Origin of the sequence: Paenibacillus senegalimassiliensis (assembly GCF_001486585.1) — a bacterium.
Classification (GTDB): Bacteria; Bacillota; Bacilli; order Paenibacillales; family Paenibacillaceae; genus Fontibacillus; species Fontibacillus senegalimassiliensis.
On sequence record NZ_LN909043.1, the window covers coordinates 230,687 to 344,868 of the forward strand.

Sequence of the window (114,182 nt, forward strand, 5' to 3'; positions counted from 1 at the left end):
TTATTTCTTCAGCAATTGGCCGGAGGAAGTCGTACGGGCCAAGGGATTAGCATGGATTGCCGCTCGCGGCGATATGGCTGCAACCTTGAGTCAAGCCGGTCCATCCATTCAATTCGGTCCGGCTGGTTATTGGCTGGCAGCGATGCCGGAGGAGCAGCAGCGTGAGGTGCTGGCCGAGGAGCCGGAGGTTCGAGAGCGTTGGGATGAAAGGTGGGGAGACCGGATGACAGAGCTTGTGTTCATTGGCGTTCAGATGGATCGATCTGATATTGAAGCCAGACTTGGCCGTTGCTTGTTAACCGAAGCCGAAATGCAGGAGGACTGGACCAAGTTCAATAATCCATTGCCATGGCCACGTGATTAGAGCTGGAAAATGAAGCATCTTTACAAATCGTAATTATTACGATAATATAATGCAGTGAATGCGTAATAATTACGGTTAAAGGAAGATGGTCATATGATATTGTCCTCGATGCGTGAGGTGGTGTTTGGATACGGGAGCGAGCCGGTGATTGAGAATTTGTCGCTCGATATCCAAGCAGGACAACTCATTGGAATCGCTGGTCCCAACGGCGCGGCCAAGTCGACGCTGCTTAAGTTGATGCTGGGATTGCTGAAGCCTTGGAGCGGCTCCGTTCAGTTTAACGGAGATAGTCAGCATGGGGGGAAGCTGGCGGTAGCTTATGTACCACAGCAGGTATCCTCCTTCAATGCCGGCTTCCCCAGCAAGGTTAGCGAGCTTGTGCGGTCGGGGTGTTATGCCAAGCTGGGCTGGTTCCGGCGCTTCGGGAAGGAGCAGGAACACATCGTAGAACGCTCCCTGAAGCAACTGGATATATGGGAGCTACGGGACCGCAAGATCGGGGAATTGTCCGGTGGGCAGAAGCAGCGGGTATGCCTTGCCCGTGCCTTGGCCCAGGAGCCACAAGTGCTGGTTCTGGATGAACCGGGGACAGGGATGGATGCGGCGAGCCGGGCCAAGCTGTATGCCTTGCTGCGTGAAGATGTAGATCAGCGAGGGCGGACCGTAATTATGGTGACGCACGCGCTGGAAGAGGCAAGCCCATATCTCGACACCTTGATTAGTCTGGAGCGGAAGGAAGATGAAGGATGGCAATGTTCGGTTACGAATTTATGCAACGAGCCTTTTGGGCAGGAGGACTGATCGGGATCATTGCCCCTCTGCTGGGCGTATATCTGATGCTTCGTCGTCAGGCGCTGATGGCAGATACGCTTTCCCACGTCTCCCTTGCGGGGGTGGCTCTGGGCTCAGTCCTTCATCTTAATCCTGCTCTTAGCGGCTTTGCGGTGGCCGTGGCTGGAGGGCTTGTGATTGAACAGCTTCGTCGCTCCTATCGTACATATAGCGAGCTGCCGGTGGCGATCATTATGACATCCGGTTTGGCGCTGGCGGTGGTATTGATGGGCTTACAGCAAAATTTGAGCAAAAGCTTTAGCTCCTATTTATTCGGTTCCATCGTAGCGGTCAGTGACACTCAATTGAGGCTGATTGCTGTTGTGGCGCTGATCGGCTTGATTTACTTCATTTGTCTGCGTCGCCCGCTCTACCAGCTAACCTTTGATGAAGAGACAGCCGCAATTTCAGGGGTGCGCGTGAAGCTGCTCTCCTTCTCCTTCGCGGTGTTAACGGGCATGACGGTAGCGGCTGCAATGCCGGTGGTCGGTGTACTGCTGGTGTCGGCCCTGATCGTGTTGCCAGCTTCACTAGCACTGCGGGTTGCGGGCGGTTTTCTGTCGGCAGTAATGATATCCATAGCGGTCGGCCTGACGGGGGTATTCTCCGGTCTGACCGTCTCGTACGTGCTGGACACCCCGTCCGGCGGGACGATTGCACTTATCTTACTTGTGTTCCTGCTGGTCACCATTTTATGTCAGAGAGTCATGCGGTACAAGAATCGCCGGGGAGCCGGGAAACTCATTAAACAACCTCTAAAAACAAAGGAGTCCATAAAACATGAAATCTTGGAGTCATAGTTTGGCCGCATTATCCTTAGCCGCTATGCTGGTCGTTGCCGGCTGCGGCTCAAATGGCAATCAGGCCACTAATACAGGAGCAGAAGGCAATCAGTCAACGCCTGCTCCATCCAGTGCCGAGAAGTTGCTGGTGAAAACGAGCTTTTATCCGATGTACGAATTTACCCGTCAAGTTGCAGGCGATTTGGCTGAAGTAGAGAATCTGGTACCTGCCGGAGTGGAACCCCATGATTGGGAGCCAACGCCGCAGGATATGGCCAAGATTACGGAAGCGGATGTCCTTGTCTACAACGGGGCAGGCATGGAGGGCTGGATCGAGCAAGTGCTGGATAGTGTGACAGATACGGATCTGATTGCGATCGAGGCCAGCCAAGGATTGGAGATTATGGAGGGCGAAGGCCACAGCCATGATCATGATGAGCATGCGCATGAAGAAGGTGAGCATGCGCATGAAGAAGGCGAGCATGCGCATGAAGAAGGTGAGCATGCGCATGAAGAAGGCGAGCATGCGCATGAAGAAGGTGAGCATGCGCATGAAGAAGGTGAGCATGCGCATGAGGAAGGTGAGCATGCGCATGAGGAAGGTGAGCATGCGCATGAGGAAGGTGAGCATGCGCATGAGGAAGATGAGCATGCGCATGACGAGCATGACCACGACCATGGGGGATTGGACCCGCATGTGTGGTTATCCCCGGCTTTAGCCATTCAGGAAGTTCGCAATATTGAGAAGGGCCTGGCGGAAGCTGCACCTGAGCACAAGGATGCATTCAAGGCCAATGCCGATGCTTATGTAGCCAAGCTGGAGGCCTTGGATCAAGAGTTTACCGATGAATTGAAGGATTCGCAGCGCAAGGACTTTATTACACAGCATGCCGCATTTGGCTATCTGGCCAAGCAGTATGGATTAACGCAGGTTCCGATTGCCGGACTATCACCGGAGCAGGAGCCGTCGGCTTCCCAGATGGCGGAGATTGTGGATTTTGCCAAGGAGCATAACGTCAAGACGATCTTCTTTGAGACCTTGGTGTCCTCCAGCGTGGCCGATACGATTGCCTCCGAGATTGGAGCCAAGTCGGCCGTCCTTAACCCGATTGAAGGGTTAACGGAAGAAGACATCAGCAAGCAGCACGACTACCTGGCACTGATGCGGCAGAACCTGGAAGCCCTGAAGGCCGCGCTAAACGAATAGCCTGAACTGGACCAAAGCATCAACGCCGATAAGGAGATGGAGTAGATGGAAAGTAAGCGAGATCGTATGGTGCAAGCAATGACGGATAAGGGTCTTCGCATCACAGCACAGCGCCGATTCATTGCTGATCTGTTCTCCATTTCCACCGGCTTTGTGCTGCCACGCCAGGTTCATACTTACATTTCCGAGTATATTCCGGGAGTAAGCTTCGATACCGTGTATCGCAACCTGCGTTTGCTGGTGCAGATCGATCTGATCGAGCAATTTGACTTCCCCGAAGGAGTTCGCTTCAAGCTACGCTGCGGCCCGGAACATCATCACCATCATTTCATATGTCTCAAGTGCGACAGAACGTATCCGCTGGATTTTTGCCCGGTCGACAGCGGTATTTCTGCACCGGAAGCCTTTGAAATTGTGTCTCACAAATTTGAAATCCACGGAATATGCGGCGAATGTGCCCGTAAGTAAACGACTAAGAGGAGGATGGAACATGGCTAAGAAATCAAAGGTTGTAAAAGAGCTGAAACGGCAGGCCCTAGTAGAAAAATACCTGGAGAAACGCCGGGAGTTAAAGGAAAAGGGGGATTATGCTGCCCTGCAAAAACTTCCCCGGGACTCCTCTCCTACACGCTTGCATAATCGTTGCGGAGTTTCAGGCCGTCCCCACGGCTACCTGAGTAAGTTCAAGGTATCCCGGATCGTCTTCCGTGAGCTTGCCCATCAAGGGAAAATTCCCGGAGTGAAGAAGGCGAGCTGGTAAACGGAACGATTTTCGGCATGACTGACTAAATCAAATAAAACCTCCCTATCAGGTAAAATTCGCCACGACGATGAGCGGGCTTTATCTTGATGAGGGGGGTTTTTTGATTTGTATTATACCAAGCAGAGTTGCTCCAGAATATCGGCTCGTACCTTCATTAAATCGAGATCCTTGAGCGAACGTTCTCGTTGGGGCGCAGGGCAATCCTCGCCATTATCCTTTCGGTCCTTTTGTAGTTAGCAGTATTGTAAGTAGGCAGATCAGTCAGGCTTACGGCTGCATACGGCAATATACTGAAGGTCCTTACCCGAGGTATTGAAGAAGGAATACATCTTCTTGAATTGAGGGAAATTCTCTTTCTTCAAGCCGTTCTTCAAGATACGCAACGTCCCCCAAATTCCCTCGTCCCGAATCAGCCCGCTCAGCTTCATGAGCGACATATCCCCTGATTCGTGAGCCACCTTGGCAAAGCCGACCCCGTAGAACAGTTCTTCCCATCTTGGTACAGGCAACGGCTCTACTTGAACATGGATGGTCTCACGCAGCTCAGCTAGCAGCTCATGCATATGCTCCTTAGTAAAAGTGATATCATGCGTCAGCAGCACACCACCTGGCCTCAGCACCCGGTAATATTCGCGAACCGCCTTCTCTTTGGCTGCGGTATTTAACATGGTCAGCATTGCTTCATTGATGACCACATCGAAGCTGGCATCGGCAAAGGGCAGCTTCATCGCATTGGCCTGCTGTACTTGAATGTACTCTTCCAGCTTGGCATTCTTGATATTTTGTCTCGCCTTCGTCAAGGCCTTGGCATCCATATCGATGCCTGTGATATGGCATTGGTACTGCTTGGCTAGCTGAATGGACGTCGTACACATATTGCAGGCAACCTCCAGCACATGGCTGTCCTTGGTGATCCCGGCGTGCCGGATCAACCAATCGGTAGCGACTACCCCCCCTGGACGAAGACGCTTCTTGCCTAATTTGGCGAGAAAATTATGGCCGACTTCTCTTTTCATACGTAGGCTCCTCCTTTAGGAATTGGGCTTGACGACCACAAGCAGCATTTGGAAAGCCTCTGTTGCGTAGAGGGCATGCGGTACATTAGCGGGCATAACGATGGTTTCACCGGCGCGCACCGTGTACTTCTCGTCACCGATGGTGATTTCAGATTGTCCGGACAGGATTTGGACCATAGCATCGCCGGGCGAGGAATGTCCCCCAATTGAAGTTCCCTGGTCCAGAGATAAGAGCGTCATGGCCAGGTCGGGACGCTGTACCAGTGTCAGGCTCGAAACCTGCTGTTCTTCCACGGAAATGATAGTCTTCAAATCGATGACTTCGGCTACGGGGAGCTTCTTGATAAATTGACCTTGTTGCATAGGGTTTGCCTCCTAGTTCAATATGAGATTTGTAAAAATTTGCAGCCTGTGGGTGCAGCGAATTCATGCCAGGTGCCCGCAGGAATAACAAGTGAATCTCCGGCCCGCAAGTGGCAGGCCTGTTGTTCGACCACCATGTCCAGTGCTCCTTCCAACACATGGACGAGTCGGGTCAGGGGAGAGGTCTCCGAGCTGATCGTTTCCTCCTGACCCATGGCATAGAGCACGCTTTCTTGAGCGGTAGATGAAGAGAAGTTAGGCAGTGACAAGCTGCGGCTCGCAATCCGCCCCGGCTTGATATCTATGAATTCCTTCAGATCGAACACCGTATGGGTTGGTAGTTTGTTCATGCTTTTCCTCCCTGCTGCTATTGAAGGCTGGCCTTCATCTGTTATAATAAGATATATTGAGAATCGTTCTCATTTAGTGAATTGTAGCAGAAGTGGCAGCATAATTCTGTTGCCATGGCAACAGGAGGTGAACAGGGATGCAACAGGAGGTGAACAGGGATGCAGCAGGAGTTGAATATTATTGGCAAGACGGCCTTGTTCAGAGGGTTTACGGGGAATGAAGTGCTGATTGCCGTGAATTGTCTGGAGGGCACTGTTAAGGAATATGGCAAAAAGGAAATGATCTTCCGCTCGGATGAGGTACTGGATGCGGTGGGAATTATCTTGAGCGGACAGGTGCTACTATGCAAGGAGAACATCTCGGGCATGCGCCTGATCTTCTCGGAACTGGAAGCGGGCGATATTCTGGGAGAGACTGCACTGAGAACGACGCGCGAGTACAGCGGGTATGAGGCGGTAGCTGGCGCTGCATGCAGAATCTTATTTATCCGAATTCACAAGATTGTGCGCCCCGGACTGCAAACCTGTAAGCTACGGGGGCGTATTATTGAGAATATGATGGCTTTACTGCTGGAGAATAACCGTTCCATGTATCATAAGCTGGACATCGTCTCCCACAAATCGCTGCGGGATCGAATCTTGCGTTACCTCAGTCTGCAAGCCAAGAAGAGCAATGCGCTTGTCTTCGACATTCCGTTCTCTCGCAGCGATTTGGCGGATTACCTGAACGTGGACCGTAGCGCGTTATCCCGGGAACTGCAGCGTATGGCGGAGGATGGACTCATTCGATTTGCCAAGAACCACTTTGAATTACTGGATACGGACCAAGGCCTGGCGATGATTGACTTCTGAACAGGTAAATGCACCTGATATGCTCGTGCGTTTACCTGTCCATCTTCACCGGCTTCAGCAGCGACTGCCGAACCTCATCGATCAGTCTTAGTATAGAAGGACTTTGATAGCAGGTGCTGGTTTTCTTAAGTATCCCAATCTGAAAATCAATATCCAGGTCAGCGATATGTCTGATGATGATCGAGGGAATTTGCGGGGACATCGACATGCTAGGTACCAGCGCAATTCCCAGGTTAGCCTGAACGTAATATTTCAGCGTCGTGATGCTGGATACCTCGATGGTACGCTGTTGATTTTGTGGTAGCTTCTCGGCGAAGATCGATTCCACCTTGATACGGAAGGGGCAATTGCCCATCGTAATCAGGAAGCGTTCGTTGTGTAGGTCGCTGGTGAAGATTTGCGGCTTAGCCGCCAGACGGTGACCAGAGGGTACGAGCAAAGCCAGGGGCTCTCTGCGCAAGCCTTCAAATTCTGTTTTGCCATTTGGATAAGGTTCCGTACCCAGGGCAAAATCGATCTCGTCCTCCGCCAGCATTTGATTTAGCTTCTCAATATTGTCATTAATGATACTGACATGTACCTTGGGGTACTTCTCCATAAAGGCATATAGCACAGACGGCATAAACTGACTAACCCAAGGCTCAGAGCCCCCAATTCTGACGTGCCCGGCTTCTCCGTCATGGTAATCCTCTATTAAATGGTTCAGTCCTTCATATTCCTTCAGCAATCCGATGGACCGGGCATAGAACAACTGGCCGACCTCGGTCAGCTTTATTTTCTTGCCCCGGGTGAATAGTTCAACGCCTAACTCGGATTCCAGCTTCTTGATATGTGTCGTAATGGTCGGTTGTGAATACTGTAGCGCTTCGGCGGCCTTCTGAAAACTCCCCTGTTTGACAATGGTTTCAAAGGTTTTAATCATACGAATTTCCATACCAGCTTCCCCATCCCTTCGCTCTGCGCTTGACTACTCCAGAAAATAAATGCTATTATAGCACGCTTAATTCATATAAAACAAGTTGGAAATGTAGGGATATAAGATGATTTGGAATAAAAAGCCGCCCCTGTTCAGAGGCGGCTCTTTCCTGTCAGGCATAAACGGCTCAGGCGTGCAGCAGCGATTCCAATCCTTCCAGATCTGCTCCAAATACGGCCGCGTATTGTCCAGATCGACTGACTTCAGTGACTGGAACGGTACGAATCCCATATTTCAGTTCAAGCACATCACGCAGTATATCATGCCCCTCCACATCAATGTTCTCATAAGAATAGCCATGAGCTTGCAGATAGGCCTTGACCTGGCTGCAATAGGGACAATTCTGCTTGCCCCACACGATTATTTTTGGCCTGGATGTCATTGCTTTCACCTCCTGTCGCCTTCTCATTTTGATATCTAGCAATCTAAAGCCAACGCCCGTAATGTGATAGTAGTTGATTATTTCCCAGAAGTATAATTGGAAAAATGAAATCAATAGTTTACTTTTATTGAATTGTCAGTTTATTAAATCCTATTATACATATCGGAAATAATATATTAAGATGTTCAGTATAGTTCCGGGACAGGGCAAAGCGTTACCGGAGATAGCCTAATACAGTTCAAAGGGGATATGGAGATGAAGTTTTTCATAAAGGCCAATGCTGTCGTACTTATACTTACGCTGATCCTGGCCGGATGCGGCGGGAAGGAAGCGGGAAGCGGGGCGGCGCCTGGCGGAAGCAACTCGACAAACGGCGAGCCTGCGGGGGAGAAGACTCTGACTATTGCCCAAGGCAATGACATTATGGGTTTTGATATTCACAACCATAGCAACACGCCTACGGAAGCTGTCCATATTAATTTGTTCGAATACCTGGTGAAGAAGGATAAGGATATGAACCGGGTACCGGGGCTTGCGCTTTCCTGGGAGAAGCTGGACGACCTCACCTGGCGTTTTCAGCTTCGCGATGATGTGAAATTTCACAACGGCGATCCTTTTACCTCCGCTGACGTCAAGTACACGCTTGACCGGGTGAGGGCAGACAAGACACTCGTCGATAACAGTGCCTATAAATTGATTGAATCTGTGAATATCATAGATGATCATACCGTGGATATCGTTACGTCCGTGCCGGACCCGATCTTGCTTAACCGCTTGTCTCGCCTTGGCTCGGGAGTGCTGCCATCGAAATATATTGAAGAGAATGGGTTTGATTATTTCTTGAAAAATCCGATTGGTACAGGTCCTTACAAATTCAGCAATTGGATCAGGGATGACCGGATTGAACTGGTTAAGAACAGCGATTATTACGGGGATGAACCGAAGTGGGACAAGCTGGTGTTCCGGGCCATCCCGGAGGACTCGACAAGGGTAGCCGAGGTATTAACCGGAAATGTGGATATCGCAATGAATATTCCACCGGAGGATATGGAGCGCATTGAGTCAAATGACACTACGCACACGATTCAATTTGCTAGTCAACGCGTTATGAATTTGATTGTGCGGCATACCGAGGGGAGAGTGACGGCCGATCCTAAGGTACGCGAAGCCATTGATTTGGCTATAGACAAGCAAGCGCTGGTCGATGGCATTGTGGAGGGAGCGGGCGTAGTGACTCGCACCGGCGTAGGTCCCGGTAACTTTGGAGCACAGCCGGATCTATACGAAGCGGCGTTATATGATCCGGAGAAAGCCAAGCAGCTACTGGCAGAAGCGGGTTACCCGGATGGGTTGACCCTGACCTTGTCCTCTCCGACGGGCCGCTATATGAAGGACAAGGATATTGCGCAGGCCATAGCCGCTAACCTTGAGGAGGTTGGCATCAAGGTGAACCTGGAAATTCTGGAGTGGAGTAAATTCTCTGAGAAGAACAAGTCGAATAGCTTCGATGAATTGTATCTGTTTGGTAACGGCAATTCGATGTTTGATGCTTATCTCCCGCTTAGCAATAACAGCGCGCAAAATGTGGTCGGCAGCATTGATTACAACAATCCCCGAGTGGAGGAATTGCTGTCATTGGCAGAAAAAAATCTGAATGAGCCGGAGCGTGAGCAGCAGTTGCAGGAGGTTCAGAATATTCTTGCAGAGGATCGTCCCAGAATTTATCTCTTCCAGACCAAATCCAATTATGGTGTCAACGATCGCATCGAATATCAGCCGCGATTGGATGAAATGTTCATTGCCGACGAGATCCTCTTGAAATAAGCCAACTTAAATCAGATCCAGCAACCGGAACGGTCCCCAGTGGCCGATTCGGTTGCTGCTCAATATGGAGGGACTGCTCTTGGGCAAGTATATTTACCGAACTGTCCTGCAAATTGTGCCCGTACTGTTTATCATCTCGCTGATCGTATTCATTCTGGTTCATGTTACTGGCGATCCTGTCAATCTGATGCTTCCCGATACGGCTACTCCGGAGGAACGGGAAATATTGACGGCGGCACTTGGCCTGGATCAGCCACTGTATATACAGTACGGATTATATATGAAGAATTTACTGTCGGGTGACTTTGGCACTTCCTTCCGTTATAACGAGTCTGCCTTGCCCATTGTGCTGGAGAGGCTGCCGGCAAGCTTCGAACTGGCTGGGGCCGCCATGCTGATTGCCGTTGTCCTTGCTGTTCCCCTGGGTATTCTGTCTGCCGTCAAGCGCAATTCATTGCTCGACCTCATCCTGTCCAGCATCTCGGTGCTTGGCAAAGCGATGCCTAATTTCTGGGTAGGAATTATGCTGATCCTGCTGTTCTCGGTGTCGTTAGGAATGCTTCCCGTCTCCGGCCGGGGCACGTTACAGCATCTGGTGTTACCTGCGATTACGCTCGGTACGGGAGTATCCGTGGAGATGATGAGGTTGATCCGCTCCAGCATGCTGGAGATACTAGGCCAGGATTATATTCGTACAGCTAGAAGCAAGGGGCTATGGGAGACGGTAGTCATCAACAAACATGCGCTGCGAAATGCCTTGATTCCGGTGGTTACCATTACTGCGCTACAACTGACCAATTTGGTGAGTGGAGCTCTGGTTACCGAGACCGTATTCGCATGGCCCGGAATGGGACAACTGCTCGTGCAGGCTGTCTATACGCATGATATGGCGATTGTGCAGGCCGCGGTGTTCGTGATTGCCTTAATGGTTATTTTCGTCAACCTGGCCTCTGACATCGTCTATGGATTGCTTGATCCCCGTATCAAATATCGTTGAGGTGAAAAATACATGTCTGTAAGTGCAGAAACCAGCAGCCCGGCTGCTTTAGCAGTGGCCCCTCAGGCTTCCCCCAGGAAGCAGGAGCGACTAAAGCGTGGCCTACGCAAGCTGGTGAGGAGCAAAACCGGCTTGATTGGCGCTGTTTTATTACTACTCATCGTTGGCGTAGCCTTGTTCGCCCCCTGGATTGCTCCCCATAGTCCGGGCAAGACGAATGTCTCTGTCAAGCTGCTGCCACCGATGTGGATGTCAGAGGGAACGGCTATGTATCCGCTGGGCACGGATAATCTGGGCCGCGATCTCTTAAGCCGGCTGGTCTATGGCTCTCGCGTATCGCTGATAGTGGGGTTATGCTCCGTGGCCCTTTCCGGCTTGATTGGCCTGGTGCTAGGACTGCTCTCCGGGTTCTATGGAGGCTGGATTGATCACTTGATTATGCGGGTGGTGGATGCGTTCCTGGCCATCCCTACCATTCTGTTCATGCTGCTGATTATGTCTATTCTTGGGCCGGGGCTTGGCACGCTGATCTTTGTGATCGGTATTACTGGCTGGGTGTCGTATGCCCGTATGGTGCGCAGTGAGGTGCTAAGCATCCGCGAACGCGATTATGTCAGGTCCTCGCGCGCAGTGGGAGCAAGGAACCTGCGTATTCTGTTCGTTCATATTTTGCCGAACGTCTTCTCGTCCTTTATCGTCATCTCCACCTTGAACGTAGCGGGGGTCATTATTTCGGAGGCTTCATTAAGCTTCATGGGGCTGGGCATTCAACCGCCTGACGTATCCTGGGGAGGTATGCTGAGCGAGGGCAGGCAATATTTGGCCACAAGCTGGTGGGTTGCCACTTTCCCGGGGATTGCAATCACGATTACTGTGCTGGCGATTATTTTTCTCGGGGACTGGTTGCGAGACACCTTGGACCCCAAGCTTAAATAGACCGGGGAGAAACGGAGGGGTTACATGTCAGAAGCAACATTGTTGGAGGTACGCGAGCTACAGACGGAATTTGTCACCGAAGAAGGGATTATTCCAGCAGTTAACGGCATTTCCCTTCATGTGTCCAAGGGAGAAACACTTGCATTGGTGGGGGAATCGGGTTGCGGCAAGAGCATCACTTCGTTATCCATTCTAGGTCTCATTGCCGAGCCGGGCCGGGTCACCGGGGGGAAGGTGCTGCTAGAGGGGCGTAATCTGCTGCATCTGTCCAGGAAGGAAATGCGGCGGGTGCGGGGCCAGGAAATCTCGATGATCTTCCAAGAGCCCATGACCTCGCTTAATCCGGTATTTACGATTGGCAACCAAATTGGTGAATCGGTGCGCCGCCATCTCCGGCTGAACCGCAAGCAGGCGCGAGCCAAGAGCGTTGAAATGCTTGAGCTTGTCGGGATTGCCCATGCGGACAAGGTCGTGGATTATTTCCCCCATCAGCTATCCGGCGGCATGCGGCAGCGGGTGATGATTGCCATTGCCCTGTCGTGCAGCCCCAAGCTACTGATAGCGGATGAACCCACTACTGCCCTTGATGTGACTATTCAGGCGCAAATACTTGAGCTGATCGCCAGGTTGAGCAAGACGCTGGATACCGGCGTCATTTTAATTACCCACGACTTGGGGGTCGTGGCGGAAATGGCGGACAGAGTGGCGGTCATGTACGCGGGGGAGATTGTTGAGGAAGCTTCGGTGGAGGCGTTGTTCGAGCAGCCATTGCATCCATACACTCAAGGGCTGCTGAAGTCGCTGCCCAGCATCGAGGGACTGCAGGATGAGCTATACTCGATCCCCGGAACGGTGCCCAATTTGCTGGATAAGCCGCCAGGCTGCTTGTTTGCTCCCCGTTGCCCTTATGCGGATGGGCTGTGCGCCACGGTAAGGCCGCTATTGGAGGAACGGCGGGACCAGCACCGCGTGCGTTGTCACCATGCGTGTAAGGAGGAACGGTTATGAGCGAACAGTCCGTACGTCCACAACGGTTGCTGGAAGTAAAGGGACTGAAGAAACACTATACCCGGAAGCAAGGGTTGTTCTCCCGTCAGCACACCGTGATTAAAGCGGTCGATGGTCTGGATTTCTATGTGAAGGAAGGGGAGACGCTTGGCATAGTTGGGGAATCCGGCTGCGGAAAATCTACAACCGGGCAGTTGATCCTGCAACTGTTGGAGCCTACCGCAGGAGAGATCTGGTTCCAAAATCAAAATTTGACGGCGATGAATGAGGAAGAGGTGCGAAGGGTCCGCCGCGAATTACAAATTATTTTCCAGGACCCCTACAGTTCCTTGAATCCCCGGCTGAAAGTGAAGGACATTATCGCGGAGCCGCTGCGTGTGCATCGTCTGTCTACGGGCGCGGAGACCGAGCGGCTTGTGGCAGAGCTTCTGGAGGTGGTAGGCCTTGGAGCTCAGCATTTGAACAAATACCCTCATGAATTCAGCGGTGGACAGCGTCAGCGTCTGGGGATCGCGCGGGCACTCGCTATGAAACCGAAGTTGATCGTGTGTGATGAGCCAGTCTCGGCACTCGACGTATCCGTGCAATCGCAAATTTTGAATCTGCTTAAAAAATTGCAGCAGGAGTACCAGCTCACCTATATTTTCATCGCCCATGGCTTGGGGTCGGTGAAATACATCAGCGAGCGGATTGCGGTTATGTATTTGGGGAAAATCGTTGAGCTTGCCACAAGGGATGAACTGTTTGCGAGTCCTCGGCATCCCTATACCCAGGCGCTGCTCTCCGCTGTGCCTATTGCCGATCCCCGCAGGAAAAAAGAACGGATTATTCTGCAAGGAGATTTGCCCAATCCGGCTGATCTGCCTGTCGGTTGTAGCTTCCACCCACGTTGTCCCTTGGCATCGGAACGTTGTCGCCGGGAGGCGCCGCAGTTTGAGCAAGTGAGAGATGGACATGGGGTGGCCTGCCATTATCCCTTGAATTCATAGATGAAACAACCCTAAGGAGGAAGAAACAGATGGTCAATGTATTGCAAGAGAGCGCGGCGTTGCTCGATTATACGGTGGGAATCAGACGACACCTACACACCTATCCAGAACCGACATCCAAGGAATTCAATACCGTTAAGCTGATTATCAGTGAGCTCACCAAGGCGGGAATTCCCTATGAGAATATCCCGGATGGAGGCGTTTTAGGAATTATTGAAGGCAAGGTTCCCGGGAAAACGATTCTGCTGCGAGCGGACTGTGACGCTTTGCTAATGCAGGAGTCGCCCAACAATTTGCTTGGTCCAAAGACCTGTGTCAGTCAGGTGGATGGTGTAGCCCATATGTGCGGTCATGATTCCCATACCGCGATGCTGCTGGCTACCGGAAGAATTCTGCTGAAGCACAGAGATCAGCTTGAAGGCCGGGTTATTTTGCTCTTTGAACGAGGGGAAGAGGGCGGCAACAATATTTATTATGTAATGAAGCATATCCAGCAGCAGAATATCCGCATTGACGGTTGCTGGGCGCTGCATATTGATCCTTTCCTGAACAAGGGGCTGATCAGTCTGGCTCCGGGTCCGAACTGTGGAGGGAATCTTAACTTCGAGATCAAGCTGACCGGCAAGGGCGGTCATGCCTCACGGCCTGACCGCGCCAACAATCCTATTGATTGCTTTGTGGCGATTGCAACTGGGATTAAGGAGCTGCGCATGCGATATATCGATCCAACGGAGCCGTTGACCGTCAGCTTGGGGATGGTGCAAGGGGGAACACGGCGGAACGTAATACCGGAATCGTTGGAATTTGCTGGCACCGTACGTTTCTTCAATGGGGAGACAGGTCGCATTTACCGGGAAGAGCTGCGCAAGGTAATTACCAAGACGGCGGAGATTTATGGCTGCGAGGTAGAGTTCCAGGTCTTCTCCGGTCCCAGTCTGCCGGTAGTCACTCAGGAGCAATGCTATGAAATTGCCAGGGATGCGGTGAGTGCAGCACTTGGGGAGGATTACGTAACGGTCAAAAAACGCAGCCTCGGCACCGAAAGCTTTGCGACCCTGACGGCTTATTATCCCGGCGTAGCTGCCAATGTCGGCGTGCGTAATGAGGAAAAGGGGATTGTGGCCGGGGTGCATCATCCCCAGTTTGATATGGATGAAGATGCATTGCAGTATGGAATTGCCGCTAACGTGGCTTATGCCATCGCTTTTCTCCGCAATAAGGAAGAACTCGAATTTACTCCGTTCCCCGGGGATGCAGATGAAGTGCTGCGCTATACGAATCGTCCGGTGCCACCACGTTATGATGAGGTGGAGGTTATATGAAGATAACGGACATCGATATTTTGCCGGTTAATCGGTATTTATTTGTACAGGTTCACACGGATGAAGGACTGACCGGGTTGGGAGAATCCGGAGCCTGGGGATTTCTTGATGCTTCGCGTGAAGCGGTGGAGACCTTCAAATCGTATTTAATCGGTCAGGACCCGCTGCGAATTGAGCACCACTGGCAATACATGTATCGTTGCTGGCATTTTCGCGGAGCGGCAATCATGGGAGCGATCAGTGCCATTGACGTGGCTTTATGGGACATTGCTGGCAAATATTACGGCACTCCGGTATATAATCTGCTTGGCGGTAAAGTGCGAGATAAGGCGCGCGTGTATTATCATGTAGGCGGGAGAACGACGGAGGAAATGATTGAGAACCTTGTCGCCGCGAAGAACCAGGGGTTTACTGCGGCGGGACACTTGTCGCCATTTCTGGATCAGCCTCGGACGGAGCCATTGAGTGAGACCTACGCGCAGCGTATCGGACATGCGATTGAACGAGTAGGAGCCTATCGTGAGGCGGTGGGCTATGATGTAGATTTATGCCTGGAGCTGCACCGACAGTTGAAGCCAACCGAAGCCATCGCTTTTGCCAAAGGCATTGAGAAATACCTTCCTTATTTCATTGAGGACCCGACGACGCCAGACAATCTGGATTCTACCGAACTGATTGCCAAGCATATCAATGTACCGATTGCTACGGGAGAGCGTCTTAATTCTCCAGAAGAATTTGCCCAATTGATTCGCAAGGACGCTGCGGCTTATATTCGGCCATGCGTATGTACCTGCGGAGGCATTACGGGGACGAAGAAGATTTCGGCGATTGCCGAGGCGTACGGGGTCAAGGTCGTTCCGCATAATCCCTTGAGCCCCGTGTCGACGGCGGCTTGCCTGCAAATTGCGGCCAGCATTCCGAACTTTGCCATTCTGGAATATCCGGGCGACGACCAGCCTGCCTTATCCGAGAAGTTTGGCTCCACCGGTGTAGAGAAGGGAGTGCGTAAGAAGGATATGGTTAAAGAAACCTTTGGTTGCCAGGATGGCTATATGGAACTGCCCGTTAAGCCGGGCATCGGCATTGAACTGGTAGACCGGGTGGCTGAGAAATATCCGTATTCTCGCAGACCTTTACTGACCCGGCTGCATGAAGATGGGTCCGTCGTGGATCATTAGCCTTTCAATGCTGTCCACTGGGCCAGCAGCTTCTGCTCATCCAGCTCGTAGCCGATGACCACCAGATAATGGGGCCCCCGGTAGGTGCTGGACTCATAGCGGAGCTGCTTGCCGGCATACTGGATCAGCGTGGCATCTCCTGAGCCACTTATCGGGAGGTATCCCTTGGCCCGAAGGACTTGACTCCCTTGGGCCTTGAGGAATTTCCCCAATTCCCTTAACGAAAAGGGCGTAGGGTGGATGACCGGGAGATAAATGCTTTGAATACGGGAGAAGGAGGCGTTATCCTGATAATCCTGTTCTTTCTCGTGCCTATGAGCGGCACCTGGGGTGCTATGATGATGCTGGTGCTGGTGTGCCGCCGATACGACTTTAAGTCGGCTGGTAGACCTTGCCGAAAGCTGGAGCGGGAGCAGCCCATTCAGTATGAGATCCCCCTCGATTTTTGCTTGCACTGTATTGTAAATGGAAGCCGCATTATTATGCTTGCGAATAATTTGCGTCACCTTGGTTAGCTGAGCAGGAGAGATCAGGTCGGTTTTGTTGAGCAGGATCAGATCGGCTACGCTCATTTGCCGCCGCAGCGTGTGAACAAGCTGCTTGTCGGAGGCAAAGATGCTGTTGTAATCGAGCGCATTCTCGCCATCAATGACCGTCACGATCCGATGAAGGCTTACCTTATCCAGAAGTTCAGGTTCAGCCATGGCATCCACAACCTCCTCCGGGTTAGCCACCCCCGTGAGTTCTACGATAATTACATCGGGAGCGAGAGCCAGCAATCCTTCCAGCGAACCGGTAATTTCACTTTTTTTGCTACAGCAAATACATCCGTCAAATAGCTTCTCCAGCGGCACATCCTTCGTCGCTTCCGCCAGAATGCGGCCATCCACATCCGCCTTGCCCAACTCGTTCATCAGAATGGCCGGCTTAAGCTGCCTGCTGTAAGTTTGCTTAATCAGCTCCAGGAGCAGCGTGGTTTTGCCACTGCCCAGAAAGCCGCTGAGAATAATGACCGGGGTCTTCATCTCTTAACTCCCTCCTTACCTGCTAATCTATCAATCTATCGGAGCATTCAGAAAATCAAAGTTAGGATATATATATGGATTGTCCGGGGCTTCAATGACACTGGACTCGGAGACATCGATTTTGATGATGACATTGCCGTTATATTCCGTTTCTCCGATCGTGCCCTTCAGCTTCACCCAAGTATCGTCCTTGAGCTCGGGTGCGCCTTCGTATTCCGCTAACACCCCATAGGGCGTAGCATCAGCCGTACAGCATTGCACGGCGATGCGGCCGATGACGAATTGATTATCTGTAAGCCCCGATTCCCGATAAACGAACCCGTTAATTTCAATCTCCTTGCCCATAAAGGCCTGTTTGAAGGAAACAATGGCAGAGAGTACCTCCATATAAATGTCGGGTCTGACCTCAATCATCGGCAAGACATATAGGCGTTTGGCCAATACAGCCAGGTCGCGGCTAAAGTCGTCCTCGGCCACGAACAGTTGGTCGAGCTCCTCTTCGGTGGGCGGGGAGGTGATGGTTGCCTCGTTGTTCACTGAGCCAGCCTCCTCGTCTGCTGCTTCTGTCGACTCGGTTGAATCGGCAGTATCCTCATTCATAGCCGCAGGCTGAGCGGGCTGTGCCGGCTGAGCCGGTCCGCCGCCATAGGCGGGAGCAACCGCGCTAAGGATGATTCCTTTCTTGCTGGCAAAGGAACCGCCCAGAACGGTATCGGGAAGCAGGAAGCCCAGCAACAGCGGGAGAGCGATCAGGCCATAAAGCAGGCTGGCTCTGGGCCATGATTTGGCCGGAGGTGTGCTGCAGCAGTCACACTCGACGACAGACCCTCTATAGGTACGATAGGCTAGGAAGCCCTGAATGACGGCCAAGGCATACATGAACAGGGCAGATGCACTAACTAACGGCCGAATGCGTTCGCCAATATAGAGCTGAAGGCTGTTGGTCTCGACCAGGTAGGCAATATAGACGGAGATGCCTAGCAGAATGACCGTTCTGATGCTGTAATGAACTGCGGTGGCAGTTTGTGGTTTGCTGTTCATAGGGCGAACCTCCTTTTTTACGAGAATGATCTAAGGAACAATTGGTCCCATCCGATGCTGAGCGTGAGTACCACGATTAAGATAATAGCTCCCAGCGTCATCACAAATTTGGTCTTGAACACGGACAATAGCATCAAGGTTCCTTTGAAATCGAGCATCGGCCCAAGCACCAGGAAGGTAATCAGTGAGCCCGTGGCAAAGGTTCCCGTGAAGGAGGAGGCCACGAAGGCATCCGAAGTTGAGCAGATCGAGAGAATATAGGCAAATGCCCCCATCATCAGATGAGAGGACAGCGGGCCGTTACCGTAGGCCATCAGTTGTCCTGTATTGACGAAAGTATGAATCAAGGCGGTAATCAGGGCACCCAGCGTCAAATATTTGCTCATCTCAAAAAATTCATTCGACATATGCATGAACAACGAGGTGGTTTTCCCCGTCCAGCCCTGATGCTGCACGCTGCGATTTTCGTCCTCTTGGTATAGGGAATCCAGATTCCAGCGCAGCGGCTGATAGCGGATGAAGCGATACATGATCAGCCCGATGATCAAGGCCGCGAGAAAGGCCAAGCCCATGCGGGAGTAAAGGACCTCTGGACGGCTACGGAATGCGGTATATGTAGCGAAAAATACGACAGGATTGAGTATCGGCCCGCTTAAAATAAAGACAACGGCAATATACACCGGCATGCCCTTGGCGATCAGGCGACGAATGACCGGCACCATGCCGCATTCGCAAATCGGGAACAACACGCCGAAGAAGCAGGCGAACAGAATGCCAAGGACAGGATTTCGGGGGACCAGACGCGAGATTAACTTTTCCGAGACAAACAATTGCACCAGGGAGGAGGACAAGACCCCCAGCAAAATAAATGGAAGAGCTTCGAGAAAGATGCTGATAAATATGGTCTTGAAGGTAAGCAGATCGTTAGCAAGACCGTTAGGAAGCGATGACATGAGGTGAGGCTCCTTCATTAGTAAATATAAAAGATTCGCCTTTCATTTTAATCGTAATAACTACAAATAACAAGCGGATTAAGTGAACAAAAGTGGGTAGAGAGGCTCCATCAATCGTGAGTTAACAGTTGACAAGGAAAAGCCAAGATTATTATACTGAGTTAAATCGTAAAAATTACTATTAAACCACATTTCCAGGCTGACGGGAGGAACGTAGGGCATGCAATGGATTTTAGACTCGAAGGTGGATGAATTGACGGTCCGCAGGGTTGAACGGATATTGGAGGGCTACATAGCAGTAAAGGTTCCGCGTGAGGTGCGTTCCTCTGTCTGTTTGACCTATGAGTGGAATGCTGCGGGCTTGACCCTGATGGAAGAAAGACCCGACACACAAGGCCGCAAGTGGCATGGTATAGCGGTTGCCCGATTTGCTCTGGAACGAGGCAAGTGGCGGGTATACGCCTGGAACGGTGTCCAGGGCTGGGAAGAGGTCCGATCGATTTTGCCCACCCCCGACTTTGAATATCAGTTGGAACAGGTTGAACTGGATGTGGACGGTCTATTTTGGCCTGTAACTGATTTGGACGAGGCCGAGCTAGTGTGAGTGGATTAAAAGCAGGCTCCTATGGTGCCTGCTTTCTAAAAGGAGAAGCAAATAGATGAGCAACAAGAAAAATACGAATTTTCGCTTACCCCGGTCCAAGGGAACGGATGTGGCGACTTATTATACCCCCAAGGAGTGTGAGCGTAAGGTTAGGCGAATTGTATTTGCCCCGGTGAACCGCCAAATCGTGGAAGAGTTCATTACCATCATAGGGATGAAGGAGAAGTTCGAGCATTATGAAGTGCCAATTCCGAACAAAATCGTCATGTTTGGGCCGCCGGGAACGGGAAAGACGCTGACGGCCTTTTACATTGCTGCCCAATTAGGTCTTCCGCTGATCCTGGTGAGGCTGGATGCTATCATCCATAGTCACCTTGGAGAGACGGGCAGCAATCTTCGTAAGGTATTTGATTATGCCAAGACCACGCCCTGCGTGTTGTTCCTGGATGAGTTCGATGCGGTAGGTCGAACGCGGGACAACAATGATGAGGTGAAGGAAATGTCCAGGGTGGTTAACACGCTGCTCCAATGTCTGGATGAATTCGAGGGCGATAGCATCTTTATGGCGGCCACCAATTTGGAAGAGGAACTGGATCAGGCTGTCTGGCGGCGCTTCGATACGAAGATGACCTATGCGATGCCGGATGATGCTCAGCGGAGCGAGTTTCTCACCCTGCTGCTTAACGGATTCCATCAGGCGGAGCCCGTGCATGAGACGGCTTCCGGGCTGCTGGACGGTTGCAGCTTCGCTGACATGGAGCAAATTGTGTTGAAGGCCAAGCGCAAGGCCATTATCGAGGACGGTGCGCTGTCCGGGCAGCACTTGCAGGAGGCTTATACGGAATACAAGCCGCAATTATGGACGGCAGGAACATGAGAGGAGGACAGATATCATGGAAGAAGCTTGGGATTGTATCATTGTAGGCGGCGGTGCGGCGGGCATTGGCCTGGGGTGCTTGCTGCAAGAGCTTAATGTCCCCCGTTATACAATTCTGGAGCGGGGAAGCATTGGAGCATCCTTTCGTATGTGGCCCAAGGAAATGCGCATGATTACGCCTTCCTTTACAGGAAATGCGTATGGCATTCTTGATCTTAATGCCGTCAGCCTAAACACCTCCCCGGCGTATACGCTGGGGACGGAGCATCCTTCGGGTGAGCAATATGCGCAATATCTGCAGGCGGTGGCCGAATATAAGCAGCTTCCGGTACAGACCGGGGTTGATGTGACGGCGATACAGCCCCAGCCGGACGAGGGTTTTGTCTTGCAGACCTCAGCAGGAACGATGCGGAGTAAATACGTCATTTGGGCGGCGGGGGAATTCCAGTATCCTGAATTAGGAGGATTCCCGGGGGCTGAGTATGCCATCCATAGCAGCTTGATTCGGACCTGGGGTGATTTGGAGGGCGAGGAGCATCTGATTATCGGAGGCTATGAAAGTGGCGCCGATGCGGCGATACATTTGGCCCGGCTTGGCCGCAAGGTAACGCTCATTGACCGTAATGCTCGCTGGACGGCAAAGGGCAGCAGTGATCCCAGCATGGAGTTATCACCTTTTACCAAGGATCGGTTGCGGGAAATACCGGACGGTCAGGTGGAACTGATGGCAGGTTACGAAGTGGGCTGGATTGAACCGGCCGAGGATCATGACGGGTACCTGGTTTATGTTGAAGGGAACTCCGGGGACACTCGTATACTGAGGACCCCTAGCCCTCCCATTTTGGCCACTGGATTTCGGGGCAGCCTGAACCTGATCGCTGATTTGTTTGAGCAGGATGACACCGGTACGGTGCGACTGAATGAGTTCGACGAGTCGACGGCGACGCCGGGGTTATTCGTGGCTGGACCAAGCGTGCGGCATGAGCATTTAATTTTCTGCTTTATATATAAATTCAGACAACGCTTTGGTGTGGTCGCTGGGGAGATTGCCAGTCGAATGGGGCTGGATACCAAGGTGCTGGAAGAATACGCCCGTCAAGGGATGCTGCTAACCGACCTGAGCTGTTGCGAGGAGAACTGTCAATGTTAATGGCTGGCTAAGGCAGCAAGATGAGGTTTTTCCCGACAAATTCACAAAAAAGGAGCTGCATCAGACATGAACGTACCCGTTCGAGAGATGGAGAAGGAGCAGGATAAAATTCCGGTGACGGTCTTGAGCGGCTATTTGGGCGCAGGTAAGACGACCGTTCTGAACCATGTGCTGAACAACCGGGAGGGGCTGAGAGTAGCGGTTATCGTCAATGATCTGAGTGAGGTCAACATTGATGCCGATCTGGTTCGCGATGGTGGAGGCTTGAGCCGTACGGAAGAGAAGCTGGTCGAGATGTCCAACGGCTGCATTTGCTGTACGCTGCGGGATGATTTGCTGCAGGAGGTGGAGCGCCTGGCGCGGGAGAAGCGATTTGACTATATCTTGATCGAATCGACGGGAATTGGAGAGCCATTGCCGGTGGCTCAGACCTTTACATATGTGGATGAAGAGCAGGGGATTGACCTATCAAGCCTGACCCGGTTGGACTGCATGGTGACTGTCGTGGATGCCTATCATTTCTGGCAGGATTATCATACCAGGGAGACTTTGCGGGATCGCAGCCAGCAGGCGGGGGAAGAGGATACCCGAGGCGTTGTCCACCTGCTGATTGATCAGGTTGAATTTTGCGACGTCTTGATTATCAACAAATGTGATATGGTGAGCGAAGCTGAACTGGACCAGTTGGAGCAGGCCTTGCGAAGCTTGCAGCCGAGAGCCAAAATGATTCGCACTACCCATGGCAAGGTGGATCCGAAGGACATTCTGAATACGCATTTGTTCGATTTCGAGGCAGCCAGCACATCGGCGGGTTGGATACAGGAGCTGCAACAGGAGCACCACACGCCGGAGACTGAGGAATATGGGATCAATTCGTTTGTGTATGCGAGGAAGGTTCCCTTCCACCCTGAGCGGCTGCTGCAATGGATGGCCAAATGGCCAAAAGAAGTGGTGCGCTCCAAAGGACTGATGTGGATTGCCACGCGCAACAACCTGGCGCTCTCCTTCAGTCAGGCGGGGGTATCCCGCCAGCTTTCTTCAGCCGGGTTATGGGTAGCGGCGCTATCGGAAGAAGAACGACTCGCTTACTTCGGTAGTGAATATCCCAAGACGCCGGACTGGGATGAGGTCTGGGGAGACCGAATTACCAAGCTTGTCTTCATCGGTGTGGGCCTGGATCGCGAGCGGATTACTCGCAGTCTGGATGAGGCCTTGCTGACGGATGCAGAAATGCAAGGCAATTGGCGTGAGCTTAACGACCCGTTGCCGCAGTTTTAGAAGTGCGGTGAACGGATAGCGGCAGGTTCGAAGAACCGGAGAAACGGTATGAAGTGGAAACAGCGAGTGTAAGCTCATACCGGTGGTAGGCTCTGATTGTTTACCACACTTCTATTGAAAGTGACTTCGTAGACCGGATTAGCGGGAAAAAGTCCCCTTATTTGCAGGAAAACAGAGGATTTATCTAATTTATAGGGAATTTCTCCCTATAATATACCGGAAATCATCCGTTTTCTATGAATATGCCTGGATTAACGGGAGGATTTCCATCTAAATTGTAAATTTCAATAGAAATGGAATAATTAGATGGAGAATTTCCCGCTAATCTGTGGAAAGACCGTGCGAGCATAATGATTCGCACAACCAACCAATCAACCAACGAACCAACCAACGAACCAACCAACGAACCAACAACCGAGGCTTCCGCCTGTCACAATTTATTTACAAAGGCAGGGTGGCATGCCAAAAACCAAGAAGCTCAGCAGAGATAGACCGCTGAGCTTCTTGTTTTTTTACTAATATGGCTCTGTTTTCAATAGTAGCTGAAGGTACTCCTTCGAAATTTTAGCCATGGGATATCCTCACTTCAGCTATGGAGTACCCTCTTGTCATAAGCGATTCGAGCACACGCATCATGCATATGAATCGATTCCTCATTGCGGCATTCCACGGTGAAGGCTTGGACGTCTTCCATCTCATACATATCCGCGGCTACAAGCCGGACCATGTCCTCCACAAAGCGGGGATTTTCATACGCTTGCTCCGTGACTCTCTTCTCGTCCGGCCGCTTAAGAACCGGATGCAACGCACTGCTGGCGTTGGATTCCGCTGCCTCCAGCAGCCGCACCTTCCAATCTGCTGCCTGCAAGGTCAGCGGATCGACGACGGCCATCACCGAGACGATGCCTCGTTGATTATGGGCACTGTACTCGCTGATTTCCTTGGAGCAAGGACATAAGGTTGTAACAGCCACCTGAAGGCCAAGCTCGGCGGTATAAGCCAAGCCTTTCTCATAGCCAATCTTGATGGTGACATCGGCATGATTGAGGCCGCTTTGTCCTGTAGCCGGAGCCGAACGCTCATAGAACCATGGGAAGGTCAGCGTGATCTCCGCATTGTTCTGCTCCATTCGCTCCGCCAGCTCACGGGTGAAGCCGCACAGATCCCGGAGCCGGGTAGACCCTCCTTGCTGGCGGTACAACTCCAGTTGCTCAGTTAATCGGCTCATGTTAATCCCCTTGGACTCCTGCGGCAAGCTTGTCGTCAGCGCAATTGTCGCAATGCTGGTTTGAGACGAAGGCATCAGGTCGGACTCAATCTGGACAGGGTGGCGCACCCGGCTGATGCCAACTTGATCAATAGCGAACAGATAATCCTCCTGTTGGTTTTGCAAATCGGGCATTTGTTCCTTCGCAGTGGGCTTACTGCCCGGTACGGGGTCTGTCGAGCCGAACCGGCGGTGCCGAATGGCTTTGGCCGGAAGGAGCTTGGGGGTATAGATAGGTTGCATAGCAGACTCCTTAAATTAATTGAATTTTATTCGTAATAATTACAAATAATTATACTACACCAAAGTAAGCTGGTAAACTCCTCCTGGTGCGATCCTAATATCGCGATGTCACAAAAACGACATACAAATAGTAAGTTTTCCTCGTTATATCACTCGGATGGGCTATATTAAGCGATAAAAGTTATTGCTTATGATGATATGGGGGTGTTTCTGATCTTGAAGGGATTACGTAAATGGAGCTTCTCCATATTATCTGCCCTGCTTCTATTGGGCGGTATCGGTTTGAATCTGATGTGGCCTGCCGCATCCGTCTTTGGTGAAGAGAACGAACTGGAGTCCCTCCCTTCCCTACAGGAATTGGTTGACCAGGCTAAGCCGGGGGAACTTATCATACTGGAGGAACAGAAATATGCCGGGCCCGTCCGGATTGATAAGCCAATCACAATAGACGGTTCAAAGGCAGCGCTGGTTAATGAACAGACTGCCTCTGCTATCACCATATCTGCCGAAGGAGTTGCCGTACGTGGACTTCGTATTGCACAGCAGCAAGGCGGGGAAGAATTGGCAGCGGTTACCGTGCAAGCAGATGACTTCCTGCTGCAAGACTTGCGCATAACAACCCGCGGCTTCGGTATCGTCCTGCGTGCTGCGGATCGTGGAATACTGATGAATAATGTAATTGCTTGGGATAGCGGGCAGCAAGGAGCAACCCGCATGGGGGAGAAGGGGAACGGCATCGATTTGTACGATTCTCACGAGAACCAGCTTGAGGGCAACCGGATACTCAGAATGAGAGACGGTATTTATCTGGAGAACAGCATGAACCTGAACATTATAAATAATAGAATCGCAGGCTCCCGTTACGGCATTCATTGTATGTATATTGACGGTACTCAAATTGTAGGCAATTCCGGGGAATACAACATGACCGGGGCTATGGTGATGGGGGTTACGAACGTAAGGGTGGCTGAAAACTCTTTCACCAAGCAGAGCGCCAACGTAAATTCGCAGGGCATTCTGCTTTACGATGTACAGTCTTCCGTGGTGGAGAAGAACATCGTGGATGGTAACCGGGTAGGCATTTATCTGGAAATGTCCAGTGGAAATGAACTGATGAACAACTCGATTTACCGTAATTTTGTGGGCATTCAATTTATTGATGCTGAGAATAATCTCATTCATCATAACGACTTTGTAGCTAATGTAATCGAGGCGGAAGCCCGAGATAGCGGGGGCAACCAGATAGAACTCAACTATTGGGATTCTGCGCAGGTACTGGACTTGAATGGGGATGGGGTCAGTGAAATCAAGTATGCTATGAACCCGTTCTATGCCCAGCTTGTATCGAGCGATGCTGCTTATCAGTTGTTCTTCCAGTCGCCGGGTATTAACTTCTTAAGCGGTATGTATGAGGGGGAACGGAATAGCTGGACGACGGATCTTGCTCCACGGGTATCGCCCAATATGCCGTTGTCCGCATCCGGCACGCTGACAGAACGGGAGTATATTTCGGAGACGGCCTTTATGGCCATTATCGCCTCGATCCTATTGCTGACATCCATATTAACCATCATTTATTCAGGAGGAAGAAAATCATGAAACAAGGAATGTTAATTACGGCTTTGATGCTAGTGCTGGTTGTGCTTGCGGGCTGCGGCGCGAAAACCTATGCGGCCCAGCCTATCAACGAAGATGTGGATATTTGCGTCATTTGCAATATGCAGGTGAAGGATGATGCCTATGCTACTCAAATTGTTACCAAGGACGGCAAGAGCTTGAAGTTTGACGATATCGGCTGCATGAATGAGTGGAAAAATCAACATGGTACGGACGATATTGGCATGGACTTTGTACGCGACTACAACGATAAGGCATGGATCGAGTTCGACCAAGCATTTTATGTTTACGATGCTTCCATTCGTACTCCGATGGCTTATGGAATTGTCAGCTTCAAGGACGAGGCTTCTGCTGAAGCATTTATGGCTGAGCAAGGTGTGGGTACGTTACTTCGTTCCGCAGACCTGGCGAATCATACCTGGGAGCAAAGTGGAGGGATGATGGATATGCACTCCCATGAAGAGGGAGAAGAGGGGCACGCGCATGATAATAACGAAGAGGAACATTCGTCTGACGATGCCAATGCTCATCATGAGAGTACCGAAGGCCACGACGGGCATTAATTAATTTAGAGGATTGGAGCTACTGTTCATGTCTGATCTGCTTCAAATTGCACGCAAGGAACTTAAGGTAGGGTTCCGCAATCCATGGGCATATTCCTTTCTGGTCTTATTCTCGGTATTCAGCCTTTGTTTGCTGCTCATTAATGCCCAGACTGACATTAGCGGATATTCTGGAGTTACCGGATCAATGCTCAGCCTGATATTGTATTTACTGCCTCTGATGGCATTATTCCTGGGGTCCTTCTCGCTGACAGGGGAGAAGGAGGAAGGAAGCTGGTCCTTACTGGCGACGTATCCTCTGGGAACCTTGCCGTTCCTGCTGGGCAAGTTTGCGGGGCTTGCGATTGTGCTGCTTACAATTATTTCTTTTGGCTACGGATTAATGGGCGTCATCTCAGTATTAATGGGACAGCGCTTTGAGGTGAACACCTATCTGCTGTTCTTCTTATTTTCCTGTGGTTTGGTCCTGCTATTTCTGGCGTTAGCTCTGGTGATCGGCGCTTTATCCCGAAATCGCTGGCAGGCGATGACGATCTCGGTGATGGTCTGGTTCTTTGCTGTCATCGGCTGGCCTGCGATTCTCATCGCCCTGCTCGGATTCGTACCTTACTTGTGGATCAAGCCACTTCTAGTGATGTTGACCTTGCTGAATCCGGCGGAATTCGTCAGATTGTTCGTCGTGGTCAAACTGGGCGGGGGCTCTATCCTGGGTCCTGAATATTACCAATGGGTGACGTGGATTCAGGGGACTGGCGGGAGCCTATGGTTTGCAGCTTTATTTATCCTTTGGCTGCTCTCTGCGCTGAGTATTGTGTACGCGATCTGGGAGAGGGGGAGAACACATGGCTGAACCACTGGTAACTGTGTCGGGCCTGAATAAGATCATCAAAGGCCAGACCATTGTACATGAAGTGTCCTTTCAGGTGCCTGCTGGAAGCATCGTAGGGTTGTGCGGGGGCAACGGAGCAGGAAAAAGTACGATTCTGCGTATGGTCGCCGGCATCCTCCAGCCAACCTCCGGCGATATTCGTGTAGGCGGCTTACGTTGGAAAGAAGACCGGAAACAATTTGCCGGGCAGATTGGATATATGCCCGATGATTTTCAATTCCCGGCAGGCTTGACGGCGGAAGAGATCTTATCGTTCTGGGCATCACTTCGCCGGGAGCCGGAGTCACGGGTTCGGGAAGTGCTGGAGATGGTGGGTCTGGACGACAAGCGGCATAAGCGGGTCAACTCCTTCTCCAAGGGGATGCGGCAACGGGTGTTATTCGCTCAGGCTATGCTCTCGTCTCCATCTCTAATACTGATGGATGAACCGACCAATGGCCTGGACCCGTATTGGATGCAGGAGTTTGTAGCCATCTTGAAGAGCGTGAAGCTGGAAGGGCAAACGGTGTTATTCTCGACGCACCAACTGGACATCGCCGAGGAGTTGGCGGATGAGGTCATCTTCTTGAACAACGGACGTATTTGCGGAGAAGGGACGGTGGAGTATTTCCGTGCGCTTTATGGCCCTCTTCCGTTACACCGCGCTTTTCAGCAAAGTTTGGGACTTGGTTCTTGGGAGGAGCGGCGAGATGACGAAGGCTAACCGTAACTGGCAACGTCCCCTCACATGGCTGCTCGCCTTGGTGTTGGCTGTGGCTGCGTTGTGGGCTGTGGCTTCAGCCTGGCGTTCACATGTCCAGGAAGCGGGGGACGGACGATTGGATGTGGGCCGTGCGGCTCCAATCTTTGAGGCTGTCGATAGTGAAGGAAGCCAGATTTCTCTGGCCGCCAGTCAAGGCAAGACTGTCGTGTTGAACTTCTGGGCTTCCTGGTGTGAGCCTTGCGTGAATGAGTTACCCTTGATCGAGCGGCTGGCACAGGAGCAGACCTCCAAGGTCACCACCTTGTTCGTAAATGTGGGCGAATCGCGGGGCACGGTCAATGAATTTCTAACGGGGCATGGTTTTGAATTCCCCGTCATTCTTGATGCTACCGGCAGAATCTCTGAGCTGTACGGGGTAACCTCCCTGCCAACTACCTATATCATTGATCCGCATGGAGACATTGCCCAGCCGATCTTTGGAGAGATTACGAGTGCAGAGCAGCTTCAAGCCTATATCGATGGAGCCCCGTCAACCTTTTCCCCTCAATAGTGCCAGCATTTAGCTCTTTATTACGTTTGCGATAGAGGGCGAGATGACTTGGCCTGAACCCTTGGCTGCTTCTTATACTCATTGGGAGTCACTCCGACTTCTTGCTTGAACAACTTGGAGAAATAAGAGTAGTTAGTATATCCAACTTGATTGGCTACGGCATACACGGACAGCTTGGTCGTCTCCAGCAACCGCTTGGCTACAGAGATGCGGACTTGAATGACATAGCTGCCCAGGGAAATGCCCGTCTCCTTCTTGAATAGCCGGGCCAGATAGTCCGGATTCAAATAGACCACCTCCGCCAGATCATTGCGGGTCAGGTCTTCTCCGTAATGCTCATGAATATATTGCTTAATCTCTTCGGCCACGGATTGTGGCTCGGCAGCGAAGTCGTGATAAGCCATCGCGGTATGCACCAGGTAAGTCACGTACGTTTCCATATCCTCGATCGAATAAAGCGACTGCGCCAGTAGTTGTTCATTGGCTTTGGCCGCATACAATTTGTGGGCCTCAATCCCCTTCAGCTTAAGGAAGGCATAGACAAGCTGCACGATGTCCAGGCGGAACAAGGCGAGCCCTGCGGTGTCCAGCGTTTGGCGATCCAGACGCTCCCGCAGATAACGTGAGGTTTCCTTCAGGAAATCCCCGGGATTATTCTGATGCAGCAGCTCTTCCAGGTGCGTCAGATCAGGTGGCTGATACTCCGGCTGCCTTGGCCGCCCATCCCGTTCTGCCCAGTAAGTGCGGTTGCGCGTCTTGGGCAAATTATCATTCATAGCCAGCAACTGATGGAGCACGGGCCCGATGCTCTCAATTTGGCCTGACAGTCCAATGCAACAACAGGCATCACATTTCAAATAAGCGCCAGCTCGCTCGAACCATGAACTCCACAATTCCTCCAGCACAGCAGGTTCCGGCTGCTGCTTCCATTTGAGAATAACCATCCAATGATAATCACGAAATTCCAGCACGGCTTCAGCGGTAAATCTGGGGCCCTGTAACAATTCATGCAGAACATTTTGCAAGGCGAAGTCGAACAAGCTCTTCTCCTCCCGCCCCATGCTGCCGTTATAAGGGAACACATGAATGAGCACCGGCTGAATCAGATCGTTCATCGAGTAGACGAGATGCTGGTCCTCCATGGCTTGCACCACCACCGCAGGCTTGACGGGAGCGGAGACACTTGCGCCGACCAGCTTGCGCCAGAAGTATTCCACCAGATTAGCCTGATTTTTCTGCCAATAGCCCCCCTCCTGAATGGCTTTCTCCCGACTTTGTAACTCTTTCGCCTGTACGATGGCCTTTTGCAGAATCAATTTGAGCTTATCGAATTCTATCGGCTTCAGGAAGTATTCGAAGCTTTGTAGCTCAATGGCTTTCTGTGCATAATTGAAGTCTGCGTAATTCGTCAAGAAGATGGCTTGCACCGCGTAGTTCTCCTCCCGAATCCAGGCCAGCAACTCCAGTCCGCTGCCCTGAGGCATCTCTATGTCCGAGATCAGGATTTGCACCGGATGTAGCTGTAATACCTCCCTTGCTTGCGCCACATTGTTCGCTGTAAACACGTTCTCTATGCCAAGCTCAGCCCAGTCAATCTTCTTCTCCAAGGCGGTAACAACGTAATAATCATCATCAACGACTAATGCATTCATCGGGCTACACTCCTGTTCGTTCCGACATAAGCCGGAAGGGATAAAGTGACGCAGGCCCCGCCATTCCTGCCATTGGAGAAGGATACGTCGGCCAGGCCATGGTACAAAGAATTCAAGCGTTGTAATGTGTTCATGATTCCGATGTGAGTTCCCGCCGACTGATCCAGGGGCAGACCCTGCTGCAAATCATGCAGAATATCAGGTGGGAATCCCGGTCCAGTATCAGTTATGCCAATCGTCATTCGCTTCTTTCCCTCCCCTTCATTAGCCCTTACGAAGAGATTTATCTGCACCTCCGAGACTCGGGATACCGCATATTTGACGGCATTCTCTACAAAGGTTTGCAGGACGAGCGGAGGAATAGGGGTATCGACTAGCTCGTCAGCTTGTTCAATGTGATAGGCCAGGGCGTTCTGATATCGATGCTTTTGAATATCGAGATAGATCCGGACATGCTCGATCTCATCCCCCAACCTCACAAAATCTCCATCGTTCTGGAAGATATAACGAAAATACTTTGAGGTAGATAAGGCCATTTGCTCAATTTCTTCATGCATCTGCATTTGTGCCATGCTATAAATGTTGGTCAGACAGTTCAGGAAGAAGTGAGGTTTGATTTGCAGCTTCATATAATCCAGTTGAATGCGTTGCTTCTCAAGTTCCCGCTCATACAAATCGATTTTGAATTTCTTGATTTGGCTGACCAGATTGACAAATTGATTCCCTGCCCGCTCCAGTTCCACAATCTTGCTGCTCTCAAATTCCAGGGGCTCTCCGTCTTCCGTCCAGAAAGCCAAATTGTAAGAGAAGCTCTTGATGGGGAGCAGCACTTTGTTACGGAAATAAAGCAGGATAAAGCCCAGGCTACAGGTCAGGATTACCGCCAGAAGAATGATCAGAAGCTGGGCCACCATAATCTTCTCGAACGCTCCGAACTGAATGACCAGTTGCACATGGAAGGAAGCATCGGTGAACTCTCCATCCACGGTCGTGCCAGCCTGGAACAGATTCGGCAGGGAAGAGGGGCGAGGCATTTCCACCAGCGGTTTGCCGTTATTGGAGACAGGGCTGCTCAAATGCCGGTTGCTGCTGTCAATCAGCGAGACGAAGCCGTTCTCCCCCAAGTTTAATTGCCGCAAGGGGCGGATAAGGTTATCGGCCGAGACGAGACTGATCATATAGCTGTCGTAGTACGGAACAATATTCGTGATGTAATAGGTATCGTCAATTTTCACCGGCGTCCATTTCGAATAGATTTTCTCATATACATTCCGGTCCGCCTCCACATTGGCCATGATCTGCTCCTTAAGCTGAACATAATGAGAGTAGGGAATGCTGATCGGAGCGCAGTTGAGGAAAAAGTCCTGTTTCTTCAAATAGACAAAAAAGTTATATTCCTGACCATAGTTTTTTTGCAGCTCGTTAAAGCGTTTATGCAAATTCTCATTTCCCTCAAAAAATTCGATGCTGTTCATGCTGCTTGTATTCATGGCCCGCAGGCTTTCGTCGTTAGCCAGGGTCCAGCCGATATAGTGATTAATATAGGCAAAATCATGATTAATCCGCTGAATATACAAGTTGGCCGTGTCCTGTAAATACCGGGTGGATTGCTGTTTGACGATGGAGATCGCCGAGATGCTGATGGCAAAATCCACGACCAGGACAATAAAGGAAATGAGGAACATGATATTGACATAATGCCGAATGGGATACTGTTTATTTTCCGTAGATTTGTCCATGGCTCCCCCTCGCTGCAACCTTTCCCGCGCGCAATCGCAGCGCGCCCTAAAATGATGTGTTATGTATTTATGAATGCGCTTTTATGTGGCATTACCTTTATTATAAATCTTTCATTTTAAAATAGAATACGCGATTGGTGCGGCTGATCCGGAAAGTCCGAAAAGGACATAGGAAGGTCTGAATAACGTCATAACTTGCCTGTTCCCCTACATCCCAATAGGACGGGCAGAAGACAAGCTCTAGGCAAAGGTCCGGATTTTTACCACAAGGAGTCCAGTTTGTCAGATGCTGGGAGTTTATACTAAAGGTGATCAAACGGCTGTAGGAAAACTCGACATTCAACATTAACGGGGGGTTAACATGAGAAAGCTGAATATGAAAATGCCGGCTAGCCGGCGATGGTCCATGGCGCTGACCTTGGTCCTGGCTCTGGCCCTGGTCTTGACGGGCTGTGGCGGAACATCAGACAATGCCAGTGCGCCAGCCAATGATGGCAGCGGTAACGCCAATACAGAAAGCGGTTTCAACGAAGAGGGCTTGCCGATAGTTTCCGAGCCGATCACTTTGAAGGTGTTAACGATGCGTTGGGGCAATATGGGCGATACCTTTACGAAGAATCAGTGGCTACAGGATCTGGAGAAGAACACCAATGTCAAAATCGAATGGCAGGTTGTCTCCTCTAATGACTGGAACGAACAGAAGTCCATTATGCTAGCCAGCGGTACGTTGCCGGATATTATTCTCGGTGACCAGACGCTGAGCGATTCGGACATTATCAATAACCTGAACTACTTCCGTCCACTGGATGATTACATTGATACCTACATGCCTAATCTCAAAGCGGCGATGGAACAGTCGCCAGAGCTTAAGAAGATCAGTACGTTCCCGGACGGGAAAATGTATTCCTTGCCAGCGAGCCAGCCAGCTTCCCCCAAGAGCACGCGCCAGCCTGTGATCAACAAGCAATGGCTCGACAAGTTGGGACTTGCAGTTCCTGATACGATTGAGGATCTCCATACGGTCTTCCAAGCGTTCAAGGAGCAGGACCCTAACGGAAATGGCAAAAAGGATGAGATTCCGTATACCGAGGCAGGGCTTGGCGCTTTGCTTGATCCCTTTGGCATTACGGATCTCAACAACAACAATATGATGGTGAAGGACGGCCAGCCGTTGTTCATTCCGACCTCTGAGGAATACAAGGCAGGGATTAAATGGGCCAACCAATTATACAGCGAGGGCTTGATTGACAAGGAACTCTACACCCAGGACGGGAGTATGACATCGGCCAAGCAGCAGAATATGGAGGCTCCTATTGTTGGCTTCAGCTATCAATGGACGCCCGATGCGGTCTTTGGCAAATGGGGAGATCAGTATGTGGCGATTCCGCCGCTTAAGGGACCGGACGGTCAACGGTATCAGAACGGTAATCCGAACGGCAACGGCTTGAGCCGCAACCAATTGCTCATTACAACGTTCTGCGAATATCCAGAGGTTGCGGCCCGGTGGGCTGATCAGTTCTACACCGATGAGGCCAGCATTCAGAACTTCTGGGGTGCGATTGGCACCGTGATTCAGAAGAATGAGGATGGAACCTACACGCTGATGGACCCGCCGGAAGGCACAAGCGCCGACGCTTGGTATTGGGAGCAATCTCTGCGGAGCTTCGGACCGAAATATGTCAGTCCGTCCTTCGAGGAGAAGCTGGTACTTAATCCGGAGACCGGGGATGGGCTTAAGCTGGAGATCGATAAGCTTGGTAGCGAGTTCGTGACGATGCCGTTCCCGAGCGTGATGTACACTGCCGACGAATTCCGCGAATTACCGACCTTAACCACGGATATTGATAGCTATGTTGCAACCATGCGCGCGGGCTGGGTTACGAAAGGCGGAATTGACAAGGATTGGGACACTTACATTAAGAAGCTGAACGATATGGGGCTGGAGCGATTGATGCAGATCCGTACGGAAGCCTACAACCGTTATGCAGGCGCTAAATAATGTGTTCTGCTACGTTGTGGATGTCGCCAGAGCTACGGAGAGTCATTCGTGAAGGCCGGGATTAAGCAGGTTGCCCGCAGAGCGGGAGTTTCTCCCGCCACCGTGACGCGGGTATTATCTGGTCATCCAACAGTAGGAATGGAGATTACTCGCAAAGTTCAACGGGCTGTGGCAGTTACCGGGTATCAGCCCAACAGGATGGCCAAGGGATTAGCCTCGCATAGAGCCGGTGTTATCGGTGTTGTCATGCTTGGCTATGGGGAGGCTCCCCTTTCTCATCCTCATCCGTATGGTAAGGAATTAATGTATAGCCTTGTCGCACAGGCTCGGCGTCAGAATTTCGATATTCTGATTAGCCCTGACTCCTATTCGGACGGTAAGACAGGGATGAGAGATATCAAGCGGCTCCTGCAGAGTCGCCGTGTCGATGGCGTAATTGTACTGAATTCCGGCAAGGTTGTTGATGCTTCGTTTGAAGGCCTGGATGAAATCAATGATCCGGTGGTTCTCATCGGACCCCATAGGCGGCATCCACATATTTGGTCTGTGGATACCGATCATGCTGGGGTAGCTTATGACGCAACCTGCCATTTAATCTCCAGAGGCCATACCCATATCGGTCTGGTGGGGCAGCCATTAGCTCAAGACTATTCCAATGCCTGGCTACATGGCTATGAGAGGGCTCTGCGCCGTCATAACCTGAAGTGGCATGACGAGTGGATTGTAGCCAGAGAGGAGTGGCCAAGCGGCGCATATCGCAGTGCAGTGTCAAGCCTTATGCAGCTTCAATCTCGCCCCACGGCTCTGGTAGCCAGCAATGATGTTGTAGCCTGGGGCATCCTTGGTGCCCTGAATGAACTCGGGTATCGGGTTCCCGAAGATATGGCGCTGGTTAGCTTATATAATTCACAGCTTGCAGCCCTGTCTAACCCTCCACTCACCAGTGTCGATATGGACATGGAACGATTGGGACGTACGGCTGTGGAGATGCTGATCCACAAAATCGGGGGCCAATATGATGAAGGTGGACAATCAACGGCTGGTAGGTTCGTTATTCCACATCGGCTTATTGTCCGCGAGTCTTCCGGAATCTTGTAAATGCTTAAGAAGAGGGGATGCCAGTTGGCTATAACGACGAAAAAAACACTACGCAACAGTGTCGTATATTCCGTGTATGTCCGTAATCACACGGCAGAAGGTACATTCCAGGCCTTGCGCTCCGATCTCGGCCGCATCCGCGATCTTGGCGTCGATATCATCTGGCTGCTGCCAATCCATCCGATCGGCCTTGAATCGCGCAAGGGAACGTTGGGCAGTCCTTATGCCATTCGTAATTACCGTGAAATCAACCCAGAGCTGGGTACGATGGAGGACTTCAAAGAACTGGTCAGTGCCATTCATGATTATGGCATGAAATGCATCATCGATGTGGTGTATAACCATACCTCGCCCGACTCCTGGCTGGTTACACATCATCCCGAGTTTTTCTACCGTACACCGGAAGGTGCTCTGGGCAACCGGATTGGTGATTGGGGCGATATCGTTGATCTGGATTACAGCCAGAAGGGGCTTTGGGAAGTTCAAGTGGATACCTTGAAGATGTGGGCAGGACTGGTGGATGGCTTCCGCTGTGATGTAGCTTCATTGCTGCCGCTGGACTTCTGGCTACATGCCCGTGAGGCTGTGGCCGAGGTCAATCTGCAATGTCTGTGGCTGGCAGAATCCGTGGAACCTGATTTTATTCTCCACTTGCGCTCCAGAGGTATGACCGGCTTGTCGGATGCGGAAATTTTACAAGCCTTTGACGTTTGTTATGACTATGACATTTACCCCTATTTTGCGGGCTATTTGTCTGGTGGCAACACGCTCAGCCAGTACGTGGACCGAATCAATAGCCAGGAATATACCTATTCCGATAATTACGTAAAGCTGCGATTTCTGGAGAATCATGACCGGGCACGGGCTGCGGCCTTGCTTCCGAATGAAGCAGCATGGCTCCACTGGACGGCCTTCATGTATTTCCAGAAGGGAGTCCCGCTAATTTATGGAGGTCAGGAACGGGCGAGTGTCATCTGCCCGGATCTGTTCGGGAAGGAACCGGTTGATTGGCAATCAGGTGAAGACTTATCCTGGTTGTTCCAGGCCTTGTATGCTCTCAAGCAGAAGGAGATTATGTCCTTGGGGATGTGCCGTTTTACGGCCATTGATGAAGAAGGCGCTGTAATCGGAAGATATGCGATGGGACAGCAGCAGCTCATCGGTGTGTTCAGCTTGCAGGGAAGGGCAGCCGAAGTGGAGGTGGGGCTTGGGGACGGTATATATCAGAATCTCATTGATCATCGTGAAGTAACGGTAACTGACGGACGCTTATACATCCATAATCAACCGATAATAATCGAACTGTAACGCTGCACCACGCTTTTCAGATGATGTTAGAGAGGGGAAATGAACAGTGACAAACCGTTTCAGGTCTTTGACAGCCATGATGGTCGCTTGGCTTATGGTCTTGACGTTAACAGCAGGCAGCTTGGGGGCTGCTTCGCCTGTCCTGGCCGCAGATGAAGGAAGCTTGGTGGGAGCTCTGACCAGCGATGTTCCGGCAAATACGCTACGGGTACATTACCAACGGGCTGATCAGCAGTATGGAGACATGGGGTTATGGCTGTGGGGAGATGTAGCCGTTCCGTCTGAAGAGTTGGGGGAATGGCCCGCAGGGGCGGTCTCCTTCAGCAATCTCCAGACCTCAGACTATGGTGCCTATATTGATGTGCCTCTCAAGGCCAATGCGGCTCATCTTAACTTTATCGTGCTGAACAAGATCAGTGGTGTGAAGGATGCCAATGATAAATACGTCAGCTTATCCGCTTCCGGACCCAAAGAGGTCTGGATCAAGGAAGGCTCGGATGTGGTTAGTCTGGAGCCGCCTTCCGGACCATCCGAGGGCAATCTGCGCGTCTATTACCAGCGGACAGATAGCCAGTATGGGGACTGGGGACTATGGCTATGGGATGACGTATCCGTACCCTCCGAAGAGGAAGGTAGCTGGCCAGAGGGAGCGTCCGCATTTTCCGGGGAGCAAGTGGACGACTATGGTGCCTACATCGACGTAGCGTTAGGTGCGAGTGCGCAAAAGGTTAGCTTCATCGTCGTCAATCGGGTGACTGGCGATAAGGATGGAGTGGAGCGGACCTTCAACCAATTGGGGCAATATCGCACCATTTATCTCAAGCAAAATGACCCTGGTATTTATACCTCGCCCCCTGGGGACGGTGGGTCTGGCGGAAGCGAAGCTCATTTTCCGGAGTGGTCCAAGGATTCCGCGATCTATGAGGTTAACATCCGGCAGTATACGGAAGAAGGCACCTTTGCTGCATTTGAAGCCCATCTGCCGCGCCTGAAGGACCTTGGCGTAGAGATTCTGTGGCTGATGCCCATTCATCCAATCTCTGAGGAGAACAGGGTTGGAACCTTGGGTTCATATTACGCGGTTGCCGATTACAAGGGCGTCAATCCTGAGTTCGGCACAATGGCTGATTTTCAACATTTGGTAGACCGGGCCCATGAGCTTGGCTTCAAGGTCGTGCTGGACTGGGTGGCTAATCATACCGGTTGGGATCACCCGTGGATTCAGAACAAAGCCTGGTATGTAACGGATGGGAACGGTGAAATTGTAGCTCCCGATGGCTGGACCGATGTAGCGGAGCTTAACTTTGACAATGCCGATATGCGGGCTGCGATGATTGACGCCATGACCTATTGGGTTGATGAGTTGGATATTGACGGATACCGGGCGGACTTTGCCTCCGGCGCACCACAGGACTTCTGGGAGGACGCACGGGAGGCGCTGGATGCCATCAAGCCGGTGTATATGCTGGCCGAAGATGATACCCAAATCGGCTTGCTTCATAAGGCCTTCAATTCCAATTATAATATGGGATTATTCTATAACATTATGAAGGGAATTCCCGGCGGGGGCGTGAGCGCCGAGGCCGTGCGCTCGTTCCTGGAGGCCCAGCAGCAGAGATATCCTGGCGGCTCCTATCCGATGAATTACATCACGAACCATGACACGAATTCATGGGAGGGAACGGTGTCGCAAATGTTCGGTGCGGCGGAGGATTTGAATGCGGTGCTGAGCTTTACAGTGCCGGGTATGCCGTTGATTTATTCCGGTCAGGAAGCAGGCTTGGACAAACGGCTTGAATTCTTCGAGAAAGACGAGATTGACTGGAGTGACCTGTCCAAGCAAGCCTTCTACAAGACGCTGGTTCATTTGAAGAAGAATAATTCGGCGCTGTGGAACGGAGAAGCCGGAGGGGCCATGAAGTATCTGGCATCATCAGACGGTCAGGTGCTGGCTTTCGAACGGGAGAAGGATGGGAACCGGGTGATTGTGCTGCTGAACCTGTCCGGTACACCGCGTTCCTCCACTGTGCAGCTCGGCGATGCTGCGGGTACCTACCAGAATGCCTTTGGATCGTCCAGTACCGCCCTTGGAGCGAGTCATACGTTTAACTTGGCAGCATGGGGTTATCAGGTGTTCACGCAATAGCAGCTTAATCCTTTAATCAGGACGGTCGCACTTCGAAATAGGTTGAAGATGTTCAACCTATGCGGAGTGCGGGCGGCTTTTTCACGTTTATGCCACCTTGGTCCGGATAGCGCCAGAATTGGTCCTGTTTCCGTCAATTCCAAGCTTGTACCCAGCAGGCTGAGACCAGGCTGACATGAAAAAGTCCGGTTAACGGCTGCTTCTGGTCCGATAATTGCCCAAGTGCGGGCGCTATACTAAGGGGGCAAACAGGAGGATATATACAAAAAAAGAGGGAGGGGATGTCATGAAATCGGGTGCTTCCAATCTGGGGCGGACCCTTGGGCAAATCAAGCGAAACAGTGGACTGTATTTGCTACTGTTACCAGCAGTGATACTGACGATGCTCTTTGCATACAAGCCGATGTACGGCGTACTTATTGCGTTCAAGGACTATAGTCCGGCGCTTGGCATTAACGCGAGCCCCTGGGTGGGATTCAAGCATTTTGAGAAGTTCTTCAATTCCTATCAGTTCTCAACAACTATAAAGAATACGATTATTATCAGCTTGTATAGTATAGCTACGTTTCCGATTCCCATCGTGCTGGCTTTGATGGTGAATCAGATGAAGGCGGGCCGCTTCCGCCGTTTTTTCCAGACCGTATCCTATATGCCGCATTTTATCTCAACGGTCGTGATGGTGGGACTGATGCTGATCCTGCTCTCACCGAGCACAGGACTGGTCGGCAATTTATACAGGCTATTTGGTGGAGAGGCGCCGGACTTAATCGGGTCAGCGGGATGGTTCAGCAGTATTTATGTTTGGTCGGATGTCTGGCAGCATGTGGGCTGGGATAGCATCATCTTTATCGCTGCGCTATCTACGGTGGACCCTAGCTTATACGAGGCAGCGACGGTAGACGGAGCCAGCCGCTGGCATAAGGTACGCTATATCGACATTCCGATGCTGATGCCTACGGCAATTATACTGTTGATCCTGCGGGTTGGCGGCTTGCTGGGGGTTGGCTTTGAGAAGGTGTACCTCATGCAAAATGACTTGAATATCACCTCAAGTGAGATTTTGTCTACGTACATTTACAAGATTGGTCTGCTCAGCAGTCAATATAGCTTCTCCTCGGCCGTCAACTTGTTCAATACCGTTATTAACTTCATGCTGCTTATTCTCGTCAATCAGATTTCCAAGAAATTCAGCGAGAATAGCCTTTGGTAAGGGAGGAGAAAGACTATGAACTCCGTAAATCCGGTAGTGCGTCCCGCCGCAGGGAAGACTCATCCTCAGTCATCCGATAGAGTGATGGATATCCTGCTTTACACCTTTGCGGTTTTGTTTCTGATCGTGTTAATTTATCCGCTGTATTTTATCGTAATCGCTTCCTTCAGTGACCCGTCGGCCGTCGCGGGTGGTCAGGTCTGGGTACTGCCCAAGGGCTTCACGCTGGACGGATACAAGGAATTGTTCAAGCATGAGAATATCTGGATTGGCTATCGCAACACCATATTATACACCGTAGTGGGCACGGCCATTGGACTATTCGTCAATATCTCTGCGGCCTACGCGTTATCTCGCAAGGATTTGGTGGGACGAAAATTTCTCTCGCTGTTCTTCATCTTTACCATGTTCTTCAGCGGCGGTTTGATTCCTACCTTCCTGACGATTCGCGATTTTCATATGTATGATACGTTTCTCGTTATGGTACTGCCCTTCTCGGTCATCGTCTATGATATCATCGTGGCGAGAACGTTCTTCCAGTCCAGCATTCCCGAGGATTTGTGGGAAGCCGCGCAACTCGATGGCTGCGGTAATCTGCGCTATTTTGCGCAAATCGTGTTGCCTTTGTCCAAGGCAATCATTGCGGTACTGGGCTTATGGATTGCGGTAGGTTATTGGAACTCCTATTTTAACGCCTTGATTTATTTGAAAAATTCGGATCTGCATCCGTTGCAGCTCATTTTGCGCAATATCCTGATTACAAACCAGATGCAATCGGGTATGGGAACCGGAGAGGCAGCCCAAATTGCTCTTCGGATGGCCAATCTGATGCGTTATTCTGTCATCATCATCGCTACGGTACCGATCATGTGCGTGTACCCCTTCGTACAGAAATATTTTAATCAGGGGGTGATGATTGGCGCCGTTAAGAGTTAGTCTGAATTCTATGCTACTTCACTAAGAACATATGGGGGAATTCAAATGAACAAGAAGGCAGGAAGATTCTCGTCTAGGAAATGGATGTCCTTGATTCTTGCAGGTACACTGGCACTGGGACTAGCGGGCTGCGGAAGTGGCGGTTCTGCCAATCCAGGCAACACAGGTAATACGGGGCAAGGCGAAACAGAAAACTTCAATAAAGAAGGTCTTCCTATCGTAACTGAACCGGTGACGTTAAAAGTGTTGACCATGCGCTGGGGCAATATGGGCGATACCTTTACCCAAAATCAGTGGCTTAAGGATCTGGAAGCCAGTACCAACGTGAAAATTGAGTGGCAAGTGGTCTCCTCCAATGACTGGAGTGAGCAGAAATCCATTATGCTGGCAAGTGGCACCTTGCCTGATATTATTCTGGGGAATCAAACCTTCTCCGATTCGGACATCGTAAATAACCTTAGCTATTTCCGTCCGCTGGATGACTATATTGATCAATATATGCCGAATTTGAAGGCGGCGATGGCCGAAACACCGGAACTGAAGAAGATTAGCACCTTCCCGGACGGTAAAATTTACTCTCTGCCAACCCGTTTGCCTTCGCGGCCAAAAACAAAAAACCAGCCAGTCATTAACAAGGCTTGGCTTGATAAGCTGGGGTTGCCTATACCTGACACGACCGATGATCTCTATAATGTGCTAAAAGCGTTCAAGGAGCAAGACCCGAATGGCAATGGCAAGCCGGATGAAATTCCGTATACAGAAACGGGGCTGGCCCCGGATTTCCTGAATCCGTTCGGTATTACTGACATTAACGCCAATAGTATGCTGGTCAAGGATGGCCAGCCGGTGTTCTATCCGGTCAGTGAGGAATACAAGGAAGGGTTGAAGTTTGCCAACAAGCTGTATACGGAGGGCCTGATCGATAAGGAACTGTTCACTCAGGATGCTACGATGACTTCAGCCAAGCAGCAAAATGCGGATGCAGCCATTGTTGGCTTCAGCAACCAATGGACGCCGGATGCCGTATTTGGCAAATGGAGTGACGAGTACGCGATGATCCCACCGATTGCTGGACCGGATGGGAAACGTTACAATCCGGGAAATCCCAATGGTATGAGCTTTAACCGCAACGAAATGCTGATTACGAGTTCTTGCAAATTTCCGGAAGTAGCAGCCCGCTGGGCGGATCAGTTCTATACAAATGAAGCCAGCATTCAAAATTTCTGGGGTGCGATTGGGACAGTTATTGAGAAGAACGATGACGGCACTTATACCTTAATGGACCCGCCAGAAGGAACCAGTGCAGATGCTTGGTATTGGGAGCAATCGCTGCGTGACTTTGGTCCGAAATATGTCAGCCCGGCCTTCGAGGAGAAGATCGTGTTGAACAAGGAAGCCGGGGACGGCTTGAAGCTGGAAATTGATAAGCTCGGCAGCGAATACGTAACCGACCCATTCCCTAACGTCATGTACACGGCTGAGGAATTTCAGGAGCTGCCAACGCTGACGACAGACATCGATAGCTATGTGGCTGCGCTGCGCGCTCAGTGGGTGACCAAGGGCGGCATCGAAGAAGGTTGGGATGCTTACGTGAAGAAGCTGAACGACATGGGGCTGGATAAGCTGATGAAGATTCGCACGGATGCCTATAACCGTTATATGAGTGTAGATTAATACGAGCAGGCCCTGTCGTCTCCTTGATGGAGAGCGGCAGGGCTCTTTTTGCTTTTTTCGTTCGCAGTAGGAAGTGTGCTGTGAGTAACGATCCGTGCATTAACGAGGCAGGGATGGGAGAGAGGGACGGCGAACTAAAGTTTGATAGAGGAAGACAGGGATGAAAGGAGATGTTGTATGCTCAGACCAGTTCCCCGTTCAGCGTTGAGACTTTTGGTAGGAAAGCAATATTTTACATATAAAAGGTATCTGAAATGGTTGCTAGACGGTGTAGCTTATGCTCGTCAGCAATCAATTGAGAGCTTGCCCCATCGTGTATTCAGGCACGAAACTCCGCTATTGCGCCGATTGAAGGACGTGGATATGGAGCTCCAGTACGGCAAAATTACCAACCTTCGACTAGCCATTCCCAAACTAGATGGGATCATTATTCGACCCGGAGAGACGTTCTCCTACTGGCGTTTGATCGGCAAGCCGACCCGGAGAAAAGGATATACTGAGGGAATGGTATTGTTCTACGGAGGGTTCAAACGGGGAATAGGGGGAGGCTTATGCCAGTTATCAAATTTGATATACTGGATGACCTTACATACCCCGTTAAGTGTAACTGAGCGGCATCGTCACAGCTATGACGTATTCCCTGATGCAGCAAGAACCCAGCCCTTCGGTAGCGGGGCAACCTGCGCCTATAATTATCTTGATTTGCAAATATACAATCCCACGAATCAGCCTTACCAGCTTAGGCTAAATTTGACCTCTGAGCATTTGGTAGGAGAATGGCGTTCTGTGGCAGAGCCAGCCTATCGTTACTACGTTTACGAGACCGAACATCGAATGGCCCAGCAATTTTGGGGAGGGTATACCAGGCATAACTGTATTCGCCGAAAAATTTATAATATGGACAATGAACTGGTTCAAGATGAACCCATCACGGAGAATCATGCCCTAATGATGTATCAGCCTTTCTTAGCGGAGGGTAACGGAAATAAGGAGGGCGGCTAGGATGAATTTCTTGAATTTGGATTACTTGCAGCAGGGGACTGACCGCCAGCAAAGGGCCTATCGGGTAATACAGGAATTGCAGATTATGCAAAGGTTGGCTGAGTATCAGCCTGTGTTGGCCGGAACGATTCCGCTGAATATTGATATCCCTGCAAGCGATCTGGATATTATTTGCGAAGTGTATGATGCGGAAGTGTTCGCATTGGTATTGGATCGGCACTTCGGCACTTGTGACGAATACAGTCGTTCCGGCAGGGTAGTTGCTGGAGTGCCGCGAATGGTGGCAAATTTCAGCTACGGTGGCTTCTGGTTCGAAATCTTCGGCCAACCGTTACCGGTAACGAAGCAGAATGCCTATCGGCATATGGTTATCGAGCATCGGCTGCTGGAGATAGCAGGTGCCCAGGCGTTACAAGCCATACGCCAGCTTAAGACAAATGGCCTTAAAACCGAACCTGCCTTCGCGGAATATTTCGGCTTGGCCGGCGATCCCTACCAAACTTTGCTGGATATGGCGGATTGGGAGGATACCCGGCTAGACTCGTGGATCAGGGAGAAGGAAGGTAGGGACAAGCGTAAGTAGAGGGGGATAATCAGATGTTCGAGCATCATGAGCAGGCTATTAACAAGTTTAAAGAGAAGATGTCGGGAAGGGAGGATATTTTGGCACTCCTTGTATCGGGCTCGATTGCCCATGGTTTTGCCAAGGCTTCCTCGGATGTGGATGTAATGCTCATTGTGTCCGATGAGAATTATTTGCGCAGACGGGTTACGGGAGAGCTTACCTACTGGGAGAACGAGTCTACGGCATATGAGTCGGGTTACGTAGACGGCAAATATGTGTCTGAAGCCTTTTTGCGCCAGGTTGCCGCGAAGGGCAGCGAACCGGCCCGTTTTGCCTTTGAGGGGGCAATGCCGGTATTCTCCAAGCTGGATGGTCTGGAGGAACTGCTGGCAGATATTGTCCGATATCCTGTAGAGCAAAAACAGAAAAATATAGCCCGCTTTATGGCGCAGCTGGAGGCCTGGAGATGGTACGCCGAAGAAGCGCGTAAGCATGAAAATCTGTATTTGCTCCGGCACTCGGTGAATCAATTGATACTATTTGGTGGACGATTGATTTTGGCGCATAACGAAATACTGTATCCTTACCATAAATGGTTCCTGAAGGTGCTGGAGCAAGCTCCTCAACAACCATCAGGCCTGATGCAAGTAATTAATGATATCTTGAGAGAACCGGCAGCGGAGCAAGTTGAAGCCTTCTATCAGAGCATCAAATCATTTGCTGCATGGGGGACAGATGGGCTCGATTGGCCAGCACGGTTTATGGAGGACAGCGAGTTGAACTGGCTGCATGATTTTACGCCAATCGGTGACCTTTAAGCGCGATTAACCGCACCAATGAACGGGAAATTCTCCATATAAAACTTGCTATTTGGAGTGAGGACACACCATTATAGGGAATTCATCCATCTAATCTGGACTATATCGCCGAAAATGGGCTTAAAGCACGGAATTATAGGGAGTTTTTCCAGTTAAATCTCAGAATTCAGTCATTTTGCATAAATTAGCGGGAGAATTTCCTGTTAGTGTGCACTAGAATCGTTAGTGCGCCTTTTCGGCCCCTTTGGACGGTATCGCGTCTGCTTTCGCAAGTAATTAACCTTCAAGCAGTGCGTATGGAGGTATGAACCACCACCCAGAAGGAGTATAATGAATCCACTCAATAAAGAGGAGGAATTGTATATGGACCCTAGATATCCAATTGGCCTGTTTGAATTCGAAGGTGCTGTGACACCGGCCCAGCGGGAGGTATGGATCAAGGAGATTGCTGCTTTGCCTGCCAGAATGAGAGAGGCTGTTGAGGGACTGAGCGAAGAACAACTGAACTTGAATTACCGGGAAGGCGGCTGGAGCTTACGCCAGGTGGTACACCATGTGGCCGATAGCCATATGAACGCTTATATCCGGTTCAAGCTGGCATTAACAGAGGATACACCAACCATTCGGCCTTACTATGAAGAACGGTGGGCGGAGTTGGCTGATTCCAGAGCCGGGGTGGAGGTTTCCTTGTCTTTGCTGGAGGCGTTGCATCATCGATGGGTGATTTTGCTAGAGTCATTAAGTGATGCCGATTATGAGAAGTCGTTCATCCATCCGGCTACGGAGCAGACCACAAGCCTCGGCTATAATTTAGGCAATTATGCTTGGCATGGCAATCATCATCTAGCGCATATTACCTCTTTACGGGACCGGCTACATATTTAAGGAATGGGAGAGCGAAGATGAAGCAAGCGTTTGGGATATTGGGAAAAATACTGCTTACTGTACTGATTTTTGTCCTGCTCGTTGTGGCGGGGTCGACGTTGCTGACGATTGCGGGAGGACAGATGGATTGGAGCGGGCAGCTTGTAACGAATATAGCGATGATTGGAGCTCCGCTCATCATGTATGCCATCTTTGAACGGAGGCATCGTTGGGAGCTGGGACTACGCCAGCCTCGCATGGCTGTGAATACTGGCTTAGGCATGCTGATCGGAGTGGGACTGATTACGCTAAGCTTTGCTGGCATCTGGGCATTGGGCGGGTTACAGATTATTTCCGTCCATGGTGACGCCGCAACCTGGCGGTTGGTGGGCATTCAATTCATCGTCTTTGCCTTTGTTGCCATCAGCGAAGAGTTGCTGTGTCGAGGATATATGCAAGGGCTAATCAAACACCGTTACGGCTTGCGTGCAGCGGTGTGGATCCCCTCCCTCTTGTTTGCCCTGCTGCATTTGGGCAACCCAGGGATTCTGGCAACCCCCCTACCACTACTTAATATATTTCTCGTGGGTATCTTTTTTGCAATGACTCGAGAAATCACGGGGGGACTATGGTTTCCGATTGGTTTTCACCTGACTTGGAACTTTGTACAAGGGAATGTGTTTGGGCTCGCGGTTTCCGGTACAGAAGGAGGCTCTTTAATGACCTCTGAAGTACAGGGCCATCCGGTTATTTCTGGCGGGAGCTTTGGTGCAGAAGGAAGCCTGCTAACGACGATAATCCTTTTGCTGGCTTGCCTGTTCGTGATGCGTATACATCAGAGATCCGAGCGCTTGCCCCGCATAGGGCGGTAGGTCTTGTATCAAAAGAAGAAGCTTCTCGTCCTTATCCAATAAGGCGGGAAGCTTCTTTAGATTATTCACTCTCAAGCTCAAACTAAACGGTCTCAGGCGTTACTCGGGATAGAGCCGGACCGCAGCTTGCTGGCGCAGGCTCTCTTGCACATCAAGCACCCGCTGGTTCTCCGAACCTCGCCATTTCAGCTTAAGGTTCCGCTGTTCCAGCACAAATTTGCCATCGATGAGCACATCGCAATGAGTTAGTAATTCCAGACGGGCGGAGTCAGCTATAAGTTCCTCGAAGGTGTAGCCCGACCAGGCCCAGATGTTCTTATCCGGACATTCCTTGCGTACACGCTTGACCAGCCCAAGTAGTCCGTCCACATTCTGAAAGGGCTCGCCGCCCAGCAGGGAAAGGCCGGATACTCGAATATCCGGAACTTGCAAATCATCAATAACCTGTTGTTCGAATTCGGGCGTGTAAGCAAAACCGTAATTGAAGTTCCAACTTGCCGCATTGAAGCAGCCCTTGCAATGGTGAGTGCAGCCGGAGACGAATAGGGAATTACGCAGACCTCTTCCGTTCAGCACGTCAAATTTCTTATAATCTGCTATATACATGGTCATGTCACATATGTTTAACGCGGGCTAGCACTTCCCGCTGTTTGCCTTCATTGAAGGGGCGTTGGCTTGGTTCGGACAAATAGCCGCAGCAACGACGGATGACCGAGGAGGTCTTCGGATTGCGGTTGCCGCAATTCGGACACTCGAATCCACTGCTAGTAGCTTCGAACTCGCCTTCATAGCCGCACTCCAGACATTTATCCGTTGGCGTATTGGTTCCAAAGTAAGGTACGCGTTCGTAGGCATAATCCCATACGGCTTCCAGCGCCTCCGGATTTTGCACGAGCGAGTCGAATTCGCAATAGGTGATAAAACCGCCATTGGCATGAACGGGATATTCCTTCTCAAATTCAATCTTTTCAAAAGGCGTTACCTTCTTGGCCACATCTAGGTGGAATGAGTTCGTATAATAGCCTTTATCAGTGATGCCATCCAGCACGCCAAAACGTTCCTCATCCAGCTTGCAGAACCGATAGCAGAGCGATTCGGCCGGGGTAGAATACAAGCTGAAGCCGTACCCGGTCTCATCTTTCCACCGCGCTGTTTGTTCGCTCAGGTACCGCACGATGTCCAGTCCCTTTTGCCATAGCTTGGTATCATCGTAGATATGTTGCCCGTACAGCGACAGAACGGTCTCATGAATGCCTATGTAACCTAGCGAAATGCTGGCCCGGCCGTTCATCAGCAAATGATCGATCGTATCCTCGGGTTGTAGACGACTTCCTGCTGCACCTTCCATATAAAGAATAGGAGCAACCTTGGCCTTAACACCCCGCAGGCGCTCAATCCGGTACATCAAGCCTTCCTTGCATACATCCAGCAGTTCATCGAGCAGACGGTAGAATTCAGCTTCAGAGCCCTTGGCTTGAATGGCCAAGCGCGGCAGGTTCGCCGTCACGACCCCCATATTGAAGCGTCCATCATGCAGTTCTTGTCCATTCTCTTCATATACACCCAAGAATGAACGACAGCCCATCGGGAATTTGAAGGACCCGGTAATGGAAGTTACCTTCGGTACAGAGATAATGTCCGGATACATACGAAGCGTACTGCATTTGAGTGCCAGTTGCTTGATATCGTAGTTAGGATCACCCGGATGAAGGTTAACCCCTTCTTCCAATCCGAAGATCAGCTTTGGAAATACAGGCGTCTTCCCGTCCTTGCCCAGTCCGCGAATTCGGTTCCGCAGAATTGCAATTTGAATTTGCCGTTCTTCCCAGGAGAGTCCGCGGCCAAATCCAAACGTACTGAACGGGGTTTGTCCATTGGCACTCACCAGGGTATTAATCTCATATTCCAGCGACTGGAAGGCATCGAAGGTTTCCTTCTCGGCTAGTTCCTTGGCATAATCGAAGCATTTCGGGAAGCGTTCGTGCAAGCCTTGATTGTCGTAAGCAATATCGAGCTGTGCAATCGTCTCCTGATCCAGCGAATACAGCCATTTTAGTCCGTTAGCATAATGCTTGGCGAAGGACTTGGCCACATAAGGAGCCAGGATTTTATCGATTTCGTTAATCGTATTCCCACCATAAATATGGCTGGCGACCTGGGCAATGATCTGTGCCGTAATGGCCGTCGCTGTTGTAATGGAGCGTGGAGTTTCAATCTGCGCATTCCCTAGCTTGAAGCCGTTCTCCAGCATACCCTTAAGATCAATGAGCATACAGTTGTAGATGGGGAAGTAGGGGCTGTAATCCTGATCATGGAAATGCAGGCTACCGTTATTATGCGATTCTACCACACGTTTGGGAATCATATAGGTTTGCGCGAAGTCCTTGGCCATGATACCGGCCAGTAAATCACGTTGGGTAGGAATAGTAGCTCCATCTTTATTGGAGTTCTCCTTGAGTACCTCTTCATTGGTCAGATCCAGAAGGCCCAGTACCTTCTTGTCCAGGCTGCTGCGTTCGCGCCGCTTCAAAGTACGGATTTCACGATAGCCGATATAAGCCTCGGCTGCATCCTTACGGCGGCTGTTCATCAAGGCGGATTGCACCTCGTCCTGAATATGCTCAATATCAATCTTCTCCAGCCTGGAGATCTTGGTGGTAACTTTATCGGCGACCTTCTGCGCTACGTCCATATCAATTTTCTTCTCTGTGCTATTCATGGCTGCGCAGATAGCGTCAATGATTTTTTGTTGATCGAAGGGTACTTCGGACCCGTCACGTTTTAAGACTATCATCATCATTCACCCTCTATATATTGTTGTGCTTCGTGAGTATAGCACAATATATTGATCAAAAAATGTGATCCTACTCATATTCATTTTTATTTTAGGAGATTTCTCACATACCTCGTAGGGGGGAACTGACAGGAAATTTTACAGTAGCAGGCTGAATTGGACTGGGGACTTATGGTAAAATCTCAAGCAAAGCACATATTAAGGCTACACTTCAAGGAGGATATTCAGCTTGAGACAAAATATTCAGGTGCCCTTTGGCTATGAACCCCCAGTGGCGGACCGGAGAGGCACGTTAATCTTCTATGATTCCTTTGAGCACATGGAGGAGACGGATTTGGAGCTTGCGGCTGCCGAGGCTGCGGCTCGCAAATTCGTGAAGCTGGTGCTGTACCCGCTACATGAGGAGACGGTACGGAGAATGACGAAGCAGCCTGTGTCTGCCTTTTACCGCCGGGAAGACCGCTTGCATGAATGGAAGCGGGAGCACGGTTCTTCTTCCATTACTGTCGAGGGATGGGAAGGCAAGCGTAAGAAATATACGCCCATGGATACGGCGCTTCGCCATCTGACAGAGAAATATCCTGCCCCGCATTTTATATATTTGACGCCAGAGGTAGCTAATCAATTCGCTTCTTTCTTTTCCTTTGAGGAGTGGATTACCAAGGTACGTCTATTACTGACCGCAGAACCAGCGGACCTTCACCCGCGGCTACAGAAATTTGCCCACCGCTGGGAACTTGCGGGCACTGTGCAAGAGAAATAGTGAGAAGTCAGGCACAACCTTTGGGGAAGCAATAGACAATAACTAGGTCTATGGACAAAAGGAGGGGCAGAGGATGAAATCCATTTGCGTATTTGCTGGTTCCCATTATGGAGAAGATGAGCAATATCGTATTCAGGCGGGAAATTTGGGAGCCGTTATGGCGGAGCGGGGCTACCGATTAATTTATGGCGGTTCCAGGCACGGGTTAATGGGAGCGGTTGCGGACGCGGTGCTGGGAGCAGGTGGTGAGGTCGTCGGAGTGATGCCCTCCGGTCTGATCCACGGGGAGAAAGCTCATCCGGGGCTCACTCAATTTATTGAAGTGGTGGATATGCATACCCGTAAAGCAACCATGAGCCAGTTGGCTGATGGCTTTATCGCATTACCCGGTGGCTTCGGTACACTGGAAGAATTATTTGAGGTACTGTGCTGGCTCCAGATTGGTATCCACCAGAAGCCGGTGGGTGTACTGAATGTTAAGGGTTACTATGATCCGCTGATTGAATTAGTGGAATCTTGCGTAAGTGCCGGATTTGTTCAGGCTGAGCAGAGGTCGTTGCTCAAACGTGCGGAGGAACCCGGAGAATTGCTGCATCTGATGGAGAGTTTTATTCCGTCCATTACAGAGGCAAAATGGAAGCAACAGGTGTAATACAGAAATGAACAGGAGGCAATTCATATGCGCTCAAATACGACTCCCCAAACCAGGCTAAATCATGCCGGGCGAATCGTGTTCTGCCTGCTAATGGTCCTTGTGCTGGCCACGGCTTGTTCTCCGGGGTCCCAAAGCTCAGGAGAGCTTCCTCGAGATACCAACTCGGGTGGGGCGAACGGGGAACAGAACACGGGGGAAGCCAGTCAAGGACAGTCCTCCGGCTCGCCGGGCAATTCGGAAAATGCCAGCAACTCTGCGGATACCGCTTCATCATCTTCTGATCCGGTGGAACAATGGCTGAATAAGCTGAGCACCGAGGAGAAGATCGGTCAATTGGTTCTGCTCGGTCTGGATGGGACAACGCCGGATAAGACCGTACGTTCCTTCATTCAGGAGGACCATGTGGGGGGATTAATTTTCTACAAGGATAACATCCAGGATGCCAAGCAAGCACTTGGTTTATTTAATGATTTGAAGCAGCTTAACCGGGAGCATGCGCAGATTCCTTTGCTTCTAAGTGTAGATGAAGAAGGTGGCAAGGTCAGTCGTATGCCCCAGGAATTCGACGGCTTGCCCACGGCTCGCAAGATCGGTGATACAGGCAGCGAGGAGCTGGCCAAGCAAGTCGGAGGTATTCTAGGACGAGAGTTAGCGGATTTCGGGCTAAATATGAATTTCGCTCCGGTGCTGGACGTGAACAGCAACCCGGATAATCCGGTGATCGGGAATCGGGCTTTCGGTACTGAGCCGGGGATTGTGAGTCAGATGGGGATTGCTGTCATGAAGGGAATTCGCGAGCAAGGTGTGATCCCGGTAATTAAGCATTTTCCAGGGCATGGGGATACTTCGGTTGACTCGCATCTTGGCTTGCCGGTTGTGGAGCATGACCTGAACCGCCTGCGGGAACTGGAGCTGATTCCCTTCACTCGGGCAATTGATGAGGGAGCAGATGTGGTCATGATTGCTCACCTCCTGCTTCCCAAGCTCGATCCCGAGCATCCCGCATCGTTCTCCGAGGTCACCATTCATGATTTGCTGAGACAGGAATTAGGTTTTGACGGAGTCGTTATCTCCGATGATATGACTATGGGCGCGATCACCGAGCATTATGATATTGGGGAAGCTGCCGTGGAGTTTATCCAGGCCGGGGGAAATATCGTATTAGTTGGACATGATTATGATAAGGGCAAGCAGGTGCTTCAGGCCATCCGTACCGCGGTGGATGAAGGGCAGATTACAGCGGATATGTTGGACCAACGCGTATACAACATCCTGGAATTAAAGCGTAAATACGAGCTTGACGATGAGGCGGCGAAGGGTCCCGATTCCGAGCAAATTAACAAGGATATTCGCGGACTGTTAAAGGAGTATAAGCTAAAATAGAATGATTCAACTGTCGTTCATAGAGCTTCGGGGTGATGCTGATAACGGGCAAGATCAATTCGTCCGTTCGGCATCACCTCGATGTCTTCTGCCTCCAAATTCCACATCTGCTCTTGATAGCCCTCTTCGTCCTGCAGGGCAATCTGGCCAGCGGCATTAACTACACGATGCCAGGGCAGGTGGTATTTGGCACTCATGCTGTGCAGGATGCGTACGATTTGCCTGGCGGCTCGGGGGCTACCTGCTGCTGCGGCAATTTGTCCGTAAGTCATCACTTTACCCGGGGGAATGGCTACGATAATTTTCAGAGCTTTTTCGGTAAATGGCTGCATCGATAATCCTCCTTACATTTCACATCAATCCATCTCTTTGTGTTATACCATAACCCACGGGATCGTGACGAGGGCGTAACTATCTGAACGACCGAATCGTACCATTAATAGAGATAAACGATTGGGACGGGAGGTGCATGATTTGCGGCAATGGCAACAGCTTGGTTATCCGGGGAAGGCGTATATGTACGGCTTTCTATTTATTATAACGGTCATCGCCATGAATTACGTGGTTAGTACCCGTTTGCCGGATGGAGGAAGACCGCCTTATCTATTTCTGATCTGGAACACATTTTTGGCCTGGATTCCACTGGGGCTGGCAGTGGTTCTTGACGGAATTAGCCTGCTGCGCTCAAGAACAGGAAAATGGATTCTGGGCATTCCTGTCGGGCTGATGTGGTTGTTCTTTTACCCGAATGCGGCTTATATGATTACGGATATGTTGCATCCCTTTGCACGTTATCCGATTAGCTCACAGGTAAGATTTTGGCAGGAGAACTTGTTCTGGGATCACTTGTTCACCCTGTTCTTTGTCGCTTTGCTAGGGCTGGCACTTGGCTCGGTATCGCTGGCTTCGGTACAGCGACTGGTTCAAAGGGCATGGGGGCAGGTTGCGGGTTGGGTATTCGCTGTTGGAGTGCTCTTGCTAAGCAGCTTCGGCATTTACCTTGGACGTTTTATTCGCTGGAATAGCTGGGATGTTCTGCGAACACCCAAGTATGTGTTAAAGGAGACCCTTCTTTATATGACAGATCCGGCGAACCTGGCGCATGCGATAGGCTTTTGCAAGTGGATTTTTTTGATTACGTTGTTTTGCCACGTGCTGCTTTACGGGTTTTCCGCAGTGAGTGGGAACGCTCTGTTACCGTGGAAGCATAGGGAGGAATCATGACGGAATTGAAGGAGCGGTTGCGAAGCGAATTTCCGGTGTTGGAGAGCGACCGTTTGCTGCTGCGAAGGGTGGTTCAAGAGGATTCCAAGGCGTTGTATGACTGTCTGGCAGACCCAGCCGTTCGTGCCTTCACGTTGTTCTCTCACGGCGGCAACCTCTTATTTCCTGGACGTTTGTACCGCTACTTCGAAGATTCTTATCACATTCTTCGCGACCTTCATTTTGTTATCGAGTCCAAGCAAGATCGTCGTCTAGTCGGGTTGTGCTCCCTGCAGTATTGGACCGAGAAGGGACGCAAGGCTCGGCTTGGCTATTTTGTCTCACCCGCATACTGGAATAAGGGGTATGCTACGGAATCGGTGCAATGTGTGTTGCAATTCGGCTTCGGGACGCTGGGGTTACGGCGGATCGAAGCGGACTGCAGCGTGGACAATCCAGCGTCGGAGCGGGTCTTGCAGAAGTGTGGCTTGCAATACGACGGCGTAAGGGCAGCAGCTACGCGGCCAGCAGCCAAAGGAACTGTGGCAGAATTACGCCATTATGTCGCGGAGTCGATGGACTATGAAATCTAAGTGATAGGTTTTGTTACATAAATGAAATATAGCTGTGATCAAACCCTAATAGAAAGAGGGTACACTTGTTACATGACCCCCTTTTGAATATATATTTTCTCTTGGAACCCGGTGCATGACGGCACGGGTTCTCTTTTTTTTGTCGGCAAGATTTGATGTCGAGTTTACTTCTCGAACAGCTTCGTTCTGGGAAGACGACTTTTTAAGCGGCCTCTACAAAGGTACGGTCACCTTCTGCTGTTGCTTGTAGTACACCCATTCCCGGAAGCCGATCTCTTTCAAGCGCCGGACAACGTCCTCACGCTCATCCCCTACCCGTGCAGGAATATGAGCGTCAGAGCCAAAGGTGACTTCCACGCCGAAATGCAGTGCCCGTTCCAGTATGGCATCGCTTGGATACCAGCCGCCGCTTCGCTTGGTTTTCCCAGAGGTGTTGATCTCAATGGCTACCTGGTTCTCGGCGATGACCTGAAGTGCTCGATCAATGGCAGCCTCAGCCGGAATCTCGGTGAACTCGGGATAATTGCCTTTCATAGCATCAATATGTCCAAGAATCTGGAACATGCCGCTGCGCGCCGATTGACCGATTAATTCATAGTAAGCTTCCTTGGTAGCTATCTTCTCAGCATGGCTTAATCCCTTCCAGCGATTCTCGTTGAAGATGCTGACTCCGCCTACACTGTGCACCGAGCCGATAATGTAGTCGAACGGATATTGATTTAATGTATTTCTGTATACCTCCGCATGCTCGGGGAAAAAATCGGATTCGATGCCGAGCAGGACGTCGATCTTACCTTCGAATTCCTTCTTGAGCTTCAGCACCTCATCCACGTATCCGGCAAAGGCTTGCTTACCCATGGAGATTCGCGGGAAAGGGCGATCTTCCGGACTACCGAAGTAGGGGGTATGGTCGCTGATACCGATAACTGACAGGCCAGCGGCAATGGCGGCCTCAACGTAATCGCGAATGTTGCCATCCGCATGACCACAGCGGAAATGGTGGGTATGGAGATCAAATTTCATAGGAAGCAGACTCCTTTCTGTGAGCAAATTATTCCGAGCTGATGAAGTTGGTTTCGGGCATGCCCTTGAGGTCGCCCAAAAATTGCTGCATCGCCGAGTTGATATACCGACTGGACTTGTAAATAACCCCTACGGGATGGGTAACCTCGAACTCAGGAATCGGGACATTCTTCAGCGAGCCTTGTCGCAGTTCGCGGAGGATGGACTGATGCGAGATCAGCGCGGCGCCCAGGTTGATCTCGACCATCCGTTTCACCTCTTCGCTACTGGAGAGCTCCATGACGATATGCGGTTCCATGTCATGCTGCTTGAACACTTCATCCATAAACCGACGTCCGACCGTATCGGGGGAGAGCATAATCATGGGCACGTCACGTAGCGATTCCAGAGTGGGCATGGTCTGATTGGCTAGCGGGTGAAGCGGCGAGACGACCAGATCGAAGGTATCATAATACAGAACCGAGGATAGTACCTGGGGGTTGTTCTCGATCAAATAACCGATGCCGATGTCCACGAGCCCTTGCTCCACGTTTTGGTAGATCAAGCAGGAGGGCATAGATTGAATCGTTGTCTTTATAAGAGGGAACTGGTCCTGAAAATAAGATAAAATCCGCGGTAAAATCTGAATGGCGATTGATGTGGTGGTACCCAGTACAATATGCCCCTGCGGGGTGTGTTCCATATCCGATAGCTTGAGCTTGAGCTCTTCGACGATATCCAGCATACGTTCGGCCTGTTCAAGAAACACTTGTCCGCGGTCCGTTAACGTCACCGGTTGGTTCCGATCCACCAGTACCGTCCGGAATTCGTCCTCCAGACTTTTGATCTGAGCCGAGACGGCAGGCTGGGTCAGATTTAATAGTTCCCCGGCCTTACGGAAACTTTTTGTTTTGGAGATAGTAATCAACGTTTCCAACTGACTGATATTCACCAGATTGCCTCCCTTTCTTTCCCGTTCCGCTGTATCTTGCAAGCGAAGATTCAGCGCTTTTGTGCGATTTTATTAATTATAGGTGATTTTCCTTGATTAAATCAATGACGTAACCGTTTCCGGGTCTTTAGACAGACTTGACTTAAGAGGTTAGCTTAAATTTCAAATTTCGATTTTTAATGACTTATTAGTAGGAATAAAGTATAATGATCCTTAGCCAAAAGATGGGACTTTAGTATGTATAAAGTTATTCTCCTAGTGAAAAGGGGCGCATAATTTTGAAAGCAGAAGTAATCAATCCTTTTCTTGAATCCGCACGTTCGGTGATTGAACAGGTTGTTCAAATATCCCCATCCACCGGGAGCATGGGCGTCAAGGATGTGATTCCTGTACAGGATCATATCTGGATCCAGATCGGTATGACCGGTCACTTCAGCGGTATGGTTGTCTTCGGATTGCAAGAAGCCGTTGCGCTACGCATCGTTTCCGCAATGATGGGCGGATTTGTACTCACGGAGATGGATGAGATGGGCCAAAGTGCGATTTCAGAATTGGGCAATATGATTAGTGGAAATGCCAGCACGATTTTGTCCAATCAGGGATTTGCCGTAGACATCACGCCCCCGCAAGTAATCAAGTCAATTTCCGCTACACAGATGGAGCCACGCAAAGCGTTATGTATTCCGTTGCTGATGGATGGGATTGGCGAACTGGACATTCAAGTGATGATTTCTTAAGATAGAATTCAGTAAGACTTGAATCGCTTCTTGATCAAGATGACTTTTTGAACAACCTCGTTTGAAGTGTTAGTTCAAAAAGTTGGGTTTGCAGGACCGAAGCTTATGCTTCCGATGTGCGTTTTTTTCAAAACGCTTGAGTTGGATGAAGCTAGGGACTGAGTAGCGGAGCTACACGTTTTCGGAGAAAACGACTTCGGAAGCAGGGTACGTGAGCAACGGAAGAACCGGCTGAATTCAAGATTCGACGCCCGAATCTACTCCTCGAACAACTCCGTCCTGGGAAGACGATTTTTTGAACAACCTCTTGAAGGGAAGTTAGGAATATGTCATTACAGGACAAAGTCGTGGTCGTAACCGGAGCCTCCAGCGGAATCGGCGCCATGGCGGCACAAATGCTGTCTGAACGCGGAGCGATTGTCGTGTTGGCAGCTCGCTCGCTTGACAAGCTGGAGCAGGTGGCCCTCAAGTTGAAGGGTCCTCACCGGCTAGTGAAGATGGACGTTGGGGACGATGCTTCTGTCGAGTCCGGGTTTAAGGGGATTTTTGCCGAGTTCGGTCGGGTGGACTGTCTGTTGAATAATGCAGGCTATGGCAAGTTCGAGTATCTGGATCGTATGCCAACCTCGGAATTTGCCGAGATGATGAACGTGAATTATATGGGGATGGTTCGATGCACGCAAGCGGTGCTTCCTGCGATGAAATCCGCTCGTTCGGGGCGGATCGTGAACGTGGCTTCCATTGCCGGCAAGATCGGTACGGCGAAGTCTACGGCTTATACGGCCACCAAACATGCGGTGATTGGGTTCAGTAGCGCTTTGCGTCAGGAGATTCGGGAATACGGGATTACGGTTTCGACCATCAATCCCGGTCCAATTGATACTGAATTCTTCAACATTGCTGACCCGGACGGAGGTTACGTCCAGAATGTGCGCTGGATGATGCTGAAGCCGGAGCGTGTAGCCAGGGCGATGGTCCAGGCCGTGGAGAAGGGGATGCTTGAGATTAACTTACCCTGGATTGCTGGAGTGGGAACCAAGTGGTATCATATGTTCCCGCGTCTGGCTGACCGGTTGACTTATAAGGTGATGAATAAGAAATAGCCTGCCGTTTAAGGCAGGCTTTTTACTTGCCATTTTTCCGCGAGATTTGTTGTGGTTGACGCTTATCGCATATAATGAAAATAATGGTATAGGATGACATGTACTTTTCAAAAACAAAGGATGGAACTTAATGACAATAACAACGTTTGCCGATTTGGGCATTGTAGACACACTGACGGCAAAATTGAAGGAGCACGGCATTACAGAACCTTCTCCCGTGCAGGCGGAAGCTATTCCAGCAGCGCTGGAGGGCCGGGATATTTTGGCTCAGTCGCAGACCGGGACAGGGAAGACACTGGCTTATTTGCTGCCTTTGCTTCAAGCTATATCGCCCAATGATAAGGCGCTACAAGGACTGATTCTGGCTCCGACTCAAGAGCTTGCCATGCAAATTCAACGGGAAGCGGAGAAGTATGGAGAAGCGCTGGGCATCCGCTCCCAGGCACTCATCGGTGGGGCTGCGATTAAACGGCAACTGGAGAAGCTGAAGCTGCATCCCCAGCTCGTGGTAGGCACGCCGGGACGTATCCGGGAGATTCTTGCGCAGCGGAAGCTGAAGCTGCATACTTTGCGCACTGTGGTCGTGGATGAGGTAGACCAGATGTTCCAACTGGGCGGCACAGCCGATGTTGAGCATATCCTGCGGGGAACGCTGCGGGAGCGGCAACTTCTGTTCCTGTCGGCAACGATTAACGGAGATATCCGTGCTTTGGCCGCCAAGGAAATGAAGGAGCCGCTGGAGATCGGCATCGAGCCGGAGCAACGAACCTCCAAGACGCTGGAGCATATGTATTTCGTCTGCGAAGCAAGGGACAAGATCGACATGTTGCGCCGGATCGTAAGACATTTTAGTCCGGAGCGTACGATGGTGTTCATTAATCACACCGATCAAATTGCCGAGGTTGAAGCGAAGATGAATTATGTGGGCCTGGACGCGGGCGCCTTATATGGTGATGCCGACAAGACGGCACGCAGCTTGACGCTGAAGCGGTTCCGCGAGGGTAAAATTCGTGTGCTGGTAGCTAGCGATGTAGCTGCGCGCGGACTGGATATCGAGGACCTGGCTCTTGTTGTTAATCTGGACCCTCCTATTGATGCTGAACACTATGTGCATCGTTCTGGCCGCACGGGCCGAATGGGCCGGAAGGGGCTGTCCATATCGATTATTACGCCGCAGGAAGAATTTATTATGCGCAAATTCGCCCGGGAATTGGATATTGAGATTGAACTTAAGCAGCTTTATGGTGGGAAGCTGGCAGGCCCTGAAGATCGCCCTGTAGGGAATGCTGCGTCGCGTCAGGGGATGGGCGCCGAAAGAGTGCCTCAAGGCGGAGCTCAAACTCATCGAGACAATGTACCGAATCGTAAGTCATCAACAAGTGAAGGACTCCCATCAAGAACTCATGATTTGGGCGGACAGGCTTCCTTAGGCAACAAAGGCGAGTCCTCTCCAGCTAAACGTTCACCAAATCCCGCTTCGGGCAAGAAGACGACAGGTACGGGACGGCAGGCAACCCCAAGCGCGGCCCGGAAGAAGGAGCGATTGCAGGACCGGAAGAACAAGGGCGCTCCCAAGTGGCTGAAGAACAAGCCACCGCAGGATCAATAGGTAGCGTTAGCGCTATTAACGGTAGGAGGAGTTTGGATTGAGTGAATTGCCAGTATTGCAGGTTGATGATTTGAGTGGTGGGTATAGCGTAGGGCGTCCTGTGCTCCATGATGTGGCCTTTGATGTGCAGCCGGGGGAGATGGTTGGACTTATCGGGCTTAATGGAGCCGGCAAGAGTACGACCATGAAGCATATTCTGGGCCTGATGACTCCGCATCAGGGGGAGATCCGGATATCAGGGCAAACCCGGAATGATCAGCCCGAGCAATACCAATCCTCTCTGGCCTTTGTTCCCGAGTCGCCGTTGTTATATGAGGAACTCACCGTTAGGGAGCATCTTGAATTTGCTGCAAGGGCCTACAATGTGGATCCTGAGGCATACCGTGAGCGCTCGGAGCGTCTACTCAAGCTGTTCCATATGGAAGAGAAGGCCGATAGCTTGTCCATGCACTTGTCCAAGGGCATGAAGCAGAAAGTGATGATTATGTGCGCTTTCGTTGCTCGTCCACCACTGTACGTCATCGATGAGCCGTTCCTCGGACTGGACCCGCTTGGGATTCGTTCACTGCTCGACTTCATGCAGGAAATGAAGCAAAATGGCTCGTCCATCCTGCTTAGCTCCCACATCCTGTCCACGATTGAGCATTATTGCGACCGATTTATCGTGTTGCACCGGGGCAAGGTACTGGCTCAGGGGACGCTGGCCGAGCTTGGGGAGCACATACATACACCGGGTGCCGGGCTGGAGCAGATCTTCTACGACCTTGTGAAGGACGGCGAATAGCTATGGAACTTCGCGCGCTGTATCGACGGCGGAGGGCGCTATTCTGGAGCAAGGTGCTTCCGTATTTGCCCTATGTGCTGCAAAGCGGGGTGGCGGTGCTGCTGCTGATTCTCAGCATTGCCTTTGCTGCCTGGTATACGGCCTTCCTGCGGGATTTGCCACCTGATCTGCCGATTCGCTGGATTATGCTGTTGCTGCTGGGACCGCTAACCGTTCATGCCGGATTTCGTACCTATCTGCAACCGGCGGATATTCTGTTCCTGTTGCCTCAGGAAAGTAAAATGAACTCTTACTTAACACCGGCCTTTCGCAACGGCTTGATTTATAAGGTGCCGGGACTGGTGATTATACTGCTATTGCTCTGGCCCTTGTATCAACGAAGCACAGGAGTCTTCCATCCCTTGTGGCTGATGCTGCTTGTACTGGTGCTGCTCAAGGCACTGAGCACCTATGGCGCTTGGCAGGAGCTGCGCATAGCATCATTACGGGCCCGTACGGGTTACCGTCTGCTGCGCTGGTGCTTCCTTCTGCTACTTGTAGCCGCCTGGATTTGGCAGCCAGCCTGGAAAAGCGCTTTGTTTATGCTGCTGCTTAGCTTGAATTATGTGTTGCTCTTACGGTTCCCGTTAAAACATAAGGTGCCTTGGGAACATCTCATCGCCTTGGAGCGTTCGGGGGCAGCCCGTGCGATGTTAGTGCTGGGGTGGTTCGTGGAGGTTCCAGCCGACGGGCAGAAGGTCGTTCGCCGCCGTTATTTGTCCGCGGTTGGCAATCGGCTTCCCTGGAATCCTGCAGAGGCTTACCGCTACTTATTAATCAAGACCTTTACCCGTAGCGAGTTGCTTGGTATTGTAGTCCGTCTTACCTTGCTGGGCATGGTACTGACGGGCTGGAACGATCAGTCCTGGCTGGGCGCTGCCCTCTACCTGCTGTTTGTGTTCCTGATCGGCACGCAGCTTGCTTCACTGCGACAAACCCATCAGGATTCACCTGCCGCCTCCTATTACCCGTTGCCCGCAGGGGCACGCAAGGCCGCGGTATTGCGCCTGGCGACCGGCTTGCTGCTGGGCATTGCCGTTCTGTTATGGTTGCCCATGATTGTGCTACCGGGCGGTGATCCGGCGCTAACCTTCGGATCGCTGGCAGGTGGTCTTCTCCTGGCCTGGGGCATGCATTCAACATGGGCACACAAATGGCGGGAAGAGGACGACGAGTAGGAATATAAATTGAAACGGACCGCTCCCCGAAGGAAGCGGTCCGTTCTTGTTAGCCGCCGCAGATATTATAACAAGATGGTGCGACTAATGATGACCAACAGAATAAAGAGAACGAGAATATAGCCCGTGCTTGTGTACAGGCCACCGCCGTATCCACCTCTTACATCCTCTACACCGCTCATGTTCTTTCCCCTTTCATACACCTGTCAGGTGTCATGTGTGTTCGTACACCGTATTGTATGAAGCGGGAAGGAGCTGTGCTTGGGCCATGGTATAGATCCGTGGCTAAACACCAACCTATTTATTGATTCTGTAAATCCTGCACACCTTGGTAGATCAGTTCGAATAACTCTTCCAAATACTCCTCAGCAATGCAGGAGAAGGCAATTCGCAGATCGCTTTCCCCGAGGGCAATGGTACCAACCCCATATTGATGAATTAAATGCAAACGAAGCGCTTCGGCTGAAACCGTCTTGAGCTTGAGGCACATAAAATACCCCGAATTAAACGGGTAGTAGTCCCATACAGCATCGTATTTGCCACTGTCCAGCAGGTTTTTAACCTTGTTGGCCCGGCCCTTCATCACATGGAACTTTTCTTCCTTCTGGGCGTTGAACTCAGGCGACTTTAACGCTTGAAGTACAAAGGTTTGGGAAGGATGTGGGCCGCTTGAAATGGTCGAGCGAATTATACCTAATGTCTTCTGCTCTAACGCCGCGAGCACATCTTTATGATTATGGGAGAAGGTGATGAACCCGACGCGGAATCCCCATACAAATTCCTCTTTGGTGGCACCATCCACCTTAATCGGCAAGAGGCGAGGATGCAGACCGCAAAGCTTGCCGAACAACGATTCCTGCAAGGAGTCTTCAAAGAACAGTCCGAAGTAGGCGTCATCCGTAACGGCTACAACATTAATACCAGCTTCGGCCGCTTCGAGCAGAGCTGAGACGATTTCTTCGCCTTCCTTCGCACCCGGTGTGTAGCCTGTCGGATTATTGGGAAAATTGAGAACAACGATAGCTTTGCCCTTATCCTTCTGAGCCAGCAAGGCCTCCCGCAAACCAGCACTGTTGAAAGTCATTTGCTCGGTAAATAGCGGGAAATGAACAAGCTGGGCATGACGGCGAATTCCAAAGGTCAATTCGTAATTTTCCCAGTTCTTATCCGGATAGATCACGGCATCCCCTTCGCCTACGAATAGGTCGGCCACAATACTCAGACCATGGGTCAGGGCGTTAGTCACGATAGGATTACCGAAGCTCTTGTCAGACAACGAAGGGTTGTCCAGGAGCATCTTGTCGCGCCACACCGAGCGCAATTCCGGCTTGCCTGCCGGCGGGGCATACGGATACAAATCCTGTGGCTTATAGGCAGACAGCGTGTCTTGGATGACCGCAAGATGCATCGGACCACCCTGTTCGGTAGCGATGCCGATCGTCGCATTATATTTCTTGGCATGGGCCGAAGCTTCAGCGGATTGGCTCAAGATGCCTTCCTTCGGAAAATAGATCTCCTTGCCCAGCGTGGACAGCATGTCGTACACATGATGATTGCCGGATTTGATGCTCTCGTTTAACTGCTCCGCAAGTGGGGTCATCACATTTCATCCTTCCGATCGGTTTTGATATTTTAAGGAGGTAACGTTCTAAAGCTGCCTAACATTATATCATTTCGATCCTCAGGCGTCACGGTCAATTCATGGGCACTAATCGATTTGTTCGCTACGTACGGGACAATACTGCTTCATCAAGTCGATAGTCTTCGGATCAAGCACCTGATCTCGTTGCTCCAACCCCGTGATGATTTGCGAGAAGGAAGGTTCCTTCACGTTCTGACCGAATTTGAACTTGGCACTGATATCCTCGGGAACAATGCGCAGCAAGGCAACGGCTTTGAGCTGCCCGGCATAGTCAGAATCCGTTGGCACAATAGGCGCATAACCTCCCTCAGGCTGCAGCTTCTCCATAAATAAAGTGAAGACCCGGGCTTTCTCCGGGAGGTCGTCAACCTTCTCCACTCGTCCTCTTACCATCACACTTTTGAAGTAAGCAGAAGCCGGACAAGCCAGCTTAGGATCGGTAAAATACGAAGGAATAATCGCATACTCCTTGGCTACCGTAAAGCTAACGCGGGGATCGTGGGCCAAATGTTTCATCTTCTCCCCCGCCAGGCTGCCATGGAAATAAAAGCAGGCCCCATCATACACGAAATTTAGCGGGGTTACCCGGCTCCAGCCTTCCTTGTCCACGGTTCCTAGAAAACCAAAGGTCATTTCCTGCAAAAACGAGGTAATTTCGGCTTCTTCCGTCATGGAGAATTCTTTTCTACGCATATTGATCGCTCCTTATGATCTTGTTGATGATTAGCTTACGCCGCAAATTGACAACAAAAAAGAACCAATTTACATTAATTTAAATGGTCCAATTACGAGCGAAGGTATGATGTTGTCAGTGAGGAGGAGAATGATGCCGGAATTTACGGTGCATTTAGAGACGTACAGCAAGAAATATACCTATAAATATTTGGCTCTGTACCACGCCATTCGTGCGGCGATTCATGAAGGCAATCTGCCTGAAGGCATGCGGCTGCCGTCCACTCGGGAATTGGCTTCGCATTATAGCCTTTCCCGAGGGAGTGTGTCACAGGCGTATGATATGTTGAATGCCGAGGGGTATGTACATACGGTGGTGGGGAGCGGCACCTTCGTCACAGCCTCTCTCTATTCACCTGTGAAGGAAGCCAAGGAAGTCCGGCCCATCGTATTATCACGCTGGGGCAGACGGGTAGAGGAGCTGATGGCGGCTACTGGAGAAGCGGCCGATATCATCAGGCCCACTGTGACCCCTCCCGGAGTGACTCCCCCCGAACTGATCTCCTACCTTGATGGAGGGACCTGGGAAGCGTTGTTCCCGGTTGCTGAATGGCGCAGTGCCTTGGCCTGGGCCGAGACCGCTGGGAACAACAGCTTGACGGCAACGGTAGACCCTGCCGGTGACAAGGAGTTGCGCGAGGCTATTGCAGCGTACTTGCGGCGGGCAAGGGGCATTGCCGCTGAAGCCGCACAGATTTGTCTGTTCAATGGATCGCTTCAAGCCATTACACTACTGACCCAACTGCTGCTGGAGGAAGGGGAGGCCGCTATCCTTGAAGACCCGTGTTATTACGGGATTACCCGGGCGGTGGCCGCCTGCGGCGGCGTGGTCGTACCGGGACAGATGGACGAAGAGGGGCTTGTGTCAAGAGATTGGACAGCCAAGCTGCTGTTCGTGACCCCTGGTCGGCAATTTCCAACCGGAGTGGTGCTTCCGTACGCTCGCCGCCGTGAATTGCTGGCTTGGGCCTCACGGAAGTCCGCGGTTATTATCGAAGACGATTATGACAGTGAGTTCCGCTGGGGAGGGCGCCCGCTGGAGCCGCTAAAGGCACTGGACCAGGAGGATGGCGTTGTGTATATCGGTTCCTTCTCCAAGACGATGTTCAGTGCCCTCAGAATCGGTTACGCCGTGCTGCCCCGCAGTCTGACTCGTCCCGTTGCCAGCGCCAAGGCACTCTACGAGCCGCTGCCAGCTTCCCGGCTTGAGCAGAGGGCGCTGGCGAGGTTTATGCGTACGGGCGGTTATGAGCGCCATTTACGTAGAATGCGGCGTTACTATGGTGCCAAGCAAGAGGCCTTCCGCCGTGCGATGGAGCAGGAACTCGGTCAGCTCTTCAAGCTAAGGCCCGCTGATGCGGGTCTGCTTATCTACGCCGAGTGGCTTCACTCCCCGGAGGAATATCAGGTCTTTCGTCAGGCGGCCCTGGATCAGGGTGTAGTCTTCCGTGATGCGGCGGCCTATCGGCTGACTCCGGGGATACCCGCAGCGTGCTTCGGCTTTGCTCATTTGGCGGAAGGGAAGTTGCTGGAGGGTATTCACCGGATGAAATCGGCTTGGGATGATATCCAAGCAGGCCGATATCGGGGTATAATAAAAACAACTTAACAAGCGGTCAGCACTTTTTACGGGAGGGAAGGACATGCTACACATTTCACCATCTTCATTCGAATTAAAGCCGGCGTTCGCCAAAATCGTGTGTGAGCCCGGATGGAAATGGCATAAACGAGAGAAGCCGCTACAGAACTATGATTTATTCTATGTATGGAGCGGGGAGGGGACGGTTGTGCTTAATGACCAGGCCATCCCGGTGAGCAAGGGCAGTTGCTTCCTGTTCCGGAAGGGAGATTACACCACCGCGACCCATAATCCTCAACGTCCGCTTGTACTGACGTATATTCATTTCGATGTTCATGAGCCGGTAAGCGAGGTCCCGAGCTCTTACCGCGTACTGAACGAGACGCTTGATTTCGAATACATGCTTGCCCGTTACGTGCGCTTGTTCCTGATCAAGGCCTATGCCGCAGAGGAAGAGGCCCGCTTGATCCTCAAGCAATTGCTGATTTATTTGCTGCGTGAAGAACGTGAGGTGCCCACAGAGCGGAAGGTCAGCAATCAATTGCACGAGGTCATCCATGAGGTAGCGAACTACGTGGTGCAGCATCCGGGCCTTCCGCACAAAGTGCAGGATTTGGCAGCGCGGGCGGGATTGTCGCCGCGTTATTTCTCAATCAAATTCAAGGAAATTATCGGGATGTCGGTCCAAGCCTACATTATCAAGTCGCGTATCGATCGTGCGCAGCATCTCTTGCTTCATGCCGGAATGAATGTGACCGAGGTAGCGGATGCGCTGGGGTATCGCGATATTTTCTTTTTTAGCCGTCAATTTAAGCAGTATACCGGGAAAAGTCCCTCCGAAATTCGTTAAGCAAAAACGTTTATTGCGACTTAAGTCCAGGACCCTTGCTGGCCTCTCGGCCGTGGCGGTACGAGGTGAGTCAGATATAATGTTGATTAGGTAAGGCAAGAACAGGGGGACGCAAGCATGAGGAGCAAATTCGGACAAATTGCCTGGCTTACAACAGCAGGATTATTGCTGGCTATGACCGTGGGTTGTAGCAGCGAGCAGGATGCCTTTTCGGAAAAGTTAGAAAATATGGCCTCGAATACGGTAGATAAGGTGCAGGATTCATTAGAGCTTACGGTCGATAATTGGGAGGAAAATATGACACTTAAGCAGGTGACACATGAGCTTAGTCATACAACGGACATCGGTAAGGCTGATAAGCTGAGCATCGACAATCAGGTGGGCAGCGTAGAAGTGGTGCAGGGTACAACGGATCAACTGTCAGTGACCGCAGTGATTACGGTGCAGCAAGGCCGGATTAGCCAGAAGCTGCAGGAGGAACTGTTCGAAGCCAGCACGGTATCGGTGACAACCAAGAAGGGAATTGCCGAGGTTCGCGTACATGCGAAGGACTATCCCGATCAGAGCTTGTGGTCTTGGGCCAAGAAGAAATTAAATACCTCTGAATTTACAATTGATTATATCGTGGAAGCTCCAGCCCGTGTTCAGGACCTGGATATCCGTGTCGACGTGGGCAATATCAAGGTAGTCGGCGTGACCGGGAAATACCGCTTGGAGGGAGATGTGGGCTCCATTCATGTGCAGGATGGCGGGATTGTGGGGAAATCAACGATTGAGACTGAAACGGGCAGCGTGAATTTGTCTCTGGCTTCTCTCGAACGAGACAGCAGCCTTAGTGTCAACGCCGATGTAGGCAGTATTACCGCCAACATGGCCGACTCCTTGGGTTATAACCTGAAGACAGCTACTGAGCTTGGTCAAATTACCGGAGCACCGGAAGGAACCAGTGAGCACAATGGCGGCGGGCCACAAGTGTCGCTGACGACCTCTCTTGGGAGCATCAAGGTAGAATAGACTAAATTTAGAGTGTACGATACAACAGCAGCAACCAAGTGTGAACCTTCTTCTGGAGGGAACACAACCGGTTGCTGCTTTTACTTATTGTTTGTGGGCTCAGAGGGCCCTGATCCAGGTAGGGCAAGATGGCCTAGCGCCTCACCCATACGTACTTTGCGGCCCACTTTAAGTCCCGTTAACGGGGTGAAGGTGGCGTTCTGGGTGAGCAGGACCACCGTGGAGCCGAATTCGAAGTAGGCGAGATCATCCCCTTGTTCCCAACGGGTAGTGGCTTCATCGGTATATTTGATGCTGCTGACATTCATTGCCCCAACCTTAACGAGCGCAAGCTCACCATAAGCATGAGAAATGTAGGTAATCAGCCGTTCATTGCGGGACAATACGGTTCTCATATGGCGCATGCTAAAATCGTTAACCGGATACACGCGGCCTTTGATATGGTCACTCTCTAACTTCTTGCCGGTCACGGGTGCATGAATACGATGATAGTCCGTTGGACTTAAGTATAAGACAAAGGCATATCCATGCTTGTAAGCTTCCAAACGCGGAGAGTGATTCAAGAGTTCGGCCAGGGAATAGTCCTGGCCCTTGACATTCAGCAGCGTCCCGTCCTGAATGACTCCCATAAACGTAACAAGAGCATCTACCGGACTAATGAGTGCTCCCGGCTCTTCATGAAGCGGGCGCATACCTGGCTTTAATCGGCGGGTGAAAAATTCATTCAGTGTCCGGTAATCTCCGATTTCCATCTCTGCTTCGTGCAAGGGGATGCCATAAGATTTTGCGAAGAACGGGATCATCAACCGGCTGATACCCGAATGCGAGAATCTGCCCATGAGCTTGGAAATCCACTTACGGGAGGACAGTTCCGTCATCCATTTCATCCATGTTGCCGCCAAAATACATCCTCCTCGTCCAATTGCTACCTTCCGCTTATATTGACATAAATCAGGATTGAAATCAATAAATTGATGCTTGCCGCCCGGCAAAGGTTAGTGTATGTTATTAACAATTGCATAGGATACGGGGGCTTGAGTGAATCAGGCTGAGATGGCAGCATATTCCGCTGCAGACCGTTAATCTGATCTGGATAATGCCAGCGTAGAGAATCGACCATAGGGGACATCTGTGTGCCTGTTTGCGCCTTCCCATGGACTTGACTGCCGTCTGAGCTTATTCAGACGGTTATTTTCGTATGCGAACAAATTATTCGCTGAAGGAGAGTTCAATATGTCGGAAATGGCAAAAAGACAAGCCGCACGCGGCTTGAAGTTAAGTGATTTATTGGTGACGGTGCTGATCTCCGTGGTGCTTGGTGTGGTGTATCATTTTTGGAGCTCGGTGTATTCCCTGCTCTCGCCCCTGTTCTTCCAGGCGGACGAGTTGGTGTATGGGATGTGGTTCCTGGCATCAACGCTGGTATTTTTATTGATTCGCAAACCTGGCGTAGCGTTGATTGCCGAGGTGGCCGCCGCTCACGTCGAGATTCTGTTCGGCAGCGAATGGGGCATTCAGTTGGTGCTCTATAGTGTGCTTCAGGGGCTGGGAGCAGAGCTGGTATTTGCTGCATTCCGGTACCGCAAATTTTCCGCTTCGGTGGCTGCGTTGGCCGGAATCGGGGCTGCGATCGGATCGATTATCCCGGATTTCTTCTATGGATACGTACAGGATTATGCTCCATGGCTGCTTACGGCCAAATATATCATGCGGGCCATCAGCTCTGTAGTAATCTGCGGATACTTTGCTTACGGGCTGGTCAAAGCTGTGGAGGCGACAGGAGTAACGGCGCTGCTGCGTCCGGTTGACCCTAAAGATTACGCCGCCCTGGATAAATAAGGGGTGGTGATATGAATATAGCAGCAGAAGTGACCGCCTTGAGATTGAAGTTCCCGGGCGAAGAGAATTTCGTGTTCAAAGACCTGGACTTTAGCGTAGGGCGGGGCGAGAAGGTGTTATTGCTTGGACCCAGCGGCTGTGGCAAGTCGACATTGCTTCAGGTGCTGTGCGGCATCATCCCGAACCTGGTGGAAATTCCGATGCGCAGCACCTCCCAGCGGTTGCCCGACTCCTGGGGCATCCTGTTCCAGGACCCGGATACGCAGTTCTGTATGCCTTATGTGGATGAGGAACTGGCATTTGCGCTGGAGAATCGGGGGATTCCGCGGGAAGAGATGATGGACCGCATGGAGGATGTCCTGACCAAGGTGGGCCTTGCCCTGCCTGATCTCCATATGCCCATTGATGCTTTGTCCCAAGGCATGAAGCAGCGTCTTGCGCTGGCCTCCGTATTGCTGGGGGAGCCGGAAGTGCTGCTGCTGGATGAGCCTTCGGCTTTGCTGGACCCGGAGGGGCGGGAACAGATCTGGCAGGCCATCCTCCGCAATGCGGAGGGCCGGACCCTGATCATTGTGGAGCATCGCCTTGAGGAATTACTGGCGCTGGGGCTCGTTGATCGGGTGGTGTTGTTTGGACCGGACGGCATACCGATCGGCGAGGGAGCCCCGGCGTATGTATTCGCCAAGTTCCAGGCGGAGCTGGAGCGTTTTGGTATTTGGTATCCGGGGGTATGGGAGGATTTCTTCTCGTCTGAAGAGGGACAGCGGCTGTTGAATGCCTCCCCTCTGGAGGGACGAAGGGATGTGCCAAAACTGGTGGAGCTGAGTCGGTATCAGGGGCTTCGTCAAGGCCAGCCGGTCATATCCGTAGAGCAGGCCGACATTCATCCTGGCGATTTTGTGGCCATTACAGGGCCTAATGGAGCGGGGAAGAGCTCCTTGCTGCTCAGTCTGATCGGATTGCTTCCTTCGGAAGGTGTATATCTGCTGCAAGGCGAGCAGTCTGGACACAGGAAAGGCAGTAAGCGCATGGGCAAGCGGCGGAAGGATAACCGGATGGCGCGAAGCATCGGCTTTGTTTTTCAGAACCCGGAATTTCAATTTGTGGCGGACCGTATCCCTGATGAGATAGCGTTCTCCCTGAAGCAGGACGGAATTGCCGAACAGGATATTGCGGAGCGGGTGAGCCATAGCATGCGGCAATTTAGCTTGGTGGGGTTGGAGGAGCGGCACCCATACCAGTTGTCACTGGGACAGAAGCGGCGACTCAGTGTCGCCGGAGCTGCGGTGCGGCGGCAGCCGATTCTGCTGCTGGATGAGCCGACCTTTGGCCAGGATGCGGTAAATACATTTGCCATCCTCGCTTTATGCGAAGAATTGCGTCGTCAGGGTACAGCTATTGTCATGGTCACGCATGAGGAGCGAATCGCTCACTATCTGGCTACCCAGCATTGGGAGATTCGTGGAGGCCGACTGGTCTCGCGGGAGCACACCCCACGCGGCAGACACCTGTTCGGCAGGGGGGAGGTTGAGGGAGCTCGTAAGGAACGATCACTAAGGCCATATGCTCAAATATTCTCTTGAAAGGAATTGATGATGAATATGAGGCGCTTTCTAACGCCAAAGGTACAGACCTGGATGCATAGGGCCAATCCGGCAAGCAAGCTGGTCATGATGTTGCTGCTGTTCGTTATGACTTTGCTGACCCATCGCCTGGATTTTATATTCTATCAGGCCGTTCTGTTTATCGTGCTGCTCTTTGCCTTGAGCGGCTACCAGCCATGGAAGGTGGCTTTGATTATCCTGCCCTTTGTTTTGGTGTTTGTCTCATCGGCGACGACGATGATTTTATTTGGTAAGGGGGACACGCTTTGGTGGGCTTGGGGGTTGCTCCACATTTCGGAGGAAAGCTTCTATCGCGGTATTCATATCGGGCTCAAGGCGGTGACCTTTGCTTCACAGGGACTGTTGTTCGTGCTGACTACGTCATCGGTGGCCCTGTTTTATGCTCTGATGCAGCAAATGAAGCTGCCACCCAAGTATGCATATAGCTTCATGGCTTCGGTTCGCTTGCTGCCGATGGTATGGGAGGAATTGCTTGTCCGGCGCAATGCCTTGCTGATTCGCGGCTTGCGCCCTCCGCGAGGCCTGGCAGGTCTGGCCACAGGGGCCAAACTGTACGCAGTACCGCTGCTCTCGCAAAGCATCAGGCGTGCGCATCGCGTAGCCGTCGCAATGGAGGCCAAGGCGTTTGACGGCTCCCGGCCCCGGACTTATTTCTATCCCACGGCTTACTCACGTTATGATTTATGGATACCTGTACTGCTGATCATCGTACAGGCGTTGGCATACACCCTGGCTATGCTGTATCCACCCTTTGGTATTGCCGATGTTCGTTACCATTAGTGACTAGTGCCTGCTTCAGGTTGTCTTCGCGCTTCCCTTTCTCGGAGCTATCGTGCCCTTGGCAGGTTGGTCCAGCAAATAACGGGCGAAAGCCATCGGCCTACGATACGTATCCTTCCAAATGCTCTCCATCCCTGCCTTACGGAAGCCATAACGCTGATCGCGACCATTACATTCAATAAAATAAGGCCGTCCTTCCGGCGTTAGGCCGATATCTAGTCCCACGTCGGCGAGTAGGGGCAGACGGTCGGACAAATAGCGGCAGGTGGCGAGGGCCAGTGCCTCCACATGACTGAGCGCCGCCGGAACTAGTGCAGCTGGCAGTATCTGGGCCAGCACGTCCTCGGCTGGCAAGGCCTCGCCTCCCTTGGCAATATTGCAGACAAACCCTCCCTTGGGAGATACCTTGGCGAAACGCCCGGTAATTCCAAAGTCTCCGTGAATTCCCCGCTGTACCGTAACACGCAAATCTACGGGCCGTCCTTCATATTCGACCAACGGAATACGTTCCTGTACCAGGTAAGGCACACGTTCTAGTCTTCTTCTTGCCCACCCTGGAAGTTCCCCTCTTCTGAGTCTGGTTGTGATCCAGTCCCGGGGCCCTGTAGGGGAGGGGTAGATTAACGCCCAGCCTGCATCCTCCCGATATTGCAAGCGCATGATGCCATGACCTACCGAGCCGCGAATCGGCTTCAGGATCAGGTCCGGGTAGCGGGACATCATTGTAGACAAGCTCCTGGAGGTTAAGGGCATAGCTGCAGGAAGGTAATGGCGCAAATGCGGAGCGTTCCAGAGCAACCGGTGGATGGTATCCTTGCCATAGCGGTTGTTCACATTAAATACGGTGATTCCCATGGCCATCAGCTTACGGATCTTGTGTACTGCTTCGGCTCTGGGATACAGCGCACGATTATGAATAACTTGCGGCAATGGCAGCTCCTGCTTGCTGTAATCAATCCCGTTATATACATAGGCGATACAGCTTTCACTTGATAGATCGATATCAGCAAGACGCAGATAGCAGGGAGTCAGCCCATATTCTCGTGCGGTCTCTTCATATAATGAGAGCGATTCCTGACCGGTTCGGCGTGTGGGAATTCCCCGGTACATTCCCGTATTCAGCAATATTCCGACGTAAGTCTGACTCAAGAGACTTCCTCCTTCCTTGCTTCTTCCTCCAATCTATGATTCCCCGGGCAAAAAGCGTGGACGACTGTTCCGCGTCAGCCGCCTGTTTTACAGACGATTGCCTTGGCCCTTACTGTGCATTATTCCTTCACCAGAAGACGGTTGTACGTTTGCCGTTGCAACACCTCCTTCAGCACATACACTGTGGTATATGCTCCGGTATATCACGATTTGGGAGGAAAGCGATGTGGTCAAAACACGCAAGCTGCGCAGCCGACCGGCTCGAAAGCCGCTTCGGCGAAAGTCTCCGCTTCCGCGTTTGGTCAACCACGACGACCCCATAGTCTCCATTATTATCCCGGCTATGAATGAACGGGCCACGCTGGGGCGGGTACTGCGCGAAGCTGGTAAGGTGCACCCTCGCAGCGAAACGATTGTGGTGGCTAACGGCTCCACAGACGGCACGCCTGAATTGGCTGAGAAATGCGGTGCCCGCCTGATTCGCGTACCGGAGCCGCTGGGGCATGATGTGGGGAGACGGGTAGGCGCGGAAGCGGCTGCTGGTCAGGTGCTGCTATTCATGGATGCGGACATGGTGGTGCCGGCCAAGGAGCTTAGACCTTTCGTGCAAGCGGTATTGTCAGGGGTCGATATAGCTTTGAATGGTTATTCGGGACCGATACGCCGGCGAGAGGTTCATCCGGTCGTATTGGCCAAACATGTACTTAATGGTTTGCTACTGCGTGCTGATTTGAAGGGAGCCTCACTAACGGCAGTTCCACATGCCTTGAGCCGCAAGGCGTTGGAATGGATTCGGCCAGAGGCGCTGGAGGTACCTCCGCTCGCCTTGACCAAGGCCATCTTGCTGGATTTGAAGGTGCAGGTGGTCCATACGGTGGAGGTTGGCCGGTTGAATCCGGTGCGAGCCAGGCAAGAGGAGCGGGGCAAACGGGTTGATCCGTTGACCCGGCTCGTCGCCGGAGACCATTTGGAAGCGGTCGAGTGGCTAATTAAGCAGCAGGGAGCACGGGGCGGATATAGCGATCTGGGCCGACAGCGCGGCCGGGTGAGGTGAGATGAGGGTGAAGACAAAGCCAACAACAAGCCGTCAAAAGCATAAGAAGCATTCCCCATCGGGGAAGCGGCCTTCCCATCCGCGACCAAGGGCAGGCCGCATGTCCAGAGGAGCTAGTGCAAGTCGAAGCAAGTTACTTGCCCGGCGGAAGATGATTCGCTCAACAGCGGAGAGTCAGCGCGCGACCCGTCTGGCGCTCAGGGCCGGGGAAGCTGGTGCTCTTGCGGGGAGAGCCGCTCGGGAGAATCGGGGCAGCGAAGAGCTCTCCTTCCAGATGCAAGAAGGATTTCGGGAGTGGTATGCCCGGTACGCTCCGGCTGGTCTACCGATAAAAATTCTGTTACCCGCAGCCTTGGCTTACCACCGCGGTTATGCCAAGGCTTGCGGGGCGGAGGATTTGTGGATTCCCCTGCCTTTACAAGGCACCGTAACAGCGATCGTTACTGCCAGTAACGAAGAGAAGACCTTGCCTGCCGTATTGGCGGAGCTACGCAAGCTGCCTCTGCGAGAGATCATTATCGTGCTGAATGGCTGTGAAGACGGCAGCTTTGCTGCTGTGGATCAGGACCCGCGAATTACGCGGCTCAGCTTCCCGCAGCGACTGGGTCATGATGTAGGCCGGGCCGTTGGAGCGTCGGTGGCCTCTGGTGACATCCTGCTGTTCACCGATGGCGATATTTGTGTCCCTGCTGAGGAACTCGCGGCTTTTATCCTGGCGGTTGACCGGGGCGAGGACCTGGTACTCAATGATTTGACGCCTTATCTTCCTGCGTTTGCGGGTCAAGATGAAGTGACACGCTGCAAAGTGTTCCTCAACCACGCGCTCGGCCGTCCGGATTTGCGGGCTAACTCGCTGACCGCAGTGCCGCATGCGATGTCCCGCCGGGCCGTTCAGGCGGTGGGGACCGCGGCTCTGCTCGTGCCGCCCAAGGCGCAAGCGATGGTGCTTGCTCGTGGCCTTGCTGCAAGCGCACCGGTCTCCGTCGATGTCATCCGCAGCAATCGGGTCCGCAGCGGTAATAGCGGGGCGGGCAATGCGGTGGCGCAAATGATCATCGGCGACCATGTGGAGGCCTTGGGAGAAGTGATGAAGACGGAGGGCGTACGTCTAAGCTTTGCTACGCTTCCTCGCAACGAGCTTGCGAAAGTGAGGAATGCCAAATGAATGAAGCCGGATTGACCAGCATCATTATCCCTACTTATAACGGACTTCATCTGCTTGCTCCTTGCGTTGAGGCCATTCGTCGTTATACGGAGGTTCCCTACGAAATTATTGTGGTGGATAACGGATCTACTGACGAGACCGTCCCGTATTGTCTGCGAGAGCAGCTCATTTTGGTCGCATTGCCGCGTAATGAAGGTTTTCCCATCGCTGTGAACCGGGGGCTGTCTATCGCCTCTGGAGACCAGTTGCTTCTTCTGAACAATGATGTCACCGTCTCGCCGCATTGGTTATCCAATATGCTGAGAGCGCTAAAGAGCGCTCCCGATATCGGGATGGTAGGCCCGGTCACGAACTATGCCAGCGGGCGTCAGCAAGTGGAGGTTCCCTGGAAGGAAGGCGAGGACTTCATCCGGGTTGCACAGCGCTACAATCGCTCCGATGCTTCCCGTTGGCAAGAAGCCCAGCGTTTGATTGGCATGTGCTTGCTTATCAAGCGAGAGGTGCTGGCCCTGGTGGGGCTGCTGGACGAAAGCTTCTCGCCGGGGCATTACGAAGATGATGATTACTGCTACCGGGTACGAGAGGCAGGATATCGCTTGCTGATCTGCGGGGATACACTCGTACATCACGCCGGAAGCGCCAGCTTCAAGGCGCAGCACCCTGAGGGGTGGAGCGAACTGATTGAGCGGAACCGGCAGCGTTTTATGGATAAATGGGGCTTAGACCCCTGGCAGTTTATATAGCGATTACTTACTGGGGGGAGAGTTCATGAAAGGTGTGATTTTGGCGGGAGGCACCGGTACGCGTCTATACCCGCTGACCCGATTGATTAATAAGCACCTGCTTCCCGTCGGGAGCCACCCGATGGTGTGCTATGGCATAGAACGGCTGCGTCAAGCCGGAATCACTGATATTCTGATCGTCATCGGCAAGCAGTCTGCCGGGTTGTATGCCGATTTTCTCGGCAGTGGCGACAATTTTGGTGTTAATCTTACCTATCGGATACAGGATTCGGCGGGAGGAATTGCGGAGGCGCTTGAGCTGGCATTCGGCTTCATCCCGTCTGGCGAGCGGTTTGTGGTGCTGCTAGGGGATAATCTGTTCCTGGATGATTTGACACCCTTTGTAGAGAAATTCAAGCAGCAGCCGTCAGGGAGTGCGCGCGTACTGCTTAAGCCTGTGGATGATCCCCGCCGCTACGGAGTTCCGGTATTTGACACCGACAATCCAGACTTGATTGCATACATTGAAGAGAAACCCAAAAAGCCGAAATCGCAGTTTTCGGTGACGGGCATCTATATGTATGATGACGCTGTATTCGAAATCATTCGGGGCATTAGTCGCTCCGATCGCGGAGAATTAGAGATTACGGATGTCAATAATTGTTATGCGAAGGCAGGCAAGTTGGAATATGACGTGCTGCAGCTATGGTGGGGGGACGCCGGTACGCTCGAGTCGTTGCGAGAGGCCGGGGTTTACATGAAGGGCGTACTTCCATGACCGCTTAATTTTGACTTGATGTAGAAAGGAGGGCGGGCCATGGCGGTGCGGAGTTCATCGGGTAAAGCCACTCGCAAGGCACGCCGGCAAGCCGGAGGAAGAGGTGTGTCGCCTTCATCCCGTCGTAGCCTGAACAGTAATCGCAGTAAGGCAAGCGGCAGGAAGGGCGTAGGAAGAACGCTTGCCCGCCGCTTGCGTTCCCGGCGGGCGGCCTGGCGCCGCAAACGGGATTTACGAAGACGTACGCACATCCCGGCAGGCTCGACTGTTGCTGTCCCGCTAGAATCAGCAGTCTCCCGAGCAGCACTCCTGCCGATACTACCTCCGGTAGAGGAAGGGGCGTTGCCTCCGGGAATAGAGGATCGCTCTCCCGTCTCACCCGAGAGTACGGAGGCAGTGGAGTCCATCCGTGCCGAGTCTTATGCTCATGGACACCGGGAAGGCTTGTTCGAAGGTGGGGAAGCCAAGCTGGGCCGGTTGATTCCCCACCATACGATGCTGCCTGAAATCACGGTGGATGAGGTCATTGCTGCTGGGTTTGGGTCGTTTGCCGAATCGCTGTACCCGCTGCTCCCTGCACCTGCCGTATTTCAAGCAGCGGCAATCGCACTTCAGGAGGGGCGGCCGCTGTCCATCGTTCGCCTGGGCGATGGAGAGTTGCTTACGCTGGCGCATGGGACGGTAATCCCTACAGAGGATGCCATCCGCTGGGGGAGCTTCTTGCCTTATGCGGGTGTGCAATTGCCGGATGCTGGAGCGCGGGAAGCATTGGCGCACGCCGTTCGCTCGGCAGATATCATCGGCGTGCCCCAGTCCCGGCACCCGTCGTATCAAGGCTTGCTGTTCCCCGTGCTGCGTCATTACGGCATGGATTACCGCACGATGCAACTCACTACCTCAACGGTCAATTACGAGTTGAATGCCGGAGGGTACCTGGCACGGCTACTGGAAGGGCGACGGGTGCTGCTAATCGGCAATCAATCGCCAGAACTGGCAGATTGGTTAAGTCGACAGGGGATAGCCATCACGGGCTTGGTTGCCCCGGTTCAGGGCGTTGCTGATGTTGAGGCTGTTCTGGCACGAACCCGCGAGCAGCCTGATTTTGAGCTGGCTCTGGTAGCGGCAGGTGTAGCTGCGGTGATAATATGCACACGCCTCGCGACAGAGCAAGGCAAGCTGGCATTGGACCTGGGCCATCTAGCCGACAAGCTGATCCGTGGAGAGATGCTTCTAACACGGTTGTGAGGGGAGGATGAAAGGGTGAAGCAGGAGCAGGGCAAATATGCAAGCGGCTACGCAGCGGGGTATGCCCAGGGAATGGAGGAAGGCATTCGCTCGTTTGGCTCCGGGCTGAATGGCACAAGTATCATTATCCCTACGTACAATCGCAGGGATTTGCTGCTCCAGTGTCTGGACAGCATTGAGGCCTACACGCATTTGCCTTATGAAATCATTATTGTCGACAATGGCTCCGAGGATGGGACGGCAGAAGCGATCAGGCGTCGCCAGAGACCAATTCGGCTGACGGTGCATGAGCAGAACCTGGGGTTTGCTGGAGCTATCAACACGGGATTGATGATGGCGAAGGGCCAATATATCGTTCTGCTAAACAACGACGTGCTGGTGACAGAACGCTGGCTTGATCAATTGCTGTATTGCCTGAGCCAGCGTCCAGATGCGGCGGCGGTAGGTCCGGTTACGAATTATATCAGCGGCGACCAGCAGATTGCTGTACCCTATGGGGACGATATTGCCGCCATGCAGGTTTATGCTGCTGCACATAATGTTACTGATCCGGCTAAATGGCGGGAAACGGAGCGATTGGTCGGTTTCTGTTTGGCTTTTCCCCGTAGCACCTTTGAGCAAATCGGATATTTTGACGAAGGGTATGTCATTGGGAACTATGAGGATGATGATTGGATGGCGCGGCTGCGGTTGCAAGGGAAGAAGCAAGTAATTGCCGGAGATACCTTCATCCATCATTATGGCAGCATGACGATGAAGGGGTTGGGAGAACAAGGATTTGCCGAGGTCAATACAAGGAATCATGATTTTTTTGCCGAGAAATGGGGCGACTTGCAGTCCTTGTATTTGCGTATGCCCGGCTGGCGTTCGTCAGGCGCTCTTCGATCTGCTGATTTTTTCCCGAGTGGAGTCTGTGTCAAGGGGTGGAATTCCACGGTGTATTGGTTGGAGCACGGTGTTCGCCATCCCTTAGAAGGAAATGGAGCGGAAGGGATGGGCTCCCCGCCGACAAGGCTAGCCGTCACGGACCTGCTGCATCTTCCGCGCGGAGCAGGGCGTTCGATGCATGAAGTGTTAGCTCTGCGAGCGAGTCAGGCAGCACAGCCGGGGCAGGAAGGAAGCGTTACCCGCGCCGGAGACGGGCGCTTATATCAGCTTGACCGTGGGCAACGCCGCGAGGTCACATCCGAATATGCCTGTCAGGCCTGGGGTCTTACGGTGTCAGGGGAAATCGCGGGAACGCAGTGGTTGGAGCAGTACCCGGAGGGGCTGCCCATTCTCCCGCCTCTCAGACTGTTAAACGATGATTTATAGGAGGATTCCCCAGGAACGCGGCGGTTTGCAGCGGCATATGCTAATGCAGGGTACCAAGCTGGGCAGTCCGTCCATAGAGGAGGAATCAGGGTGGAGCAGAAGATAACGGAAATCATTGTTCATATGGCCCACTCTCACCAGCAGATGGCGCGAATGATCGATGCCGAGCGGCAGGTTGCGGTACGTATGGCGCAGATTGTCCACGGCATTCCGGATGCGGGGCCGGCCTTTGCTGGCATGTCTGGCGTGCTGGAGAACTCAGGCCGCGTCAACAAGAGTGTCATCTCTTATTTGAATGCGATAGCCGATCTGGAAGAGGCCATGGCCGAGAACCTGGGTTATGTAATGAAGGAATTGAAAACCCATGACGAAGAGTAATGCCAAGAAGCGGGGTATGATGCCATGAGCAGGGAACAGGCCTATCTGCACATGTTGGATGCAGCCGCCAAAATACAATGGAACATTGCAATGATTTTGGAGGCGAAGGCGGTCGAAGCGGAGAAGGTGCGCAACTGGGTGCTCAATCATGTGGTAGAGGCCAATTTTGACGATCATGAGAAGCAATTATCCGACCCGCTGGACGTTCATGAGCAGCTTGTGGAAATGGTTGAAGGGTTAACCAAATTGCAAAATGGGCTGTACAGCAATCTGAAAACGGTGCTAGCTACCGAGGACGAAGAAGCGGGTGGTGACGGCGACCTGGGCGGTGGTTTCGGCGGTTTGTTTGGCGGTGGATTTGATCTGGAGGATTCCAGCAAATGAGGTTGCCACTAGAACATCACGAAGCAGCCAAACTTCGGCTGATCGACTCGATTAGCCGAAGCCAGGTCGCTATGGCTCGCATTCTCGGCAGTCTGGCCGAAGTAGCGGAAGGGTCGCCGGAAACCGCCCGGCACCTTGCCGCCAATATCGAGATTTTGACGAAGCATCAGGAAGCGATGGCCCGTACCGTCTGCGGGTTGACTCTCCATCGCGTCAATTATGGAACTCCTTCATCGCCGTGGATTAAGAACACTTGCTATGCAACTCACGATGTTGCCCGAGGAGAATAGGAGGAACAGGTAATGGCCAAAACGAAATCCCGGCGCACCCGCCGGGTGAAGCCGCGTGTGATGAAGAAAGGACGCCCGGGGAAGAAGCGTAGATTATCTTTAAAGCGGGGCAGAAAGATCGGTGTTGCTCGCCGCAAGCGCAGTAAGCTACGTCCGGCACTACGCTTGCGCCGCCGGAAGAGTAAGCTGAGACGGCGTCGTAAGGGGCTGGCCCGTCGCCTTCCTGTGAAGGAGCCCGTTCCAGTTGATCCTGCCACCGAGGATGCCAGTTATAATCAGGCATATAATGATGCTTATCAGGAAGGCTTCAACGGAGGTTTTGCCCAAGGCTTCGAGGACGGGCATAAGCTAGCCTACAAGGAACAAGTCTAGTCAGGCTGTTGTTTGCAGCACATATAAAGCATCAGTTCGAGGCTACCAACCGTTTATGGTTTGGTAGCCTTAGCCATGTAGAATCGTTTTATTTCTATTTTTGGGGAATCACCTTCCTATTATAGGGAAAAACTCCCGCTAAATCGCTCATATCCACCAAAATTGGAGCTTTATATGGAATTCCTCATGCTAATTATTATGAAATAGCCCATTTTTGGGAAAAAGCCCAAAATGAACATGAGAATTTCCCGCTATATGTGATATTTGGTGAAATACAGACGAATTAGCAGGAGGATTTCCCGTTAGAGGTATATTGCAGCTAAGGCATCAGTATCAAAAACGGTAGCTGCACAGCCTGTATCAAATAAAACATTATGTAAAACGACGTAGCGGTCACTTTGGGTTACAGTCAAAGAAACAATAGGCAAGTAGCCACTCCAGGCTTCTTGTGGATTGTCGTATTTTGTATAACAGCCATATCCTCTAGTTGACGTACATGGTTGCTGGAGCTTCCGTATTCATGGAAGCTTTTTTGTTGTTATTTTGACCAAGAGGGCATTCGCCAATTTATCAGGCGGGCGGGTAGTCGTCCATGATGCACGTGCCCCCTCAGCATATATTTATTAAGACCCAGGAAAAACGCATAGTTTGAATCCAAAAAGATAGGATGAAGAACTTTGATGAAGGATGAGGAGAATCACACCGGTGATGCTTATTCAGCCGGGTACGGCGAGGGGTATCGTTATGGCGGCTGTCAGGCCGTGCTGCAGCGGGTATCTCCTGCTGGCTGGCCCAGAATGAATTTGCGGGTGCTGTACGTTCCACAGGGATTCGAAGCTATTGACGAGGGAGTTAAGGAAGCACTGACGGAGCTGACGGATCAGTGTATTGTAGCTTCCCCGGAGACTATGGTGCAGGAAGCGGAGCGCTATCGGCCGGATCTGGTGCTGGTCATGAATTCACTACATGTATTCCCTGCGGATCATCCCCAGCAGATGGAACGAATCCGCAGCATGGGCATTCGCACGGCCGTCTGGTTTGTCGACGACCCCTATTTTACCGACGACACGGTGGCTTTGGCTCGTAGCTATGACGTTATCTTCACCCATGAGATCGAATGTGTGTCCTTGTACCGTTCCATTGGATGTGCCGAAGTGCATCATCTTCCACTGGCTGCCAATCCAAGGTTATTTCGCCCTGTACCGGCGAAGCCAGAGCACCGCTATGATGTCTGTTTTGTCGGGAATGCGTTCTGGAATCGCGTCGATTTGTTCGAGCGCTTGAGCTCCTTTCTCCAGAACCGTCGTGTCTTGATTGCAGGTTGGCATTGGGAACGCATGCCCCATTTCCAGGAATTATCGCCCTGGATTCGGCAGGGATGGCTTCCACCGGAGGAAACCGTCAGCTATTACAATGCCGCCAAGATTGTGCTGAACATTCACCGCCCAACGGAGGCGGGGCAAGACAACCGGAACGGTCGGAATTTATCTGGCGGGTCCATCAACCCCCGAACCTATGAAATTGCCGGTTGTGGCGCATTCCAGATTACCGATGTTCGCGATGAGCTCACGTCCTACTATCGTCCCGGATATGATATTGAGACCTTCCATAACGCGGAAGAACTGGAATCGAAAATCAGCTACTACCTGGAGCATGAGGATGAACGGCGACTTATGGCCTGGCGCTCTCTCTGGACAACAAGACACGCACACACGTATACGAACCGGATTGGCCGACTTCTGGAGGCGGCGATGAGAAATTAGCTTGGGACTTATAAAAAAGGAGTGACATTATGCTCACAGAGCAAGCGGCAGTACATGTCAATCAAGTGTTGACTTCGGCGGATAGAGGGAGAGCAGACGGACTGGTAGCCGGATTTGATGAGGGATATCTCAGAGGCAGGGCTAATGTGATCGTAAATCGGGAACGTCCCGCATTTCCGGTTCGGCAGAAGCGAGTGTTGTACGTAGGATCGGGTAAGGGCTTTCCCTACTCTCCGATCGATGAAGCCATTACCACCACGTTGCGAGACTTAACATCCGAACTGATTGTTGCTACGCCTAGCGATTCCATCCCGCAATTAGCGGCATTGCATACGCCCGATCTTGTGCTGGCTCTCGATGGTCTGGAATTACCGACGGACTACATCGATGCAGTACGGGCAATGGGAATTCCCACAGCTATCTGGTTCACCGACGATCCTTATTATACAGATATGACGGTTGCCATAAGCCCGCACTATGACTATGTATTTACGCTGGAACGCAATTGTCTCGAACCTTACCGGGCAGCGGGCTCCCCCAATGTGCATTATTTGCCTTTTGCCGCCTATACAGACCATTACCGCCCTACACTGATTCAATCACCGATTCGGCGGAACCTAGGGTTTATTGGCTCCGCGTATTGGAACAGAGTTCATTTTCTGCGTCCAGTCATGCCTGCATTGGCGGAGCAAGGGTTGATGATTAACGGAATCTGGTGGGATCGTTTGCCGGAATTCTCTCAATATGCCGATCGGATCGAGCTTGGCAAATGGATGGGGCCGGTAGAGACGGCGGAGGTTTATAGCGGAACCAAAATTGTGCTTAACCTTCACCGTTCTCCGTTTGAGGAAGACGTTAACCACAACGGGGCGGGGATTCTGGCAGCATCACCTAACCCGAGAACGTTTGAAATCTCAGCATGCGCAACGCTGCAATTGGTGGATGCGCGGGATGATTTGGCAACCTTCTATACTCCGGGCGTGGAGATTGAGACCTTCTCGACAGCGGACGAATTAGTGGATAAGGTGCGGTTCTATCTGACCCATGAGAAAGAGAGACGGGAAATTGCGCTGCGGGCACTTGACCGGACCCTTCGGGATCATACCTATGCCAACCGGTTGAATGACATGCTGACGGTGATCTTTGGATAACGGAATTCCCCCATTAAGCCGGACTGAGGCATGAGCTGGTTTGTGGGGGAGCCGTCTGCTCACATCAATCAAGCGAAGGAGAGGGCGAGGGTGCCGGGGAAGAGAAAATTGCTGTTGTTCTCGCATGTTTGCAATATCAGGAATGTAACAGGGGCCGAGAAGCTGCTGCTCTTCTGTGCCAGGAAGCTACAGGCCCACTACGATTGCACGATCGTGGTTCCCCGGCAGGGGAGCCTGACCGTGCTGGCAAAGCGTTATGGAATACGTACGATCATTTGCGATAACGGACTGCTCTACGGAATGTGCTCCCCGCATGCGGGATTGTCAGGTCTCGCCTCGGCTGTAGCCTGGAGCGAACCGGTTCGGCGCACGGTTGATTTGCTCTCCGGGGAGCGTCCGGATCTGGTGCTGGTGAATACCAGTGTGAACGTCTCCCCGGCGATCGCGGCCAAGCAGCTTGGCATTCCCGTGGTCTGGCAGATTACCGAGGTCATCGCGCAGAACGATTATACGGCCGAGGCAGTCAGCATTATTGATCGGTACAGCGACCTCATCATCGGCATTTCCCAGGCGGTACTAAATCCGTTCCGGGGAAGTACGGCGGAGAACAAGACGATGCTGCTGTACCCCTCCTGGAACCCGGAGGATGTCCACCCGGAGGCGTGGCCCTCCCAACGGCAACATAAGCGGGGATTATGGAAGGTGAAGCCGGCGGAGCGGCTGGTAGGCTATATCTCCTCGTACCTGATTCCGGAGAAGGGGGCCGATCATTTTCTGCGAGCGGCGCTAACGTTGGCGGATTCATTCAGTGATACAAAATTTGTGATGATCGGCGCTGAAATTCACCATGAATTTTACCGCAGTTTGCAGGATATGGCTGCGGCTTCTCCTTATCGGGACCGATTCATATTCGCTAACTTCGAGGATCAGATTGAGGCTGTATTTGCTGCACTGGACCTGGTCATCGTCCCGGCCATTGCTCCAGAAGGCTTTGGACTAACGGCGCTGGAAGGGATGTTCTTCGGCAAGCCGGTTGTGGCCTACGCTTCGGGAGGGTTGAAGGAGATTCTGGAGGCAACGGGCAATGCCCCTTATTTGGCAGCGACCCGTGATTCGGAGGAACTTGCGTCCAGAGCAGCGCAGTTATTATCTTCGCCAGGACTGGCGGAAGAGGTTGGACAGAGCAACCGGATTCAGTCCGAGGCGGCCTTTGGGCCATCCGCTTATGAAGGCAGATTACTCGGATTAGTAGAGCGAATGAATGGCTTGCACGGTAGCGTTGTTCCGTTACCTGAACGGCAAGAACCCCCGTTAGATGAACTGGGGCTTCGCGCTATTGAATCGGGAGCCAAAGAATCTGCGGGCAATAATCGTACCTTATCGGGCAAGGGGAGCCGGCGTAGCAGGAGCTTCAAGCGACGGAGAGCCTTGAAGAAGCAGCGCCGAGGCAAGGGCAGTGTGCAGCGGGGGATAACGGCCCGCCGCAAACGAAGCCGGAAAGGAACGGAGCGGCATGCGGCTCGGCGGCGCAGGTCTTCCAGTATAGCATCCAGACGTAGAAGCAAGCGTCATAAGTCTGCAAGGAGATGAGAATGTGAAGATCATGACGATACTCGGGACTCGGCCGGAGATCATCCGGTTAAGCCTGATCATACCTTTGCTTGACCAGTGGGCCGACAAGCACATCCTGGTCCATACGGGACAGAACTTTACGGCCAGCCTGAGTGATGTCTTTTTTCAGGACTTGGGCCTGAGACAGCCCGACTATGTGTTTCAAGACCATAAAACAACCCTGGGCACCCAGCTTTCGGCTATGTTTGCTCAGATGGAGCAACTTCTGGATCAGGAGCGACCGGACCGGGTGCTGCTGCTGGGGGATACCAACAGCGCGTTATGCGCAGTTCTGGCTGAACGGCTGGGGTATCCTGTCATCCATATGGAAGCGGGCAATCGCTGCTTTGACCTCGATGTTCCGGAGGAGAAGAACCGGAAGATTATTGATGCCGTGTCCACGATTAACATGCCATACACCCCCCAAAGCAAACAGCATTTGATTGCCGAGGGTGTGCCGGGACGACGTATCGTGCTAACGGGCAATCCCATTTATGAAGTCATGCAACATTATGATTCTCAGGTAGAGGCTAGCGACATTTTGACGCGTCTGGGCCTGAGCGAGCGAGCCTATTATCTGGTTACCGCCCACCGGGCAGAGAACGTGGATCGGCCAGAGTCGCTGCATGCCATTATGGAAGGGCTGAACAAGGTGGCAGAGGCCTCTTCGCTACGGATGATTTGCAGTATTCATCCCCGTACCCGGTCGCGCATTGAACGGGATTTGAAGCTGAAGATGCATCCCCTTGTAGAATTTTATGAGCCCTTTGGATTTTTTGATTTTGTGAAGCTGGAGAAGCATGCTCTCTGTGCGTTGACGGACAGCGGCACGGTGCAGGAGGAATGCTGCATTATGCATGTTCCCACAGTTACCATCCGCCGGACTACGGAGCGCCCGGAGACGGTGGATTGCGGCAGTAACGTCGTATCTGGCGTAAATGCAGAGGCCATTGCAGCTACAGCCAAAATGATGGCAGGAATGGAACGCTCATGGCCGTATCCTGACGGCTATCTGGAGAAGAAGGTTTCGGAAAAGGTGGTCAAATTCGTACTTGGAGGGAAACTGAATGTTTAAAGACCAAGTCATTCTCGTGACCGGGGGAACGGGCTCATGGGGCCATGAGCTCATTCGGCAATTGCTGCCTCAGCAGCCGAAGGAAATCATCGTATATTCTCGCGGCGAAGCGGCTCAGGTAGCCATGAGCCGTGCCTTTGACGATAAGCGGCTGACCTTCCGTATTGGAGATATCCGCGATAAAGAAGCGCTGACTGCGGCTTGCCGTCATGTAGATATCGTCTATCACCTTGCCGCTTTGAAGCATGTCCCTGTTTGCGAGGAGCAGCCTGGCGAGGCCTTGAAGACCAATGTGGTGGGCACGCAAAATGTTATTGAAGCTGCGATTGAGAACAAGGTGAAGAAGGTTCTGTACATCTCTACCGACAAGGCTGCCAATCCATCCAACTTCTACGGCATGACGAAGGCCATTGGGGAGAAGCTGATTGTGTATGCCAATCTGATTCAGGAAGAAACGAGATTTGTATGCGTTCGGGGCGGCAATGTCCTTGGAACCAACGGCAGTGTTATTCACTTATTCAAGCAGCAAATTCGGGAAAGACGCCAAGTTTCAATTACGGATATGGAAATGACGCGTTTCTTCTTCACAATGCCCGAGGCTATCCAACTGTTGTTCAAAGCCTCACGGGAGAGCGTCGGCGGTGAAATCTTTGTGATGCTGATGCCAACGTGCCGAATTGTCGATCTGGCCCAGGTCATCATCGAAGAGTCCGGAGTACCCGGGGTATCTATGGTAGAGTTCGGCGTCCGCCCGGGAGAAAGAATTCACGAGTTGCTGCTCAGCGAATATGAAAGCCGGACGACCGTGGTCTATGATGATGAATATTTGGTCATTCTCCCTGCGCTGGAGATCGCCGGCTTGCAGGAACGTTATGGCGACCTGCCTGGCGTGACCTTCGGTGAGTTAAGTTCCGAGCATCATCTGATGGATAAGGAAGCGATCCGCGGCCTGTTGGCCAGAGGAGGGTTCCTTTCATGAAAATACTGATCCTCGGGGGCGCCGGCATGGCCGGCCATGTCCTCGTTCGATATTTCCGCGAGCAAGGAAAACATCAGGTCTTCTACACTTCCCGAGATTCGGGAGATGCCGAATCCTTGATCCTGGATGTGACGGATACCGTGGCCGTGGATTATGCCGTTCAGGTGGTTCGTCCCCAGATCATTATCAACGCCGTCGGGGTTCTCAATCAGTTCGCTGAGCAGGACAAAATCGCAGCTTACCATATTAATGGCTTCCTGCCCCATCGATTACGTCATTTGGCCGACAAGACAGGAGCCAGGCTGATTCACATTAGCACCGATTGTGTGTTCAGTGGAGCTCGCGGACATTACCGTGAGGATGATCCGCCTGATGGAACTTCTATGTATGCGGTGACCAAAATGCTGGGCGAAGTCCATGATCAGGGACATTTGACCATTCGCACATCTATCATTGGCCCGGAAATTCGCGGACATGGCATTGGCTTATTCCATTGGTTCATGAGTCAGGAGGGGAAAGTCTCCGGTTATCGGCGCGTTCCCTGGAACGGTGTAACCACCCTGCAACTGGCCAAGGCTATAGATCAATTGATGGACCAGCCGGTATCCGGGTTGATTCACCTCGCTCATCCAGAGATTGTGAGCAAATATGAAATGCTTCAGCTCTTCAAGGAGATTTGGGGTAAAACAAATGTGGAAATTGAGCCGGAGGATGGTCCTTCTCTAGACCGGACACTGGTGAATACGCGGACCGATGCCGCCGTTCCGCTCCCTTCCTTCCGCCATATGCTGGAGGAAATGGCGGGTTGGATGAATCAGCATGGCTGATCAAGCTACTATTCTGATTACCGGAGCGGCAGGATTCACCGGACAACATGCTTGCCGCTGGTTTGCGGCCCAGGGATACCGGGTCTTCGCCTCAGTTCGAAGCGAAGCCGGACTTCCCGGCGGTTCCGGTGTTAGCTATTACCCATGCGATCTGACCGATAAGCGGCAGGTCAGGGAGATGATATACAAGCTTCGGCCTGAATATGTTCTTCATCTTGGTGGGAAAAATTCAGTACCTGCTTCCTGGGACCATCCACTCCTGTACGTGGAGAGCAACTTGATGACTACGCTGCATGTGCTTGATGGCTTGCATGCTGCCGGACTGGAGCACACTCGCGTGCTGGTAGCTGGCTCGCGGCTCAAATTTGGACTAGGCAATCAGGGCGCTGCCACGCACCCTTACGGGCTGAGTAAGGCGCTGCAAGAAGCAGCAGCGTTGGCTTGGGGAGAACTGTTTGGGCTCCACGTGATGGTTGCGGAGCCAGGGAACCTGATTGGTACAGGGCCTTCGACAGGGGTCTGTTCCTTGTTGGCCCGCTACATTGCCGGGATTGAGCGTGGAGAGGAGCTTCCTCCCTTCAAGCTGACAAAAGGGGATGAACGGCGGGACTTTCTGGATGTGCGAGATGCAGTGAATGCCTATGAGATTTTGCTCACCCAGGGCATTCCCGGCAAGATCTATCCAGTATGCTCTGGTCAGGAACACAGCCTGTCGGAACTGGCTGAAGTCTATGCCAAGCTGACACCCGCGACGCTGGATCTTCGCGTCTCACAGCCTGCCTTGAAGAGTCCCGTGTCTGCATCTGGATCAGCATCAACCGTTGTTCCGCAATCTCTGTGGGACATGGGGTGGGAGGCGGCTTATTCCTGGGAACAGTCCCTGACGGATATACTGAACGATTGCCGTGAGGAAGGGAGAGCTAGGTCATGAATCCGAGAGTAAGCATCATCATTCCGTTCTATAACTGTCCTTATATTGAGCAAGCCGTTCAAAGTGCGTTGGATCAGAGTTATACAAATATCGAGGTCATTGTCGTGGACGATGGCTCGACTCAGCATGCAGAGCGCCTGGCTCCATACCGGAGTCATATTTACTATCTGGGCAAAGCCAATGGCGGAACTGCCTCGGCCCTGAACCACGGCATCCGCCATGCCTCAGGCGATTATGTTGCCTGGCTTAGCTCGGATGATAAGTTTCATCCTGACAAAGTTGCCGTTCAGCTTCAATTCATGCAAGCGCGAGGTGCGGCTATTTCTCATACCAACTTCAGTTATATCGACGAACATAGTCAGGTGACCCAGCATGGAGCGGGAATGCCCCCTATGGAATTAAATGTCTTGCTCCACACGTTTCTTGGCGGTAATCCCGTGAATGGCTGTACGGTGATGATGCATCGCAGTCTGGTGCAGCAAGTAGGGATCTTCGATGAACAGTTGCCGTACACCCATGATTATGACTTATGGCACCGGGTGCTGTTATCTCGCACTGCCTTCCCCTATGTTGAAATTCCGCTTACTTTCTATCGGAAGCATGGAGGCATGGGGACCTTACGCCACCAGAGTGCTATTTCCGCAGAAATTCAATTCCTCCAGGATCGCTACAGAGCGGCCTTAACCCATCTCATCGCTACCTCCTAAAGTCCATGAAGCAGGTCATTTGTACCCGAATAGCAGAAAATGAGCAGTTACCTTGAGGAAGTTGTCTATACGAAACACGCTCTTCAACCATAACCTGAAATAGATTACAAGAAGGTGGTGAATGAAGAGATGGGTGTTTTTCTTGATGCCAGAAGCTCCGTGAACTCCAACCAGCCTGGGTTCCCCGGGACTCCACTGTCCGATACCCCGGCACTGTTTGGAATCATCGGTTTGCAGACGCAGAACGTTCCCAATCCAATCGTAATTCTGCAAGGGATTATCGGCATATTGGGGGACGTTGGAGACACATTTACAATTGATATCGTCCGTGGGGCGACGTTTGCTCCTGCCAATGTCATCTTTAGTCTGGACGGGGTCGTGACCAGTGCAACTTCCACGCAGGTAACGTCATTCGTTGCTGCCGACCTGCTTGCTCCGGCGGCACCGGAAACGGTTTACACTTCCTATATTTCTGGAGCAACAACCGCTATTCGTAACGGCCCAGAAGCCTTTACGGGCATTGCCCAGCAAGGTTAACGCAAAACAGAAAACCTGCCTCGGGTTTGACCCGGGGCGGTTTTCGTCTAAATGAAGCAGCCCTGCTGCTAAAGTGAAAGTTCAAAAAGTCAGGTTTTCAGCCCGAATGTACTTCCTGACCCACTTCGTGATCAAAAGATGACTTTTTGAACAACCACTATGATAGAAAAGGGTTGGATGGCATGAACCGCTTAAAGATACTGTTCATCACCCGAGATTTCAGCAAATACCTGGAACGTAATTTCTATTACATGCAGATGGAACTGCAGAAGCAAGTCTTATTAACTGTAGAACATCGAGGTGGAAATCTTGGGGAAATCGTTCGACGCATGCCCGCTAAGCCTGATTTTGTTCTATTAAATGATATGTTCCATGCTGCTTATTGCCCTCCTGTTCAAGGACTCGCTCAGCTAGGCATTCCCTGGGGCATGATCATGCATGATCTTCATAGCAAAGTGGAGCAGCGCCGGGAATTTCTACTGCGGTTCCCCTCTTCGAATATATTCACGATTTATCAGCAGGCTTTCCGTGAGCGTTATCCTGAATTCAAGGGAAATCTGCACTGGCTTCCGCATTTCGTTGATCCAGTTGTATTTCGAGACTACCAGCAGCGCAAGCGAATCGACATTCTGCTGATGGGAGCCACCAACCGGAAGGTCTATCCGTTGCGACACGCCATCAAGACATCATTGACAGCAAGACCTGGCTTCGTTATTCACGATCATCCCGGTTATGTGGATTTTGCCTCTGATGCCAAGGCACGGGTTGCCCGCAGCTTTGCCGTAGAGGTGAACAGGGCCAAAATATTCATGACCTGCGACTCCATATACCGTTATCCTCTACGAAAATATTTCGAGGTGCCGGCTTGTCATACCTTGCTGCTTGCACCCGAGAACCCGGATTTGATTAAGCTGGGCTTTCGGCCTGGCGTTCATTATGTTGCAATTACGCCACGGGATTATCTGGCCAAAGCCAATTTCTATCTTCATCCTAACAATGAGGTTTTAAGGAACAAAATTAGCCACCAGGGCTATGAATTTGTCAGAGAGCACCATACGACGGCCACTCGAACCCGTGAGTTGCTACAGATGATTCGTTCCATCATCGCCAACAGGAAGATGTCGTAACGTCTGCGGGCAGTATGACCGGTTATCAACACGGAAGGGAGAGATGAGATTTGAGCCGTACTATAGCCATCGTCGGTTTGGGTTACGTCGGACTGCCTTTGGCTGAAACTTACATGGATCAAGGCTTTCGCGTAATCGGCATTGATAAGGACGAGAACAAGCTGAAGCTACTGAACGAAGGACGAAGCTATATCGCGGATGTTCCGGAAGCCAAGATCAGGCTTTTCGTTCAAAGCGGTCAGCTTGAGGTTAGCTCGGAATACAGCAGCATAGCCGCCGCAGAGGCGGTCATTATGTGCGTGCCAACACCGCTCAACCAGCAGCATGAACCGGATATGGCCTACTTGATTGAAGCGTCCAGGGACATGAGCGGACATTTACAGCCAGGCCAACTGGTTGCCCTTGAGAGTTCTACCTATCCTGGAACCACACGGGAAGTAATTTTGCCCCTGTTGGAACAAAGTGGATTACGCATAGGAGTTGAACTCTTCGTTGGTTTTTCGCCAGAGCGGGTTAATCCTGGTAGTCGACGATATGCTCTGCAAGAGATTCCCAAGATTGTAAGTGGAATTACTTCAGCCTGCGCCGACCGCACAGAAGAATTATATCAGGCTGCGTTCCATAAAGTTGTACGCGTATCCTCCACAGAAACAGCAGAGATGGCTAAATTGTTGGAGAACACATTTCGTTTCGTCAATATTTCTTTTATGAATGAGTTTGCCATGTTATGCGACAGGCTGGGCATCAATGTATGGGAGGTCGTGGAAGCGGCATCTACCAAGCCTTTTGGCTTCAAAGCATTTTATCCCGGACCCGGGGTAGGTGGGCATTGCATTCCGGTGGATCCTTTATATTTGCAATGGAAAGCCCATCAGCTTGAAGTCGATAGCACCTTTATTGAAGCTAGCACACGAATTAACCGCTCTATGCCAGCATATGTCGTATCTCGAATCAAGCAGGCCATGGAGGACTCAGTGCTTACAGGTAAACGAATATTGGTGCTCGGAGTCACCTTCAAGGAGGATGTCGCGGATATACGTGAATCCAGTTCCATTGAAATCCTTCGGCTGCTCATGGCCGAAGGAGCTCAGGTGGAATACCATGACCCACTGGTTACGGATTTGAAGGACAGTGGCCTGGAGCTGACATCGGCCGAGCTTGATACCGAAATTTTGGAGGCTAGTGATTGCGTGTTGCTGGCTGTTCATCATAAGGGATTGCCACTGGACCAGGTGGTCGCCCATGCTTCGTTGGTATTTGATACAAGAAATGCATTGCGGGGTCGTCAGGGCAAGGCAAGAGTCATTGCGCTTGGCGATGGCACCTCGGGGCACTTCAAATCACTAGGATAAATCCTGATCATGATACGGAAGAAAGGAAGGTAGGGTAATGTTCAAAGATAAGACGATATTGGTCACCGGGGGAACGGGGTCCTGGGGCAAGACATTAACGCGCCGGCTACTGCTGGAGCAGCCGAAGGAGATTCGAATTTTCTCCAGAAACGAGTATGCCCAGGTCCTGATGGCACGGGAGTTCAACGGGCATAAGGAACTCCGGTTCGTGATCGGTGATATCCGCGATTATGGAGCGGTGGAAGCGGCTTGTAAGGGTGCCGATTATGTGTTCCATCTGGCTGCACTCAAGCATGTACCTGTGTGTGAATTCCAACCGGAAGAGGCGCTGAAGACCAATGTTCTCGGAACAGAGAATATCATTCGCGCCAGCATTGCGCAGAAAGTAGCTAAGGTCATCGATGTATCTACGGACAAAGCGGTTGATCCCACGAATACCTATGGCATGACCAAAGCCATCGGCGAGAAGCTGATGATCCGGGCCAATGATCTGAGCGAAGATACCCGCTTTACGTGTATTCGCGGAGGCAATGTGTTAGGTACCAACGGCAGCGTTGTTCCGCTGTTCATCAATCAACTGCGGGAGGGACGGGAGCTTACCTTGACCTTTCGGGAAATGACCCGCTTCTTCCTGACGTTGTCTCAGGCCATTGATCTACTGCTGAAGGCAGCAACGACGGCCATTGGTGGCGAGACATTTGTAATGAAGATGAAGGCTTGCCGCATTGTCGATATCGCGGAGGTGCTGGCAGAGCACTACGTCGGACACCGTGTACCGTTCAAGGAAATCGGAATTCGCCCGGGCGAGAAATTGCATGAGGTGCTGGTATCAAGGTACGAGTCGCCGTACACATTGCAGTACAGTGATCAATACTTCGTTATTTTGCCGCCGGGCTCAAATGACTTGAATGCCCGTTATGCCGGTCTGAACCCGGCTGTCTTCTCTGAATACCACTCCAATGCCTCTCTGCTGAAGAAGCCCGAAATCACCGAGATGCTTAAGGAGGGAGGATTCTTAACCTGATTACCATCAGTTTGTGCATGATCGTCAAGAATGAGGAAGCCCGGCTGCCGGTATGCTTGCAGTCGGTCAGCGACCTCGTTGACGAAATTGTGATTGTGGATACAGGTTCATCAGATGGCACGAAGAAGATCGCCCAAGCATATACGGAGCAGATTTATGACTATGTGTGGCGGGATGATTTCTCGTCCGCAAGAAACTTCGCGTTTTCTTTGGCCAGTCAGGAATTCATTCTTTGGTTGGATGCAGATGATGTGATTACGGAGTCCAACCGTCAACAGCTAAAGGATCTCAAGCAAAATCTGGAGCCGGATGTGGATTCTGTCATCATGAATTATGTTCTCCAGACGGATGAGACATCTGGTGAGCCTTTGGCCATGACAAGGCGGAATCGTCTGGTCAGGAGAAGTCGGAACTATCGCTGGATCGGGATTATTCATGAGTATTTAGATGTAGCGGAGGGAAGACGGATGTTGTCGGATATCGCCATTACTCACCGGGGAACATCCGGGCCAGGCCATTCTAGCCGCAACTTGCATATCATTGAGCGGTGGCTAGCGGCCGGGCATGAGCTTACGGGGCGACTGCGGTTTCATCTGGCTTGTGAACTCGCTGATGCGAATCGCCACGAAGAAGCCGCCGTACATTTGAAGGATTTTCTTGCAGACCAAGAAGCCACACGTGATGACCTGGTAATGGCATGTTCTCGGCTAGCTGATTGCTCACGCAAGCTTGGACGTGGCGAGGAAGAATTGCAAGCTTTGCTTCAATCGTTGTATTACGATGTCCCTCGTCCAGAGATTTGCTGTAGCTTGGGGAAGTGGTTTGAAGAGCGCCAGCAATGGAGGCAAGCAATCTATTGGTATAGCCAGGCACTACAAACATCCGAACTGTCAGCATGGAATGCGATTGTTCAGACGGCCGCCCGAACATGGCTTCCACACAGCCGTCTATGTCTGTGTTACGCCCAAATGGGCCAGCTTCGCCAAGCTTATGATCATAACAAAGAGGCCTTGCGTTATCTTCCCCAAGACCCAGGGCTAAAGGCTAATGATCAGAAGCTGGAGGAGGCACTCAAAGCTTTGCCAGACTGAATAATGTATACCTTATAAATAGCGAAGCTTCCCCCAACATGTGCGTGGGGGAAGCTTTGTTGTATTTGGGGCTTGGGAACAAGTTATGACGGGATAAGGTAGGATAACATCTGCCGGAATGACACGGCATAATGTTGCGGCGACATCCACTGATTAATGTGCTGCTGCCCTTGAGTACGGATGCGCTCCCGCAAATCTGCATGATCCATCAATTCCAATGCTTCTGTCACTGCCTCGTTCAGGCGTGGATACTGAAAGAATTTCCCTGTCTCGTTATTTTTGATAAAGAAACGAACTCCCTCTGAATCGGTGCTTAAAACTGGACAACGGCAAGCCAGAGCCTCGGCAACGGCGTATCCAAAGCCTTCCAGCGTAGAGGTGGAGATCATCAGGCCGCCGGAGTCGCCGATTCGTGACAAATAGAAGGGCATCTCCCGGTTTGGAGTGTTGGGGAATATTTTCACACGGGATTGCAGACCAAGCACATTAATGTATTGCCAGAACGCATTTTTAATTTCATCGGAGGGCAGTTCGTAATCCATAAACATCCAGATTTCCGCCTTAGGACGGCGGCGAATCAGATTGGCCGAAATTTCGAGGAATAGTTCCCAATTTTTATTTGGCTCTAGTCTTCCCACCCACCCAATAATTGGCACAGGATATTTGGGCTGCGATTTATAATGGAAATGCTGCGTATCCAGCAGATTGGGGAAAATATAATTAGGTAGCGTCGGATAGTATATGGAGGCCAATTCGACCAAATGTGGTGTGGGAGGCATGAGCGAGGCCTGGCAATGGCGCAGGATTTCTCCCGATCCCTCCTGAAGCATCTTCATCGCCTGCTCCCTGGTGCCCAGACCTTGTATTTCAAAAATAATCGGTTTGGTATATCCCAGCCGGCGCAGTCTGCCGGGCAGTAAATAGTCCGAAGTCGTGATGATCGCGTCGTATTGCGGTAGTCGGCGAAGAAGCTCGTCATCTCCTGGAGCGACCATGACGGGAATATTGGCTGCCTGTGTATTTCCAAGCCCATACCCGGACTGAAGATACAGCACATGCCCTTCAATTCCCTGCGTTCTGAGGGCTACGCAGCGTAAGCGATTTAAAGTTTCTACGCCCCCGCTGGGAACATAAAACGTAAAAAGCACCTTCATGGGCAAGCTCCTCTTGTTCATGGATGAAATAAGCGATTCTGTAGTTATTGTACGCTTGCTCCGTCGGAATCGTGCGGGTAAGTTTACCTGTATGACGAACAGACGATTTTGCGCATCCTAAGACCTGTCTCATACATTCATTCTATAGATGGAGGTTGACTGCATGCGAGGAAGCAAAATCGTTCATTTGTCATTGTCGGCAGCAATGGTCGCGGGGGTTGCCGGTATTGCGGGCTGTGGTAACGCGGACAATAACATGCGAACTCAGAGCTTGCGCAATAACCACAATCGGGGATACAACATCAATTCCATGGACTCCATGGACCGAAATCAGCGTATGAATACGCGTAATACAGGGAACGGGCAGGAGCGTATTCAATCGTTGCGCTATAGTCAGGCATTGAGTAACAAAGTGGCTCAGCTTAGTAGCGTCCAAGCGGCACATGTCGTCGTGACCGATCACGATGCTTATGTGGGCGTGACTATGCATGGCAACAGCAACAACAATGGCATGAATACCAACGGCATGAACACTAAAGGCATGAATACCAACGGCATGAACACTAAAGGCATGAACACCAATGGTATGAATACCAGCCGCAACGGTATGGACATGCTGGGCACCGGTACCAAAGGTATGGACATGAATCGGAATCGGGCGCTCAATTCAACCGATCGAATGCCAGGCATGGGTATGAGTGGCATGAACGGCCAGCGGGATACAAACATGTATGGCGCTTATGGCGCAGGGACAGGGATGATGAACCGATCGGCAAATGATAATGGTACAGGACTTGGCATGGGTGATATGGTCGTAGGTATGGGAATGGACAACATCGGTGAAGATGTGAGGGAACAAATCACAGCCGCCATCAAGCAAACCGCCCCTCATATCCGCAACGTCTACGTATCAGGCAATACCGACTTCGTGAATCAGATTGGCAACTACGGGATGCAAAGCCGTAGTGGGAGAACTTTGAACCACTACATTAACGATTTTGAAACGACCATCGACCGTGTCTTTCCTGGAGATCAACGATAATCGGTTAGGTGTGCAAAAAGCGCGAGAGCGGGGTTGAAACCCGGCTACTCGCGCTTTTATTGTAAGCGATAAATGAACGGCTTATTCGTTTGTAGCGAAGAGACGTCCCTTCACCCAGGTTTGGCGCAGCTCCAGATCGCCATCAACTAGCAACAGGTCTGCTTGTTTACCCGTTTCAACGGAGCCCGTCAAGTGATCGATACGAATCAATTTGGCCGGATTGCCGCTGGCTGCTTGGGAAGCGCGTTCGACCGATAATCCGACTTCATGCACAAGATGACGGAAGCCGCGAATCATTGTTAGCGTGCTACCTGCCAAGGTACCTTCGCTATCTCTCAGCGTACATACATTATCCTTAACCACAACGGGCAAATCGCCCAGCATATAGTCTCCATTGCCAAGGCCCGCGGCAGACATGGCGTCCGTGATCAAAATGAGATTGTTCTCGTTCTTCACACTCGCCAGCAGGCGAATGGCCGCATGATGAACATGGATGCCGTCGGCAATAATCTCCGCACTGATTCCCGGAGTGCTAAGAATAGCTCCAACAGTACCAGGCTTGCGGTGGTGTAGTGGCGTCATGGCATTAAACATATGCACGGAATGGTTCAGACCCACTTCATGAGCAGACATGATCTCCTCGTAAGTTGCATCGGTATGTCCCGCTGCCGCTACAATGCCTTGCTTGCGCAAATAAGCGATTAGCTCATGAGATCCCTCACGTTCAGGAGCAAAGGTGACTTGTTTGATCAGACCTGGATACTTGCGATCCCACGCTTCAACCCATTCCCGATTAGGAGGGACCACATGCTCGGGATTTTGCGCCCCCGGCCATTTGGGACTGATGAATGGTCCTTCCAGATGCACGCCGACTAATTGGGCGTAGGGCATGTCATCTTGCATATATTCATGCACTGTATCCAGCACAGTATCGATGGATGCCTTGGGCAGTGTCATCGTTGTGGCTAACATCGAGGTGGTGCCCTGACTACAATGAAGCTGCGTGATGGCGTCCAATCCTTGCTTGCTTGGCTTGGAGAAATCCTCCAGCATCCCGCCGTGCACATGCACGTCGATGAAGCCTGGCAGCACGTAGCTGCCGGCGGCATCTATCGTCTTGGCATCGCCATGGTTCAATCCGCTTACGGATAAACCGGATGTAGAACCCACATAGGTAATCACTCCATGCTCGACCGCAACGGCGCCATCATTGATGGTACCTTGTGGAGTCACGACCTTGGCATGAATAATCTGAAAAGTTCGTTCTTCCATTACAGAAGTCTCCCCGCAGCCGGGTCCACAACGACTACAACGTTGGAGTGAGTCTGCAGCAGCGAAGCCGGACATTGTGTTGTAATCGGTCCCTTCAAGGCTTGGGCGATGATAGCGGCTTTGTCCTCACCCTTGGCCATCAGCAGGATTTGCTTGGCCTTCAGAATGGACCCGATTCCCATGGTCAATGCATGAGTCGGAACTTCATCAATAGAATTGAAGAAGCGTGCATTGGCAACCCGTGTCTGTTCTTCCAGCTTGACGACATGCGGAGGTCCTTGAAGCTCTTCTCCCGGTTCATTGAAGCCGATATGGCCGTTATGTCCAACACCAAGCAACTGCAAGTCGACTTGCCCAGCTTCATCCAGCAGGCGCGCGTAATCTCTTGCTGTTTGCTCAGGATCGGCGGTGTTGCCAAGGGGTACGTGAGTATTGTTAAGGTCAATATCGACCTGGTTAAACAGCTTCTCATCCATGAAGCGGCGATAGCTTTCCGGATGATCTGTTGGCAGTCCGATATATTCGTCGAGATTATAGCTGCTAGCTTGCTTGAAACTAACGATACCTGCACGATAAAGCTCAATCAGCTTCTCGTAGACACCCACCGGGGTACTGCCCGTAGCCAGGCCAAGAATCGCCCGGGGGTTGGTTTGCAGGAGACTGGCGATGATGCCTGCCCCGGTTTCGTTAAATTGTTGCTCACTGTTTGTTTTGATGATGTTCAGCATTACTTTTGTCCTCCTTGGGTTTGGCGATATATTTTTGAATATTTTGATACGATTGTTCGAGCTTTGGAATATAATCCTGGAACTCTAGGCTCACCATGCCGGTAAACAAAATATCAATAACATGGAGTTGAGCGATCCGCGAGGCCATGTCGCCACGGCGCATCCCTTCCTCAAGCGATGAGGAGAACAAGGAGATATCCGCAAGGGTTGCCAAGCGGTTATTGCTGTATTGAGTCAGCGATAAGGTTAGTGCACCGCTATCCTTGGCGCAGCGCAGGGCATCAATCGTCTCTGGAGTTTCCCCTGAATAGGAGATGGCCAGGGCGACATCCCCCTTGAAGAGCGAAGATGCCGAGGTGATCTGCATATGTGAATCGGCGAAGGCGGTACAGTGCTTGCCGATGCGGACCAGCTTCTGAGAGAAGTCCTGGGCAACGATTGAAGAGGTAGCGACCCCATATAAATCAATACGACGGGCATGGCATAATGCCTCGACGGCTCGGGTTAATTGGCTCATGTCCAGCAGGCGCGTGGTGTCGGTAATGGAAGCCAGATGATTCGCCTCCATGGCTTCAACAATTCTTGGTAGATCGTTGCCCGCGATGATGTCCTGATAATGATTGTCGCCAGGCTTATGGGCCAATTCTCCGGCCAACTTCATCTTGAAGTCGGGAAATCCTTTGAAATGAAAGGTCTTGCAGAAGCGCGTAATGGTTGAAGGGCTGATGCCACAAGTACCAGCCAGCTCCGTAATCCCCAAACGAAGGACGGAGGCGGGCGCCTGCAAGAGATATTCCCCCAGCTTGCGTTCCTGTGGGGGCAAGGAATCCAGGTGGCTGGACACCGCATGTAAAATAGGTGTGGAAATAATCATTCCTCCTAATAGAGGTAGTAGCACTTATACAAACGTTAAACTAAATCAACCGATGAAAATTATTTTCCTTATGAAACGGATTATTAATGAAAATTATTTTTATATCTCGCCTTCATCATAATAGATGTGGGGCCCCTTTTCAAGGGGGCTTCTCCTATTTTGCCCGAAGAATGTCTAACGTTTCCTTGAATTTTTGAACTTTGCATACTAAACTTAAACAAGCTGATTCCTGCGGGAGAGAGGAAGGATTGCGTTGACGGTTGATCTCGATACATATATTGAAAGGATAGAGGTGGCATGGACCAATTCATTTCGCAAAATGAAAAGTGAATTGCTGCATCATCAGGAGCTTGGCCTCACCGGCCCTCAATTCCAGATGCTGGCACTGATTGCAAGGAAGAAGGTTTGCAATGTCAGCTATTTGGCGGATAAGCTCGAGGTCAAACCCAGCGCGATCACGGTTATGATTGACCGTTTGGTTCAGAACGGCTACGTGAATCGGCGGCATGATGAGCAAGATCGGCGGGCTGTATTGTTATCGGTCACAGAGCGGGGCTCCGAGGTGCTGGAGGAAGCGAAGAAGAAGTCGCGGGAAGCGCTGAAGCGACACCTGTCTGTATTGACCGAGCAAGAGCTCGAAGCGATGATTACCATTTTGGAGAAATTTTCGAATGCAGATAAGCTTTAGGTTACTAGATACATATTCAGGGCCGTTCAGGGTTTCCAAGGTTAACTGACGGTTCTTTGCTTTATATAAGAGAGTAGAGCGTAATTATTTGTAAGCGCTATACTCGAAAACGGGATCGGGGAATGAGGGATAGATGATGAAAAAATATATTATGGCATTGGATCAAGGTACGACGAGTTCCCGGGCCATTCTGTTTGACCAGAGGGGAACCATCGTGCATTTGGCACAACGGGAGCTGCCGCAATATTTCCCGAAGCCAGGCTGGGTGGAGCAGAACCCCAACGAGATTTGGGGTTCAATTCTCTCGGTCATTGCCACCTGTCTATCCGAGTCTGGTGTGAAGCCTAAGCAAGTTGCAGGGATTGGCATTACGAACCAGCGGGAAACGACCATAGTCTGGGATAAGGAGACTGGGCATCCGATTTACCCGGCTATTGTTTGGCAATCCAGGCAGACGGCGCCTGTTTGCGAGGCTTTAAAGGCAGCGGGACATGATACTTTATTTCGTGCCAAGACCGGGCTGCTGCTGGACCCTTATTTTTCCGGAACCAAGGTGAAATGGATTCTGGACCACGTGTCAGGCTCGCGGGAACGCGCCCGAAACGGGGAGTTGTTGTTCGGTACGGTAGACACATGGCTGATCTGGAAGCTCTCGGGCGGACGCTTGCATGTCACAGATTATTCCAATGCGTCGCGAACACTGATGTACAACATTCATGAGCTGGCATGGGATGAGGAATTGCTGGAGCTGCTGGATGTGCCCAAAGAGATGTTGCCTGAGGTCAAGTCTTCTTCTGAAGTGTACGGGACAACGATACCTTACCACTTCTTCGGGGAGGAGGTCCTTATTGCCGGGGCGGCCGGCGATCAGCAGGCTGCATTGTTTGGGCAGGCGTGCTTCAGAGAGGGCATGGTCAAGACGACCTACGGAACAGGCTGCTTCATGCTGATGAATACAGGAAGTAAGCCAGTCGCTTCGGACCATGGACTTATCACTTCTCTGGCCTGGGGACTGAATGGTCAGGTCGAATATGCGCTCGAGGGGAGCATATTTGTCTCTGGATCGGCCATCCAGTGGTTGCGAGACAGCCTAAGGCTGTTCCGTGATTCCCGGGATAGCGAGATGTATGCTACCCGTGTGGCATCCACCGAAGGAGTGTACGTGGTTCCTGCCTTCGTCGGCCTTGGCAGCCCTTATTGGGACAGCGAGGTGCGAGGGGCGGTATTCGGCTTGACCCGGGGCACGACGAAGGAGCATTTTATTCGGGCTACGCTGGAGGCGCTGGCCTATCAAACCCGGGATGTTCTGCAGGCGATGGAGCAGGATTCGGGGTATAAGGTCGATTCTATGCAAGTCGATGGGGGTGCAATATCCAACGACTTCCTGATGCAGTTCCAGAGTGATATTTTGGGAATTCCGGTAGAGCGTCCGTCCATTGGCGAGACGACAGCACTGGGGGCCGCGTTCCTGGCTGGGCTTGCTGTAGGATATTGGGGCAGTCTGGACGAGATCGAGCGCTGCAAGCAGGTAGAGCATCAATTCCTGCCCAAGATGGACGAGGATACCCGTGAAGGGCTTATTCAAGGCTGGAAGAAGGCTGTTCATGCTGCGATGGCGTTCAAGTAAGATGAGTTCAGCCTTTTTTAGGTCCATAGTTGGTTTGTATAAGGGCCAGAATGCTTTAATATAATGAGAAAATGTAAGATGAGAACATGTGAGGAGGGGAGACATCCATGAAGCGCAAATGGATCGCATGGATTGCTGGAGCGGCTGTATTGATTGCCATATTGGGCGTCTATCTCGTATTTATCAATCCACCTGGAGATGTTGATGTCGAGGGACGCTGGGAGCTGACTTCAGGCTCGGAAGGGTGTTATACCGAGGTGTACTTCAAGCGGGGGGTTACTCCGAAGAGCGGAGGCGCCGCTACTCGGGAAGAGGAAGGCAACTTCGTTCAGATGTCCTTTGGAACTTACGATAAAGTGGGGGATAACTTGGTACTTAGCCTGACTAATCCCGTCAAGCCCCCTTTTGATATGAAGTTGGATCGTAATGGTCAGGAACTTGGACTGGATTATAAGCTGGACGGCAAGCAGCTAAGCTGCGTGTATAAGCTAAAGGAGTAACGTTTCATCTTAAATCATCGTATAATGCCAATTACAAACAAGCGGCTAATGGTGCATTCCATCAGCCGCTTGTTTGTTAGGCCCGCCTTTGGCCCTATTATGCTAGGACAAAACAAAAAACCTTCTCTTTCCCCCGTTAAACGGGATGAAAAAGAAGGCTTGCGGTTCCCCAGTATGAGCGCTGGAGCACCCGTCAGATTTTCAGCTCCCCAAGCTTGATTAGCTCGACAACCGCCTGTGCACGACCTTTGACGTTCAATTTTTGCATCACATTAGAAATATGATTTCGAACGGTTTTCTCGCTGATAAACAATTGCCCGGCAATGTCGCGCGTCGTTTTATCCTGTACGAGAAGTTCGAAGACCTCTCGCTCACGATGAGTTAACAGAAATTTGCTGTTACGATCGCTGCTCTTCAAAATGCGTCACCCCTCCTTGCTCGGGTTTTGTGGTTTTAACAAGGTTAAGGGATACAGTCAAGACATAGTATGAAAAGTCAGCTACATTGGTGCGATGACTATATAAAAATAGGCATCAGGGTTTTGGTGGGGCATCGAGTTCAATCCATTCCGTCGCCCAGCCCTGAATTTCGGCAAAAACAGGGGCGAGCGCGATGCCCCTGGTCGTCAATGAATATTCAATACGGACAGGCTTCTCAGGATAGACGACTCGCTGAATTACCCCTTCCTCTTCTAACTCCTTCAATCTTTCGGACAACATCTTGCCACTCAAGTTAGATAGTGAATTCTCAATTTCAACAAATCGCTTAGGGCCATCGAGCAGTTTGTATACAATGAATGTAGTCCAACGTTTGCTTAGCAGTTCAACTGCTTTTTCAAACCGGGGACACATGGGCGAAGTGTTCATTTTGTTCACCTCTCTTTATAGAAATAAAGCTATCCTTTATAAAAATTATATAATTACTTGACGAAATATACAATATAAAATAAACTAAGTTACATAAAGTAATTAACTGATTTGAAGTGTGTATTTGGATAAAATGAATTAGCGTGCTTATGAGCCATGCTTTGGGCAATTTTGATTGATATGGAGTTTGGGTTTGCCCGGGAGGGACAGCTACTATGAACAAGAATGTGGATGTATGTGTAATTGGTGCAGGGCCTGGTGGAGCGCTATTATCTTCTTTACTGGCCAAGTCAGGGGTCTCCGTTGCCTTGCTAGAGAAGCAAACGATGTTAGGCAGGGCATTTCGCGGAGAGATTCTGAACAGCGATGGTATTGCGGTGTTGAAGAAGCATGAGGTCATGTCTCGGCTTGCTGATGGAGCCTGCTTGCCATTGGAACATATTGAGTACTGGCTCAATGGCAAGCTTGTAAAGATGCTGCTTCCTGATAAATCTGAGGGGAATGTCGGCATCCATGTGCCTCAAGCAGATTTGCTGGATGCGTTAATTAAAGAGGCAGAGCAGTATTCCAACTTCACATTGCATACAGGAGTAACGGTAAGCGATTTGGTACAGGATGCTCATGGTTATTACAATGGAATCTTTGCGACTGATGGCAAGGGTGACGAGGTGCTGCTGCATAGCCGGGTGATTGTGGGGGCTGACGGTAGATACTCTACCGTGCGCAGGCATGCGAATATACCTGCCATGAATCGCAATCACGGTTATGATCTATTGTGGGCCCGTATACCTGCTCCGTCAGGCTGGAAGCCGATCATTCGCTCTGCTATTGTAGACAATCAGCAATTGCATTTGTTCACGCAGGCAAGAGGATACATTCAAATCGGCTGGAACATTGAACAGGATTCCTACCCGAAGCTGCGTAAGCAATCATTCGAACCATTTATTACAACGCTGATTCAGGCTTTTCCTGATCTGGAGCACCAGGTAAGACAATACATCAAATCATGGAATGATTTTGTGTTGCTCGATATATTCAGCAGTCAAGTGGACACTTGGACCAAGGATGGGCTTGTACTGATCGGGGATGCTGCACATACCATGACTCCAACAGGGGCATTCGGATTGAATGAGGCCTTGCGTGATGCCGATTGGCTTGCGAATCACCTGACGGAGGGCTTGCAGAGGGAGTCCCTTAATGTAGACTGCCTCAAACAGTTAGAGCAAGTGCGTCGTCATACGGTAGAGGAATTACAGCAAGAGCAATTAATGATGGAACAGAACTATAAACAGAACTTCTATGTAGGATAAGCTGAATCATTTATCAATATATATTGTAAGGAAGGTGTGTTAACATGCTACAATTCGATAATCAACATGCACTTAATGTGCTTAAAAATAAAATTTATACCGTTACCTCGGAAGATGCTACAAGCGTTATGGTTGGTCCGATCAAGCTACCTGTCAATTTGGATGGGGAGACCAGAGAATTTCAATGGTACACCTGGCTGTCAGTTCATGATCAAGTAGAAAGAGAGAGATATGCCTCTTATACTTCGGAAGAAATAATCGCCTTGATGCCGTCGCTGCAACTTGCTGAGGGCCAGCAATCAAGCGTGCTCGTATATGGTGATTTTGAACAGGATCCCTATGCCCTAATTCGGATGCATAGCATTTGTCATACAGGTGATATCTTTGGCAGTAAACGTTGTGACTGTGGGTATCAATTGCATCAATCCATGAAGCTTATTGTTGAGCACGGAACAGGCGCCATATTTTATCTGGCCAATCACGAAGGCAGAGGCATTGGCTTGCTCAGCAAATCTATGGCTTATATTTTGCAAGAAGAGGGTCTTGATACCGTAGAAGCTAACCTTGTACTGGGCTTCGCGGATGATGCTCGCCAGTACACAGATGCTATCAGCATTTTACAGTATTTAAGACAAAAGCCTGTTACTTTGATTACTAATAATCCTCGGAAGATGGAGGCATTACGTGCATCGGGGATGAATATATCGGGTCGAGTACCCCTTTGGGGAGATATCTCCGAATACAATGTGAAATATTTACAAACCAAAGTGAACCGCTCGGGGCATTTTGCTCAAAATGAAGGGATACTCAATGAATATGCATGAGTCCATGAATTCGCATGAGAGCTATATGAGATTGGCGCTGGAAAATGCCAAAGCCATGAGCGGACAAACTGCGCCAAATCCAATGGTTGGTGCTGTCATCGTCAATGAAGGCAGAATTGTTGGAATCGGTTCTCATCTGAAGCCAGGGGAACCCCATGCTGAAGTCCATGCCCTACGCATGGCTGGCGATGCAGCCAAAGGAGCAACGATTTATGTTACATTAGAGCCTTGCTCCCATCATGGGCGAACAGGACCTTGTGCTGAAGCCATTGTACAGGCGGGGATTTCCAGGGTCGTTGTCGCGGCGTTAGATCCTAATCCGCTTGTCGCAGGCAGAGGAATTGCTATTTTGCAAGAGGCAGGAATTGAAGTGATTCAGGGTGTATTAGCAGAGGAAGCAGCTAAGCTGAATGAAGTATTTAATAAGTATATTGTGACCAAACGCCCGTTTGTCACTTTGAAATCGGCTATGACTCTAGATGGAAAAATTGCGACCAGACAAGCAAGCAGTAAGTGGATCACCTCGCAAGCCGCCAGAGAAGATGTCCATCGGCTACGTCATGAATCGGCTGTGATATTGGTGGGCGTGGGCACCATTGTTCATGATGACTCCCAGCTTACAACACGACTGCCAGGGGGACGTCACCCACTTCGTGTCATCCTGGACAGTTCACTGCGGATTCCTGAGCGGGCAAGGGTTATTACAGATGGCGAGGCCCCTACCTGGATTTTCACAGGGAATTCTCCTGATGAAGCTAAGCAAGCAAGACTAGAGCAGCTTGGGATCAAGGTATTCAGAACAGCGACACCGAAGGTTAATCTGGATGAGGTGCTGGATGTGCTGGGTGCGCATGAGCTGTCCTCCCTGCTGGTTGAAGGTGGAGGGCAAGTCAACGCATCCTTTGTAGAGCAAGGGCTTGCCGATAAGCTTGTGCTGTACATAGCGCCCAAGGTTGTAGGTGGCCAGGAGGCTCCTACCTTTCTGGAGGGACTTGGCGTTGGCATGATGAGTGAAGCAAAATCTCTGCATGATGTTAGTTTTTCACAGTTGGACGTTGATTTTAAAATTGAAGGGTATTTTTGAGGGCTCGCCCCTTCATGGGGGTTCTTAACCCGAGGTGCTATCGTCCACATATTAAATCATAAGAGGGCGTTCCCCAGTCATTAATCACGACTGGGGAACGCCCTCTTTTTTTCACCGTGCTTCTTATAGCGACTTCAAATAGTGAACCAGGGTCAGCAGACCTTTGTCGAAGTTCTCCAGGTTGAAGTGCTCGTTAGGTGCATGCAGGTTCTCGTCAGGCAGCCCAAAGCCCATCATGACAGCCGGAGCCGACAGCACGCGGGACAAAGTCTCCACGATTGGAATCGAACCGCCATCCTTGGTGAACAAGGCACGTGTTCCATAGACAGACTCATAAGCATCGGCCGCTTTTTGCAGATATGGATGGTCCGGGCTGCTCGTAAATGCGCGGGCCTTCTCGGTCGCAGTCACCTTCAGCTTGGCTCCAGCTTGCAGATGCTGGTTCAGGTGACGCTCGATCCGGTCAATGGTTGCCTGCGGGTCCTGGTCGCCAACAAGGCGGCACGTAATTTTGGCATGAGCTTCCTTAGGCAATACCGTCTTGGTGCCTTCGCCCTGGAATCCCCCGTAAATGCCGTTTAACTCCAGGGTTGGCCGTGCACCAGTACGTTCCACGAAGCTGTAGCCAGCTTCGCCGAACAGTGCGTCCAAGCCCAGGTCGCGTTTGAGCTTCTCTTCATCGAATTGCTGCTTGGCAAATTCCTCATGTACCTCCGGCGTCAATTCTTCTACACCTTCGTAGAAGCCTTCCACCGTCACTCGTCCTTGCTCATCATGCAAGGAGCCCAGCAAGGATACCAGGGCATGCAAAGCATTGGGCACGCCGCCGCCAAAAGTCCCGGAATGCAAATCGGTATTTGCGGTATAGACGGCTACCTCCAGTGCGCACAGGCCACGCAGACCGACACAGATGGCTGGCTTGCCTGGAGCAAGCAGGGCCGTATCCGAGATCAACACCAGGTCTGCGGCCAGCTTGTCTTGGTGTGCTTCCAGAAACGCCGGAAGGCTCGGACTGGTGATTTCTTCTTCGCCTTCAATACAGAATTTGATGTTAAACGGCAATTCCTTCTCTTGCTTCAACAAGGCTTCAACCGCCTTGATATGCATAAACACTTGACCCTTATCATCAGTGGCCCCGCGGGCATACAGCTTGCCATTGCGGATGGATGGTTCAAAGGGAGGGGTCTCCCACAGCTCCAGCGGGTCTACCGGCTGGACATCGTAGTGTCCATATACCAAAACGGTTGGCTTGCCCGGGGCATGGACATATTCGCCATATACAACCGGATGTCCGGCCGTGGGATGGACTTCCACTTCTTCCATTCCCGCACGGCGCAAGGCTTCGGCCATCCAGTCGGCGGCTTGTATAATGTCGCCCTTATGCTCGGATAGCGCGGAGATGCTAGGAATCCGCAACAATTCGTCAAGTTCCTTCAAATGTTCTTCACGGTGATTCGCAAAATAAGCTTGATAATCCATGGTCGTTAGTTCCTCCCGAACTGAATTTACCAGTATATTCTACACCTTTTTTGCCAAGAACACGAATAATGAAATCTCTCGGATAGGCCAGGTATCGCCCTTTCCTTAAATTAATCTTAAAAATCCACCCGTATTTTTTAGAATTATTTAAGGTGAGATGATGTTATTTCTGGTAAAGTCAAGAAAGTACGTTGGAAAAAGAGAATTATTTCATGTAGACATTCAACAAATTGATGGAGAAAAAGAAGGGAGTCGTCGTTGTTATGGAAGATAAGGACAAAAAAGAGCAGGAATCCGCAGGTAGTCAAGGGGATGCCGGGTTGGATCAAGAGCAAGGGCAGGTAGAGAAACAACCGGAGGAAGAGGTTGCCACATCGCCAGAGGAAGAGGTCACAACAGAAGAGGTAGAAGCGGCTGAACCCACTGAACCAGTATTTAAAACGAGTCCATTATGGGACAACCCTCAAGAGGGCGAAGCAGTTCCTGTAATGGTTGCCCACAATACGGAGACACCCTCCGAAGCTGCGGAGACAACCAAATCCAGCAAGCTGTGGCCGATCGTATCACTCGTATTAGCAGTCCTGCTGATCGTTGTATTGATCAAGCCACCATTTGCCACGAACAAAGCCGAGGCTGTTGCTACGGTTAACGGGGTGGAAATTACCAAGGATCGTCTCTATGACTCGATGATAGCCAGCGGAGGCCCTCAATCCCTCGACACTTTGATCAATGAAGAACTGATTAATCAAGAGGCTGCCAAGCAGAATATTACGGTTTCCGATGCTGATATTGAAGAGGAACTGGAAATGTACCGTACGCAATTCGGGTCTGACGAGAAGCTGAATGAGGCGTTGACCCAATTCGGAATGACCAGGGATCAACTGGAAGAGGAAATTGTACAGCAACTGAAATTAACGAAGCTGCTGGAGCCGCAGGTTGAAGTGACGGACGACCAGGTCAAGCAAATTTTCGAGCAGAATCAGGAGTCATTTAATACACCTGAACAGGTTCGTGCTTCGGTCATTCTGGTAGCTACGGAAGAAGAAGCGAAGGACATCGTCAAGGAATTGGAAGGCGGAGCGGACTTTGCTGAATTGGCCAAGAACAAGTCGCTGGATGTCATGACGAAGGAACAAGGCGGGGATACGGATTTCTTTGCCCGAGGAGAACGGGAGGAAGCGGTTGAGGAAGCTTCGTTCAAGCTTGCCAAGGACGAGGTCAGTGAGCCGGTAAAAACTACCGAGGGCTATCAAGTCATCAAGGTGACGGACCGTAAGGAAGCTCATACGGCTACGCTGGAGGAGAAACAGGAGGAGATACGCAAAGCGCTCGTTGCCCAGCAGGTCTCAGGCTTGTCAGGTACCTGGCTGCAGGATGTACGCAGCGGAGCGGAAATTACCAATGTGTTCACGGATACGGATGAAACTGAAGCCGGAGCCGAACAATAAACATATATGCTACAATCCTATCAGGTTACGCCGCCGGAGCATGCTCCGGCGGTTTTATCTACATATGGACTTACTAGCTTAATTCATACAATGTTTATTGGAGATTATGGAGATCAGGAGGTACAATGTAAGCAATAAGAGAAAGACTGACATTTTCAGGTGTGGACGGGTTAGGAGGAAGTAAGATGCCTAAGTGGTATGAGCTTAGTTTTGGTGAAGACTATTTGCTAGTATACAAGCACCGTGACGCACAGGGAGCCAAGCATGAGGTTCAGCGAATGATTCGTTGGCTGGGACTGCCTGCGGGGGCAAGAGTGCTTGATTTATGCTGTGGGATGGGCAGACATTCCATGGCCTTGACGGAAGCGGGATATGCAGTGACCGGTGTGGATCTGTCCGAGGTGCTTCTGCGCGAAGCAAGGCTTGGCGATCCGGAGGGCAAGGTAAATTGGTACCAAGCCGATATGCGCGAGCTTCCCCTGGCCGGCCCATTTGATGCAGTGGTCAACTTGTTTACTTCCTTTGGTTATTTCAAGCATGATGAGGAGCAAGTTAAGGTCTTGCAAGAAGTACGCCGCTTGCTGAAGCCAGAGGCAAAATTTATTATCGATTACTTGAATCCGGACTATACCTCGGCTCATCTGGTCCCTTACTCAGAACGTGTGGATGATGGCTGGAAAATCATAGAACGACGGCGTATTGAAGACGGTTATGTGTTCAAGAACATTACCATTACGGAGAACGAAACATCAGGGCGGGAGAAGAAGCAACAAAGCGAGCCTAGGGAATATCTGGAGCGAATCAAGCTATATTCTCTGGATAATTTCAAGCAGATGCTGAATGAAGCGGGACTGGTACTGGAGAAGGTGCATGGAGATTATGATGATGAAGACTATCATCCACAGAATTCGCGGCGAATGATTCTGATCGGAGGGCGACGATGACACAAATGACCGAAGCTCGGCTCAGGGAACAGGAACTCATCCTTCTTGTTCCTATCCCGATGGCGCCCCCGCTGCGTAGTGTGAACAGCTACATCCTGCGCGGAGATGAGGGAGTTACAATTATTGATCCCGGGCCACGGACCCCTGAATCCGAAGAACAGTGGCGGGAGGTCTGGAGTCAGCATAGCCTTTCGCCCCGCGAAGTGACTCGGATTATAGTCACCCACCATCATCCTGACCACTATGGACTGGCCGGCTGGCTACAGGAGCTCACCGGTGCGGCTGTGCTGATGTCCCCCCGTGCATTCGCTGAAGCGGAACTGATGTGGGGGGCGAACAGCCAGATGGAAGCGGCCTTGCCTGAATGGTTCCGGCAACATGGCATGCCAGAGTCGTGGTGCGAGCAATTGCCGCTCCATCTGTATGGGTTCCGAAGTCAGGTCACACCTGCTCCCAAGGTGACCTTTATCCAGGAAGGTGAAGCTATTAGCATGGGTGGACGAGTCTGGCATGCCATCGAAACCGCGGGTCATGCTCCGGGGCATCTTTCTTTCTATGATGCCTCAGACAAGCGGCTCATTTGCGGCGATGCCATACTGCCGCAGATTTCTCCGAATATTGGATTTCTGCCGGGGAGCGACCCGCAGCCGCTTCGTTCCTTCCTGGACTCGCTTGTCAAGCTGCGAGCCTATGAGGTGGAATGGGCTTACCCAGGCCACCGCCATCCGTTCGACTATTTTGCCGAGCGAATCAGCCAGCTTTTGCAGCATCATGAAGAACGGCTACAACGAATAGAGTCATTGCTACGGCAGCAGCTGCATAATGGCTTTGAGATGTGTGCCGCGCTGTTTGGTACGGAGCTTGGCATTCACCAGATGCGGTTTGCCATGTCGGAGACGTTGGCTCATCTGGTTGAACTGGTCCGTCAGGGCCGGGCTAGGGAGTACACAACCGGCAGCGGTCCGCATACGAACACCCTCTATCAGCTCAAATAAGCAGAAGCCTCCAGACCTGTGTAGTGACAGGTCTGGAGGCTTCTGCTGTTCTCTAACGGTCGTTGTCCGTAGTCTCCTCGCCGCGTTCTATCTCCCGCTCCGCTTGCTTGCGGTGGGCGATGCGGCTGCTGGCAGAGGCGGCAATGGCACCGACAATATCATCAAGGAACGTGTTGCACGGTCCTAGCTCCTTATCGTTCAATTGCTCCAGAATGCCCGGCTTAAGCTTGTCCACGTATCCATAGTTGGTAAAGCCGATACTGCCATATACATTCACGATGGAAAAGGCCAAAATTTCATCTACGCCATACAATCCTTCATCATGAGCAATCATATCCTGAAGCTCGGGAATGAGCAGTCCTTGTTCGGCCATAATGTCGAGCTGAATCCCCGTCAGTACAGCATTTTGGACCTCACGTTTGGCAAGCACTTGCTCGACGTTGTGCACGCACTCTTCCATCGTCAGGTTGGGATAATATTTCTGTTGCAAAAACATGACCAATTCCGCAATTTGCCCGGTGGTGACTCCACGCTTATGCAGCCACTCTCTAGTGGCGTCCGCGACCTTTTTACTATTCAGGCTATAAGGCAATTTGGCTTTAGGTTGTTCCTTCCCCATTACATCTACCCCTTGTCTTCGTTTAGTTTAGTCGTGTCCGCATAGATATGAAGCAGTCTGTCCAGTTCTCGGGAAAATATAGTTATTTTTCGGGACAGGGCTCGTATATATAGTAATACAAACCATAGAAAAATGTTAGGGAGGAACGATTAGACGATGAAATGGAACCGACAGATGCGTAATACCGCAGTGGTCAGTGTGCTATCGCTTCCGCTGCTGTTGTCCGGCTGCGGCATATTTGGAGGCAAGTCCTCCGCCCCCGTCGATCCTCCGCCTGCGGATATAGAAGCGCAGATGCTGGAAGGATTGGATCAAGCCGCGCAGCAGACAAGCTATGTCCAGGAGGAGGACTTGTCGACGGTCTATCTGGAGAATGAGCATGGCAAGCTCGCTCCTGTGGCCTTGCGCCTGCCAGATGGTGAAGCTTCCTTGAAGCTGAACCGGTTGCTGACCATGCTGGTGCAAGATGGCGAATACGCCGGACTCCTTCCCTCCGGATTTGCCGGAGTTCTTCCGGAAGGCAGCGAGGTTAAGGCGGTAACGTTAAAGCAAGATGAGAAGCTGGCTATCGTGGAATTTAATCAGGCCTTTACCGGATACGAAGCGGCGGATGAGCGCAAAATACTGGAGGCCCTCACCTGGACATTGACCGATGCCCCAGATGTGGAGAAGGTTCAACTCTGGGTGGATGGGGAGAAGCTCAATGAAATGCCGGTTGCCGGCACACCGCTGGATCGGCCGCTCAGCCGGCACATCGGAATCAATCTTGAACTTGGCAAGGAATCCAATCTGTCGTTATCCAGTCCGGTGGTCGTGTATTTCTCAGCAGCTACGCCGGATGGTGTCCAGTATTTCGTGCCAGTGACCCGCTTTGTGCCAGCGGGAAGTGATCCGGTGCAAGCTGCCTTGGGCGAATTGATCAAAGGGCCGCAAAACAAGGATGGCTTGGAGCGTGTGGTTACGGACAACACGAAGCTTGAGCGCGTTGAGGTATCCCAGGAAGGTATCATCACCGTATCGCTTATGGATGACATGTTTGAGGCAGGCGAGAAGCTGCCGGCCCAAATGATGCAATCGTTAGTGCTGACCGTCACCGAAAATAAAGACGACAGCAAGGTACGCATCTGGCTGAACGGTGACAAGGAAGTGCTGGGCATGGATAATCAGGCTTATGGTGAGCCTGTCATGCGTCCAGAGATCATTAACGAAATTCCGCTTTAAGAGGATGTTCAAAAAGTCGTCTTTCCAGGACGGAGTTGTTCGAGGAGTCAATTCGACATTGAAGCTGATGAGCGTGGCCTCGGCCTGTGAAGGTGCTTGTTAACGCACTTGGCCCTGCGGATGCAGGGCTTTTTTTGCGGAATGAGAAGATGCTTTTATGACCACACTTTGGTAGAATAAGAACAGCAAATGGACAGCCAGAAAATGTAGGGGGCAGTATACATGAGAAGTCATGGACGTGAGGCTAATGAACGTAGGCCGATGAATTTGACCATTAACATCAATAAATATGCGGAGGGGTCCGTCTATATCGAGGTAGGAGATACAAAGGTCATGTGTACCGCTACCGTGGAAGAGAAAGTTCCGATGTTTATGAAAGGACAAGGCAAGGGCTGGGTAACGGCTGAATATTCGATGTTGCCCCGCGCCACGCAAACCCGGAATCAGCGTGAATCGGCCCGCGGCAAGCAAACTGGGCGGACGATGGAAATTCAGCGCTTGATTGGCCGGTCGCTGCGATCTGTGGTCAACCTGCATGCGCTCGGAGAGCGCTCGGTGACCATTGACTGCGATGTGTTGCAGGCGGATGGCGGCACGCGGACAACTTCAATTACCGGTGCTTTTATCGCGATGGCACTGGCGATGCACAAAATTTCCCAGAAGCACGCTTTGCCTGTTTTTCCAATTACAGATTATCTGGCTTCAGTGAGTGTGGGAATCGTTGGCGACCATACGCTGCTCGACCTCAACTATGAGGAAGATTCCAAGGCGAAGGTGGATATGAACGTCGTGATGACAGGAACGGGGCAATTCGTGGAGATTCAAGGGACCGGGGAGGAGAA

115 protein-coding genes and 1 riboswitch (2 of these 116 running past the window's edge) are annotated in these 114,182 nt (G+C 51.4%); of the genes, 86 read left to right on the top strand and 29 right to left on the bottom strand.

The window, feature by feature from the left end; all coding sequences use genetic code 11:
* The 6 genes from BN3279_RS04805 to rpsN all read left to right on the top strand — a co-directional run.
* A protein-coding gene (locus tag BN3279_RS04805; RefSeq protein WP_059049494.1) for a GTP-binding protein crosses the window boundary here: on the top strand, positions 1-364 show its final stretch. Its footprint begins 836 nt before the window's first position; only the last 364 of its 1,200 coding nucleotides appear in the window; its start codon lies beyond the left edge, outside the window; its stop codon occupies positions 362-364.
* Between the two features lie 93 nt (positions 365-457).
* Positions 458-1,165, top strand: a complete 708-nt coding sequence (locus BN3279_RS04810) for a metal ABC transporter ATP-binding protein (RefSeq protein ID WP_059049495.1) — start codon at positions 458-460, stop codon at positions 1,163-1,165.
* Positions 1,111-1,995, top strand: a complete 885-nt coding sequence (locus tag BN3279_RS04815; protein ID WP_059049496.1) for a metal ABC transporter permease — start codon at positions 1,111-1,113, stop codon at positions 1,993-1,995. The genes BN3279_RS04810 and BN3279_RS04815 overlap by 55 nt, the downstream gene beginning before the upstream one ends.
* Positions 1,976-3,184: a metal ABC transporter substrate-binding protein gene (locus BN3279_RS04820; RefSeq protein ID WP_059049497.1), complete on the top strand. Its 1,209-nt coding sequence runs from the start codon at positions 1,976-1,978 to the stop codon at positions 3,182-3,184. The genes BN3279_RS04815 and BN3279_RS04820 overlap by 20 nt, the downstream gene beginning before the upstream one ends.
* Before the next feature lie 45 nt (positions 3,185-3,229).
* On the top strand, positions 3,230-3,652 hold the full coding sequence (locus tag BN3279_RS04825; protein WP_059049498.1) for a Fur family transcriptional regulator: 423 nt from the start codon (positions 3,230-3,232) through the stop codon (positions 3,650-3,652).
* Between the two features lie 22 nt (positions 3,653-3,674).
* Complete coding sequence (gene rpsN, locus BN3279_RS04830) at positions 3,675-3,944, top strand: 30S ribosomal protein S14 (RefSeq protein WP_059049499.1); 270 nt, start codon at positions 3,675-3,677, stop codon at positions 3,942-3,944.
* A gap of 260 nt (positions 3,945-4,204) precedes the next feature.
* On the opposite strand, the gene BN3279_RS04835 is transcribed toward rpsN, so the two are convergent.
* The 3 genes from BN3279_RS04835 to BN3279_RS04845 are packed head-to-tail and all read right to left on the bottom strand — an operon-like array spanning position 4,205 to position 5,676.
* Positions 4,205-4,963, bottom strand: coding sequence for a class I SAM-dependent methyltransferase (locus BN3279_RS04835; RefSeq protein ID WP_059049500.1), 759 nt, complete (start codon positions 4,961-4,963; stop codon positions 4,205-4,207).
* A gap of 15 nt (positions 4,964-4,978) precedes the next feature.
* On the bottom strand, positions 4,979-5,326 hold the full coding sequence (locus tag BN3279_RS04840; protein ID WP_059049501.1) for a cupin domain-containing protein: 348 nt from the start codon (positions 5,324-5,326) through the stop codon (positions 4,979-4,981).
* A gap of 17 nt (positions 5,327-5,343) precedes the next feature.
* Complete coding sequence (locus BN3279_RS04845) at positions 5,344-5,676, bottom strand: cupin domain-containing protein (RefSeq protein WP_059049502.1); 333 nt, start codon at positions 5,674-5,676, stop codon at positions 5,344-5,346.
* A 159-nt stretch (positions 5,677-5,835) separates the two neighbouring features.
* Between BN3279_RS04845 and BN3279_RS04850 the strand changes: the two genes are divergently transcribed.
* Complete coding sequence (locus tag BN3279_RS04850; RefSeq protein ID WP_059049503.1) at positions 5,836-6,528, top strand: Crp/Fnr family transcriptional regulator; 693 nt, start codon at positions 5,836-5,838, stop codon at positions 6,526-6,528.
* Between the two features lie 31 nt (positions 6,529-6,559).
* Here BN3279_RS04850 and BN3279_RS04855 read toward each other — a convergent pair whose 3' ends face one another.
* Together BN3279_RS04855 and BN3279_RS04860 are read right to left on the bottom strand one after the other, a co-directional pair.
* Complete coding sequence (locus BN3279_RS04855; RefSeq protein WP_059049504.1) at positions 6,560-7,462, bottom strand: LysR family transcriptional regulator; 903 nt, start codon at positions 7,460-7,462, stop codon at positions 6,560-6,562.
* 169 nt (positions 7,463-7,631) lie between these two features.
* Positions 7,632-7,886 (bottom strand): glutaredoxin family protein, encoded by a 255-nt coding sequence (locus BN3279_RS04860; RefSeq protein ID WP_059049505.1) that lies wholly within the window; start codon positions 7,884-7,886, stop codon positions 7,632-7,634.
* Positions 7,887-8,141: 255 nt separating this feature from the next.
* On the opposite strand from BN3279_RS04860, the gene BN3279_RS04865 reads away from it, so the two are divergent.
* From BN3279_RS04865 to BN3279_RS04895, 7 genes are all read left to right on the top strand, one after another.
* Positions 8,142-9,710 (top strand): ABC transporter substrate-binding protein, encoded by a 1,569-nt coding sequence (locus BN3279_RS04865; protein ID WP_089153428.1) that lies wholly within the window; start codon positions 8,142-8,144, stop codon positions 9,708-9,710.
* Between the two features lie 79 nt (positions 9,711-9,789).
* Positions 9,790-10,707, top strand: a complete 918-nt coding sequence (locus tag BN3279_RS04870; RefSeq protein ID WP_089153429.1) for an ABC transporter permease — start codon at positions 9,790-9,792, stop codon at positions 10,705-10,707.
* A 12-nt stretch (positions 10,708-10,719) separates the two neighbouring features.
* Positions 10,720-11,643, top strand: coding sequence for an ABC transporter permease (locus tag BN3279_RS04875; protein ID WP_059049507.1), 924 nt, complete (start codon positions 10,720-10,722; stop codon positions 11,641-11,643).
* Between the two features lie 24 nt (positions 11,644-11,667).
* Complete coding sequence (locus BN3279_RS04880; RefSeq protein WP_059049508.1) at positions 11,668-12,651, top strand: ABC transporter ATP-binding protein; 984 nt, start codon at positions 11,668-11,670, stop codon at positions 12,649-12,651.
* Positions 12,648-13,640 carry an ABC transporter ATP-binding protein gene (locus tag BN3279_RS04885; protein WP_059049509.1) on the top strand — a complete coding sequence of 331 codons (993 nt, stop codon included), beginning with the start codon at positions 12,648-12,650 and terminating at the stop codon, positions 13,638-13,640. The genes BN3279_RS04880 and BN3279_RS04885 overlap by 4 nt, the downstream gene beginning before the upstream one ends.
* A 29-nt stretch (positions 13,641-13,669) precedes the next feature.
* Positions 13,670-14,962 (top strand): M20 metallopeptidase family protein, encoded by a 1,293-nt coding sequence (locus tag BN3279_RS04890; RefSeq protein ID WP_059049510.1) that lies wholly within the window; start codon positions 13,670-13,672, stop codon positions 14,960-14,962.
* Positions 14,959-16,140, top strand: coding sequence for a mandelate racemase/muconate lactonizing enzyme family protein (locus tag BN3279_RS04895; protein ID WP_059049511.1), 1,182 nt, complete (start codon positions 14,959-14,961; stop codon positions 16,138-16,140). The genes BN3279_RS04890 and BN3279_RS04895 overlap by 4 nt, the downstream gene beginning before the upstream one ends.
* Here the strand turns inward: BN3279_RS04895 and BN3279_RS04900 are convergent.
* The 3 genes from BN3279_RS04900 to BN3279_RS04910 are packed head-to-tail and all read right to left on the bottom strand — an operon-like array spanning position 16,137 to position 19,159.
* On the bottom strand, positions 16,137-17,165 hold the full coding sequence (locus BN3279_RS04900; RefSeq protein WP_059049512.1) for a CobW family GTP-binding protein: 1,029 nt from the start codon (positions 17,163-17,165) through the stop codon (positions 16,137-16,139). The genes BN3279_RS04895 and BN3279_RS04900 overlap by 4 nt on opposite strands.
* Positions 17,166-17,195: 30 nt before the next feature.
* Complete coding sequence (locus tag BN3279_RS04905) at positions 17,196-18,206, bottom strand: TIGR03943 family putative permease subunit (protein ID WP_059049513.1); 1,011 nt, start codon at positions 18,204-18,206, stop codon at positions 17,196-17,198.
* A gap of 17 nt (positions 18,207-18,223) precedes the next feature.
* Positions 18,224-19,159, bottom strand: a complete 936-nt coding sequence (locus tag BN3279_RS04910) for a permease (protein WP_059049514.1) — start codon at positions 19,157-19,159, stop codon at positions 18,224-18,226.
* Positions 19,160-19,379: 220 nt separating this feature from the next.
* Between BN3279_RS04910 and BN3279_RS04915 the strand changes: the two genes are divergently transcribed.
* The 4 genes from BN3279_RS04915 (at position 19,380) to BN3279_RS04930 (ending at position 23,068) form a co-directional block, all read left to right on the top strand.
* Positions 19,380-19,763, top strand: coding sequence for a DUF3024 domain-containing protein (locus BN3279_RS04915; protein ID WP_059049515.1), 384 nt, complete (start codon positions 19,380-19,382; stop codon positions 19,761-19,763).
* Positions 19,764-19,818: 55 nt separating this feature from the next.
* The gene (locus BN3279_RS04920; RefSeq protein WP_059049516.1) at positions 19,819-20,640 is read left to right on the top strand and encodes an AAA family ATPase; all 822 of its coding nucleotides are present in this window, start codon (positions 19,819-19,821) and stop codon (positions 20,638-20,640) included.
* Between the two features lie 16 nt (positions 20,641-20,656).
* Positions 20,657-21,790, top strand: coding sequence for an NAD(P)/FAD-dependent oxidoreductase (locus BN3279_RS04925; protein WP_059049517.1), 1,134 nt, complete (start codon positions 20,657-20,659; stop codon positions 21,788-21,790).
* A gap of 66 nt (positions 21,791-21,856) precedes the next feature.
* Positions 21,857-23,068, top strand: coding sequence for a GTP-binding protein (locus tag BN3279_RS04930; protein ID WP_082672941.1), 1,212 nt, complete (start codon positions 21,857-21,859; stop codon positions 23,066-23,068).
* Between the two features lie 586 nt (positions 23,069-23,654).
* Here BN3279_RS04930 and folE2 read toward each other — a convergent pair.
* Positions 23,655-24,578 carry a GTP cyclohydrolase FolE2 gene (gene folE2, locus BN3279_RS04935; RefSeq protein WP_059049518.1) on the bottom strand — a complete coding sequence of 308 codons (924 nt, stop codon included), beginning with the start codon at positions 24,576-24,578 and terminating at the stop codon, positions 23,655-23,657.
* 216 nt (positions 24,579-24,794) lie between these two features.
* On the opposite strand from folE2, the gene BN3279_RS04940 reads away from it, so the two are divergent.
* From BN3279_RS04940 to BN3279_RS04960, 5 genes are read left to right on the top strand one after another with little or no spacing between them, the layout of a single operon-like run.
* On the top strand, positions 24,795-26,177 hold the full coding sequence (locus BN3279_RS04940; protein ID WP_059049519.1) for a right-handed parallel beta-helix repeat-containing protein: 1,383 nt from the start codon (positions 24,795-24,797) through the stop codon (positions 26,175-26,177).
* On the top strand, positions 26,174-26,758 hold the full coding sequence (locus BN3279_RS04945; protein ID WP_059049520.1) for a nitrous oxide reductase accessory protein NosL: 585 nt from the start codon (positions 26,174-26,176) through the stop codon (positions 26,756-26,758). The genes BN3279_RS04940 and BN3279_RS04945 overlap by 4 nt, the downstream gene beginning before the upstream one ends.
* Positions 26,759-26,786: 28 nt before the next feature.
* The gene (locus tag BN3279_RS04950) at positions 26,787-27,608 is read left to right on the top strand and encodes an ABC transporter permease (protein WP_059049521.1); all 822 of its coding nucleotides are present in this window, start codon (positions 26,787-26,789) and stop codon (positions 27,606-27,608) included.
* The gene (locus tag BN3279_RS04955; protein WP_059049522.1) at positions 27,601-28,350 is read left to right on the top strand and encodes an ABC transporter ATP-binding protein; all 750 of its coding nucleotides are present in this window, start codon (positions 27,601-27,603) and stop codon (positions 28,348-28,350) included. Before BN3279_RS04950 ends, BN3279_RS04955 begins: the two co-directional genes overlap by 8 nt.
* Positions 28,337-28,900 (top strand): TlpA family protein disulfide reductase, encoded by a 564-nt coding sequence (locus BN3279_RS04960; RefSeq protein WP_059049523.1) that lies wholly within the window; start codon positions 28,337-28,339, stop codon positions 28,898-28,900. The genes BN3279_RS04955 and BN3279_RS04960 overlap by 14 nt, the downstream gene beginning before the upstream one ends.
* A gap of 20 nt (positions 28,901-28,920) precedes the next feature.
* Here BN3279_RS04960 and BN3279_RS04965 read toward each other — a convergent pair whose 3' ends face one another.
* Together BN3279_RS04965 and BN3279_RS04970 are read right to left on the bottom strand one after the other, a co-directional pair.
* The gene (locus tag BN3279_RS04965) at positions 28,921-30,552 is read right to left on the bottom strand and encodes a response regulator (protein ID WP_059049524.1); all 1,632 of its coding nucleotides are present in this window, start codon (positions 30,550-30,552) and stop codon (positions 28,921-28,923) included.
* Entirely contained in the window at positions 30,549-32,291 is a 1,743-nt protein-coding gene (locus BN3279_RS04970; RefSeq protein ID WP_059049525.1) for a cache domain-containing sensor histidine kinase, read from the bottom strand. Before BN3279_RS04970 ends, BN3279_RS04965 begins: the two co-directional genes overlap by 4 nt.
* A gap of 361 nt (positions 32,292-32,652) precedes the next feature.
* Here BN3279_RS04970 and BN3279_RS04975 point away from each other — a divergent pair, with 361 nt between their 5' ends.
* The 12 genes from BN3279_RS04975 to BN3279_RS05030 all read left to right on the top strand — a co-directional run bounded on the left by BN3279_RS04975 (position 32,653) and on the right by BN3279_RS05030 (position 46,783).
* Positions 32,653-34,290, top strand: coding sequence for an extracellular solute-binding protein (locus BN3279_RS04975; RefSeq protein ID WP_059049526.1), 1,638 nt, complete (start codon positions 32,653-32,655; stop codon positions 34,288-34,290).
* Positions 34,291-34,338: 48 nt separating this feature from the next.
* A complete protein-coding gene (locus tag BN3279_RS04980; protein WP_059049527.1) occupies positions 34,339-35,388 on the top strand; it encodes a LacI family DNA-binding transcriptional regulator in 1,050 nt (349 codons plus the stop codon).
* Between the two features lie 24 nt (positions 35,389-35,412).
* Entirely contained in the window at positions 35,413-36,696 is a 1,284-nt protein-coding gene (locus BN3279_RS04985; protein WP_059049528.1) for an alpha-amylase family glycosyl hydrolase, read from the top strand.
* Between the two features lie 46 nt (positions 36,697-36,742).
* Positions 36,743-38,842 (top strand): pullulanase-associated domain-containing protein, encoded by a 2,100-nt coding sequence (locus BN3279_RS04990; RefSeq protein ID WP_059049529.1) that lies wholly within the window; start codon positions 36,743-36,745, stop codon positions 38,840-38,842.
* Between the two features lie 286 nt (positions 38,843-39,128).
* Positions 39,129-40,052: an ABC transporter permease gene (locus BN3279_RS04995; protein ID WP_059049530.1), complete on the top strand. Its 924-nt coding sequence runs from the start codon at positions 39,129-39,131 to the stop codon at positions 40,050-40,052.
* Positions 40,053-40,067: 15 nt separating this feature from the next.
* A complete protein-coding gene (locus tag BN3279_RS05000; protein WP_059049531.1) occupies positions 40,068-40,988 on the top strand; it encodes a carbohydrate ABC transporter permease in 921 nt (306 codons plus the stop codon).
* 45 nt (positions 40,989-41,033) lie between these two features.
* Complete coding sequence (locus BN3279_RS05005) at positions 41,034-42,662, top strand: extracellular solute-binding protein (RefSeq protein ID WP_059049532.1); 1,629 nt, start codon at positions 41,034-41,036, stop codon at positions 42,660-42,662.
* Positions 42,663-42,839: 177 nt separating this feature from the next.
* Positions 42,840-43,664 (top strand): VanW family protein, encoded by an 825-nt coding sequence (locus tag BN3279_RS05010; RefSeq protein ID WP_059049533.1) that lies wholly within the window; start codon positions 42,840-42,842, stop codon positions 43,662-43,664.
* 1 nt (position 43,665) lies between these two features.
* Positions 43,666-44,247: a DUF4269 domain-containing protein gene (locus BN3279_RS05015; protein ID WP_059049534.1), complete on the top strand. Its 582-nt coding sequence runs from the start codon at positions 43,666-43,668 to the stop codon at positions 44,245-44,247.
* Positions 44,248-44,261: 14 nt separating this feature from the next.
* A complete protein-coding gene (locus tag BN3279_RS05020; protein ID WP_059049535.1) occupies positions 44,262-45,047 on the top strand; it encodes a nucleotidyltransferase domain-containing protein in 786 nt (261 codons plus the stop codon).
* 363 nt (positions 45,048-45,410) lie between these two features.
* On the top strand, positions 45,411-45,932 hold the full coding sequence (locus BN3279_RS05025) for a YfiT family bacillithiol transferase (protein ID WP_059049691.1): 522 nt from the start codon (positions 45,411-45,413) through the stop codon (positions 45,930-45,932).
* A 17-nt stretch (positions 45,933-45,949) separates the two neighbouring features.
* A complete protein-coding gene (locus BN3279_RS05030; RefSeq protein ID WP_059049536.1) occupies positions 45,950-46,783 on the top strand; it encodes a CPBP family intramembrane glutamic endopeptidase in 834 nt (277 codons plus the stop codon).
* 99 nt (positions 46,784-46,882) lie between these two features.
* Here BN3279_RS05030 and nrdG read toward each other — a convergent pair whose 3' ends face one another.
* Together nrdG and nrdD are read right to left on the bottom strand one after the other, a co-directional pair.
* On the bottom strand, positions 46,883-47,395 hold the full coding sequence (gene nrdG / locus BN3279_RS05035; RefSeq protein ID WP_059049537.1) for an anaerobic ribonucleoside-triphosphate reductase activating protein: 513 nt from the start codon (positions 47,393-47,395) through the stop codon (positions 46,883-46,885).
* A 1-nt stretch (position 47,396) separates the two neighbouring features.
* On the bottom strand, positions 47,397-49,577 hold the full coding sequence (gene nrdD / locus BN3279_RS05040) for an anaerobic ribonucleoside-triphosphate reductase (protein WP_198343567.1): 2,181 nt from the start codon (positions 49,575-49,577) through the stop codon (positions 47,397-47,399).
* Between the two features lie 229 nt (positions 49,578-49,806).
* Between nrdD and BN3279_RS05045 the strand changes: the two genes are divergently transcribed.
* The 3 genes from BN3279_RS05045 to nagZ all read left to right on the top strand — a co-directional run bounded on the left by BN3279_RS05045 (position 49,807) and on the right by nagZ (position 52,378).
* Positions 49,807-50,340 carry a hypothetical protein gene (locus BN3279_RS05045; protein ID WP_059049539.1) on the top strand — a complete coding sequence of 178 codons (534 nt, stop codon included), beginning with the start codon at positions 49,807-49,809 and terminating at the stop codon, positions 50,338-50,340.
* 73 nt (positions 50,341-50,413) lie between these two features.
* Positions 50,414-50,992: an LOG family protein gene (locus tag BN3279_RS05050; RefSeq protein ID WP_059049540.1), complete on the top strand. Its 579-nt coding sequence runs from the start codon at positions 50,414-50,416 to the stop codon at positions 50,990-50,992.
* Between the two features lie 27 nt (positions 50,993-51,019).
* The gene (gene nagZ / locus BN3279_RS05055; RefSeq protein ID WP_232436756.1) at positions 51,020-52,378 is read left to right on the top strand and encodes a beta-N-acetylhexosaminidase; all 1,359 of its coding nucleotides are present in this window, start codon (positions 51,020-51,022) and stop codon (positions 52,376-52,378) included.
* A 17-nt stretch (positions 52,379-52,395) separates the two neighbouring features.
* Here the strand turns inward: nagZ and BN3279_RS05060 are convergent, their stop codons facing one another.
* Complete coding sequence (locus BN3279_RS05060; protein WP_059049541.1) at positions 52,396-52,710, bottom strand: MGMT family protein; 315 nt, start codon at positions 52,708-52,710, stop codon at positions 52,396-52,398.
* 142 nt (positions 52,711-52,852) lie between these two features.
* Here BN3279_RS05060 and BN3279_RS05065 point away from each other — a divergent pair, with 142 nt between their 5' ends.
* The gene (locus BN3279_RS05065; protein ID WP_232436757.1) at positions 52,853-53,602 is read left to right on the top strand and encodes a DUF1361 domain-containing protein; all 750 of its coding nucleotides are present in this window, start codon (positions 52,853-52,855) and stop codon (positions 53,600-53,602) included.
* A complete protein-coding gene (locus BN3279_RS05070) occupies positions 53,599-54,174 on the top strand; it encodes a GNAT family N-acetyltransferase (protein ID WP_059049542.1) in 576 nt (191 codons plus the stop codon). Before BN3279_RS05065 ends, BN3279_RS05070 begins: the two co-directional genes overlap by 4 nt.
* A gap of 213 nt (positions 54,175-54,387) precedes the next feature.
* On the opposite strand, the gene BN3279_RS05075 is transcribed toward BN3279_RS05070, so the two are convergent.
* Complete coding sequence (locus BN3279_RS05075) at positions 54,388-55,197, bottom strand: histidinol-phosphatase (RefSeq protein ID WP_059049543.1); 810 nt, start codon at positions 55,195-55,197, stop codon at positions 54,388-54,390.
* Between the two features lie 28 nt (positions 55,198-55,225).
* Positions 55,226-56,128, bottom strand: coding sequence for a LysR family transcriptional regulator (locus tag BN3279_RS05080; protein WP_059049544.1), 903 nt, complete (start codon positions 56,126-56,128; stop codon positions 55,226-55,228).
* Positions 56,129-56,406: 278 nt separating this feature from the next.
* Here BN3279_RS05080 and BN3279_RS05085 point away from each other — a divergent pair, with 278 nt between their 5' ends.
* The 5 genes from BN3279_RS05085 to BN3279_RS05105 all read left to right on the top strand — a co-directional run bounded on the left by BN3279_RS05085 (position 56,407) and on the right by BN3279_RS05105 (position 61,578).
* The gene (locus BN3279_RS05085; RefSeq protein ID WP_059049545.1) at positions 56,407-56,865 is read left to right on the top strand and encodes a chemotaxis protein CheX; all 459 of its coding nucleotides are present in this window, start codon (positions 56,407-56,409) and stop codon (positions 56,863-56,865) included.
* 326 nt (positions 56,866-57,191) lie between these two features.
* Positions 57,192-57,968 (top strand): SDR family NAD(P)-dependent oxidoreductase, encoded by a 777-nt coding sequence (locus tag BN3279_RS05090; protein ID WP_059049546.1) that lies wholly within the window; start codon positions 57,192-57,194, stop codon positions 57,966-57,968.
* A gap of 130 nt (positions 57,969-58,098) precedes the next feature.
* Complete coding sequence (locus BN3279_RS05095) at positions 58,099-59,577, top strand: DEAD/DEAH box helicase (protein WP_059049547.1); 1,479 nt, start codon at positions 58,099-58,101, stop codon at positions 59,575-59,577.
* 37 nt (positions 59,578-59,614) lie between these two features.
* Positions 59,615-60,361, top strand: a complete 747-nt coding sequence (locus tag BN3279_RS05100; protein ID WP_059049548.1) for an ABC transporter ATP-binding protein — start codon at positions 59,615-59,617, stop codon at positions 60,359-60,361.
* 2 nt (positions 60,362-60,363) lie between these two features.
* A complete protein-coding gene (locus BN3279_RS05105) occupies positions 60,364-61,578 on the top strand; it encodes an ABC transporter permease (protein WP_059049549.1) in 1,215 nt (404 codons plus the stop codon).
* A gap of 65 nt (positions 61,579-61,643) precedes the next feature.
* Here BN3279_RS05105 and BN3279_RS24160 read toward each other — a convergent pair whose 3' ends face one another.
* The 3 genes from BN3279_RS24160 to BN3279_RS05115 form a co-directional block, all read right to left on the bottom strand.
* The gene (locus BN3279_RS24160; RefSeq protein WP_222860879.1) at positions 61,644-61,760 is read right to left on the bottom strand and encodes a YjcZ family sporulation protein; all 117 of its coding nucleotides are present in this window, start codon (positions 61,758-61,760) and stop codon (positions 61,644-61,646) included.
* A gap of 119 nt (positions 61,761-61,879) precedes the next feature.
* Positions 61,880-63,178 carry an aminotransferase class I/II-fold pyridoxal phosphate-dependent enzyme gene (locus tag BN3279_RS05110; RefSeq protein ID WP_059049550.1) on the bottom strand — a complete coding sequence of 433 codons (1,299 nt, stop codon included), beginning with the start codon at positions 63,176-63,178 and terminating at the stop codon, positions 61,880-61,882.
* Positions 63,179-63,286: 108 nt separating this feature from the next.
* Positions 63,287-63,913, bottom strand: a complete 627-nt coding sequence (locus BN3279_RS05115; protein WP_059049551.1) for a pyridoxamine 5'-phosphate oxidase family protein — start codon at positions 63,911-63,913, stop codon at positions 63,287-63,289.
* Positions 63,914-64,046: 133 nt separating this feature from the next.
* Between BN3279_RS05115 and pdxR the strand changes: the two genes are divergently transcribed.
* From pdxR to BN3279_RS05130, 3 genes are all read left to right on the top strand, one after another.
* Complete coding sequence (gene pdxR / locus BN3279_RS05120) at positions 64,047-65,561, top strand: MocR-like pyridoxine biosynthesis transcription factor PdxR (protein WP_059049552.1); 1,515 nt, start codon at positions 64,047-64,049, stop codon at positions 65,559-65,561.
* 34 nt (positions 65,562-65,595) lie between these two features.
* Positions 65,596-66,381, top strand: coding sequence for a helix-turn-helix domain-containing protein (locus BN3279_RS05125; RefSeq protein ID WP_059049553.1), 786 nt, complete (start codon positions 65,596-65,598; stop codon positions 66,379-66,381).
* 117 nt (positions 66,382-66,498) lie between these two features.
* Positions 66,499-67,395, top strand: coding sequence for a DUF4097 family beta strand repeat-containing protein (locus BN3279_RS05130; RefSeq protein WP_059049554.1), 897 nt, complete (start codon positions 66,499-66,501; stop codon positions 67,393-67,395).
* 80 nt (positions 67,396-67,475) lie between these two features.
* Here BN3279_RS05130 and asd read toward each other — a convergent pair whose 3' ends face one another.
* Positions 67,476-68,297: an archaetidylserine decarboxylase gene (asd, locus tag BN3279_RS05135; RefSeq protein ID WP_059049555.1), complete on the bottom strand. Its 822-nt coding sequence runs from the start codon at positions 68,295-68,297 to the stop codon at positions 67,476-67,478.
* Positions 68,298-68,411: 114 nt separating this feature from the next.
* A riboswitch (TPP riboswitch) is annotated at positions 68,412-68,523 on the top strand.
* A gap of 105 nt (positions 68,524-68,628) precedes the next feature.
* Here asd and BN3279_RS05140 point away from each other — a divergent pair.
* The 3 genes from BN3279_RS05140 to BN3279_RS05150 are packed head-to-tail and all read left to right on the top strand — an operon-like array spanning position 68,629 to position 71,639.
* Positions 68,629-69,234 carry an ECF transporter S component gene (locus BN3279_RS05140; RefSeq protein WP_059049556.1) on the top strand — a complete coding sequence of 202 codons (606 nt, stop codon included), beginning with the start codon at positions 68,629-68,631 and terminating at the stop codon, positions 69,232-69,234.
* Positions 69,235-69,245: 11 nt separating this feature from the next.
* Complete coding sequence (locus BN3279_RS05145) at positions 69,246-70,817, top strand: ABC transporter ATP-binding protein (protein ID WP_059049557.1); 1,572 nt, start codon at positions 69,246-69,248, stop codon at positions 70,815-70,817.
* Positions 70,818-70,835: 18 nt separating this feature from the next.
* Positions 70,836-71,639, top strand: coding sequence for an energy-coupling factor transporter transmembrane component T family protein (locus BN3279_RS05150; RefSeq protein ID WP_059049558.1), 804 nt, complete (start codon positions 70,836-70,838; stop codon positions 71,637-71,639).
* 15 nt (positions 71,640-71,654) lie between these two features.
* Here the strand turns inward: BN3279_RS05150 and BN3279_RS05155 are convergent, their stop codons facing one another.
* The gene (locus tag BN3279_RS05155) at positions 71,655-72,788 is read right to left on the bottom strand and encodes a YheC/YheD family endospore coat-associated protein (protein WP_059049559.1); all 1,134 of its coding nucleotides are present in this window, start codon (positions 72,786-72,788) and stop codon (positions 71,655-71,657) included.
* 226 nt (positions 72,789-73,014) lie between these two features.
* Here BN3279_RS05155 and BN3279_RS05160 point away from each other — a divergent pair, with 226 nt between their 5' ends.
* The 23 genes from BN3279_RS05160 to BN3279_RS05270 all read left to right on the top strand — a co-directional run bounded on the left by BN3279_RS05160 (position 73,015) and on the right by BN3279_RS05270 (position 94,665).
* Positions 73,015-73,842: a glycosyltransferase family 2 protein gene (locus tag BN3279_RS05160; RefSeq protein WP_059049560.1), complete on the top strand. Its 828-nt coding sequence runs from the start codon at positions 73,015-73,017 to the stop codon at positions 73,840-73,842.
* Between the two features lie 100 nt (positions 73,843-73,942).
* Positions 73,943-75,007 (top strand): glycosyltransferase family 2 protein, encoded by a 1,065-nt coding sequence (locus BN3279_RS05165; protein ID WP_232436758.1) that lies wholly within the window; start codon positions 73,943-73,945, stop codon positions 75,005-75,007.
* Positions 75,004-75,750, top strand: a complete 747-nt coding sequence (locus BN3279_RS05170; RefSeq protein ID WP_059049561.1) for a glycosyltransferase family 2 protein — start codon at positions 75,004-75,006, stop codon at positions 75,748-75,750. The genes BN3279_RS05165 and BN3279_RS05170 overlap by 4 nt, the downstream gene beginning before the upstream one ends.
* A gap of 25 nt (positions 75,751-75,775) precedes the next feature.
* Positions 75,776-76,507, top strand: a complete 732-nt coding sequence (locus tag BN3279_RS05175) for a sugar phosphate nucleotidyltransferase (protein ID WP_059049562.1) — start codon at positions 75,776-75,778, stop codon at positions 76,505-76,507.
* Positions 76,508-76,546: 39 nt separating this feature from the next.
* On the top strand, positions 76,547-77,752 hold the full coding sequence (locus BN3279_RS05180; protein WP_232436759.1) for a GT-D fold domain-containing protein: 1,206 nt from the start codon (positions 76,547-76,549) through the stop codon (positions 77,750-77,752).
* 15 nt (positions 77,753-77,767) lie between these two features.
* On the top strand, positions 77,768-79,066 hold the full coding sequence (locus BN3279_RS05185) for a glycosyltransferase family 2 protein (protein ID WP_059049563.1): 1,299 nt from the start codon (positions 77,768-77,770) through the stop codon (positions 79,064-79,066).
* Between the two features lie 90 nt (positions 79,067-79,156).
* Positions 79,157-79,444 (top strand): nucleoside-diphosphate sugar epimerase, encoded by a 288-nt coding sequence (locus tag BN3279_RS05190; RefSeq protein ID WP_082672943.1) that lies wholly within the window; start codon positions 79,157-79,159, stop codon positions 79,442-79,444.
* A 24-nt stretch (positions 79,445-79,468) separates the two neighbouring features.
* Positions 79,469-79,828: an alpha-helical endospore appendage domain-containing protein gene (locus BN3279_RS05195; protein ID WP_059049564.1), complete on the top strand. Its 360-nt coding sequence runs from the start codon at positions 79,469-79,471 to the stop codon at positions 79,826-79,828.
* The gene (locus tag BN3279_RS05200; protein WP_059049565.1) at positions 79,825-80,118 is read left to right on the top strand and encodes a hypothetical protein; all 294 of its coding nucleotides are present in this window, start codon (positions 79,825-79,827) and stop codon (positions 80,116-80,118) included. Before BN3279_RS05195 ends, BN3279_RS05200 begins: the two co-directional genes overlap by 4 nt.
* 12 nt (positions 80,119-80,130) lie before the next feature.
* On the top strand, positions 80,131-80,490 hold the full coding sequence (locus BN3279_RS23560; protein ID WP_059049566.1) for a hypothetical protein: 360 nt from the start codon (positions 80,131-80,133) through the stop codon (positions 80,488-80,490).
* A gap of 680 nt (positions 80,491-81,170) precedes the next feature.
* The gene (locus BN3279_RS05210) at positions 81,171-82,253 is read left to right on the top strand and encodes a CgeB family protein (RefSeq protein ID WP_059049567.1); all 1,083 of its coding nucleotides are present in this window, start codon (positions 81,171-81,173) and stop codon (positions 82,251-82,253) included.
* A 29-nt stretch (positions 82,254-82,282) separates the two neighbouring features.
* Positions 82,283-83,404: a CgeB family protein gene (locus BN3279_RS05215; RefSeq protein ID WP_059049568.1), complete on the top strand. Its 1,122-nt coding sequence runs from the start codon at positions 82,283-82,285 to the stop codon at positions 83,402-83,404.
* 90 nt (positions 83,405-83,494) lie between these two features.
* Positions 83,495-84,994, top strand: a complete 1,500-nt coding sequence (locus BN3279_RS05220) for a glycosyltransferase family 4 protein (RefSeq protein ID WP_232436760.1) — start codon at positions 83,495-83,497, stop codon at positions 84,992-84,994.
* A gap of 4 nt (positions 84,995-84,998) precedes the next feature.
* The gene (gene wecB, locus BN3279_RS05225; RefSeq protein ID WP_059049569.1) at positions 84,999-86,090 is read left to right on the top strand and encodes a non-hydrolyzing UDP-N-acetylglucosamine 2-epimerase; all 1,092 of its coding nucleotides are present in this window, start codon (positions 84,999-85,001) and stop codon (positions 86,088-86,090) included.
* Positions 86,083-87,069, top strand: a complete 987-nt coding sequence (locus BN3279_RS05230) for a polysaccharide biosynthesis protein (RefSeq protein WP_059049570.1) — start codon at positions 86,083-86,085, stop codon at positions 87,067-87,069. Before wecB ends, BN3279_RS05230 begins: the two co-directional genes overlap by 8 nt.
* Positions 87,066-87,896, top strand: coding sequence for a dTDP-4-dehydrorhamnose reductase family protein (locus tag BN3279_RS05235; RefSeq protein ID WP_059049571.1), 831 nt, complete (start codon positions 87,066-87,068; stop codon positions 87,894-87,896). Before BN3279_RS05230 ends, BN3279_RS05235 begins: the two co-directional genes overlap by 4 nt.
* On the top strand, positions 87,889-88,827 hold the full coding sequence (locus tag BN3279_RS05240; protein ID WP_059049572.1) for an NAD-dependent epimerase/dehydratase family protein: 939 nt from the start codon (positions 87,889-87,891) through the stop codon (positions 88,825-88,827). Before BN3279_RS05235 ends, BN3279_RS05240 begins: the two co-directional genes overlap by 8 nt.
* Entirely contained in the window at positions 88,824-89,534 is a 711-nt protein-coding gene (locus BN3279_RS05245; protein ID WP_059049573.1) for a glycosyltransferase, read from the top strand. The genes BN3279_RS05240 and BN3279_RS05245 overlap by 4 nt, the downstream gene beginning before the upstream one ends.
* 129 nt (positions 89,535-89,663) lie before the next feature.
* The gene (locus BN3279_RS05250) at positions 89,664-90,071 is read left to right on the top strand and encodes a hypothetical protein (RefSeq protein ID WP_059049574.1); all 408 of its coding nucleotides are present in this window, start codon (positions 89,664-89,666) and stop codon (positions 90,069-90,071) included.
* Between the two features lie 182 nt (positions 90,072-90,253).
* Positions 90,254-91,198, top strand: coding sequence for a glycosyltransferase family protein (locus tag BN3279_RS05255; protein WP_059049575.1), 945 nt, complete (start codon positions 90,254-90,256; stop codon positions 91,196-91,198).
* A gap of 50 nt (positions 91,199-91,248) precedes the next feature.
* The gene (locus BN3279_RS05260; protein WP_059049576.1) at positions 91,249-92,550 is read left to right on the top strand and encodes a nucleotide sugar dehydrogenase; all 1,302 of its coding nucleotides are present in this window, start codon (positions 91,249-91,251) and stop codon (positions 92,548-92,550) included.
* 37 nt (positions 92,551-92,587) lie between these two features.
* Positions 92,588-93,574, top strand: coding sequence for a polysaccharide biosynthesis protein (locus tag BN3279_RS05265; RefSeq protein WP_059049577.1), 987 nt, complete (start codon positions 92,588-92,590; stop codon positions 93,572-93,574).
* A 17-nt stretch (positions 93,575-93,591) separates the two neighbouring features.
* Positions 93,592-94,665, top strand: a complete 1,074-nt coding sequence (locus tag BN3279_RS05270; RefSeq protein ID WP_059049578.1) for a glycosyltransferase family 2 protein — start codon at positions 93,592-93,594, stop codon at positions 94,663-94,665.
* 83 nt (positions 94,666-94,748) lie between these two features.
* Here the strand turns inward: BN3279_RS05270 and BN3279_RS05275 are convergent, their stop codons facing one another.
* Positions 94,749-95,819 carry a glycosyltransferase family 4 protein gene (locus BN3279_RS05275; RefSeq protein WP_059049579.1) on the bottom strand — a complete coding sequence of 357 codons (1,071 nt, stop codon included), beginning with the start codon at positions 95,817-95,819 and terminating at the stop codon, positions 94,749-94,751.
* 163 nt (positions 95,820-95,982) lie between these two features.
* Between BN3279_RS05275 and BN3279_RS05280 the strand changes: the two genes are divergently transcribed.
* Positions 95,983-96,861 carry a YhcN/YlaJ family sporulation lipoprotein gene (locus BN3279_RS05280; protein WP_059049580.1) on the top strand — a complete coding sequence of 293 codons (879 nt, stop codon included), beginning with the start codon at positions 95,983-95,985 and terminating at the stop codon, positions 96,859-96,861.
* Positions 96,862-96,942: 81 nt separating this feature from the next.
* On the opposite strand, the gene nagA is transcribed toward BN3279_RS05280, so the two are convergent.
* From nagA to BN3279_RS05295, 3 genes are read right to left on the bottom strand one after another with little or no spacing between them, the layout of a single operon-like run.
* The gene (nagA, locus tag BN3279_RS05285; protein WP_059049581.1) at positions 96,943-98,133 is read right to left on the bottom strand and encodes an N-acetylglucosamine-6-phosphate deacetylase; all 1,191 of its coding nucleotides are present in this window, start codon (positions 98,131-98,133) and stop codon (positions 96,943-96,945) included.
* Complete coding sequence (gene nagB / locus BN3279_RS05290) at positions 98,133-98,861, bottom strand: glucosamine-6-phosphate deaminase (protein ID WP_059049582.1); 729 nt, start codon at positions 98,859-98,861, stop codon at positions 98,133-98,135. The genes nagA and nagB overlap by 1 nt, the downstream gene beginning before the upstream one ends.
* Positions 98,833-99,735 carry a MurR/RpiR family transcriptional regulator gene (locus BN3279_RS05295; protein WP_059049583.1) on the bottom strand — a complete coding sequence of 301 codons (903 nt, stop codon included), beginning with the start codon at positions 99,733-99,735 and terminating at the stop codon, positions 98,833-98,835. The genes nagB and BN3279_RS05295 overlap by 29 nt, the downstream gene beginning before the upstream one ends.
* A gap of 319 nt (positions 99,736-100,054) precedes the next feature.
* Here BN3279_RS05295 and BN3279_RS05300 point away from each other — a divergent pair, with 319 nt between their 5' ends.
* The 3 genes from BN3279_RS05300 (at position 100,055) to BN3279_RS05310 (ending at position 102,550) form a co-directional block, all read left to right on the top strand.
* Positions 100,055-100,423, top strand: a complete 369-nt coding sequence (locus tag BN3279_RS05300) for a MarR family winged helix-turn-helix transcriptional regulator (RefSeq protein WP_232436761.1) — start codon at positions 100,055-100,057, stop codon at positions 100,421-100,423.
* A gap of 136 nt (positions 100,424-100,559) precedes the next feature.
* Positions 100,560-102,050, top strand: coding sequence for a glycerol kinase GlpK (glpK, locus tag BN3279_RS05305; RefSeq protein WP_059049585.1), 1,491 nt, complete (start codon positions 100,560-100,562; stop codon positions 102,048-102,050).
* A 107-nt stretch (positions 102,051-102,157) separates the two neighbouring features.
* On the top strand, positions 102,158-102,550 hold the full coding sequence (locus BN3279_RS05310) for a hypothetical protein (protein WP_059049586.1): 393 nt from the start codon (positions 102,158-102,160) through the stop codon (positions 102,548-102,550).
* 193 nt (positions 102,551-102,743) lie between these two features.
* Here the strand turns inward: BN3279_RS05310 and BN3279_RS05315 are convergent, their stop codons facing one another.
* Together BN3279_RS05315 and BN3279_RS05320 are read right to left on the bottom strand one after the other, a co-directional pair.
* Entirely contained in the window at positions 102,744-102,968 is a 225-nt protein-coding gene (locus BN3279_RS05315) for a helix-turn-helix domain-containing protein (protein WP_009225122.1), read from the bottom strand.
* Positions 102,969-103,083: 115 nt separating this feature from the next.
* Positions 103,084-103,416, bottom strand: coding sequence for a winged helix-turn-helix transcriptional regulator (locus BN3279_RS05320; RefSeq protein WP_059049587.1), 333 nt, complete (start codon positions 103,414-103,416; stop codon positions 103,084-103,086).
* A gap of 215 nt (positions 103,417-103,631) precedes the next feature.
* Here BN3279_RS05320 and BN3279_RS05325 point away from each other — a divergent pair, with 215 nt between their 5' ends.
* Genes BN3279_RS05325 through ribD form a run of 3 tightly spaced genes read left to right on the top strand, consistent with a single transcriptional unit; the run spans position 103,632 to position 106,634 of the window.
* A complete protein-coding gene (locus tag BN3279_RS05325) occupies positions 103,632-104,726 on the top strand; it encodes an FAD-dependent monooxygenase (RefSeq protein WP_059049588.1) in 1,095 nt (364 codons plus the stop codon).
* A 44-nt stretch (positions 104,727-104,770) separates the two neighbouring features.
* Positions 104,771-105,550 (top strand): GTP cyclohydrolase II, encoded by a 780-nt coding sequence (locus BN3279_RS05330; protein ID WP_059049589.1) that lies wholly within the window; start codon positions 104,771-104,773, stop codon positions 105,548-105,550.
* 4 nt (positions 105,551-105,554) lie between these two features.
* The gene (gene ribD / locus BN3279_RS05335; RefSeq protein WP_059049698.1) at positions 105,555-106,634 is read left to right on the top strand and encodes a bifunctional diaminohydroxyphosphoribosylaminopyrimidine deaminase/5-amino-6-(5-phosphoribosylamino)uracil reductase RibD; all 1,080 of its coding nucleotides are present in this window, start codon (positions 105,555-105,557) and stop codon (positions 106,632-106,634) included.
* A gap of 123 nt (positions 106,635-106,757) precedes the next feature.
* Here ribD and BN3279_RS05340 read toward each other — a convergent pair whose 3' ends face one another.
* Complete coding sequence (locus tag BN3279_RS05340) at positions 106,758-108,113, bottom strand: dipeptidase (RefSeq protein ID WP_059049590.1); 1,356 nt, start codon at positions 108,111-108,113, stop codon at positions 106,758-106,760.
* A 233-nt stretch (positions 108,114-108,346) separates the two neighbouring features.
* Between BN3279_RS05340 and BN3279_RS05345 the strand changes: the two genes are divergently transcribed.
* From BN3279_RS05345 to BN3279_RS05355, 3 genes are all read left to right on the top strand, one after another.
* Positions 108,347-109,561: a peptidylprolyl isomerase gene (locus BN3279_RS05345; protein WP_232436762.1), complete on the top strand. Its 1,215-nt coding sequence runs from the start codon at positions 108,347-108,349 to the stop codon at positions 109,559-109,561.
* Positions 109,562-109,746: 185 nt separating this feature from the next.
* Positions 109,747-110,505: a class I SAM-dependent methyltransferase gene (locus tag BN3279_RS05350; protein ID WP_059049591.1), complete on the top strand. Its 759-nt coding sequence runs from the start codon at positions 109,747-109,749 to the stop codon at positions 110,503-110,505.
* Positions 110,502-111,500 (top strand): MBL fold metallo-hydrolase, encoded by a 999-nt coding sequence (locus BN3279_RS05355; protein WP_059049592.1) that lies wholly within the window; start codon positions 110,502-110,504, stop codon positions 111,498-111,500. Before BN3279_RS05350 ends, BN3279_RS05355 begins: the two co-directional genes overlap by 4 nt.
* Before the next feature lie 52 nt (positions 111,501-111,552).
* Here the strand turns inward: BN3279_RS05355 and BN3279_RS05360 are convergent, their stop codons facing one another.
* On the bottom strand, positions 111,553-112,119 hold the full coding sequence (locus BN3279_RS05360; protein ID WP_059049593.1) for a phosphatidylglycerophosphatase A family protein: 567 nt from the start codon (positions 112,117-112,119) through the stop codon (positions 111,553-111,555).
* 156 nt (positions 112,120-112,275) lie between these two features.
* Between BN3279_RS05360 and BN3279_RS05365 the strand changes: the two genes are divergently transcribed.
* The gene (locus BN3279_RS05365) at positions 112,276-113,340 is read left to right on the top strand and encodes a GerMN domain-containing protein (RefSeq protein ID WP_059049594.1); all 1,065 of its coding nucleotides are present in this window, start codon (positions 112,276-112,278) and stop codon (positions 113,338-113,340) included.
* A gap of 222 nt (positions 113,341-113,562) precedes the next feature.
* Positions 113,563-114,182, top strand: the 5' portion of a protein-coding gene (gene rph, locus BN3279_RS05370) for a ribonuclease PH (protein WP_059049595.1). 139 nt of this gene lie beyond the right edge of the window; 620 of the gene's 759 nt are visible here — the first part of the coding sequence; its start codon is at positions 113,563-113,565; the stop codon falls past the right edge of the window.

Excerpts from the sequence above, each read along its gene's own strand:
- glpK (WP_059049585.1), top strand. The coding sequence starts at position 100,560 with ATGAAAAAATATATTATGGCATTGGATCAAGGTACGACGAGTTCCCGG.
- BN3279_RS04820 (WP_059049497.1), top strand. The coding sequence starts at position 1,976 with ATGAAATCTTGGAGTCATAGTTTGGCCGCATTATCCTTAGCCGCTATG.
- nrdG (WP_059049537.1), bottom strand. The coding sequence starts at position 47,395 with ATGACCATGTATATAGCAGATTATAAGAAATTTGACGTGCTGAACGGA.
- BN3279_RS05355 (WP_059049592.1), top strand. The coding sequence starts at position 110,502 with ATGACACAAATGACCGAAGCTCGGCTCAGGGAACAGGAACTCATCCTT.
- BN3279_RS05270 (WP_059049578.1), top strand. The coding sequence starts at position 93,592 with ATGATCGTCAAGAATGAGGAAGCCCGGCTGCCGGTATGCTTGCAGTCG.
- BN3279_RS23560 (WP_059049566.1), top strand. The coding sequence starts at position 80,131 with ATGGCCAAAACGAAATCCCGGCGCACCCGCCGGGTGAAGCCGCGTGTG.
- BN3279_RS04815 (WP_059049496.1), top strand. The coding sequence starts at position 1,111 with ATGGCAATGTTCGGTTACGAATTTATGCAACGAGCCTTTTGGGCAGGA.
- BN3279_RS04900 (WP_059049512.1), bottom strand. The coding sequence starts at position 17,165 with ATGAAGACCCCGGTCATTATTCTCAGCGGCTTTCTGGGCAGTGGCAAA.
- BN3279_RS04905 (WP_059049513.1), bottom strand. The coding sequence starts at position 18,206 with ATGAACAGCAAACCACAAACTGCCACCGCAGTTCATTACAGCATCAGA.
- BN3279_RS05140 (WP_059049556.1), top strand. The coding sequence starts at position 68,629 with ATGTCGGAAATGGCAAAAAGACAAGCCGCACGCGGCTTGAAGTTAAGT.
- BN3279_RS05195 (WP_059049564.1), top strand. The coding sequence starts at position 79,469 with ATGAGCAGGGAACAGGCCTATCTGCACATGTTGGATGCAGCCGCCAAA.
- rpsN (WP_059049499.1), top strand. The coding sequence starts at position 3,675 with ATGGCTAAGAAATCAAAGGTTGTAAAAGAGCTGAAACGGCAGGCCCTA.
- BN3279_RS05320 (WP_059049587.1), bottom strand. The coding sequence starts at position 103,416 with ATGAACACTTCGCCCATGTGTCCCCGGTTTGAAAAAGCAGTTGAACTG.
- BN3279_RS05325 (WP_059049588.1), top strand. The coding sequence starts at position 103,632 with ATGAACAAGAATGTGGATGTATGTGTAATTGGTGCAGGGCCTGGTGGA.
- BN3279_RS05170 (WP_059049561.1), top strand. The coding sequence starts at position 75,004 with ATGAATGAAGCCGGATTGACCAGCATCATTATCCCTACTTATAACGGA.
- BN3279_RS05125 (WP_059049553.1), top strand. The coding sequence starts at position 65,596 with ATGCTACACATTTCACCATCTTCATTCGAATTAAAGCCGGCGTTCGCC.
- BN3279_RS04850 (WP_059049503.1), top strand. The coding sequence starts at position 5,836 with ATGCAGCAGGAGTTGAATATTATTGGCAAGACGGCCTTGTTCAGAGGG.
- BN3279_RS05180 (WP_232436759.1), top strand. The coding sequence starts at position 76,547 with ATGGCGGTGCGGAGTTCATCGGGTAAAGCCACTCGCAAGGCACGCCGG.
- BN3279_RS05360 (WP_059049593.1), bottom strand. The coding sequence starts at position 112,119 with ATGGGGAAGGAACAACCTAAAGCCAAATTGCCTTATAGCCTGAATAGT.
- BN3279_RS05025 (WP_059049691.1), top strand. The coding sequence starts at position 45,411 with ATGGACCCTAGATATCCAATTGGCCTGTTTGAATTCGAAGGTGCTGTG.
- BN3279_RS05050 (WP_059049540.1), top strand. The coding sequence starts at position 50,414 with ATGAAATCCATTTGCGTATTTGCTGGTTCCCATTATGGAGAAGATGAG.
- BN3279_RS04960 (WP_059049523.1), top strand. The coding sequence starts at position 28,337 with ATGACGAAGGCTAACCGTAACTGGCAACGTCCCCTCACATGGCTGCTC.
- BN3279_RS05130 (WP_059049554.1), top strand. The coding sequence starts at position 66,499 with ATGAGGAGCAAATTCGGACAAATTGCCTGGCTTACAACAGCAGGATTA.
- BN3279_RS05075 (WP_059049543.1), bottom strand. The coding sequence starts at position 55,197 with ATGAAATTTGATCTCCATACCCACCATTTCCGCTGTGGTCATGCGGAT.
- BN3279_RS05070 (WP_059049542.1), top strand. The coding sequence starts at position 53,599 with ATGACGGAATTGAAGGAGCGGTTGCGAAGCGAATTTCCGGTGTTGGAG.
- BN3279_RS05005 (WP_059049532.1), top strand. The coding sequence starts at position 41,034 with ATGAACAAGAAGGCAGGAAGATTCTCGTCTAGGAAATGGATGTCCTTG.
- BN3279_RS05115 (WP_059049551.1), bottom strand. The coding sequence starts at position 63,913 with ATGCGTAGAAAAGAATTCTCCATGACGGAAGAAGCCGAAATTACCTCG.
- BN3279_RS04810 (WP_059049495.1), top strand. The coding sequence starts at position 458 with ATGATATTGTCCTCGATGCGTGAGGTGGTGTTTGGATACGGGAGCGAG.
- BN3279_RS05060 (WP_059049541.1), bottom strand. The coding sequence starts at position 52,710 with ATGCAGCCATTTACCGAAAAAGCTCTGAAAATTATCGTAGCCATTCCC.
- BN3279_RS04880 (WP_059049508.1), top strand. The coding sequence starts at position 11,668 with ATGTCAGAAGCAACATTGTTGGAGGTACGCGAGCTACAGACGGAATTT.
- BN3279_RS05330 (WP_059049589.1), top strand. The coding sequence starts at position 104,771 with ATGCTACAATTCGATAATCAACATGCACTTAATGTGCTTAAAAATAAA.
- BN3279_RS05280 (WP_059049580.1), top strand. The coding sequence starts at position 95,983 with ATGCGAGGAAGCAAAATCGTTCATTTGTCATTGTCGGCAGCAATGGTC.
- BN3279_RS04915 (WP_059049515.1), top strand. The coding sequence starts at position 19,380 with ATGCAATGGATTTTAGACTCGAAGGTGGATGAATTGACGGTCCGCAGG.
- BN3279_RS05235 (WP_059049571.1), top strand. The coding sequence starts at position 87,066 with ATGAAAATACTGATCCTCGGGGGCGCCGGCATGGCCGGCCATGTCCTC.
- BN3279_RS04840 (WP_059049501.1), bottom strand. The coding sequence starts at position 5,326 with ATGCAACAAGGTCAATTTATCAAGAAGCTCCCCGTAGCCGAAGTCATC.
- pdxR (WP_059049552.1), top strand. The coding sequence starts at position 64,047 with ATGCCGGAATTTACGGTGCATTTAGAGACGTACAGCAAGAAATATACC.
- BN3279_RS04965 (WP_059049524.1), bottom strand. The coding sequence starts at position 30,552 with ATGAATGCATTAGTCGTTGATGATGATTATTACGTTGTTACCGCCTTG.
- BN3279_RS05240 (WP_059049572.1), top strand. The coding sequence starts at position 87,889 with ATGGCTGATCAAGCTACTATTCTGATTACCGGAGCGGCAGGATTCACC.
- BN3279_RS04930 (WP_082672941.1), top strand. The coding sequence starts at position 21,857 with ATGAACGTACCCGTTCGAGAGATGGAGAAGGAGCAGGATAAAATTCCG.
- BN3279_RS05105 (WP_059049549.1), top strand. The coding sequence starts at position 60,364 with ATGGAACTTCGCGCGCTGTATCGACGGCGGAGGGCGCTATTCTGGAGC.
- BN3279_RS05000 (WP_059049531.1), top strand. The coding sequence starts at position 40,068 with ATGAACTCCGTAAATCCGGTAGTGCGTCCCGCCGCAGGGAAGACTCAT.
- BN3279_RS05095 (WP_059049547.1), top strand. The coding sequence starts at position 58,099 with ATGACAATAACAACGTTTGCCGATTTGGGCATTGTAGACACACTGACG.
- BN3279_RS04860 (WP_059049505.1), bottom strand. The coding sequence starts at position 7,886 with ATGACATCCAGGCCAAAAATAATCGTGTGGGGCAAGCAGAATTGTCCC.
- nagA (WP_059049581.1), bottom strand. The coding sequence starts at position 98,133 with ATGGAAGAACGAACTTTTCAGATTATTCATGCCAAGGTCGTGACTCCA.
- BN3279_RS05230 (WP_059049570.1), top strand. The coding sequence starts at position 86,083 with ATGTTTAAAGACCAAGTCATTCTCGTGACCGGGGGAACGGGCTCATGG.
- BN3279_RS05265 (WP_059049577.1), top strand. The coding sequence starts at position 92,588 with ATGTTCAAAGATAAGACGATATTGGTCACCGGGGGAACGGGGTCCTGG.
- BN3279_RS05010 (WP_059049533.1), top strand. The coding sequence starts at position 42,840 with ATGCTCAGACCAGTTCCCCGTTCAGCGTTGAGACTTTTGGTAGGAAAG.
- BN3279_RS05250 (WP_059049574.1), top strand. The coding sequence starts at position 89,664 with ATGGGTGTTTTTCTTGATGCCAGAAGCTCCGTGAACTCCAACCAGCCT.
- BN3279_RS05340 (WP_059049590.1), bottom strand. The coding sequence starts at position 108,113 with ATGGATTATCAAGCTTATTTTGCGAATCACCGTGAAGAACATTTGAAG.
- BN3279_RS04950 (WP_059049521.1), top strand. The coding sequence starts at position 26,787 with ATGTCTGATCTGCTTCAAATTGCACGCAAGGAACTTAAGGTAGGGTTC.
- BN3279_RS05015 (WP_059049534.1), top strand. The coding sequence starts at position 43,666 with ATGAATTTCTTGAATTTGGATTACTTGCAGCAGGGGACTGACCGCCAG.
- BN3279_RS05365 (WP_059049594.1), top strand. The coding sequence starts at position 112,276 with ATGAAATGGAACCGACAGATGCGTAATACCGCAGTGGTCAGTGTGCTA.
- folE2 (WP_059049518.1), bottom strand. The coding sequence starts at position 24,578 with ATGCAACCTATCTATACCCCCAAGCTCCTTCCGGCCAAAGCCATTCGG.
- BN3279_RS04895 (WP_059049511.1), top strand. The coding sequence starts at position 14,959 with ATGAAGATAACGGACATCGATATTTTGCCGGTTAATCGGTATTTATTT.
- BN3279_RS05300 (WP_232436761.1), top strand. The coding sequence starts at position 100,055 with ATGAAAAGTGAATTGCTGCATCATCAGGAGCTTGGCCTCACCGGCCCT.
- ribD (WP_059049698.1), top strand. The coding sequence starts at position 105,555 with ATGAATTCGCATGAGAGCTATATGAGATTGGCGCTGGAAAATGCCAAA.
- BN3279_RS04890 (WP_059049510.1), top strand. The coding sequence starts at position 13,670 with ATGGTCAATGTATTGCAAGAGAGCGCGGCGTTGCTCGATTATACGGTG.
- BN3279_RS04910 (WP_059049514.1), bottom strand. The coding sequence starts at position 19,159 with ATGTCATCGCTTCCTAACGGTCTTGCTAACGATCTGCTTACCTTCAAG.
- BN3279_RS04825 (WP_059049498.1), top strand. The coding sequence starts at position 3,230 with ATGGAAAGTAAGCGAGATCGTATGGTGCAAGCAATGACGGATAAGGGT.
- BN3279_RS05350 (WP_059049591.1), top strand. The coding sequence starts at position 109,747 with ATGCCTAAGTGGTATGAGCTTAGTTTTGGTGAAGACTATTTGCTAGTA.
- BN3279_RS04970 (WP_059049525.1), bottom strand. The coding sequence starts at position 32,291 with ATGGACAAATCTACGGAAAATAAACAGTATCCCATTCGGCATTATGTC.
- BN3279_RS04925 (WP_059049517.1), top strand. The coding sequence starts at position 20,657 with ATGGAAGAAGCTTGGGATTGTATCATTGTAGGCGGCGGTGCGGCGGGC.
- BN3279_RS05275 (WP_059049579.1), bottom strand. The coding sequence starts at position 95,819 with ATGAAGGTGCTTTTTACGTTTTATGTTCCCAGCGGGGGCGTAGAAACT.
- BN3279_RS04920 (WP_059049516.1), top strand. The coding sequence starts at position 19,819 with ATGAGCAACAAGAAAAATACGAATTTTCGCTTACCCCGGTCCAAGGGA.
- BN3279_RS05030 (WP_059049536.1), top strand. The coding sequence starts at position 45,950 with ATGAAGCAAGCGTTTGGGATATTGGGAAAAATACTGCTTACTGTACTG.
- BN3279_RS04995 (WP_059049530.1), top strand. The coding sequence starts at position 39,129 with ATGAAATCGGGTGCTTCCAATCTGGGGCGGACCCTTGGGCAAATCAAG.
- BN3279_RS04885 (WP_059049509.1), top strand. The coding sequence starts at position 12,648 with ATGAGCGAACAGTCCGTACGTCCACAACGGTTGCTGGAAGTAAAGGGA.
- BN3279_RS24160 (WP_222860879.1), bottom strand. The coding sequence starts at position 61,760 with ATGAGCGGTGTAGAGGATGTAAGAGGTGGATACGGCGGTGGCCTGTAC.
- nagZ (WP_232436756.1), top strand. The coding sequence starts at position 51,020 with ATGCGCTCAAATACGACTCCCCAAACCAGGCTAAATCATGCCGGGCGA.
- BN3279_RS05255 (WP_059049575.1), top strand. The coding sequence starts at position 90,254 with ATGAACCGCTTAAAGATACTGTTCATCACCCGAGATTTCAGCAAATAC.
- BN3279_RS04845 (WP_059049502.1), bottom strand. The coding sequence starts at position 5,676 with ATGAACAAACTACCAACCCATACGGTGTTCGATCTGAAGGAATTCATA.
- BN3279_RS04945 (WP_059049520.1), top strand. The coding sequence starts at position 26,174 with ATGAAACAAGGAATGTTAATTACGGCTTTGATGCTAGTGCTGGTTGTG.
- BN3279_RS05310 (WP_059049586.1), top strand. The coding sequence starts at position 102,158 with ATGAAGCGCAAATGGATCGCATGGATTGCTGGAGCGGCTGTATTGATT.
- BN3279_RS05245 (WP_059049573.1), top strand. The coding sequence starts at position 88,824 with ATGAATCCGAGAGTAAGCATCATCATTCCGTTCTATAACTGTCCTTAT.
- BN3279_RS04865 (WP_089153428.1), top strand. The coding sequence starts at position 8,142 with ATGAAGTTTTTCATAAAGGCCAATGCTGTCGTACTTATACTTACGCTG.
- nagB (WP_059049582.1), bottom strand. The coding sequence starts at position 98,861 with ATGCTGAACATCATCAAAACAAACAGTGAGCAACAATTTAACGAAACC.
- BN3279_RS05145 (WP_059049557.1), top strand. The coding sequence starts at position 69,246 with ATGAATATAGCAGCAGAAGTGACCGCCTTGAGATTGAAGTTCCCGGGC.
- nrdD (WP_198343567.1), bottom strand. The coding sequence starts at position 49,577 with ATGATAGTCTTAAAACGTGACGGGTCCGAAGTACCCTTCGATCAACAA.
- BN3279_RS05110 (WP_059049550.1), bottom strand. The coding sequence starts at position 63,178 with ATGACCCCACTTGCGGAGCAGTTAAACGAGAGCATCAAATCCGGCAAT.
- BN3279_RS05150 (WP_059049558.1), top strand. The coding sequence starts at position 70,836 with ATGAGGCGCTTTCTAACGCCAAAGGTACAGACCTGGATGCATAGGGCC.
- BN3279_RS05210 (WP_059049567.1), top strand. The coding sequence starts at position 81,171 with ATGAAGGATGAGGAGAATCACACCGGTGATGCTTATTCAGCCGGGTAC.
- BN3279_RS05200 (WP_059049565.1), top strand. The coding sequence starts at position 79,825 with ATGAGGTTGCCACTAGAACATCACGAAGCAGCCAAACTTCGGCTGATC.
- BN3279_RS05175 (WP_059049562.1), top strand. The coding sequence starts at position 75,776 with ATGAAAGGTGTGATTTTGGCGGGAGGCACCGGTACGCGTCTATACCCG.
- BN3279_RS05165 (WP_232436758.1), top strand. The coding sequence starts at position 73,943 with ATGTCCAGAGGAGCTAGTGCAAGTCGAAGCAAGTTACTTGCCCGGCGG.
- BN3279_RS05215 (WP_059049568.1), top strand. The coding sequence starts at position 82,283 with ATGCTCACAGAGCAAGCGGCAGTACATGTCAATCAAGTGTTGACTTCG.
- BN3279_RS05295 (WP_059049583.1), bottom strand. The coding sequence starts at position 99,735 with ATGATTATTTCCACACCTATTTTACATGCGGTGTCCAGCCACCTGGAT.
- BN3279_RS05345 (WP_232436762.1), top strand. The coding sequence starts at position 108,347 with ATGGAGAAAAAGAAGGGAGTCGTCGTTGTTATGGAAGATAAGGACAAA.
- BN3279_RS05090 (WP_059049546.1), top strand. The coding sequence starts at position 57,192 with ATGTCATTACAGGACAAAGTCGTGGTCGTAACCGGAGCCTCCAGCGGA.
- BN3279_RS05020 (WP_059049535.1), top strand. The coding sequence starts at position 44,262 with ATGTTCGAGCATCATGAGCAGGCTATTAACAAGTTTAAAGAGAAGATG.
- BN3279_RS04875 (WP_059049507.1), top strand. The coding sequence starts at position 10,720 with ATGTCTGTAAGTGCAGAAACCAGCAGCCCGGCTGCTTTAGCAGTGGCC.
- BN3279_RS04855 (WP_059049504.1), bottom strand. The coding sequence starts at position 7,462 with ATGGAAATTCGTATGATTAAAACCTTTGAAACCATTGTCAAACAGGGG.
- BN3279_RS04955 (WP_059049522.1), top strand. The coding sequence starts at position 27,601 with ATGGCTGAACCACTGGTAACTGTGTCGGGCCTGAATAAGATCATCAAA.
- BN3279_RS04835 (WP_059049500.1), bottom strand. The coding sequence starts at position 4,963 with ATGAAAAGAGAAGTCGGCCATAATTTTCTCGCCAAATTAGGCAAGAAG.
- BN3279_RS04975 (WP_059049526.1), top strand. The coding sequence starts at position 32,653 with ATGAGAAAGCTGAATATGAAAATGCCGGCTAGCCGGCGATGGTCCATG.